The following is a 101665-nucleotide window of genomic DNA, read 5'->3' as shown; positions in this document are numbered from 1 at the left end:
TGAAGCATCTGTATGAATGTAATACCGAGACAATCCTTGGCTAACTTTAGTAGCAATGAGGTCTATGATTTTGCGAAAGAATATTGACAGTACCGCTACAATACACGTTACATCCAGAAGTTTATAATTGAGCAGAATGTAATGTAAATTTGTCTGTAGGATATATTAATGCAACATATTTTTACGTTTATAATTGAGCAGAATGTAATGTAAATACTGACATTATACCAGCATCACTATTTTCTAAGGTTTGTTTATAATTGAGCAGAATGTAATGTAAATTGTAATTGTTTGGTAGGAGCGGTGGTAATACGCATTTGTTTATAATTGAGCAGAATGTAATGTAAATTAGTGTCCTTTTGTTTAACATCACCTATTGTGTTGTGTTTATAATTGAGCAGAATGTAATGTAAATGCTAGATTCGGTGTTTGCTTTTTCGTTGGCAAGTTTGTTTATAATTGAGCAGAATGTAATGTAAATTATTTTAGGTCGATTATATCGAGATGGCCGTCGTAAGTTTATAATTGAGCAGAATGTAATGTAAATTCACATCCGAGGGCGGCTTACTTTTTGTCATGTCAAGTTTATAATTGAGCAGAATGTAATGTAAATGTTTTTAGACTTTGTACTTGTGGCATTCTGCAAATGGTTTATAATTGAGCAGAATGTAATGTAAATTCGTTTTCATTTTAAATTTGTCCCGACCTGTCGTATAGTTTATAATTGAGCAGAATGTAATGTAAATTGTTTTAAAACTTTTAGGCAGCCTACGACATCTTAAGTTTATAATTGAGCAGAATGTAATGTAAATGAGCGTTTTTTGTGTGCGCAATTTTCCTTCAATTTTGTTTATAATTGAGCAGAATGTAATGTAAAATTCATCTCTTTTGTAATTACTATTCTATATTATTTTGAGTTTATAATTGAGCAGAATGTAATGTAAAATCAGCAAGCAACGTCGTTGCATGGGTATGCCGTAGTGTTTATAATTGAGCAGAATGTAATGTAAAACTGACATAGAATATCAAACCACACTGCGAAAATTAGGTTTATAATTGAGCAGAATGTAATGTAAAATTGCATGATATTGCTCAAAGTCCGAGTCACCTGTCGGTTTATAATTGAGCAGAATGTAATGTAAATGCAGTTAACGAATACTGTGCTGTGATCGGGTGCATGGTTTATAATTGAGCAGAATGTAATGTAAATATGAGTGTTTTTATTTTTTCTCTGCATTTGTCATATGTTTAGAATTGAGCAGAATGTAATGTAAATACAAACAGTACCTGCGGGCTAACAATTTTCGGCTGTGTTTAGAATTGAGCAGAATGTAATGTAAATGCTTATACATGATTCATTTGGTACAGATTTAGGTAAGTTTAGAATTGAGCAGAATGTAATGTAAATGATTATAGCGGATTTAAGCCATATATGGAGTTATTTGTTTAGAATTGAGCAGAATGTAATGTAAATGAATATACGTGGTAAAAGGAAAACTCCTGTAGTTATGTTTAGAATTGAGCAGAATGTAATGTAAATTGCGTCATTGACGATGGACAGGGCGGGACGTCGGCAGTTTAGAATTGAGCAGAATGTAATGTAAATTTAAATATAGTACCAAGCACTGTACCGCTACCGCTTGGTTTAGAATTGAGCAGAATGTAATGTAAATTTTGCCGACAATTATAGCAGATATTTAATGATTTAAGTTTAGAATTGAGCAGAATGTAATGTAAATATTATTTGTACTTTAGCATTACTATTAATACACTGTGTTTAGAATTGAGCAGAATGTAATGTAAATTAGCCGAGTCTAAATTATCTGTTATAAATACAACTTGTTTAGAATTGAGCAGAATGTAATGTAAATTAATCCAACACCTCCTTGCTTGTCACTAGCCCATAAGTTTAGAATTGAGCAGAATGTAATGTAAATTCCTGCAACTGCTTACGGATATACACAGGAGATAACGTTTAGAATTGAGCAGAATGTAATGTAAATAAGTTTTAACGTGATCCAGTCAGGCGAAAACCTTGTGTTTAGAATTGAGCAGAATGTAATGTAAATATACAGGCAATCAGTCTGCGGCTACCAATACAGGCGAGTTTAGAATTGAGCAGAATGTAATGTAAATAGCGTTATAAAATGTTTGTCTTTTGTACGCAGCTTTGTTTAGAATTGAGCAGAATGTAATGTAAATTTCACCAGCTGCAACCTTGCCATTAAACGTTAATGAGTTTAGAATTGAGCAGAATGTAATGTAAATTCAGCACTTAAAGCTGTACCTGTTACGTTAGTATCGTTTAGAATTGAGCAGAATGTAATGTAAATGCGCTCTATGACAACATCTTTTTTGGAGATACTCCAGTTTAGAATTGAGCAGAATGTAATGTAAATCTACTTGTTCAGCGGTAGGTGCTGCTGGTTGAGTCGGTTTAGAATTGAGCAGAATGTAATGTAAATATCGATGGGCTTACGTTATACAAAGAAAATAAACCGGTTTAGAATTGAGCAGAATGTAATGTAAATTGGTTATATAGCTGGTTATGGCCTCCGTGCGTTTATGTTTAGAATTGAGCAGAATGTAATGTAAATAAGTTTTTGCCTCTGGTTTTAGTATTTTAGGCATAAGTTTAGAATTGAGCAGAATGTAATGTAAATCCGATCATCGTCGCCCAGCGTAAGCTTTTTTTCTTTGTTTAGAATTGAGCAGAATGTAATGTAAATAAGATAGTTGCTGATATACTCATTATTTATTCCTCCGTTTAGAATTGAGCAGAATGTAATGTAAATGCTTTAGATGGCCCGGCAAGCAGCATTTTATGTCCGTTTAGAATTGAGCAGAATGTAATGTAAATCCGATGCTTTGAACTTCGTTGATAGGAACTTTGTTGGTTTAGAATCGAGCAGAACGTAATGTAAATGCAGGTAAACTGCAATAACAGGACTAAGGTTTTGAAAAGAATATGTTTCGGTGCCAGGAACTTTAAAAGTAAGCGATCAATCAAATAGTGTATAGCAATAATGCCGCTGGTATTATATTTACTATACAATACCAGCGGCATTTTAAGATACTATAATATTATTTGGTTAAATGTTTATGATTTAAACAGATGTAAGATATCAGCTACGGCTTATTACATCAATACCCATATATTTGCGCAAGACTTTTGGTACAATTACGCTGCCATCAGCTTGCTGATAATTTTCTAATATTGCCGCTACGGTTCTGCCTACAGCAAGACCGGAACCATTCAATGTATGAACATATTCTGGTTTTGTTTTAGGGGAACGACGAAATCTTATGTTGGCACGACGTGCCTGATAGTCTTCAACATTGGAGCAGGAAGAGATTTCTCTATACATATTACAGCTTGGTAACCAAACTTCAATATCATAGGTTTTGGCTGCGGTAAAGCCTATATCACCACTGCATAAGGTTACAACGTGGTAGGGGATCTCCAAGAGTTCCAAGATATGGGAAGCATCTCTTACCATTTTTTCTAGTTCATCATATGAGTCTTCTGGTTTAACAAATTTAATAAGTTCAACTTTGTTAAATTGATGCTGACGGATAAGACCACGTGTATCACGTCCGGCAGAACCGGCTTCTTCTCTGAAACAAGCAGTATAAACACAATAATATTCAGGTAAGGCAGCTCCGTCTAAGATTTCGTTACGATGATAGTTTGTGGCAGGAACTTCAGCAGTCGGTACGAGGTACAAATCGGCATCCTGAATTTTAAACATATCTTCAGCAAATTTTGGCAGCTGGCCTGTTCCAATCATGCTATCTTTATTGACAATATATGGAGCAAGCATTTCAGTGTAGCCGTGTTCATTGGAATGTGTGTCCATCATGAAGTTGATAACAGCGCGTTCCAGACGTGCCCCCATACCTTTATAAAAGGTGAAACGAGATTCAGCAACTTTGGCTGCGCGTTCGGCATCGAGTATATCAAGCTGGGCACCTATGTCCCAATGTGCTTTAGGGGTGAAGTCAAACTTGCGTGGTTCGCCAAAACGTCGTACTTCAGGATTATCACTATCATCATTGCCTACAGGTACTGATGGATTGAGCATATTAGGGATATGTAATAGAATGTCGCGAAGTTCTTCTTCAGTCGCATGAAGATCTTTGTCCAATTGACTAATTTTTTCTCCTACTGTGCGCATTTCAAGTACCAATTTTTCTGTATCTTCTTTTTGCTTTTTCATTTCGCTTATTTGTTTAGAAACATTATTACGCGTTCCCTTTAATGTTTCTGTTTTACCAATGATGGTACGGCGCTTTTCTTCCAATTCTTTAAATCGGTCAAGATTCATAGGATTGTGGCGCTTTTTGAGCATATCCAATACTTTTTCAGTGTTGTCCCTGACAAATTTGCTATCAAGCATTATTAAATAACCTGCCTTTTTATACATTAATTATCAAATACAGACAGTATATGTCTGTATTTTTTATTATCGTTACAGAAAGTTAATCAGTTTGACAAAGAATATCGTTTTAATTTTATCACATTTATGGAGAAAAATGTACGTTTATTTTAGTATGTGGTGCGACTGGGGTTCCCGCTGAAGGTGTCTGCGTAGCGGCAGTGCCGTTGCCGACAATGCCTATTTCAAGCTGAAGGTCGTTTAATATCTGCGTAGCATCTCTAATTGTTTTGCCATATAAATTGGGAACCGCTATCATCCCTTTGGGGACAACGGGAGCAGGTTGTTTAGTTGCTGCCTTTTGCTCGGTTGAGGATGATGGTGTGTCATCTTGCGTGGGAACGGAAGGTTCTATATGGAGATAGCGGAAAATGGCAGAAAAGATGTCATGCGCTATAGGAGCAGCGATCTGTCCACCGTAATAATTGACCTTTTGTGGATCATCGAGTATTACGAGGACAACGAATTGGGGATCTTCAACTGGGGCAAAGCCGCAAAAAGATGCAACGTAGTGCCCTGCTTGGTAACCACCGTTGGTAGTATCAACTTTCTGGGCAGTTCCTGTTTTACCAGCAATATGATAACCAGGAACTGCGGCTTTATTGCCGCCGCCTTCAGAAACAACTTTTTCAAGCAGTGAGGTGAGGACTTGATCTGTTGGCTGGTCTATCGCCTGGCGGACTTCCTGTGGTTTTGTTTCTTCATAGACACTGCCGTCAGGATTGAAGATTGTTTTGATGATATGAGGTTTCATCAAAACACCTTTATTGGCAATAGCGGACATGCCTGTTACTATTTGTAAAGGAGTTACAGCGATGCTTTGGCCGATGGATGCTGTGGCTACATTAATCTGGGTCATTTCCTTAGGGTTAAATAAAATACCTTGTTCTTCACCAGGGAGTTCAATACCAGTTTTTTTACCAAAGCCAAATTTTCGCGCATATTCCATCAATCTATCAGCACCAAGGCCCAGTCCAATATGTACGAACCCGGTATTGATGGACTCTTCGATAATTTTAGTGAAGGTAACTGTGCCGAAACTACCTTCACTCCAGTTTTGGATACGCCGCCCATCTATCATTAAATAACCAGGATCAACAAAAACATCGTTCGGCTGGACGACTTTTTCCTGTAAAGCTGCTGCTGCAACTACTGCTTTAAAAGTAGAGCCTGGCTCGTAAACGAAGGATACAGCTTTATTTATCCAACTGGTTGAGGGATACGCACTAAAATTGTTAGGATCATAGGAAGGTCTTGATGCCATGGCTAGTATTTCTGCTGTTTTAGGGTCCATGACTATTGCTGTTGCTGCTGCAGGGGCATATTGAACCATAGCATTGTCTAAAGCTTGTTCGGTGATATATTGGATTGTACTGTCAATCGTCAATTGGACACTTTTGCGGGAATTACCTTGGGGTTCGACTTTGCTGAGTACAGAAGAAAGAATAGGACGTGCCAAAGTGTCAGTAAAGAGTGCCATATTTACCACTTGCCCCTTGATGACACTGTCCATAGATTGTTCTATGCCGTCAAGGCCTTTATCGTCAGTGCCGACAAAACCCAGGACGTTAGCAGCAAGAGATTTATTAGGATAGTAGCGTTTACTTTCTTCTTTAAACCCAAGACAAGTACCATAAGCTTTTTCCTTTATAAGTTTCGCAACAGCGTCAGATTCGCTCGGTTCCATCTGCCGCTTCAGCCAAACGAAACCACCACCGATGGAAATTCGCTGCATTATATCTTCCGGAGGCATATTAATCAATGGTGATAAGTCATTAGCCAGAGTTTGTGGATCTTTGACATGATTGGGATCTACATAAAGGGATTTTGTCATACTGCTTATGGCCAGTTCGTGGTTGTTGCGGTCATAAATAGAACCACGTGGGAGATGGACGGTGTACTGGTCTTCTGCTTGATACTGGACTCGCTCCAATAGTTCATTATGAAGAATTGTCTGTACCCAAATGTAGCGCAAAGCTAACAGTACAAAAGACAAAATCAGCAAAATGACAATTAGTGCTATGCGTGATTGTGCTTGATATGAACTAGAACCATTGTCTTCTTTGCTATACTTAGGCAATAATGACACTCCTTCTAATGTAAATTATAAAATTATTCTGCTGGCGGCCAGCGAAATTGATACGGGACAGGGATCGGATAGGGCTTGTCTGACGGTTCGTAGCGCCAAGCAGAAATGGCTTCTATAGCAGCATCGTCTATATCTTCATCACCTGAAGATTTGGAAATATCGGCATGCACACTGCCGTCAGCTTCGATCATATACTTTACTTCTACTTCTATGGGATGGGGCGAAGCGAGCAGTTTAGCAGGTGGTGTAAACTCGACTTTCTTTATGAGCGGGGGAAGTGTTGGTGGATGCATAGGATCAACAATATCTGCCAAATTTACGCCCTTTAGAGACGGGATGCTGTAACGTTGCGGTCTTTTCTTTTTATTATTAGTTGAAGGCTGGGGGTTTTGTTGTTCCACTGATGGTGATTGAGTTGGCTTGGTGGAAGGAGTGGGTTCCGGTTGTTCTGCTGACTGCGCTGCCGGGGTTTCTGAGGGGATGGTTATAGCAGAATCGGGCTGTACAGGAGGGGCAGCATTATCGTTGTCATCTTGTTGAGTATTATCATCAACTGGTTCTGTATCATCAATAAAGACAGCGATGTCTTCCTGCGCAGGCAAAGGAACGGGAGGGGGCAGCCATTTATTTATCTGGTGGGAAACGAATATTAGTAATAAAATATGAACAGTTATAGAAAAGATAATCGCTATCTGCCAGCGCTTTTTACCATTCATGGTAGGTACTCCTTTTTGATAAGCATAGAAATGTTTCCCTAAGGGAAAATTTAAGATCGATATAGTAAAAATACACCAAAACAGATAAGAATAATACCGCCGACTTTATATAAAGTCATACTTTCTCCAAAGTAAAAATAACCTACAAATGCGGCTATAATATAGCCTATACTTAAAAACGGATACGCATAACTAACTTCTGTGCGGGATAAGACCATAAGCCAGACGACAAAACTTAAGATATAACATAAAAGACCAAGATAAATGTAAACATTCACAGCGGCTTTCATTATCATCGTTATAATGGATGCCATATCTACCTGCACTGTACCGATGATAGACATGCCTTTTTTCAGCACAAGCTGGGCAATAGCGTTAAGTAATACGCCAGTTAAAATTAAAATGAAATTCATAATCAACCTTCTCAATCAATTATTTAAAATATATGAACAACCACGGTAAAGCAATAAAATGATGATCAATGATATAGAAAAAAAATATTCACCGAAGGAATCGACCGTGAAAATCTTTAGCCCTATTTTTTTATTGTGCGAAATAAGAGGGACCTTGCCGCATAAGGCATCTTCAACAATATGCAAAAGCGCTCCAGTCAGAATGAAAAGAGGAATCAGCACTAGCGGCCAGAGTGATGGCTCAATTAGACCGAAACGTCGAAACAGCAAGATTAGTACTATTAAGGACAGATAGGGAACAGGCCAATGTGTCCATGTACGGTGTTTTTGGCGCCACCGCCAGTAAGCTTTTTTTGTTTTGGGTGGTTTCCCTTCAAGTTTATCAGGAATAACACTGCCGGCGATACTGTAAACAGCCAGCAAGGGATCAGCGGTTACAGCATATACTATACTTCCAGTTACCAGCATATGGTTTATCCATTTCACCGCATTACCTCCTTAAAAAATTGCGTCAATACTGCTGATTTTATAAGCGTTATTATTTATCAATAACTTTATAATATGTGAGGTTTTCAACGTCTTTTGTTCCACCAAAAGCTTCGTAAAAGTTTTGTGCGGGTTTGTTCCAAGTGAGGCATTTCCATTCTAGTTTACAGCAGTCTGCAGAGCGGCCGATTTGTTCCCACGCGGTGATTAATTTTTTCCCGAGACCGTTCCTTCTATGGTTTTCTCGGATAAAAAGATCATCCATATAAGCAATCTTTTTACCGCGAAAAGTAGACAGCATATAAAAATATGTTAAAAAACCAGCAACTTCTCCGGTTTCATTGAAAGCAATTAGAGCATGCAAAAGATTGTCTGAAAAAAGTTTTTCAATGTCGTCAGTAGTGGCGCTGCAAAGATTTTCCAGATTTTCATAGACAGCCAATTCATGTATAAGCCTTGCAGTTAACTGCCACATGGAGGGACTATCCGCTTCTTTTATGGTATACATTTTAATATCCTCATTCATTTTGTTTTGGCAACAGATAGCAACAAAATCTTATTACTATCATTTATATCTGTGCTCTATTTTACGCAAAAATAATATCTTCTGCAAGTAGCAATAAAATAGAGCACTATAATAAAGAAAATAATCCCCCAAAAATAACAGAAAAATATGTATCCTGTTTCTTCGGGGGAAAAGCAATATGATTAGAATTTACTTGAAATGATTCTTCGTACAAAATAAAGCATAGCTATGATACATACGGTAAGACCGAGAAATTGGGAAGTGGAGGCAAAATCTTTACCCACAAGGGATAATGGGTCGTTGCTGCCGCCGGAGGTTACTGACGTAACAATAACAGCGGCAATAATTACCCCCATGATACTTTCGCCGACAATCATACCTGAAGCAAATAAAACGCCGCGTCTTTCATGCTGTTTTATATAATCTTTGGCAGCGTCAAGATTTTTGTTCTGCGCGCGATTTTTCAAATATTTGTGGATTAAATAAGCTGCTATAGCACCGAGAATTAAAGGTTCATCGGCAGATGGCGGCAGATAAATGCCCATCCCTACAGCAAGTGGCGGCAGACTCCACATTGGTCTGAATTTTTTTATGAAGATATCAAAAATGATGACAACGATGCCGAGGAAAATACCTATACCGATAAGATTCCAGTCGATGTTGCTGTTAAAAATACCTTGGGCAATGGTTGTCATGAGATTGGCTTGGGGGGCAGCCATCGCTTGGGTCGGGTCCATGTCCGGCCGAGGGAAGACGCCTGTAAAGCCGTAAGCCTTATAGAGCAGGTTTAAAACAGGTGATATTACACAGGCACCAAATATGCAGCCTATAATAAGTGCTGTTTGTTGTTTCCAAGGAGTGGCGCCAACTAAAAAACCTGTTTTTAAATCCTGTAAATTATCATTAGAAATAGTTGCAGTGGCGAGAATAATACTGGTGATGAAAATGGCAAAAGCTATAGCAAATTTCTTCCCGAGGGGATCAGCAAATATGCCTTGTGAAGAACCAATTATTAAAATTACCACGGAAGAAATTATTATACCGAGTAGCCCAATCCCTGATATAGGACTGGATGATGAACCAACTAGGCCTGCCATATAGCCACAAGCAGCTGCTACCAAGAAACCGATTAATAAGACGAGGAGAGTGCCGATAACCGTAAAAAGGATTATTGCGCCGGATGAAAAACTGGTTTCGGTAACAAAAGAATATATAGTGCCAAGTAAGCCGATTGTTATCAAGGCAAACAGAATAGACATTGCCTTTAAGGATAAGTCAGTATCCATGCGATGTGCAGTCTTTAAATCTCTGTTTTGTATATTGCTGGAAATAAGTTCTTTTATTCCCTTTAGTACAGGTTTCATCAGCATCAAAAACGTCCATAGTGCAGCTATACCGATTGTACCAGTACCAATAAAACGAACTTTGCTTGACCAGACGGATGCGGCAAAACCAATTAGGTCCATACCTTCTTTAGGTGTAACAAGGGTAGTGAAATAAGGTGTAAATACGCCCCATGCCAGAATAATGCCGATAAGCATAGCTATACCACCTGCTAAACCGATTAGGTAGCCTGCACCAAAAAGTGCTAGTGAGAGACCAAGGGTAATACTGAAAACAGCTTTACCAACGGCAAATGCCCAGCTTATTTGATCTGCAAGCAGACGAAAGCCAGCAGTACATAAATTTACTACTGCTGCGAGAAAAGCCCCCATGCCGATTTCCTTGAGGCCGTCGTTGTTTTGTGCATTAGAATTATCGTTTTCAGTATCATGGGAAACACTACCGGCCTTTAATATTTCAGCGGCAGCCTTTCCTTCAGGATATGCTAAATCACTGTGCACTACCATTGCCCTTCTGAGCGGGATAGTGAACAATACACCGAGTGCACCACCGCATAAACAGATCATAAAAGTTTGCCATAATGGAAACTCTGTCCAATAACCGCTCATGAGCAGTCCTGGAATTATGAAAATAACGGCGGATAAAGTTCCTGCGGCGGATACCTGGGTTTGTACCATATTGTTTTCCAATATATTGGATTTTGCAAACAAGCGCAAAACTGCCATGGAAATAACTGCTGCGGGAATAGAGGAAGAGAATGTGAGTCCTACTTTTAAACCGAGATAGACATTTGATGCTGTAAATATACCTGTTAACAGCATTCCCAAAAACATGCCCCTGAAAGTAAGTTCTGGCAGGTCTACGTTGTCTGCCATTACATCAACTGATTTTCTCATGAAGATTCTCCTAAAAATTTAGTAATATTATTTTAGAGTATGACAAATTAATCAGTAAATGCTAAATCCACATATTAATTTATCAATATCTATAATATGATAACCTTTACAAGTACAAATGTAAACCTTAACTAAAAAATATCTTCGTATTGAATGCCTCAATCTTTTTGCAGTAGATACAGAGTAAAAGTAGTTTGCTTATTTTCTTCACTTTGTACAGAAATAGCACCGTTGTTCTTTTCTGCCAATGCTTTGGCAATGGAAAGCCCCAGACCGCTCCCTTCGTGTTTCTGGACAGCTGTAGAACGGTAAAAACGTTCAAAAACATAAGGCAGGTCCTTAGCGGGAATGCCAGCCCCTGTATTCGTAACGGAAATGATAACAGCGTCGTTAGAGGTATATGCTTGCAAAGAAATTTTACCATTTTTAGGAGTGTATTTTATGGCATTGTCGAGCAGGATGGATAATATCTGTTCAACATGGTTATAATTGGCATATGCATATAGTTCAGTAGTATTGTTCGACACGGTCAAAGTTATATCCTTATCTGCCGCAATAGTCTTAAAACGAGCCGCAGTATTTTCCAGGATGGTAGTGGTTGGTAATTTACTTTTTTGGAAACTGACAGCACTGCTGTCGCATCTGGCTAAAAGCAACATATTACTTATAAGCGCTTTCATCTTGAGAATTTCACCGGTCATATCGGCTAAAATTTCTTGAGAAAAACGGGATAACTTGTTATCCGTATCATCTTTTAAGACATCGAGTCCGGACAAAAGGACACTTAAAGGGGTACGCAGCTCATGGGAGGCGTTAGCAGCAAAAAGTATTTGTTTTTCAAATGATTCAATAATAGGACGCATCGCCTTATTTGCCATAAAATTAGCAGCTTTGTTGATCATAAAAAGCGTACATATCAACAGGAGTATTAACCATAGCAACAATCTGCCCAAAAACATCAGATTGTGGCTTATATCAAAACCAGCATAAACTTTTCCAGAGTATTGTCCGTTAGTCCAGATGGATTCGCGGGAGATGACAAAAAAACGAAAGTCATTTCGATCCGTGAAGACCATATGGATTTTTGATTGTCCGTCCTGTAGTGTGTCTTGAGCTGCCATTGAGGCAATAGCAGCCCGACTCCAATCAATTTTATTGGACATCTTGATAAGCCGGTTATCCTTGTCGTACATATAATAGAATATGCGGGTCAGGTATTTTTGGCTACTGCTGTTATCAGGCGGAAGATCAAGTGGTACATTGTTTTCATTGACTATATAATTCAGTTCTTCTATTTCTTCCATGGCCAGCATATGTGCTTGGCTGATAAAGTTATTATAGACAAGCGAACCAATAAAAGCATAAATAAGCGTAATTAAAATGAAGACGATTAGACATGTCAACTGCATATATTGTCTGATTAATTTTTTACGGAATTGGGAAAATAATTTCATAGCCTATGCCTCAATTTTGTAGCCGATACCATGTACTGTCTTGATAAGATCTTGTTTACCGGCATCAGCCAGTTTTTTCCGCAATAATTTTATTAAAGCATCAAGGGCATTAGAAGAAATACCGTCTTCATCGTTCCAGATATTATTTATTATCTGTTCACGCGGCAATGTTGTACCCATATTTTGCAGCAAAATAGACAGCAACTGAAATTCCCTGCGTGTCAGTTGTAAGTCTTTGTCATGCAAATATGCCGTAAAATTTGATTTGTCAATTTTTAAACCCATTTCAAATGACATGGTGTTATTTTGATATTGATTATTTTGTCTGCGCAAAACAGATCTTATGCGTGCCAGCAATTCGGGAAATTCGAAAGGTTTGACTATATAATCATCAGCGCCATTGTCGAGACCATTTATTCTGTCCTCAAGGGTATCTTTGGCAGTCAGCATAATAACGCCACAGTTTTTGCTGTTTTTGCGGATATCTATACATACATCAATTCCATTTTTTCGCGGCATCATCCAGTCAAGGAGGACTATATCGTAGTTTGTAATAGATAAATAACTGAGGGCATCTTCTCCGTTGTCAACTATATCTACACTGTAGCCTTCTTTTTTCAGTAGAAAACCGAGTATTTTAGAAAGTTTACGGTCATCTTCTGCTAAGAGTATTTTCATAATTTTATCACTCCAATCGTTTTCTATACCAGTATAATTATATCTTATTTTAACAGCTGACGTTCCAGAAAAATATTTATTTAATTTTAGCGTGTCTATCTGAATTTATTCTGAAAAAAATAGGCGATAAATACATCAGTGGCAAGGACCTTTTTTAAAAGACCTTTCATAAATATTTCATGTTTATTATTTAGAATAATAGAGAAAGTGATGACATGATAAACGCATGTATGAAAAATAAATCACATTATAATAATAGTCACATTTTTTATTACAAAATAAATAATATTGAGTGATGTAAAGTGTAAATGTGTTTAAAAATATTGAAAAAATGTAAATTTTCTCGTTGCTTGTACTTTATGCGTTTATTGTGGGAGTTATACTGATAAGCTTGCTTAATAACAGTATAATGTTATAATAATTCTAGTTATGCGCATTTTTAGAGAGGAGTATTTTATTGCATACGTTAGACACTCGGCAAAAAAAGATAGCAGTGTTTTTCATTGTAATCTCAATAGTTGCCCTGTATATTGTCCACATTAATGCTTACCCCTTAATGGAACCGGATGAAGGCCGTTATGCCGAAATCCCGCGGGAAATGCTGGCTACCGGTGATTTTATAACACCGCGGCTCAATGGTGTTGAGTATTTTGAGAAACCGGCATTACAGTATTGGCTGACAGCAGCATCAATGTATGTCTTGGGAGAGAACGAAGGGGCTACTCGTGTAGTTCCAGCGGTGACGGGGATAATTAATATTTTCCTCACAGCATGGCTTGGTAAAATGATGTTTACCAATCGCACCGGATTGTTGACAGCCGTTATTTTGGCTACAACAACACTACATATCGTGGTAGGGTCAATCAATATCCTCGATATGATGATAACGATGTTTATGACTCTTTCACTGGTGTCGTTTTATAAGGCACGTCTCAGCCAAAATAGAAAATGGTATCTTTTATTTTATGCGGCGATGGCATTTGGGTTGTTAACAAAAGGCCTTATATCTATTGTACTTCCTTTGGGAATTATTTTCTGGTATATGGTTTTTACAAAAAAATGGAATATTGCACGTGATATTATATACTGGCCGGGAATATTGCTGTTTCTGGTAATCAGCGTACCTTGGTTTTATCTGGTATGCCGCGCCAATCCAGATTTCTTTTATTTTTTCTTTATACGTGAACATTTTTTACGTTTTGCTACCAAGATGGCAGATCGGTATAAACCATTCTGGTTTTTTATTCCCATGATAATATTGGGAGTTTTCCCTTGGCTGGGCTTTTTACCGGCACTTTTTGTTAAAAATGGTATCATACGCCGGACAGAGTCAAAAAAGAACAAATGTGATATTATATTTTTGCTGACATGGTTTTTTGTTGTATTTTTGTTTTATTCGTTTTCTGATTCAAAATTGGTACCGTACATATTGCCTTGTCTCTCTGCGCTGGCAATTTTGCTGGCTGCCTCAATAAGAAGGGCGTCACAGCTCGGCAGATGGATTGGCGGTGGACTGTGGATTAACAGCATTGGCTGTTTTATTTTCGTTGCAGCTCTTATAGTCTATTCTATGCAGGCTGGTTACTTAAGTGCATGGCAGATATTTTGCACAGGTTGGTTGATTTTCCTTTCCTTGACCATTGGACTCGTGTGTGTCATATCGGTTTGGTTTAAGACAAAACAGGTTCGCTGCACTATTTCAGCTATGTCTGTGGTCGCTTTTTTGTTTGCCTGTGGATTGCAATCTATCCATAACCAGGTAGCTGTGAGTAGGACAACCTTATATGTTGCTGAGGATATACGCAGTACTATCAGACCGGGAGATATTGTCGTTTCTTATGGCGATTATGTGCAGGGATTAGCTTTTTACTTGCAAAAGCGTATTGTTGTCGCGTCATATTTAGGGGAATTGGAATTCGGCTCGAAGCATCCAAGCGGGCAAGGCTGGTTTATTGATGATGATCAACTCATCAATTTATGGAATAGCGATAAACGGGTATTTATTGTATTTGATAAAAGTAAAAGAAATATGTTATCAAATCTGCATATAGTGAAAAATTTGCACGTAATATTCAATGACGAAGTGAGACCTAAAGGTGGATACTATTATATTGTCAACAAATAATGTCGGCAATGTTAAAAATAAAAGACGAATACCTAATCGTCATCGGCATTTGTTAAACGCGGATTGACGCACTGATAATAGATAATTTATAATTAAAGGAGTTTATAGTAATGAGAAAAGATTTTCTGCCGTTTTCTAAACCATGTGTCAGCGAAGCTGCTATAGCTGATGTTTGTGATTCAATACGATCCGGTTGGCTGGCAATGGGACCTAAGACAGTTGACTTTGAAAAAAATTTTGCACAATATGTCGGCAGTAAGTTTGCAGTGGCCGTTAATTCTGCTACAGCAGGTTTGCATTTAGCTGTTATGGCACTGGTGAAACCGGGCGATGAAGTAATAACTACGCCGATGACTTTTGCCAGTACGGTGAACGCAATAATTTTTGCCGGAGCAGTACCGGTATTAGCTGATATAGATCCCAATACATTTAATATAGATCCCAAAAAATTAGAAGCAAAGATAACGGCTAAGACGAAGGCAATTATTCCTGTGCATTTTGCAGGACGTCCGTGCGATATGGATTCTATTGAAGAAATTGCAAAGCAGCATGGCTTGGCAATAATAGAAGATAGTGCCCATGCTTTGGGTGCCGCTTATCATGGCAGAAAAATCGGTGCGGGCAGGGGAGCAAAACATACTGCCGTATTTAGTTTTCATCCCACTAAAAATATCACTACCGGTGAAGGTGGTATGATAACGACTGATGATGAAGAAGTGGCAGACCGTATGTCTGTACAAAGACAAAATGGCATGGATAAGGGCGCATGGAACCGCTTTGGGGCAAAAGGAAAAAGCCACTATGACATTTTCGTACCAGGACTTAAATATCAGATGATGGATATCCAAGCAGCAATAGGTCGTGACCAGTTGAAGCATTTGGAGCAGTTTAATAAGCGCCGTGCTGAAATTGTCGCTAGATACAATGATGCCTTTGCAGATATGGAAGGATTGACTTTACCGTCAGCTGTAGAAGCTGGCTGTGTACATTCCTGGCATATTTATACACCGCTTATAAACAGTGATAAAACAGGCTTTACCCGTGATGCATTCATGGAAAAGATGAAACAATATAACATTGGTACGGCATATCATTATCAGGCAGTTCATTTGTTCAGTGCCTATGCCAAAATAACTGGTCTGAAAAAAGGCGATATGCCTGTAGCAGAAGAAATCGGCGAAAAGATAGTGTCTCTACCGCTTTTCCCGGCTATGACGGACCAAGATGTAGAAGATGTGGTTGAAGCAGTAAAAGCTGTTTGCAAATAAGCGTATGAAAAGGTGAAATAATGGCTCCGGAAGTATCTATAGTTATTCCAGTATATAATGAAGAAGAATCACTGCCACGGCTGTTTGCAGAGTTATATCCAGTGATGGAAAACCTAGGCAGAAGATATGAAATAGTTTTTGTCAATGATGGCAGTCAGGATAAATCTTTTGCCATGCTGTATGATTTTTGGAAAATACATCCTCAAGTAGTCCGCCTTATTGACTTTAATGGTAATTTTGGCCAGCATATGGCAATAATGGCAGCCTTTTCGCATGTGCGGGGGAATTTTGTAATAACGCTGGATGCTGATTTGCAGAATCCGCCGTCAGAGATTCCTAAGCTTATAAAACAGATGGATGCTGGGCATGATGTCGTTGGGTCTTGCCGGAAAAATAGACATGACCCGTTTTTCCGCAAGGCCGCGTCAAAAGTTGTTAATAAAATAACAAATAGTATAACGGGTTTGCATATAAATGATTATGGCTGTATGCTCAGGGGATATGATCGCAGAATTACTGATATAATAGCAAATAGTAATGAATCTACGACCTTTATTCCCGCGCTGGGACAGAAATATGCAGTTAATCCTGTAGAAATTACTGTAGAGCATCGTGAAAGAGAGTTCGGCGTATCTAAATACAGCATATTTCGTTTAATACGGCTTAATTTTGACCTCATGACAAGTTTCTCATTGTCACCGCTCCAATGGGTGACGATGAGCGGGATAGGAATATCCGTGCTCAGTTTCCTGCTTGTTGCCTATATACTGATAAGGAGATTTGTTATCGGGTCAGAGGCGGAAGGTCTTTTTACGCTAATGGCAATTCAGTTTTTCCTGACAGGAATTTCCATCATGAGTTTGGGAATCATAGGTGAATATATAGGCCGGATTTATAAACAGATACAGAAAAGACCGCGTTTCGTAATAAAGAAGATATGGGAAGAAGATATTAATGGGCAAAATAACTGATGCTCGTCCCGCCATTGTTTTATTTGCTTATAGCCAACCAGGTTTTGCCTGCCTTGATGAATTATTAAAAATGGGTGCCAATATTTCTGCCGTGTTTACACATATAGATGCGGATGATGAAACGATTTGGTTTGATTCAGTATATGATTTAGCAAAAAGCAAAAAGCTTGCTGTTTATCGTTCCAAGAAAATAGATGAAGGCGCTTATCCTTTTTTTAAACAGGCCGCGCCTGATATAATTTTATCAGCATATTATAGAGCGATAATACCAGATGAATTTTTGGCAGTACCGCGCTTGGGGGCATATAACCTACATGGTTCGCTCTTGCCTAAATACAGGGGGAGAGCTTGTATCAATTGGGCGGTACTGAATGGCGAAAGGCAGACTGGTGTGACGATGCATGTCATGACGACAAAAGCTGACAGGGGAGATATAATCGCGCAAGAGCAATTCCCTATTAATTTTACAGATACAGGACACGATGTTTTTTTAAAGGCCAGTAACGCGGTGCGAAAAATAATACGGGAATATCTTCCGCTCATCGAGAAGGGAACTGTTCCACATCGTGCACAGGATGAAACTCAGGCAACTAAATTTGGCCGTAGACGGCCAGAAGACGGTATTATAAATTGGCATGACAGTGCGATAAAGATTTATAATTTAATAAGATCTGTAACGCATCCATTTCCCGGTGCATTTACTTTTTGGGCAGGACAGAAGGTATTTATTTGGCAGGCATTGCCTTTGGATGATGCTGAGTTTTGGCAAAAGTACCATGACGGACAGGTAAATGGGATGTCGCAGCTCCCTGCGGGAACAGTGTACCGTGAAGCTGGAGCTGTTATTGTAAAGTGTGGAAAGGGTTTTCTTGTTTTGCAGAAAATTTCCTTGCCTGATGGAAAAGATAGTGATCCTGCCGACAAAGGTTTTGGTTCGCTTTTTCAGAATGGAGAATGTTTTAGCGTTAATAGAGTATAAGGAGTAAAGTCAATGAAAGTATTTATTACCGGTATTAATGGATTTATAGGCTCACATTTATTGCGGACTATATTGCAGAAGACTGACTGGCAGGTACAGGGGTTTGACCTACATGACAATAATCTTGCTGAATTTAAAAATGAACATCGTTTCTCAATGAAAACCGGTGATATCTTTAAGGAAGAAAATTGGCTGGAACAGGCTGTAAAAGAAAATGATGTTGTTTTACCGCTTGCCGGTATAGCCAGACCAGCTTATTATATAACACATCCATTAGGAACATTTGAACTGGACTTTGAACAAAATTTGAAAATAGTACGTCATTGCGCAAAGTACCAAAAAAGAGTGATTTTTCCTTCTACATCTGAAGTATATGGAATGCCTACAGAAAACAGCCGGATAATGGTAGAAGACGAAAGTACACTTACGTTAGGCCCTATTAGAAAATCACGCTGGATATATAGTTGCAGCAAACAGATGATGGATAGGGTTATTTTTGCTTTTGGACAGGAAAAAGGGTTGCCTTTTTCTATATTCCGCCCGTTTAATTGGGTGGGTCCAGGTTTGGATACATTCAAAGATGCTGCTGAACACAAAGCTCGTTCTATAACACAATTCATATATGATATTTTGTATACTGGCCGGATCAATCTTGTCGGTGGTGGCGGGCAGAAACGCTCGTTTATATGGGTAGATGACGGTATTGATGGACTTATTACAATAATAAAAAATGAAAATAATAAAGCCAATGGCGAAATATTTAATATTGGCAATCCGTCAAATCACTATTCCATTAAAGAATTAGCAGTAATGATAGTCGATGAAATGAAAAATTATTCGCAGTTTGCAGAGAAAGCAAATAATGTTAATCTGATTGAAATCCCTGCGGCAAAATATTATGGGAAGAATTATGAGGATATGCAGGATCGTTTGCCATCGGTACAAAAAATGAAAGATTTACTGGGGTGGGAGCCTAAAACTACATTGCGCGAAGCTATTAAATTGACATTAGATTGGTATGCTGCACAATTAAAAAAGGATTTATAAGCTATGCGGAAAAAAATTGCTATTAAAATAGATGTAGATACAAAACGTGGCTATGAGCAAGGTGTCCCTAATATGCTTGATGTTTTCCAAAAGCATGGAATCAAAGCTTCCTTTTTTTTCTCAATGGGACCAGATAATTCAGGTAAAGCGATACGCCGAATTTTTCGTAAAGGCTTTTTGGCAAAAATGCTTCGGACAAAGGCACCTGCTACATATGGTTTGAAAACAATGCTATACGGTACTGTACTGCCTGCTCCGTTGATAGTAGGGCCTAATCCTGCGCCCTTTCTCAGGGCAATAGCTGATGGGCATGATTGTGGTATTCATTGTTGGGATCATGTTTATTGGCAGGATAAACTGCCTGTATTATCAGAAGCTAAAATACGTGAGCATTTGACTAAAGCGTGTAATCTGTTTGAAAAACTTGCGCACCAGAAACCCCGTTTTTGCGGTGCACCAGGATGGCAGACGACGTATAAAAGCTTAAAAGTGCAACAGACTATGGGATTTGATTTTTGTTCAGATGTGCGCGGTTATGCTCCTTTTTATCCAGTGGTAGAGGGGCAGGAGTTTTTGCCCGTACAGATTCCTGGCACTTTACTGACGATGGATGAAGTATTGGGAATTATGGGTGTTACTGAGGACAATATTGTAGATTATTGGCTAAAAAATTGTGATAAACCATGGAATGTATTTACTATCCATGCCGAAACGGAAGGGCTGGCAAAAATATCAATCCTTGATGATTTTATTGCAAAAGCTAGATTACAGGGTTTTGAGTTTGTCCTTTTAAAAGAAGGCAAGAAACTCCCCAACATAAAAAAATGCAGAATTTATGCCGGATATCTACCGGGACGTGCAGGTACCGTCGCTTTGCAAAGTGACCCGTTAAACTAAAAAGAACGTTTATGATATAGTTTAGTTATCATAAACGTTCTTTTCTTCTTTTTTGACTGTAGGCAATGTTGGTTAAAGTGCAGCTTTAATATTTTTTATTAGTTCTTGATATCTGGCAGTCTCAAAATATATTCTGTCGGGATTCATTGCAAAAACATCGCCCCATTCAAATTCATTTTTATATTTAGGAACAAGATGTGTATGAAAATGCTTAGCTGTATCACCATAGGCACCGTAATTTATTTTATCAGGACGGAAGATCTGCTTCAATGCCCGTGATAATTTGGCAATATCTTGATAATAAGCGCTTAACTCAGCATCACTGAGTTCATTAATGTCACCAATATGGTTTTTATAAGCAGCGATACATCTGCCTAGATGGCTTTGTTCTTTGAATAAATAGATTTTACTTGCTGGTAACTCGCAGATAAATATGCCGAATTTTGCTAATGTGTCATCGTTACCGCAATAAGCACAATTTGGATCATTCATGATATAACCTCCCCTAAAGATATTCATAATATATATATTATAACAAAAAGCAGAAAATAACAATTATAAAGAAAAAAACTTTTATTCAAATAATTTTACAGATATCTGAATAAAAAGCTTAAGGGCGGAAAATACGTATGACACGGTTGATTTTCCGCCCTTGCTTGAGTATAAAAAATTTATTATTACATGACACTGCTTATGCCTTCATTGACTTTGGTAGACCATTGGATAACTTCATTATAAAGAGAGGCAAGTAATTCTTCAGGAAAATGATTTTTTTTGCACCAAATTTTTACCTCCTGCCAATTACCATGCTCATAGTCTGTGGATAGTTTGAGTAGTTCCCCTAAAATGTTTTTGTGCAGGACAAGCGCATCCCTTATTTCGGTGGCAAGACCTAAGTCATTAATTATTTTTTCCATCGGCTGGCCCAAGACTACATCAGATAAGGAAAGCATTCCTACCAAAAATGCAGTATCTTTTTCTACTTTTGTATTGGGTATGTTTTCGGCGGTAAGTTCACAAAACTTCGCACGTATCAGCAGAGTAGTAAATAGTTCATTGGGTTTTTCAGCAGAGAGGTCCTTCATGCATACTAGATTAATCCAATTGCGTATACCATCTATTTTTAACAGTGATATCGCTTGTTTTAGTGTGTGTACCTTATCGGAACTGCTGGCGTAAGGAGAATTTATTATATATTTAAGCAATTTGTGGATAAGTGATATATCTCTTTTAATAATACTTTCCAGACGGTCTAGATCAAGTTTTTTATTATTTAATTCACGCAACAGCATTAACTGGGAGGTTATATCTACTTGAGAAGTCTGCTGCGAAATAATAACAGGTTTGCAGAAAAAATAGCCTTGAAATAATTCATAACCAAAAGCAAGCGCTTGTTCATATTCTTCCTGGTTTTCCACCTTTTCTGCCAAAAGTTTGATATGCTTGGGAAGAATTTCACGCATCCTTTTTCTTTCGGCAGGTGTTTTAGTGATTAAAAAATCAATTTTTATTATGTCGGCTAAATCAATAAGCGGTTGATATTTAGCAGCAAACACAAAATCATCTAAGGCAAATTTATAGCCTTTTTTCTTTAATTCTCTGCAGGTGGATAGTAATGCTGCGGTCGGTTCGGTATTTTCCAGGATTTCCACTATTACCATTTCAGGCGGTAGACTGCTTACATCACCTTTTTCTATGTTTTGTCCAGTAAAGTTTATAAAAAGTTTTTTATTGCCGGCAATATTCCTTAGACCAAAGGCAACCATACTGTTGGATAAGATTTTTTGCGTTGCATCATAGCCGTCAATATTATAGTTCATAGAATTTTGCAGACCATCACGAAATAGTAATTCATAGGCTACTGTATTTAATTCATGATCTAATATAGGTTGACGGGCTACGTATAAATTCATGAAATTATCACCTCCTAATAATATATATTATATAATAGATTTCGTAAAAATTGATGCTTATTTGGTTTTTATATGTAAAAACAACTAAAATCTGTAAAATAAACTATTTTATGGAACAGTTAAAAATTTAATTCATAACCTAACATGAAATTTATTGGTGTGGAATAATACGGCGTGGAGGCGGAATGGGTTACGATATCATCACGATCCAGAATATTGTTTACAGTGAGGTAGACGCTTTGAGTTGCATCAAAATCATATTTTACGTTAAAATTTGTCAATAAATATGGCTTGCAATCAGTAGGTTCAGCATTATCTGGTGAGTTCACCCTATCAAATAAGTATACTGCGTTTATTCCGGCAGTAACTTTTTTTCCATGATAAGTTGCCCCACCATTTAACTGCCATTTGCCATATTCTTGTGCCCATGTTCCACGCAGAGATTTACCCATGGCATTGGTACCACTAGGATTATTCTCTGGATTGCTGTAGACGATACCCCAATTGTATTTCCAGTTATTATGGCTATTAATTATATCCATGATCTCAATGCCTGTGTTTCGGATATCTTCATTTGAATATGTAACTTTAGTTTCACCGACAGTAGGCGTGATATTATTTTTTATATTGTAATGGAATAATGATGTTTGCCAATTGTGAGCCCCCTGTACTTTTTTCCAGCCTATTTCGTAATGGGTACCTTTTTGCGGTTGAAGATCATGCGAACCGCTTAATGTATTATAAGATTGGTTGAGTGTTGGCATTTTGAACGATTGACCAATGCTCATATATATACTTTCATTATTATTTAGTTTATGTATAAATTGACCTTGACCACTGAAATTAGTATAGTTTTCATCATTCGGGCCATTGGCTGTCCAAGATTCACGCCCACTTAAAATAACAGTATCAGTATCATTAAAGCGATGTTCCCATTGACCATAGGCTGAGTAATTATCTCGCGATGCGTCAGTGGTTTCATAGTCAGAACTTGATTTGCCGATAAAGGGATTGGTCTGTTCAAGATCTGTTTTACTGTATTTTTCTCGTTGATAAGCTGTCCCAAATAATATATTGTCTCTGGTACTGACCCGCCATTTTTTATTTATGTCTAACCCTATGTTGTAATTTTTTTCTTTACTGATGTCATTATTGCGGCCAGTATTCTTTCCTTTTTTTAAGATGGTATTATCTGTAAATGAATTATGTCTGCGCTCATTATAGTAAAAATTCCCAGATAAACTTTTATGTTGATAATTTATTTGGAAAAAATCACGTGTCGTATCATAGTGGTCAGTCTGATTTGCTGAGCGGCTGCTGACTAAGGGGGTAAAATATCCCATTTTGGAATTGTTGTGATTATAAAATATGGACCAGTCATTATTGATATTGTAATTGAGCGATATATTATTTTTTTCTGAGCCGTTAAAATTTTTATTGTTGCTAGTTATATTGTCGACATTGCCCCATTTTTGGTAATCGTAACCAATACCAAGATTTCCCTGCTGAATACTAATGTGATGTTCCTGTTGTCCCATGTTGCCAAAAGATGTTTTTACAGAATTTGTTCTTTTCTTTTTGGTAATGATATTTATAACACCGCCGATAGCATCACTTCCATAAAGAACAGAGCCGCCACCGCGTACTATTTCGATACGTTCTACATCACTTATGGGGATATCGGATAGATTGTATGAACCTCTTATATTGAGTGGTGCACCATTGATCATCACAAGGACTTCTGCTCCGCGCATAAGTAGTTTTGAACGCATATTGCCCATGCTATTACCACCAGGTCCATAATCAAGGTAGACTATACCTGTAGTGTATTTTAATGCCTCTTGAAGATTGTTGGCACCCGTAGCGGCGAGCTGGTCTGTAGTTAAAGTTTCGGTGTCGGCTGGGATATCTACATTCCTTTTACGGTCGCGCATTGCGGTTATATTGACTGTTTCAAGGGAATATTCTTGGGCTGTGGCATCAGCCTTTACTGGTACTTGTTCCGCGGCAAGGGTCTGCGAGCATATTCCACTTGAAACACAGACGGCTGTCAGGATCATAATTTTTCTTTTCATTTTTGAGATTCCTTTCGCAATAATGTTATTTTTCACAAATAAAAAGACTGCTTCCATGAGGAAACAGTCTTTTAGACATAATAAAAGCTGGCATTAAAAGCCAGCGAATTATCTGCAGCAAAAGTGTTGCAATTAATCCCCTCCCCATCACTCGCAGGTTAACTATGGTGATTGTTGGTTAAGCAGTTCTTCTGACTATAGTTCATCGCTATGCATCAACCTTCTCAGATTTCTCCAATGGTATTTTTTGATGCTGCTCCCTATCACAGCGGCGTGACCGTACCGGTTTTTCACCGGTTTTTCTATTAAGTCCCTTAGGACACTTATCCCTTAATATGAAATTTTCAAACATTTTTATTTTATAATGTATCTTATTAGAAGTCAATAGCTACTATCAATAATACTATTTACACAAATTATTAATAACGGTAAATGGGGACGGTCTATCATGTTGTGTCTTTACATTGCTTTGCAAACATGCTGATGCTAGATATACAAAAAGACAGAAATAATATTGCTATTATTCCTGTCTTTTTGGTTTATTATCCGAGCTTTGCATTATTATTCGCATTTTGACCAGCCGCAATATGTACACGTTACACAATTGCCTTCTGGTTTAAGTGTATAATGGTTACATTCTGGACATTTCCTGTTTATTGTAGCATCTTCTATGTTAGTGGTATATTTTTGGTCGGCATTTTCCTGTGTTTCGTTATAAATTTCTGCCAATGCTGAAGCAATGGCAGTACCGCAGGAAAGGGAAATATCATGCCGACCTCTGCGGATAAGTGTCTGACAGCCTGCACATTTGCTGACAGAAAGTTGTTTTATTATTTGTTTAACACTTATGCCCGAGCGCAAAGCCAAGGAGGTCAGGCGGGTAATAGTGGCTATATTACTAGTGCAGCCATGACCGGAAGCGTTAGTGAAAACTTCGAATACTTTACCGTCAGGTGTTTTATTGATTGTAATGTAAAGTTTGTCTACACAGGCAGTATGCCTGATTAGTGTGCAACCGTCCAAGCGTTTAATATCATCTCTTTTAATAGGCCTAATACTGTCATATTTTACTGTTGATTTATCTTTTTTCGAGGAAACATCGAGAATATTTCCTCGTTTACAGCCATCACGAAACACGGTTATGCCCTTGCAGTGGGATTGCCATGCGGTGATATATATGTTCTTTATATCTTCAGGTGAAGCATCATGGCGCAAATTAACAGTAGAGGAAATCGAGTTGTCCACATATTTTTGCATGGCAGCCTGTAGTTTGATGCGGTTTAAATAAGGGACGTCATGGCTCTCGATAATCCAAGGGAAGCGTCTTTTGATTTCTGCATCATCCATTTCGTAAGAAAGATGGTGATAGTCGAGAAGGTCTTTTATCGAATGGGCATAAACTTTAAAAGATTTCTTTTCACCTTCCATTTTATGGGTGGTGCGCATATAGCTTATCTTGTAGAGTGGTTCACAGCCACCTGAAAAAGTTCCCATGAGAAGTGAGATCGTTCCTGTTGGGGCAATAGATAACAGCGTGCCGTTTCGTAAACCGGATTCCTTTATGTTTTTGTATACATCAGGAGCTTCCTTTTGTAGTAAGTCAAGCATAGGTGATTTTTTGGTTTTTTCCCATTCGTAGCGACCAAAGGTTCCTTTTTCCCTGGCTAACCGTGAGGAAGTGCGGGCTGCTTCGATGAACATAATGCGCATGGCAGCTGCGATAAAGAAATTGCCCTGCTGGCTGCCGTATTTTAATTTCATGGCTACGAGAGCATCTGCTACACCAAAAAGACCGAGACCAATGCTGCGCCAATCGTCTATACATTTTCGGTTGGCATCGAGCGGCTGGGTTTCATAACCGTAATCGAGAATTTCGTCTAAAGCCCGCACTGCTATATTGACGGCAGAACGAAAGGCACTTTTATTGAGATGTGGTGTTTCACTGAATTTTTCATCAATAAAATTATAAAGATTTATACTCATAAGATTGCATGAATTGTAGGCATTGCCGCCAAATTCGCCACACGGATTGGTTATTTCTATTTTGTAATCATCGTAACCGCTAAGAAGTGTATAGTCATTTAATCTATCGACAAATAATGCCCCGGGATCCCCCCAATCCCATTGAGTGCGACAATATTCATCAAAAAAGCTGGCAGCTTTGATTCTTTTCCTGATTTTTTCACCGGTACTTTTTACATCAAATTTTAATTCATATTCGGTGTCGTTTAGGACGGCCTGCATGAAATCATCCTTAAATAATATGGAGATATTCATTGAAGCTAATCGTTCATTGTCCTGTTTCATATGAAGAAATTCATAGATATCTGGATGGTCGCAGTTAAGTCCTACCATCATTGCACCACGACGGCCGTTTTGGCTGATTACTTCACCGGTAGAATCAAAGACTTTTAGAAATGATACGGAGCCTGTTGAAGTACGTGCAGCATTATTAACAATACTTTCTTTAGGGCGAAGGTTGCTTATATTTACACCAATGCCGCCTCCATAGGAAAAAATCCGTGCGATTTCAGTATTGATTTTGAAGATGGACTCTATATTATCTTCAGGTGAGGGAAGAATATAACAGTTGCTTAGACTTGCCTTAAATTTCCCTTTTGCACCTGCGGCATATAGTGTTCTTCCTGCCGGACATACAGAACCGTCTTCAAGATATTGGCGCATACTCTTTTGTATTGTCGGAGAAAATATTGAGGCTACACGGTCAATAAGAAGCTGAGGATCAGTTTCGCCAACATGATAGTATTTTGCTTTTAAGATGTTTTTGCCGATCTCGGTTTCATACCATTTTTCCAAAAAAATTCGCTTCTTTCTAAAAGATTCTTATATCAAGCGGATAAAAGGAATCGCCTGAGTTTTGTAAAATATAGCCACCCGACCATGAAGGAGAAATTCTGGAAGCAGGTGGCTGTCAGTCGAATATAACCAAATATTACTAGATAAATTTTTGCACTTGATAAGGATTATTATAATTTAAAATTACCTTAAACGCAACACAATTAAAAAAAAAACACTAAATACAGTATAGCAAATATAAAAAATAACTATATGTTGAATAAAAAAGGAAATATAGTATGTATTAATTGTCAACATATTGGTAAAGAATATAAAGTTTTTTCTCTGTAAATAACTAAACTTTAGCATCAATTTAAATAGTATTTGGTACGAATGCTTTGCTTAATTATTATTTACATCATCAGCTTTCTTCTGCTATACTATATAATACGTTGGATATGCAGTATATAACTGCATTAATCTTTAAATTTAAATAAATTTCAACTGCTATGTCATTTTGATGGCTTTATATACTGAAAGATAAGAGCTGGCTTAATGTGGCAGATAAAGAAAGAAGGAATAGTCATGGCGCAAAATGATTTACACCATATATGTAGTTTCTGCAAACGAGACATTAGAATTACCAGTCAGTATGATTTGCCGATTTTTGACCCGCAGACAGGATTTGCTATTTGTAAGGATTGTGTAAAAGAAATATATCAATTAATAAGTGATAATGAAGAGGAAAATGCAGAAGTCATTCGTCGGAAATTTATAAATGATTTAGATGGGGTATTAGATAAAAATAAACCGCATATTATAAAGAAATATCTTGATGAATATATTATAAACCAGGATCATGCAAAGAAAATTTTGGCAGTAGCTGTTTACAATCATTATAAAAGAATGAAATGCATGAATAAGGGCGATAATGTCGAGATTGAAAAATCAAATGTCATTATGATGGGTCCGTCAGGCTGTGGGAAGACCGCAATGCTTTCACATTTGGCAGAGCTGCTCGATATTCCGTTTGCTGTAACAGATGCATCAAGTTTGACTGAAGCTGGATTCGTTGGTGCGGATGTTGAAGTGGCAGTAAGAAATCTTTACTATGCAGCTGGTAAGGATGTTGAAAAGACGGAACACGGCATAATTTATTTGGATGAATTTGATAAAATAGCCAGAAAATCAGGAGAAAACAATTCTATAACAGCTGATCCCGGACATGAAGGTGTTCAGCAGGCACTGTTGAAAATGCTTGAAGGCAGTACGGTAGAATTTACGGCAAGAGGACAGCGTAAACATCCGGAAGCACCGACAACCAAGGTGGATACTACCAATATACTTTTCATTGTCGGCGGTGCTTTTGTAGGTATTGAAAAATTAATAGAAAAGCGTTTGAAAAAAGATGACTCAGCTATTGGTTTTGGTGCAAAGGTTAAAAATAAAAATAAAGAAACAAAATATGATGAACTCATCAGAAAAGTAACACCAGAAGATTTGATGAAGTTTGGTATAATTCCAGAAATAATCGGCAGACTGCCAATTATCTGTACTTTGGAAACCCTTGACGAAGATGCATTGCTGCGCATATTGACCGAACCGAAAAATGCACCGGTAAAACAGTACGAAAAACTGATGGCAGTCGATAATGTAGAACTTGAATTTACAGAAGATGCGCTGCGGGCAGTAGCTAGAAAAGCTATAGCCAGAAAGACAGGGGCGCGCAGCTTGAAGGGGATTCTTGAGGAAGCAATGCTTGATCTCATGTATGAATTACCAAAATCGAAACTTCATCGCAAGGTAACGATTACAGCTGAATGTATTGAAAAGAACGAACCGCCTAAGATAGAGATACTGAAAGATAATGGTATCAACAAAAGTAAGACAGCAGGTAAGAAAACCGTAAGCAAAAAAACCGTAAATAATAAAGCAGAGAACAATTTTGCGGGGTGAGCAATAAAATGATTAGACCCATTTTATTGCTGGGCAGTCATAACCTATACGATGTCAGTGTACCTGTCAGTAAAGATGAAGATATAGGGCAGATCGTAGAAGATTTGCGTGATACTTTACTTGATTGGCGCAGCAAGAATAATGCGGGGCGCGCGATAGCGGCTCCGCAGATTGGCATAGGAAAAAGGATTATCTATGTGGAGATTGATGAGCCATTAGTGTTTATCAATCCCCGTTTGGAATTTCCGACGGCGAAAATGATGGAAGTCTGGGATGACTGTATGTCTTTGCCGGGGCTTTACGTAAAAGTGCGACGCTACGAACAGTGCAATGTTTATTTTACTGATATGGATGGGAATCAAAAAGTCTTTTATCTACAAGGCAGTATGGCTGAACTTATGCAGCATGAATATGATCATCTTGAAGGAGTGCTTGCGACAATGCGGGCAATGGATTGTAAAGCCTTTCGGATGAAGAAAATTGAAGGCTAAGAGAACTAAAATTATACAATATAATGAATGAAGCAGTTGCTTGAAGAAAAGTTTTTTAGCTGGCCCCTTTATGGGGCCTTCTTGTGTTTTGCAATAATTGCTGCTAGGATAACGCGGGCAGTATCTATCTATATAATGGATAATATTCAGTGCGCAGGTTCAAACCGAATTTGCGTATCATAGTCATGTCCCTGTACCATACGCGGGCGTGATGCATTAAAGGCAGTATTGATAATGCTTCTTTGCGGGTCATATTCCGTTGTTTTGATGTCGGCAATATCAAGTACGGTATGGATCATGTCGTCGGTCATATAAGGTCTGTTCACAGCAAGTTTTATGGCTGCCCATTTTTGTGGATAGCTTTGTTTAAATTTATCTGAAGCCCACATAAGCATCGGCACTTCGAGCATATAATGGTTGGGATTTTCTTCTACGTGTCCGGAGAAGCTGCTGTTGTCATCGTAGACTGTTTCGCCATGGTCAGGTAGGTAGATAACAATAGCATTCATATCACGAAATTTATCAATGATGCCGCTGACTATATAGTCATTGTAATATAAGGCATTAGTATATTGCGCTAAAACAGTTTTTTTATCATCGGTTACATTGCGCGGAATGTCATCTTTGGTGAATTTTGAAAAACTGTAGGGGAAACGCTTGTAATAAAGACTATGCCCGCCCATCAGATGCAGTACATAAAAATTTTTATCGCCGGCTTGTTGTATTGCTGTATCGAGCATAGGAAACAGCGCTTCATCTAGTGTACCATAATCTTCGTGTGATTCGCGCATGTCAGTAAATTCGTGAACGGCACTGCGGTTGGCGTATAAGCGGGCAACGTTACCCCAGATACCGGAGCTTTCCTGGTTAGATAACCAGTGGGTTTTATAGCCGGCGGCATTCATCACATCAATCAGGTTATTATATTCATACCAAGGGCGGTCTGCTTCATAATTACAGAAGGTAAACAATTCCCTCAATACGCTGACAGTTGTAGAATGCGGACTGATGCAGTCAGTAAATATAGCCAATTCATTTTTTGCTGCCAATGCATCCAGGTTCGGTGTGTTGGCAAGCGGATAGCCGTAAAGATGCATATGGTTTCTATTGGTTGCTTCACCTAAAATAAAAACGATATTGGGAATAGTACTATCATTTTGCACGATATCATCTGTAGCAGACATCTCTTTATCAAGATTCTGGTAACTTTTTATGTCACCTACTGCTGTTTGGGCAGCAGCATAAACCCGCACAACAGGAATATCAAGTAAATTGCTTAAAATCAGTGGCTTGTAGAAAAAGAAGAGAGATAATCCGGCGGCACCGCCAATTAAGAGTAATGGTAAAACTGGATTTTTATATTTATATGTTTTAAAAGTGAGCTGGGAAAAAGTGGCTCGTTTCTGTAAAAAATAAGAAGCACTAAAAAATAGAAGTATATATATAAGCCAGTACCAGCTGACATACATTTTAAAGAATTCAACAGCTTCGTTGCGGTTGGTTTCCAAGATTGCCGTGATGATTCCAGGGCCTACAACTGCGCTGTAAGTATAGATGGAAAACAGTTCCATTAAGCATAAGAGTCCGCTTAAATAGGAGACGAAGGTAAATAGGCAGTGCCTGATAATGCGGCAGGGAATCACTGCTAACAAAAGAGTAAACAGCAGTACTGCTGCCAATAAGAATAAAGCATCAAGAAACATGGCCGCAAAATTTCCGGTTTGCCATAATGACCAAGCTACAGACAAATAATTAAAAATAAATAGGCTTATGATAAACCCTGTATGTTGGCCTAGTTTTTTTAAAATCGACATAGAAAAGTTTATGTTCAATGAATGCATTTTTTCTCCTAACATGGCTGTAAATAATTTTTGTATATTATAACATAAATGAGGGTATGGTGCGTGAAAAACGTGCTAGGAAAATAAGAACGAATGAGGAAAATAGGGAAGTTGTTTTTTACTTGATTTTATGATAACATAATGGCGTTGAATATGATAACTGTGATGAAAAAGAGAACACAAACGGATACGGTACAGAGAGAAAATCCTTAGGTTGGAAGATTTTTCCGTAAAAATTTGTTGTTGTAGCTTTGGAGCTTTTACGGTGAAACAAGTAGTCGTAAACGCGCAGCGCGGCGTTAGGCGTTTGAGCTTTGCCATTTGGCAAAGAAATTTAGGTGGTACCACGGAAGTACACTCTTTCGTCCTATTAAGGACGAAGGGGTTTTTTTATTATTAGGAGGGAATACATTGCAGGAAACAAACATTCCAAAAGTTTATGACCCACAGAGTTTTGAAAAAAAATGGTATAAATTTTGGGAAGACAATAAATTGTTCCATGCAGAAGTAGAGAAGGGGAAAAAGCCTTACAGTATTGTTATACCGCCACCAAATGTCACGGGACAGCTGCATATGGGACATGCGATGGACAATACGCTGCAAGATATCCTCATACGTTTCCATAGAATGAGGGGATATAATACTTTGTGGATGCCAGGCTGTGACCATGCGGGAATTGCCACGCAGGCAAAAGTTGATGCGGCACTCAGAGAAGAAGGCACTTCCCGACATGAGCTTGGTCGGAAAAAATTTGTAGAACGCGCGTGGCAATGGAAAGAAAAATTTGGCAGCCGTATAATGTATCAGCTGCGTTCCTTAGGTTCATCCTGTGATTGGGATAGAGAACGTTTTACAATGGATGAAGGCTGTTCCAAAGCTGTAAGGGAAGTTTTCGTTCGTTTGTATGAAGAAGGCCTTATTTATCAGGGAACACGTATTACAAACTGGTGCCCGCATTGCAATACAGCACTCAGCGACATTGAAGTGGAACATGAAACTGAAATGGGGCATTTGTACCATATCCGCTATCAGGTAGAAAACACGGATGAGTTTGTGGAAATTGCGACCACACGTCCCGAAACTATGTTTGGTGATACTGGTGTGGCTGTCCATCCTGATGATGAAAGATATAAGGCTTTAGTCGGGAAAACATTGATACTGCCTATTGTTGGCCGCCATATACCGCTTTTTGCCGATAGCTATGTAGACCCGCAGTTTGGGACAGGAGCTGTAAAAGTTACACCGGCACATGATCCCAATGACTTTGAAATGGGACAACGGCATGACCTTGAACAGATACTGGTAATGACCAACGATGGTCGGATGGCGGCAAATACAGGAAAATATGCAGGCATGGATCGTTATGAATGCCGTCGTTGTCTTGTCGAAGATCTGAAAGAACAAGGCTTTTTGGTGAAGATAGAGGAACATGAACATGCAGTCGGCCATTGCTCGCGGTGTAATACGACTGTTGAACCAATGGCTTCTAAACAATGGTTTGTAAAGATGGAATCACTGGCAAAACCGGCTATTGAGGCAGTGAAAAGCGGGAAAATAAAGTTTGTACCGGAACGGTTTACAAAGATTTATTGTAATTGGCTGGAAAATATACGGGATTGGTGTATTTCTCGCCAGCTTTGGTGGGGACACCAGATTCCTGCATGGTATTGTGATAGTTGCGGCAAAACAACAGTGTCGCGGGATGACATCACTGTCTGTCCTGTTTGCGGCAGCCATCAATTGCGCAGGGATGAAGACGTACTTGATACATGGTTCAGTTCCGGTCTTTGGCCGTTTGAAACGATGGGCTGGCCAGAAGAAACGGAAGAATTAAAACAATTTTATCCTACGAGCGTACTTGTTACCGGTTACGATATAATCTTTTTCTGGGTAGCGCGCATGGTCATGATGGGGTTAAAATTCGGTGGAGATATTCCGTTCAAACATGTATTCATACATGGACTGGTACGTGATTCACAAGGGCGCAAGATGAGTAAATCATTAGGAAACGGCATAGATCCTGTTGAAGTGATTGAAAAGTACGGCGCTGATACATTACGCTTTATGCTGATAACGGGAAACACACCGGGCAATGATATGCGCTTTTATTGGGAACGGGTTGAAAGTGCGCGTAATTTTGCTAATAAATTATGGAATGCTTCTCGTTTTATGCTGATGAATCTGGAAGGGTTTGATAAAACTTTTGTACCAGAAAAAGCACAATACAGCTTAGCCGACCAATGGATATTGAGTAGATATGCCCATACTGCCGAACTAGTCACAAAGAATTTAGAACATTTTGAGCTTGGTGAAGCCGCACGTTCTCTTTATGAATTTATTTGGAACGAGTTCTGCGATTGGTATATTGAATTGAGCAAAGCACGTCTTTATGATAAGGAAAATACAGCAGAAAGAAGGGTTGCCCAATATGTTCTGAGCTATGTCCTGGAACATACACTGAGATTACTGCATCCGTTTATGCCATTTATAACAGAAGAAATATGGCAGCATATACCGCATGAAGGCAAGAGCATTATGATTAGTTCATGGCCGGATAATGAAATGGCTAAGATAAATGATGTTGCTGAAAAGAATATGACAGCTGTTATGGAAACTATTAAGGCAATAAGAAATATACGCGCCCAAGTTAACGCAGCAACTGGTAAAAGAAGTGAAGTTATTCTTTATTTTGCTGACAGTAATATGCAAAAAACGTTCACGGATAATAAAGGTTACTTGGCTGCTTTAGCAGCAGCTGAACCAATGACAGTGTGGACAGATAAGTCATCTAGACCGGAAAATGCGATGACAGCTGTAGTCAGCGGCATAGAAATATATTTACCGATGGCAGGTCTTATTGATGTAGAGAAGGAAACAGTAAGGCTTACTAAGGAAATAACAAATCTCAATAAGGAAATCGAACGCCTTGCGAAGAAATTAACCAATGAAGGCTTTTTAGCCAAGGCTCCGTCTGAAGTTGTAGAAAAAGAGAAGGAGAAACAAAAAGGTTATGCTGATAAGAAGGCGGCAGTGGAAGAACGCTTGTCTTATTTAGCAACTTTGTGATAAAAAATGGATTATCAAGAAGCATTAACGTATCTCGATGAATTGAATAGGTTTGGTGTTAAGCTGGGGCTTGAAAGAATAGAGCGGTTATTGCAATTATTAGATGAACCACAGCTTAAATACAAGACTATCCATGTAACAGGGACGAACGGTAAAGGGTCTGTCTGTGCAATGGTCAGTGAAATTATTCATCAATCGGGAATAAAAACAGGATTGTATATTTCACCGCATTTGTTTTCTTATACGGAACGTATACAGATTGATGGCGTACCAGTAACGGAAGAAACATTCGCTAATTGTATAAGCGTCGTGAAGACCTTTGCTGACCAGATGGTCAGTGAAGGCATGGAATCGCCTACGCAGTTTGAAATATTGACGGCAGCGGCTTTTTTCTGTTTCGCTATTAATAATGTTGAATATGCTGTTATCGAAGTAGGGCTGGGCGGCCTTTTGGATTCGACAAATGTCATAGTTCCGGAGGTTTCCGTCATTACTAATATCGCTTTTGAACATGCTGATCTTTGTGGGGGTACACTTGAAGGTATCGCCCATCATAAGGCGGGGATAATTAAGGATGGAGTTCCTGTAGTTACTGATGTAAAGGGAATGACACTGGATATTTTGAATGAGGAAGCCGCTAAGAAAAATACAGATCTTTTTATCGAAGATGCTGATTTCCAGGCGCAATTTTTAAATTATGATGGCTGTAAGCAATATATATCTTTTTCTTCTAAAATTATTGGGGTAAAGGAAGAATTTGCCCTTAATCTTTTAGGGGAACATCAGGTGAGAAACGGCGCACTGGCAATAATGACAGCATATTTGCTGGCTAATGATGAACGACGCATCACGACAGAAGCAATGCGGTTGGCACTGGCAAATGTAAGATGGCCCGGCCGTTTTGAAAGATTTTATATAAATGGGAAAAGGATAATTATTGACGGTGCGCACAATCCGGCTGGCGCGCTTATGCTCAGACAAAATCTGGACAAATATTATCCTACAGAACAGCGTGTTTTTGTTCTCGGCATATTAAAAGATAAGGCCGTCAGCGTTATGCTAAAAACCTTATTGCGTCCTGAAGATATCGTTATTGCAACAGAACCAAATTCAGCACGTAAGGCTGACCCGGCAGAATGGGCGAAGGAATTGGACGTCAAATATGTGCAAGTAGAAAAAGACCGGCAGGCCGCTTTAGATAAAGCACTGGAATTGACGCAGGAAGAATGCCTGCTGTGTCTGGCAGGTTCACTTTATTTGATCGGCGAACTCAGACATGACCTGTGTCTGATGAAGAATAAGGAGCCGGGTAAAAATAAAGTTTAAATTTTAATAATAACATTATGCGATTATGCGCAGTCTTAAAAGATATTAAGAACTTGTAATATTTTAGGAGATATATGAATATTTTTAAGAGACATAAATACGCTCAGGACTCGGGTGTAATGATGTTTTATATGTTGCTTATAACGGTATTCCTTTTACCGTTCAGTGGTGATGCAGCCACATACACGTTATTCCTGGGCTGGTTTTTTTGTATAATGAAGGCATACTTTGGCGATTGGAAATGGATAAAGACACCTATCGATATACCTTTGGCAATTTTTGTATGCTTCGTGTTTTTTTCTATTATTAATTCGCCACAAAAAATGTTTAGCTTTTATAATGCGTATCATCTTATCGGTAAATATTTGTTGATATATTATCTGGCGGTGCAGAGCATCACCACTGAAAAACATATCAAAACAGTTTTTGTTGTTTTGGGAATCTCAGCAGTAATCGTTTTGCTTTATGGTTTTTTCCAATACTTTGTGGGTATCAATACTGCTGGTATGGATTGGACAGATACAAAAACTTTTCCAGAAGTAACGCGACGCATTTTTTCAACATGGGAAAATCCTAATTTATTGGCAGGATATCTAAATATAATTATGGCGTTGGCTTTTGGTACTTTTATATTTGCCGGAGGAAGAACAGTCAGAATAATAATTGGCAGTTTTTTGATATTGGCTGCAATCGGTTTAGGGCTCACTTATGCCAGGGGGGCTTATTTGAGCATTGTTATGGTAATAGCCGCATACGGAGTCTTTTGTAAAAGAAAAATTATTTTCCCGCTTGTTGTTTTGCTGGCAGGATTGATGTATATAGATACACCTCTATTTAACAGGATGACTTCTATTTTTACCACTATAGATACTTCCTCTGAGCTTAGGCTGGCATTGTGGGAAAGTACCATAGAAATGATATTGGACCATCCTTTGCTGGGAATAGGCTGGGGAGCATATTATTTTGTTTATCCGTCATATGATTTTTATATGCAGGGCAATTTTATAAAAGTTGTACATGCACATAATATGTACCTTAATATAGCGGCTGAGATAGGTCTTGTCGGTTTTGCTGCTTTTATAACATGCTTGGGCGGCAATATTTGGCGGGCTTTAAAAGTTTATAAACATTTGTCTACCAATTTCTTGCGCGGTGCATTGTTGGGCTGTGGTTTGGCGCTGACTGCCATAGCCTTTAATGGATTTACTGATTTTGTCTTGTTTAATACGCGACTGACAATGCTTTTTTGTACTGTAATGGCTGTGGAGGCGGCACTGCTGCGGCATCCATCGCTGCTTGCTATACAAAAGGAACTGCAAAGACGACGCATGGGTTTGGTTTCGCTGCCTGAGTTATCCGATGAGGAAATTCAGAAAAACAAAGCATATAATTTAAAGGATATTTGATTGGATTGAAGCTGGAAAGACATTTATGTTATTATGAAGTTAGAACTTGGCAATTGGGCACAGTATTTTTTACTGGGTCCAATTCGGCTGTAAAATTAAATAGGTACGGGAGAAGGCGAAAATAAATGAAAGATATATCAAAAGCTACGATAGACAGGCTGCCGTTATATCTAAGGGCACTGCGCATGTCTCAGGATGAAGGACTCGATGTTATTTCTTCTGAAGAGCTTGGCCGCAGGCTGGAGATAACACCCGAACAAATTCGTAAGGATTTGGCATCGTTTGGCCAGTTCGGCAAAAAAGGTGTCGGGTATTATGTGAATGAATTAAAACACAGTATCAGCAATATTTTAGGCTTGGATAATCACTGGAACATAGCTATTATCGGCATAGGCCATTTGGGATCGGCCTTGGCGAATTACCATAATTTTATTTCACTCGGTTTTAATTTAGTAGCTTTATTTGATCATGATTCATCAATTGTAGGTAAGACGGTAAACCATGTCAAAGTGACTGATATTGATGTACTGGAGCAGACCATAAAAGATCTAAATATTCATATCGGCATTATTACGGTGCCGGGACAGTTTGCCCAGGAAGTGGCAAACCGGCTGGTGAAATCAAAAATTAAGGGAATATGGAACTTCGCACCGATCAGGATGAAAGTACCAGATGACATGCACATAGTAAATGAAGACTTATCCATCGGGCTTTCTTGTTTGTCATACCATATCACGAGAAAACCGCGCTGAAGATAAACGCAGATATTGTTTAGACATGAGAAGCGCATGAAATGGAATGCATATTTTTATTACGGCTGGAATGTAATTTCGCTGGACCTTATGAAAGATAAATTTTCCGCGTATTTTAGAAGATGTTTGCAAATAATATCAAACGATTACTTTAACTCATAATTTTTAAAGAAATTACATAAACTGGTCAATAAATAAATTATATTATACGATTTTCGCAGGGACGATGTGAAAACATTAAAAGTATCAGTACCACCATGCTGTGTTAATAGAAAATAAAGCACTGGATACAGGCAGTGCAGCGTTTTACTATTATGTAAAATTTTTCACAAATATATACAATTTGGGTTTGTTTTTTGGCTAAATTGCTTGACGCGTTCAATATCTGGTGGTATTCTAACAATTGTAGAAATATGGTCGTTTTGCTATGTAATTCACTATAAATGAGGTGAATAATTACTATTGGCTTTGATTATAGTTGAAAATGAGCTAGAGGCCATATATGACGTCATCGGCAGTCAGTTTTGCCGGTAGTTTAATAATATAAAAATTTATAGTTATTGATTCATGGGGAGGAGAATATTTAATGGTTGACATTCTCGATCGCGTACGCAATAAGGAATTGCGGTCTAAGATCGTTAGTGCCGAAGAAGCTGCTGCCTACATCAAACCCGGAATGAATGTAGCTACCAGTGGTTTTACTCCGTCAGGTTATGTTAAAGCTGTTCCAACGGCCCTTGCTAAACGTATGGAAAAAGAACCGTTTAAGATTAACTTGTGGACAGGTGCTTCTACGGGTGTTGAAGAAGACGGTGCTTTGGCAAAAGTGAATGGTATTGCTAAGCGCATGCCGTATCAGACAAATAAAGAACTTAGAAACCGCATAAACAGTGGTGATGTAGACTATTTGGATATGCATTTGAGTGAATCTGCACAGTTCGCAAGATATGGTTATATGGGCGGTGGCGTCGATGTAGCTATTGTCGAAGCATGTGCGATAACAGAAGAAGGTAACATTATTCCTACAACTTCGTTGGGAAATGCTGCTTCTTATGTACAGCAGGCTGATGTGGTTATTGTAGAAGTAAATGCTACGCAGCCGCTTGAACTTGAAGGAATGCATGATGTTTATGTACCACTTGATCCTCCGCATCGTTTACCGATTCCTATTGTCAAACCTAATGATCGCATAGGTACTCCTTATATACCGTGTAATCCAGATAAAATTAAATTTATCGTGCCATGTGATGTAAAAGATCATACTCGTCCGTTAGGCGAAATTGATGATAATTCTAAACATATGTCACATTTCATTATCGATTTACTCGACAATGAAATTAAAGAAGGGCGTATGCCTGCAAATTTGTTGCCGCTCCAATCCGGTGTAGGCAATGTGGCTAACGCTGTTATCCATGGATTCGTTGAATCCGACCTTAAAGACTTGTCGGTTTATACTGAAGTAATTCAGGATGGGATGTTTGACCTTATTGATGCAGGTAAATTAAGCTTTGCGTCAGGAACAGCATTATCTCCATCACCGGAAGGTCTGGAACGTTTCTATAAGAATATAAAAGAATATAGAAAACATCTTGTACTTCGTCCAGAAGAAATATCGAACAGTCCAGAAGTAGCACGCCGCATAGGCGTTATCGCTATGAATACAGCTATTGAATGTGATATTTACGGCAACGTAAATTCCACACATATCATGGGCAGTAAAATGATGAATGGTATTGGCGGCTCGGGTGATTTTGCCCGTAATGCATATCTCACTATCTTCTGCACCGGTTCAACGGCAAAGGGTGGGAAAATATCATCAATCGTACCGTTCTGTTCACATATTGACCATACTGAACACGATGTTGACATTATTGTTACCGAACAGGGGCTGGCTGATCTGCGCGGGCTTTCGCCACGCAAACGTGCAAGAGTTGTCATTGAAAAATGCGCGCATCCAGATTTCAAACCTATGCTTCTTGATTATTTTGAAAGAGCTGATGCGGCTACTAAGCACGCACAGACACCTCATCTGCTGAATGAGGCTTTGTCATGGCATCAAAGATTTTTAGAAACAGGGACTATGAAAAAATAGCTGAAATACAAAAACTGACGATTTTGGTTTATAGATCGGATAATTAAAAAGTCCTCTATATATAAATCCGAGTAAATAAAAATCCAGGAGGAAAAATAACTATGAGCACTGAAAAAGAAAAGATTCAAGCTGAATTAGATCAGTATAATGTCAACGTAGAAAAGGCAATAGGAAGGTTCCCAGAACGTAAAAATCTTCCTGAACAGCGCCTTTATACTCCGCTCGATATCAAAGATACCGATTATGCCGATGAAATCGGCTTCCCAGGGGTATATCCTTATACACGCGGTGTTCAACCTACCATGTACCGTGGCCGTTTCTGGACTATGCGTATGTATGCAGGTTTTTCCACAGCTGAAGAATCAAATAAACGTTATCGTTATTTGATTGAATCCGGTGCGTCGGGACTTTCTTGCGCATTCGATTTACCTACACAGATCGGTTATGACTCTGATGATCCTATTTCTGAAGGTGAAGTAGGTAAAGTCGGTGTTGCTATTGACTCACTTGCTGATATGGAAGTTCTTTTCGATAAAATAGATCTTGGTAAAGTTTCTACATCAATGACAATTAATGCGCCGGCATCAGTTTTGCTGGCAATGTATATCGCTGTTGCAGAAAAAAGAGGAGCAACTCCTGACCAACTTAAAGGTACCATTCAAAATGATATACTGAAAGAATATTCAGCCCGTGGTACTTACATTTTCCCGCCTCGTCCATCAATGCGTCTTATAACTAACATCTTTGAATATTGTTCGAAAAATGTACCTAAGTGGAATACAATCTCCATTTCTGGTTATCATATCCGTGAAGCAGGTTCTACAGCTGCTCAGGAAATCGCTTTTACCATCAGTGACGGTATAGCTTATGTTGAAGCTGCTATTAAGGCTGGCCTTGATGTAGATGCTTTTGCCGGACGTCTTTCCTTCTTCTGGAATGCACATAACAACCTTTTGGAAGAAGTTGCTAAGTTCCGTGCTTCTCGTCGTATTTGGGCGAAAATCATGAAGGAACGTTTCCATGCTAAAAACCCGAAATCTATGAAGCTGCGTTTCCATACACAAACAGCAGGTTCTATGCTGACTGCACAGCAGCCTAATAATAATATTGTCCGTGTTGCTCTTCAGACAGCAGCAGCTGTAATGGGCGGCACACAATCTCTGCATACAAATTCACGTGATGAAGCTTTGGCTTTGCCTACTGAAGAATCAGTTATGGTAGCACTTCGTACCCAGCAAATTGTCGCATATGAAAGTGGATTGGCTGATGTTATAGATCCGCTTGCAGGTTCTTATTATGTTGAAGCAATGACCAATAAAATTGAAGCAGAAGTATGGGATTACATCAAGAAAATTGATGAAATCGGTGGTGCTGTTGCGGCAATTGAAAAAGGTTATATTCAAAAAGAAATTCAGGACAGCGCTTATAAATGGCAGATGGATGTTGAATCCGGTGCTAAAACTATTGTCGGTGTCAATAAGTTCCAGATTAAAGAAGAACCTGTCAAAGGCCTCTTAAGAGTAGATGCTTCTGTTGGTGAAAGACAGAAACGTAAACTTGCTGAAATGAAAGCAAAACGTGATAATGACGCGGTTAAGAAAACTTTGGCTGATCTGGAAACTGCATGTAAAGATGCAAATGAAAATCTTATGCCTCATATTCTTAATGCGGTTAGAACCTATGCTACACTTGGTGAAATTTGCGGCGTAATGCGTAAAGTATTTGGTGAATACGAAGCACATACAAATTTATAATATAGAGATTGTCGGAGGGACTAATGATGGAAAAACGTATTAGAGTATTAGTTGCGAAACCTGGACTTGACGGACATGACCGTGGCGCTAAAGTCGTAGCTCGCGCACTTCGTGATGCTGGTTTTGAAGTTATATATACAGGTCTTCGTCAGACACCTGAACAAATTGCTGAAGCTGCACTTCAGGAAGATGTCAATGTAATTGCTATGAGTATATTATCAGGAGCACATATGCATCTTTTCCCGAGAGTTGTAGAACTTGTTCGTGAAAAAGGCATGAAAGATGTTCTTGTTGTCGGCGGTGGTGTTATTCCTGAAAGTGATATTCCTGCTCTTAAAAAAGCTGGTATAGCTGAAGTCTTCACACCTGGTACAAAAACTAGTGATATTGTTGAATTCATTAAAGCACACGTAAAATAAAAATATTGTAGTATCTTGCCCTCTTGGTTTTATTGAGAGGGCAAGATGTCTATACATGCTCGATTTTAGCAAATTATTCGCTGGCAAAATAAGAAAATTTTGCCTGTGCTATAGAGGATAATTCAGAAATTTGGGATAAGATTCTATTGAAATGGCAACTTTCATTCACATCAAAGGTGGTTCTTAGGTATGGATATAGTAAAAGAACTTTTAGGTGGATCCAGGCTGGCTTTATCCCGTACTATTACGGCTATAGAGAATGAACATGAAAATGCCTCATCCATTATGAGAGAGCTCTATCATCACACGGGGCACGCCTTTGTCCTTGGCATTACCGGGCCTCCGGGTGCGGGAAAATCAACTATGACAGACAAACTTGCAAGAGCATACCGTAATATGGGAAAGACCGTCGGCATAATTGCTGTCGATCCTACTAGTCCTTTTTCCGGTGGAGCTATTTTGGGTGACCGTATAAGAATGAATGGACTTACACTTGATGAAGGTGTTTTCATTCGCAGTATGGGAACTCGTGGCAGCCTTGGCGGGTTATCACATAAAACAGCGGATGCTGTAAAAGCACTTGATGCTTTTGGCAAAGATATTATTTTTGTTGAAACTGTTGGTGTTGGACAATCAGAAGTCGATATCGTTAAAGCAGCTGATACCACTATTGTTGTGCTTATACCAGGAATGGGTGACGATATTCAGGCTATAAAAGCAGGAATATTAGAGATTGGCGATGTGTTTGCCATCAATAAGGCAGACCATGATGGAGCAGATAAACTGCAAGCTGAACTCAATATGATGCTTGATCTTGATGGTCTAAAATTTGATTGGCGTCCTCCTATACAAAAAGTTGTTGCAAATCAGGGCGAAGGAATTGATGACCTCGTAAAGCTTATTGAAAAGCATTATGCTTATATAAGCAAAACAGGTAAATTAGCACAGAGACGTCATGACAGGACTAAAACAGAACTTTTGGAACTGCTCAATTCGTCGATAGGTACGTATGTCACAAAACATATTGTAGATACAGGTAGAATTAACAAGTGTCTGCAAGATATTGAAGCACATCGAAATGATCCTTATACTATAGTCCATCAATTGATGGACGAATTGTTAAAATAAATAATAAACAAAGTTTATTAGGAGGTTATACAATGTTTAAAGTTGAATGTGTAGATCATATTGGTATTGCGGTACCAGATTTAAAAGAAGCAAAGAAATTTTATACTGATGTCCTTGGTTTAAAATGCACCGGTGAAGAAGAAGTTGCTGAACAAAAAGTTAAGACAGCTTTTATTCCTACAGGTGAAGCAGAAGTAGAACTGCTTGAATCAACCTCACCAGATGGCCCTATTGCTAAATTTATTGCTAAAAATGGCGGACGCCAGGGAATACAGCACGTAGCTCTTCGTGTTGACAATATTGAAAATGCTATCGCTGACCTTAAAGCTAAAGGTGTACGCATGATTGATGAAAAACCTCGTTATGGTGCAGGCGGATCTTCTATTGCTTTTATTCATCCGAAAGCAAGCGGCGTATTGCTCGAACTTTGTCAGCGTAAAAAATAATTTTTACTAAGAACCAATTAAGGTCTTAGTTGTTTTTGTTCCCATCCCGGTTGAATTAAATTAATGTACAAAATGCTTGGCTGGCGGCGTTTATGGTGCATGCAGATGTAGACCGGGGAGGGTGCTCTATACAGCAAAGAGAATTGATATTTTATCTTTGAAAAACCAGCTTTTGAGATAAATTATGGGGAGGTATAATTTTGACCACAGTTCAGGAAAAAATCGATCTTATGAGATCGAAAAGTGAACATAATATGCAAGGCGGCGGGCCAAAACGTGTTGCCAAACAGCATGCTAAAGGTAAATTGACAGCTCGTGAACGTATTGGATTATTGTTTGATGAAGGAACCTTCGTTGAACTTGACCAATTCGTAAAGCACCGTTGCACCAATTTTGGTCAGGAAAAGAAAGATCTTCCTTGTGAAGGTGTTATTACCGGTTACGGTACGATTGATGGCCGTCTGGTTTATGCTTTTGCACAGGACTTCACCGTTGAAGGTGGTTCCCTCGGTGAAATGCACGCAAAGAAAATATGGAAAGTTCAGGATATGGCCATGAAGATGGGCGCCCCTATAATCGGCATTAACGATTCAGGCGGAGCACGTATCCAGGAAGCTGTAGACGCATTGAGCGGTTATGGCGGAATCTTCCTTAGAAATACATTGGCATCAGGTGTAATTCCACAGATATCTGTAATAATGGGACCTTGTGCTGGTGGTGCAGTTTATTCTCCAGCTTTGACAGATTTCATTTACATGGTAAAAAATACCAGCCAGATGTTTATAACCGGTCCTGCTGTTATAAAATCAGTTACAGCTGAAGAAGTAACTGCTGAACAGCTCGGTGGTGCTATGACGCATAACAGCACATCCGGGGTTGCTCATTTTGCAGCTGATACAGAAGAAGATTGCTTACAGCAAATCCGTTATTTGTTAAGCTTTTTACCAAGTAACAATATGGATGATGCACCGCATGTAGATACGGGTGATGATCCTTCCCGTATGGATGACGGACTTAATACAGTAATTCCAGATAATCCTAACATGCCGTATGATATGAAAGACGTTATCCGTATGTTGGTTGATAATGGCGAATTTTATGAAGCACAGGAACATTTTGCGAGAAATATTATTACCTGCTTCGCTCATTTTGATGGACGCAGTGTAGGTATTATTGCCAATCAGCCAAACATAATGGCAGGTTGTCTTGATATTAACGCTTCTGATAAATCTTCAAGATTTATTCGTTTTTGTGATGCTTTTAATATTCCTATCGTTAACCTTGTTGACGTTCCGGGATTTTTACCAGGAACTGATCAGGAATACGGTGGTATTATCCGTCATGGTGCAAAAATGCTGTATGCTTACAGTGAAGCATCCGTACCTAAGATTACAGTAATCACACGTAAAGCATATGGTGGTTCTTATTTGGCTATGTGTTCCCGTGATTTAGGGGCTGACCAAGTAATGGCTTGGCCTACTTCTGAAATAGCTGTAATGGGACCTGCTGGTGCGGCTAATATCATTTTCCGCAGAGATCCAGATGTAAAACAAAAAACAGCTGAATATATAGAAGAATTTGCTACACCTTATAAAGCTGCTGAACGTGGTTATGTTGATATGGTAATAGAACCACGGGAAACGAGACCACGCATTATTACAGCACTGAATATGCTGGTTAACAAGCGCGAAGATCGTCCAGCTAAAAAACATGGTAATGTACCATTATGATAAAGAGGTATGCAATCGATGGAAAAAAATAATAAAGTTAGCGAAGAAGTTGTTGCTGCCATTACCGCAGCTCTTGAAGCTGCCTTGGGCAGAAAAGTTAGGGCTATTAGCATTAAACGCCATGAAGGTTGGATTATGGCAGCCCGTCGCGATGCAGTCTGAGTTCTTAGATGAATTATTGTAAATAAAAAGAAATACGTTTATGGAGGAATATCTTGTGAAAAAATTTAACGTAACTGTGAATGGTAATTCTTATGAAGTAGAAATTGAAGAAGTAAAAAGTGCTGCCGTTGCAGCACCAGCTCCTAAAGCAGCACCTGCTGTTTCTGCACCAGCACCTAAAGCCGCAGCTCCTGCAGCTCCAGCCGCAGCACCTGTAGGTGGTACAACCATAGCAGCTCCAATGCCTGGTAAAATCACTAAAGTTGTAGCTTCTGTAGGACAGGCTGTTAAAGCTGGCGATGTTGTACTTATCCTTGAAGCTATGAAAATGCAGAATGAAATCACAGCACCTGCAGCTGGTACAGTTAAAGCAGTTAACGTTGAAGTTGGTAAAAGCGTTAAAGCTGGCGAAGCAATGGTTATTCTCGGCTGATTTCGTTGCTGAAATAATTTAAAAATAAGATTCTTATTAATAGAATTTTGTTTGTCCCCAAGTAATTAAAATAGAGTTCCTTCCGTTGTATAACGGAAGGAACTCTATTTTTGTTATGTGTCAGTAATTACTAGAATTACTGTTTTTTCACTTTGTACCATGCTGCATACATCGTTGGTAGTATGAGCAATGTGAGTATAGTGGCTACCAATAAACCACTGGCGATAGCGACGGCCATAGGTCCCCAGAAAGTACTGGACATGAGGGGCAGCATCCCCAGAATAGCTGCTGCCGCAGTAAGCATGATCGGGCGAAAACGAAGGATGGCAGAGTCGATGATAGCATCCCATGGTGTTTCACCAGCGGCGATATGTTTTTGGATTTGATCAATAAGGATGACAGAATTTCTTATGATCATACCACTTAAGGCTAGTATACCCAGCTGTGCAACAAACCCCATAGCTTTATCCAGCAAAATCATACCGAAGCTTACACCTATTAAACCTAGCGGGGCAGTGAGCAAGGTCAGTATCACAAGCTTGCCGTTCCGGAGCTGGATCATCAGCAGTGTCATGATGACAAAGATCATAGCGGGAAGGGGAACTAGGAGAAATTGGACGGCATCGTTGCTGTCGGAAAGCGATCCACCGGCTTCTATGCTATAACCAAGCGGTAATGAGTCACGTAGTGATTTTGTGGCATTATAAGCTTTTTGGGCGGCATCGTTGGCAGTGCCTTCTTTAATATTGGCTTCAACTGTGATGGTAGGCTGCAAATTGCGGCGCCATATGAGTCCATCTTCAGCATCATAACTGATCTTTGCTATTTGCTGTAAAGGAACATAGCCAGCAGCACCAAGATAGACAGGAAGGTTCTTTATGTCAGCGAGGCTGTGCCGGTCGCTGTCATTCATGCGGAGCATGATATCTATAGTTCTGTCACCTGCATAATATTGGGCAGCCGATGCACCAGAAATTTCGGTGTAAAGCATTTGTGCCACAGACTGGCCGGATATTCCCATTGCACGTAATTTATCTTGGTCAAGCGCCAGATGCATGGTTTTGTTCTTTTCATTCCAGTCAAAATGGACGTCTTCATTATTGCTGTCGGCGGCAACAATATCTGCTACTTTACCTGCGATACCGCGCACTTTGTCTTCGTCATAACCGGATACGCGGAGCATTATAGGGTAATCGGCTGGCGGCCCGGTCTGGATGAATTTGACATTACCCTGTACATTTGGATAATTATCAGCTAATTCTTTATTGATTGTTTCTGCCAACTGTTCACGTGTGTCAACGTCCTTGGCAACAATGACGAATTGGCTGTAATTATCAGCTGGCAGCTGCGGGTCTGTAGTCAGGACAAAGCGAGGGGCTCCTTCGCCGACATAATAGGAAAAGTTTTTAATATTGTCTGTTTGCGTGTTTAAGAAGGTGGCAAATTTATTTGCAGTGTCTTCAGAGGCTTTTAAGGATGATCCTTCTGGCAGCTGCATTTCCACAATTATCTCTGGCCGCAGGGAAGGCGGGAAAAATTCCTGGCGAATAAAGCGCAGAGAAAAAATAGAAAGGGCAAATATACATATAGTTACGCCGAGAACAGGTTTTTTGTGTTGTAGGCACCAGGTAAGAATTTTACGGAAAAGTGAATAAAATTTATTTTGGTATGGTGCAGTTTTCCCTGTGCCATTGGTCGGTGGTTTAACACGTATGAGATGATAACCGAATAGTGGGGCAACCATTACGGAGACAAGCCATGAAATGAGTAAGGCAATGCTTATTACCGGGAAAAGACTTTTGCAAAATTCGGAAGCCATTCCTTTGGCAAAAGCAACTGGGATAAAACCAGCGCAGGTAATCAGTGTACCGGTAAGCATCGGCTTGGCCGTGGCCTCGAATGCATAACAGGCAGCTTTAAAGCGGTCAAGTCCCTCTTCAAGTTTGACACTCATCATTTCCACAGCAATTATCGCATCATCAACAAGCAGTCCCAATGCAATAATAAGCGAACCTAAAGACACCTTTTGCAGGTCGATGCCAAATATATACATCATCACGAAAACACCAGCCAGTACCAGCGGTATACATCCGGCTACAACAAGACCGGTACGCAGGCCGAGACTTAAGAAACTGACGGCAAGAATGATGATAATCGCTTCGCGTAGTGTATTTACAAATTCCCCTATAGATTCTTTAACGACAGTCGGTTGGTCGGAAACTTGATTGATTTCAAGACCGAGAGGCATATCCGCCTTTATTTTTTCCAACATAGTATTGAGGTTATTACCAAGCGTGAGGATATTGCCACCTGGTTCCATTGATACAGCAATGCCAATTGCCGGTTTTCCGTTGAAGAACATTTTAGGGTCAGCCGGATCTGCATAGCGACGATCAATTTTAGCAATATCTCCTAAGCGGAATATTTTTCCATTGGCATTGACGGGTAGGTTTTTGATATCATCAAGGTTATCAAATATCCCGCTAAAACGAAGATAAACATTATCAGAAGATGTTTCAATCATGCCAGAGGGCGTGATTTCATTTTGTGTTTTTATCGCGTTAGCAATAGTCTGTGGGCTTATACCAAGCTCAGCAAGTTTTACATTGCTTACTTCTATATAAACCTTTTCTGTCTGTACGCCGAGCAGTTCTACCTTTTGGACACTGGAAATACCAAGGAGAAGACGCCGTATCCGTTCAGCATGCTGGCGCAGTTCTTCGTAAGAGTATCCATCACCGCTGACAGTATAAACAGAGCCAAAAACATCATCAAAACGGTCATTGTAAAAAGGACCGTAAACACCTTCAGGAAGGTATTGTTTTTCGTCTTCGCACAGATTGCGGACTTCTTTCCAAGTATCACGTATTTTGGAATTGTCGACATCTTGGCGAAGCGTTACATAGATAATTGATAGGCCGGGGCGAGAGGAACTTTTTAAATAATCAAGACCGGGTGTATCTTGTAGTTTTTCTTCAAGCTTATCGGTCACTTGTTCTTCCATTTGTTTGGCAGTAGCTCCTGGCCAGCTGACTGAAACAACCATTTCTCTTATGGTAAAGTCAGGGTCTTCCATGCGTCCCAGTTTGCTATAAGAAAAAATACCGGCAATGATAACGACAATGATAAAATACCAAACTAAGTCCTTATTTTTTAAAGATAATTCAGTAAGGTTTCTCATGAATTATCACCTTCCGTACTATCATCAAGTCGGACTTTCTGGCCATCACGCAGCTTTTGCACACCTGCTGTTACGACAACATCACCTTTATCCAGTCCAGACACTTTTACATGGTTTTCATCGAAAGTGGAAACCTGTACTTCTTTTAAGGCTACTGTGTTATCATCAGCTACAATCCATACTTCTGGTGTATCACCTGTTTGGTATATGGCGGAAAGTGGTAATAAGTAAGTGTTTTGGTCAGCGGAAGTTGAAGAACAGAGAACACTTGCCGTCATGCCAAGTTTCAATTCAGCAGGTGGCTGGGGAAGGGAAATCCTGACACGGTAAGTGCGTGCTGTTGGGTCTGCCATTGGTGATATTTCACGAATTATACCATCAACTGTGGAATCAGCAAGGGCCCAAAAAGAAACCGTTACGTGCATTCCTTGGCTGAGAGATTTGATATCATTTTCAGGAACATTTATTTCTACTTCCAGCTCATTCGTTTGGACGAGAGTCATCACCGTTTGTCCAGCGGTAACAACCTGTCCTGCTTCTGCATTGATTGTAGAAATGACACCGTCGGCATTAGCCATAAGATTTGTATAGGATAATGAATTGCGGTCTTGCAGAGTATGGGCAGTTGCCTGCTGATAAGCCGATAGAGCAGAGTCGTAAGCTGTTTGATATTGATCAAGTGAAGCTTGGGGTATAGCATCCTGTGCATACAGCTGTTGATAACGCGTGAGATTTGCCTTTGCCAGCTGCAATTCAGCATAGGCAGCTTCTGTTTGGGCTTCGCTTTGATTAACTTGCTGGACGATGTCTTTGCTGTCTATTGTCATTAATACGTCACCGGCATGGACAAAATCTCCGGCTTGGACAGCACGCTGTAAAATTTTTCCGCCCACTTGGAATGATAAATTAGTTTCGTAACGCCCATGCACAGAACCTGCATAAGTGGCGGAATCTGTATCATTATCCGCAGCTATTTTTTGAGTCTTTACCAATGGTGCAGTGGATGCAGGTTCTTCTTTTTTCCCACAACCTGCAATCAAGAGAACCGTTATTAATCCCAGACACAAAAATTTGATGACGCAGCTTTTCATGAAATTCCCCCTATGTTAAATTAATAAGTGCCAGATAAAAAGCGTTTGTTTTCAAGTAAGGTATAAAATATTCGTCAATTTGCATAAGTATATCATACATTTAATATGTAAAGCTTTAATAAAATAAATACCTTCATACTAAATTATATAATAATATTATACTAGATTGTACAAGATACTAAAAGGAAATTGACTTATTATGATATAAATGGAAAGGATAGTTGCAAAAAAATGCCCTGCAAAACAGATTCTTGAACTGTGCCCTCCATAAGTTAGACTTCAAAAGCTAGCTTATGGGAGGCGGTTCATCTCCTATCTGCGTCACAGGGTGTTTTTTAGCATCTATTGTAAAAATCACTTTCTTAAGCGGCAATCTTTTTTCTTTATATGGTTTTGTAGCCATTCTACCAAGAAACCAAGAAGATCTATAATACTGTCTTTTTGGTTGGCATCAATTTTTTCTAAATTTATGGAGTTTAATTTTTCAACAAATTTCATGTGTTCAATTTTATGGCTGAAGCGGTGAAGATATTGAATACTTTCCATATATTTCTCTTCGTCAGCAAAGTGGATAATCGTATATTCCCGTAATTCGACAACGAGATTTAGGATGCGGTCATATTTATCATTGATAAAATTATTGGTCAAAAGGTCATAGGCTTCATTAGCAATGTCGAATAGCTTTTTGTGCTCCTGGTCGATGAATTCTATTCCGGTTAGATAATCATCAGTAAATTCATAATGCATGAATGAAAACTCCTTTTCCTAGTAGTGAATATTTTCTATATTATCATAAATTACGGTAAAAAGTAATATTTTTTATTGACAGTAAATTTAATTAAAGTAGTTTAATTATCAGTTTTAATATCATATTGTACAAATATAGTGTAACAAAGTTCCCATATATAATAAAAAGATAAACTTCAATTAAAAAAATAAGGAATTAGCTATAATCAATTATATCTACCTGTTTGGTAATATTGATATTGAAGATTTTGTTGTGGAAATTGACAAGTTTTGTAAAAAAGATGTTGTTTATGTAATTTACCATAAAATATTGTAAAAAAATATTCAGTAAATACAGGGCTAAACAATGTTTTTTTTGTAATTGGCATGAGATTTGCTCTATTTAGCATTAGCTTTACAAAATAAAAGAAGAGGATGAATGAATTATGAGTAAAAAAGTAAAAATTCTTTGTTGTTGCGGTGCGGGAATATGTACGTCAAATTATTTAAGGGAAGAAATTGAAGATCGTTTAAAAGAAGAAGGTTTGAGTAAAGATGTTAGCGTTACTTTATGCAGAGTTACAGATGTAGAAGAAACTCTTGCCAGTGGTAATATGGATTTGCTCGTTACTACTGTAGAAATGAATGGTGATTATTCTGTGCCTATGATTAGGGCGTTAGGTGTTATGTTAGATGACGCTGCAGCTAAAAAAGCATTAGATGAAATTATGGATAATGTCAAAAAAATTATGAAGGAATAAGATGAATAAGTAAATAGACAGAGGTGATGAGTATGGATTTTATAGGAATTATTACAAAAGGATTATCCACATTCTTTGGTTTTGATTCATCAGTCACAATAGTCGGAATAATCCTTATCGTTTCAATACTAGTACGCGTTGAATTTAAGAAAGCTATTTTAGGTGCTTTAAAAGTATCTATCGGGTTGACAGGTTTATTTTTAGTAGTGAATCTTATTCAAACAGCTATGGTTCAGCCTATTCTTAATATTATTTCTTTGTACGGAATAAATAAGAGTGTAGTTGATATAGGCTGGGGTTGTCTGGGCTATGCCTTTGGTAATACTTATGGATATTTCGGGGTACTGGTATTTCTTATCTTGAATATCTTCCTAGTATCTATTCGTTTTACACAGACATTATATGTGGATGTATTTAATACATGGCGTGCCATGCTGCTCGCTGGTATGGTAGGAGTAGTAAGTGGTAACTTCTGGATAGCCACTGTAGCTGTTGTAGTTTTTTTGATAATAGATGTGAAAGCTGCGGATATTGCGGCACCTTATATAGAAAAAATCAATAATTTTCCACCAGGCGGATCATGGCCGCATGGTACACATTTTTCTTTTCAGGCATGTATAGCTATTCCTATTGAATGGGTATTGAAGAGAATACCGGTGATTAAAGATGCTACTTTTAACGCTGAAACTATACAGGAAAAATTTGGTGTATTGGGTGAAACTACTGTTATGGGGGCAGTGCTGGGAATATTAATTGGACTCTTTAGCCAAATAGGGATTATGGCTTCCCTGCTCTTAGGTGTAAAAATGGCTGCCGCTTTTCTTTTACTGCCAAGAATGGCATCTATTCTTGTTGAAGGTTGGTTTCCTATCATCAAAGCAGCAAGAAAGATATTAGTAAGCAAAATGCATCGTGATGATGTCAGAATAGCACTTGATTGTTCTACAGTTATTGGCCATTCGGCAGTAGTACCGACAACGTTAATTATGTATCCATTAGCTTTGATAATTTCAGTTTTATTGCCGGGAAATCAAATGATTGCTTCGGTAAGTTTAATTATCGTCCTTTGGGAAAGTGCTGCTGTTAATGCAATTACTGAAGGAAATATTTTGCATAATATTATCATTTTGTCAATCATTGTTGCACTATTCTGCTGGGGTGCTACTTTGATGGCCGGACCAATGACCCAATTAGCAGGCAGCTTAGGATATGATGCATCAAAAGGAGCTCTGTCCGCATGGGATGCTACTGGTACGCCAGCATTGGTTATAGTTTATAAAGTGTTCTCATGGATATTTGGTTTTTAAACGTTTAAGGGGATGGAGAATATGGGTAACGTAGGCAAGACAGAAGATATATTTTATGATGCAGCAATATTAAATGAAGTAAAAACAAAGGAAGAAGTAATCTCTCTTCTGGCCAAAGATCTATTTGAAAAAGGATACGTAAATGAAGCTTATTGTAAGGCTACGCTGGATCGTGAAGATAATTACCCAACTGGTTTAGCGACAAAACCGATAGGTATTGCAGTCCCACATTCTAATCCGGAAAATGTCTTAAAAGAAGCTATTGTGGTAGCTGTGCTGCCCCAGGTAGTAAAGTTTGCGGAAATGGGCAACAATAGTTCACAGATAGATGTAGGCATAGTTTTCATGCTGGCATTGAAAGGTGAAAATAATCATTTGAATTATTTAAAAAATATAGTTAATTATTTCAAGCAACAGCAAAATGTAATCAGTTTTCATGCGCTTAGATCAAAGATGCAGATGCGAGAAATATTTTTGAAGGATATATTGCAAATACAACAATAGCTTAATGATGCAGATATAAGAACAGTGCATATAATCAATTAGTTAGTCTTTTGGTCCATCTATTAATGTTTGTTGTTTATGAAAGGATTTACTTAAATGAAAGTCATCGGAATAGGAGATTTGCTTATACCCGCACAGTATATAAAAGCAGGTTTTGCTATTTTTAAGGATAAGAATATAGATTTGTCTGTTGTTGACTGGCAATTAAAGAATCAGGAAGAACTGCAGAAGATTAATCTACAAATAGAACAACAAGGCAGTGAAGCATATATAGTTCCTGATAAGTTGATTGAACAGATAAAAGATGCAGATATTCTTATTACACAATTTTGCCCTGTTAATGAAAAAGTTATAGATGCTTGTAAAAATCTCAAAGTAATAGGCGTTTTGCGTGGTGGTTGTGAAAATGTTAATTTGGCAGCAGCAACTAAGAGAAATATTCTTGTCTATAATACACCGGGGAGAAATTCTTCAGCAGTAGCTGATTTTACGGTGGGAATGCTTATTGCTGAATGTCGTAATATAGCTAGAAGTCATACCAACTTGAAAAACGGGAAATGGATACGCAAATATGCGAATAAAGCATATATACCGGATTTAGCGAATAAAACAGCAGGTATTATAGGTCTTGGGCAAATAGGAAAAAAGGTTGCGAAAAGATTGCATTCTTTTGATATGAATATAATTGCTTATGATCCATTTGCAGCAGGACTTCCAGAGTATATAAAGACGGATAGCTTAGTAAATACGGTAAAAAATGCTGATTTTTTATTGCTGCACAGCCGCTTGACTGCAGATACAAAACATATGATAAATGCCAGGCTGCTGAATATGATGAAACCAACAGCATATATTATTAATACAGCTCGTTCTGGATTAGTCGATGAAGAGGCACTGTATGAAACTTTGCACAATAATAGGATTGCCGGTGCTGCTTTGGATGTGTTTGATAAAGAACCATTACCTAGGGAATATGCGTTAGCAACGCTGCCCAATGTCACAATAACACCTCATTTAGCCGGAAGTACGACAGATGCCTTTTTACATTCACCGTATTTGCTGGCAAAAGAAATATTGCCGTTCCTGTCAGGTGATACATCATCTGAATATATCATAAATAAATAATGGAGGAATATTTATGTCACTAGTTAGTTTAAAGGAAATGCTCAACGATGCCCGCAAGAACAAATATGCAGTAGGAGCGTTCGATGTAAGTAATCTTGAGATGGCACTTGCCGTAGTGGAAGTGGCTGAAAAAAAGAAATCCCCTGTTATTTTAATGGGATTATGTCTGGATTTACAAGGCGACAGGTTGGATTATTGGCTTTATAGTTTGAGAAAAATAGCGCAAAAAGCATCTGTTCCAGTATGTATTCATTTAGACCATGCAACTGATGTGGAATTTATAAAAAAATGCGTAAATGCAGGTTTTTCATCTGTAATGATTGATGGATCAATGCTTCCATTAAAGGAAAATATCGAAAAGACGAAAACTGTTGTTGATTATGCCCATAAATTTGATGTTAGTGTCGAAGCAGAACTGGGACATGTAGGTGATGGAATAGTAGGAAGCAGTGAAATCGGTGCACCTAAGAAAGATACATTTGATAAACCAGAAGATTCTTTGACGCGCCCAGATGAACTTAAGCAGTTTATTGATGCTACAGGGGTTGATTGTATCGCGGTAGCAGTGGGAACAGCGCATGGTATATATGTATATAAGCCTAAAATTCATTTTGATAGATTAAAGACATTAAATGAAATATCCGTTGTACCAATGGTAATGCATGGTGGTTCGGGGACACCAGATGCATTAATAAAAGAATCAGTACAAAATGGAATATGCAAATTAAATATATTCTCAGAAATGCTTACCGCTTTTTACGGTACGATGAAAGATGAATTGAACGCGGCTGAACATTTAGCTATATGGCCCCATAATGCTAATGAAAAACCTTTAATAGCCTTAAAGAAAGTAGTCGCTGCGAAAATTGATTTGGTCGGTTCTACGAATAAAGCATGAAATTTGACGAAGAAAATATTTTGGGAGAGATAAAAATGGCAAAGACAAAAATTCTCTGCGTGGCAGATGGTGGTATAACTAAAGACCTTATGGAACAAATGCATGACTTGGAACAATACGGTGCCGAAGTATCAATAATTGAAGATAAAGATATGTATGCAATGGGGCCAATAACAGACCGTATGTTGTTAATAGAACATGGAGGGGTGGATGCTGCACCTACATGCCAGGAATTACTTAAACATTGTGCAGATAAAGATATTCTTGTAGTGCATGTAGCTTCTATAAATAAAGAAGTAATAAATGCCTGTAAAAATTTAAAGGTTGCAGCTGTATTACGCGGTGGCTATGAAAATGCTGATGTTGCTGCCTTAACAGAAAAAAAAGTAAAACTTATAAATGCACCTTGGCGTAGTGCAAATGCAGTAGCTGATTTTACTGTAGGTATGATGATTGCAGAAAATAAAAATATTGCCCGTAGTCATAAACTTATATTTGAAGGTAAGTGGTGTAAAAAATATGTAAATCAGGAATATATTCATGATATGCGTACAATGACTGCTGGAATTGTTGGTTTTGGTTATATAGGACAAAGAGTAGCAGAAAGATTACAAGGATTTGGTACAAAAGTTATTGTTTATGATCCGTATATTGATAAGAATAAATTTACAGATACTAATGTAAAATTTGTTGAACTTGATGAATTATTAAAAACAGCTGATTTCGTGAGCGTGCACTTGCGGCTTTCAGAAAAAACACACCATTTCATTGGGACTGAGCAATTAGCGAAAATGAAAAAAACAGCATATTTTATCAATACAGCCCGTTCTGGATTAGTAGATACTGATGCACTGGTAAATGCCTTGAAAAACAGAAGCATAGGAGGCGCAGCAGTAGATGTCTATGATGAAGAACCATTACCTAAAAATCATCCTTATCTGCAGTTGGATAATATTACCCTTACTTCTCATTTAGCAGGCACATCATGTGATACTATGCGTAATTCCGTCGAAATTGGTATAGAGGATCTCAAACGCTATTTGACAGGAAAACAAATGTTGAATGTTCGTAATTGATAAACTAGGTTTCCTGGGCAGTTAAACTGTGACGTTGACTGCCTGATAACTAAGCTGCAGTAGTTGTTACTCTACACAGCATAACCCCCATTTTTACTGAGTGAAAAGGCAAGGTGTATTTGTAAGATATACAACCTTGCCTTTTCTGCTAATATAAATTTGTATATTGTGTACTTTTACTATTAACTGTTGTAGTATATAATTTAGTTTTGTTTTCTTAAGTATGGAAAAAGTAAAAAAATTGAAAAATATATAACAGAAAAATGAGAAAAATTAATTAATGACAAGGAGGTTGCATAGTGACTGTGAATTTAAAGGATAAGCTGATGGCTATGATTAAGACTGAAAATAAAAAAAATCCACTTACAGATGAACAATTGGCAGAAAAATTAAATGTTTTACGCGAAACTGTCACTGGGATAAGGAAAGAGCTAAACATACCCAATTCACGTACAAGGAAAAAAGAGATTGTTAAAGCTGCTATCAGCGCAATAAAAATGAGTGAACCAAATATAAGTGCAGGCAGCCTTGTAAGTAAATTAACAGAAAGAGGCATCTGTATATCAAGAACATATATATCTGACCTTATGAATGAAGGAAAAAATAATGATATAGAGAATAATACAGAAAAATTTACAGAAGAAAAAGATGTTTTTTCAAAATTAATTGGCTGCAAGGGCAGTCTGTTAAAAAATATAAAACAAGGTCAAGCGGCTATTTTATATCCACCTTTTGGCTTACCTACCCTTATTGTGGGAGAAAGTGGGACAGGAAAGACTTTATTTGCCGAATATATGTATAAATATGCAGTGAAGCAAAAAGTCTTAGAAGCAGAAGCACCGTTTGTTTTGTTAAATTGTGCTGATTATAGTGATAATCCCCAACTGCTTGTATCAATATTGTATGGTTATAAAAAGGGAGCTTTTACAGGAGCTGATAAAGATACAGAAGGGCTTGTAGAAAGAGCAAATAATGGAATGCTATTTTTAGATGAAATACACCGGCTTCCGCCAAAAGGACAAGAAATGTTATTTTCTATTTTGGATAGAGGGAAGTTTAGACGTATGGGTGAGGTTAATACAGAAAGAACAGCGCACATATATTTTATTGGAGCAACTACAGAGAATATAGAATCGTCGCTTCTTTTGACATTTAGAAGAAGAATTCCGATGATTATAGAATTACCCTCACTGGAAGATCGGTCTTTACATGAAAAAATAAAATTGATACATGGTTTTTTCCAACAAGAGGCAAACAGAACAAATTATAAAATTTTAGTCAATGCTAAAATAATGGAAGCATTTGCTTTTAAAAAATATACGGGAAATATAGGTCAGATGAAAAGTGAGATACAGGTGACCTGTGCTAATGCATATGTTGATAAGATAAATAATAAAAGGGAAGAAATATATATAGGTTTTAATGAAATTTTATATCAAAAATTTTTTTATGATATAAACATACAAAAAAATAATATAAGATTTAATGATGCTTTGTTTATTCCTAATAGTGACGAAATAGAAGATTCGCTGCTCACAACTAAAAATCAATATTCATTACCAGAAGATATATATGAAACAATAGAAAATAAATACTATGAGTTAAAAAACGCTAGTATTTCTAATGAAAAGACAGAAGAGATAATATGGAATTTTTTATTGGGATATTTTGATAAAATACGATTGGATTCTCAAAATAGAAATATATCGTCGCTTGATGAACTAAAATATCTTTTAGATAGTTCGATTATTCAATTGTTGAAAGAATTTTTGAATTTTGTAAGAAAAGAGCAACCAGATAAACCAATAAATGAAAAAGTATTAATTTATTTAGCTATACATTTGGAAGAAGCTATAAAAAGAATAAAGTTTAAACAAGAAATAATGAACCCCAATCTTCTTTATATTAAGAAAAATTTTGCTGATGAATTTAAATTGGCTAGTCAATTAGCACAACGCTTGGCTGAAAGAAAATTAATCGAAATACCCGAAGGGGAAATTGGTTTTATTGCAATATATATACATGAACTAATGAAGTCCCCAGATAGAAGAAATCGTATTGCCATAATTACCATTTCGCATGGCAAAGTAGCAACAGAAATGGTTAATGTAGTGAAAAAAATGCTTAATGTCGATTTTCCTATAGCAATAGATATGCCGCTTGATGTAAATCCTGTAAAAATATTTGAACAAGTGGTTGAACTTGCAAAATCTTTAAATGCAGAAGAAGGAATATTATTTTTCGTAGATATGGGTTCATTGGTTAGTATTGGTGAAATAGTGCATAGTAGGACAGGAATGCAGACACGGACAATTGACAGAGTGGATTTAGTTTCTGTGTTGGAAGCAGTGCGTAAAGCTGATGCATCAGAAGAATCATTAGATAATATATATTATGATATCATAAATTCTAAACATAATTATTCTCTTGTAACAGTAGAAAATTCCGATAAAGAACCAGCATTGATAAGCATGTGTTTGACAGGTCACGGTGTAGCTTTAAAAATAAAAAATGTACTGTCACGGTATTATGCAGGTGTAAATATATTTTCTATGAGCATAATGGATGATAATGTGAAGATCAAGATAAATAATTTGAAACAACAATATAATATTTTGGCCATTGTTGGAACAATTAATCCTAAAATAGAAGGATTAAATTTTATACCTTATGATAATAATTTTACTAAAGATAAACGAATGTTTCTTGATTATTTGCTGAAGAAAAATGGCAGTGGGTTGGCACATACATTAATCAGAGAAAAATTTGTATTAATTGGATTAGAAGGTGCAACTAAAAAGGAAGTACTTGAAACTATGGGAAAACTTATATGCAATGAAGGCTTTGTAAGCTTCGAGTATATAAATTCTGTGTTGAGACGGGAATCTATGAGCAGCACTTATTTTAGAAACAATGTAGCACTACCGCATGGGATGCCATCTTTTGTAAACAAATCGGTTATAATTTTTGCTGTGTTAAAAAAAGAAATGCATTGGGATAAAAATGGTAATAGCGCACAGTTGATATGTATGCCAGCAGTGAAAAGCGAAGATGTTGATGCTATAAATAAACTTTTTAAGATCCTTAAGCAAAAGGAGAAAGTTGAAAAACTTTTATCTATACAAAAACAAGCAGAATTTGTTGAATTGATTAGAAAAGCATATAAATAATGTGAAAGTTTGGTGGGATATGTATGGCGATAAAATTAATTGTCAGTGATTTGGATGGAACTCTTTTGAACAGCCAGAAATTAGTTAGTGAGACAAGCATTAATTTGATGCAGAAGGCTGCTGAACAAGATGTAGATGTATCAATAGCTACAGGAAGAATGCATGCCTGTGCTGCATTTTTTGGCAGAGAAATCCATAGTAAAGTACCCGTTATCTCATGTAATGGGGGGATGGTGCGAACTGCTGATACAGACGAATTGATTTATGAAAAATATATAGATGATACAGTAGCAGAAGCCCTTTTGGCATTCCTTTTCGAAAATGATGTATATTGTAGTTGGTATATAGGGATAAAAAATCTGGCACCATATTTTTCGTGGAAGATGTTTCCTGATTATATTACTGTTAAAACACTTAATTTTATAGAAACGGGAAAAGCATATAAAAAATATACCCATAAAATAACGCAGTTTATATTACGGGATAATAAAAAATTGCCTGTAGATATATTAGCGGAACTGGAAGAAAAATTTGGTAAATATGTTTCCTTTCAGCAAAATACTGGCTATACAATAGATATTACACCCCTTGCAACAGATAAAGGGACTGGTTTAAAATTATTGGCAGAATATCTTGGCATTAACCAGAAAGAAATAATGGTGCTGGGAGATGGCGATAATGATTTACCAATGTTTGCTTATGCTGGTCTATCAGTAGCAATGGGGAATGCTAAAAACACAGTTAAGGAAAAAGCAACTTTTGTGACAGCAGATTGTGATAATGATGGAGTGGCTGCTGCAATAAAGAAAGTGTTGAAAATATAAAATACTCGCTGTAGTAAAATCTATTACAGCGAGTATTTGTATTATATAGTTATATAAATGAAAAGAGTAAAATACGATCGTCTTATAGGTAGAAGAAAAATAATTAGAGATTCCTTAGCAAGAACCGGTCATTTTTTTTAAGTATTTTTTTTCTACGACTTTTAGGCGAAGTGCTAATAAAACAGCACCGCTTAAGATGCCGGCAATTAAACCTATCCAATAACCATAAGGCCCCAGCTTAAGCTGGACAGCTAAAATCCAGCCAATAGGAAGGCCAAGCAGCCAGTATGATAATACAGCAAGATAAAAAGTTATTTTGACATCTTTATAACCGCGTAAAGTGCCTTGTAATGGAGCATTTATACCATCAGACAGCTGCATACAAACTGCATACATTAGAAATATTGACAAAAACGCTTTTACAGATGGATCATTAGTATATAGTGAAGCTATTCCCATACGGAAATTTATTAGAGTAGTGGCAATACTGGTTGCGAAAATAAAAGAGGCTATTCGGCCGAGCCGGCTATATTTTTTTGCATCATTATATCGGCCTGCGCCGAGTTCATAGCCAACTAAAATTGTTAATGCCATACTTATACTTAAGGGAATCATATAAACCATTGTAGTAAAGTTAAGCGCTGACTGATGGGCGGCAATAACAACGGTACCATAAACAGTCATCAGAAGGCCTACTGCGCCAAATATACTTTGTTCGCAGAAAATAGTACTCCCTATAGGGATACCTATGCTAAGCTGCCGTTTCCATTCTTTTAAAGAAGGTAACGGGAATTGCTTGAAGATGTGATAATCTTTGAAAGGTTTTATATTAGTTACGACTAGTACATTAAGAAGTAGGTTTATATAATATGTGATGGCTGATCCTATCCCTGCACCAACACCACCCATGCTAGGAAATCCCCATGAACCGAAAATAAAAAGATAATTTAAAAAGATGTTGATGGGAACAGTACATATCGTGATACACATAGTAAGTCTGGTAAAACCAAGTGCATCAATAAAATTTCTTAAAACTGCCGATAGAAAAATAGGGCAGATGCCACAAGCAATGGCCAATAAAAAATGAGTAAAAACATAGTTTACACGTGGTTCAAGGTTCAAAATAGGGACAAGCAGCGTGACCAGTGCAAAACCGGCAATAATGAAAATCAGAGCTAGACATAAGGCCCAATAGAATCCTTGTTGGACGATAAAACGGATTTTACCCTTTTCGTTTGCTCCGTAAAGATGTGCTATAGATGGTGTCAGCCCAGAAATAATGCCAAGACTGCTGTTGAAAAATGGGAAGAAGAGATTGGTAGCGATCGCGACACCAGCCAATTCCTGTTCACCTGCATGTCCTGACATGATAGTGTCAAAAAAACCTATTGAAACAATTGAAAGTTGTGTTATAAAAATAGGTAACAGTACAGCAAAAAACTGCAAAGTCTTTTGCTTATAGGTATAAGTTCGTTTCATAGTGCCTCCGTTCATTTCAGAAAAATAAGAGCTGCGCAGGGCAGCCCTCATTTTTTTGCTCAGAACTGATGATAGCATAGACTATATCTTTTGACAAGAGACAAGGAATGACGAACTTCATTTAATATGTACAAAATCATGTATTATTCATGTAAAAATTTACAATTGTGAGTGGGTACTAAAAAATTAAATCTGTTCTTTTGCAGAAGGATAGGTATAGTTCTTATTTTCCCGCCAATTTAGTAGTAAAGAAGAATTTATTATTACAAGTACAGAACCTGCATTATGGACTAAGGCGCCAACAACGGGATTTAGAATACCTGTTACTGCCAGAACAATAGCAATAAAATTAAGCAGCATAGAAAAAATTAGATCGTGTTTAATGGTTAACATCATTTTTTTTGCTAAATGTAACAAATGGGGAAGTTCTTTGATATTGTCATTTATAAGTGTGATGTCTGCGGCATCCATGGCTATATCATTACCAATACCACCCATAGCAATACCAACGAAGGCTTTTTTTAGGGCAGGTGCATCGTTAATGCCGTCGCCGACCATACAGACATTATTACCGGTTTTTTGATAAAGATCGATTTGCTTTAATTTATCCACAGGAAGGCAGTTGGCATGGACTATATCTATGTATATTTGGGCGGCGATATTTTGGGCGGCACTTTCATGGTCACCAGTCAAAAGAATAGAGGTAAGTCCTAAGTTTTTCAGATTGGTAATAATATGGCTTGCGTCAGGGCGCAACGTATCAGTCAATGCGAAAAAAGCGATAAGTTCGTTATCAATTGCCAAATATACAAGAGTGCAACCGTTAGATAAATATTTTTGTATAAAATCACTATGACTTTTTTTGATATCTATTTGCCATTCTGAGAGCATTCGCATGTTACCGGCAATAATATGTTTACCGTTAATGACGGCTTGTAAACCACGGCCAGGCGATATTTGGAACTTTTCCAAAGCCAGTAAATTTTGATTAGAACTTTTGGTATAACCTGCGAGGATAGCTTTTCCTAATGGATGCTCAGAGCGGGCTTCTATGCTGGCTGCAAATAAAAAGATCTCATCTTCCGTATAAGCAGAAGAAAATTTTTGCATACCAATAAGCTGGGGCAGCCCGTATGTTAATGTTCCAGTCTTATCAAAAGCAATTTTAGAAGTCATTGCCAGCTTTTCCAGAGCGTCTCCGGCTTTGATGAGAAAACCATGTTTTGTCGCGTTACCAATAGCTGCCATTATCGCTGTGGGCGTAGCCAAAACCAGGGCGCAAGGACAAAAAACTACTAGTATTGTTACGGCACGTATGATTTCCCCCGTGATAATCCAGGTCAGTAAAGCCGTGATTAGTGCAGCTGCCACTATCCATACAGCCCATCTGTCTGCAAGGCTGACAATTTTTGCTTTACCGGCATCAGCAGATTGAACAAGGCGGATCATTCGCTGTATAGAACTATCTTCACCGACATGTGTAGCTTGCATGTCAAAAGTACCAAATTGGTTGATTGTACCACTTAGTACCTTATCGCCGGCACCTTTATCAACAGGTAATGCTTCACCTGTCATAACAGCCTGATTGACGGATGTTTCACCCCGTATGATTTTACCGTCGACGGAAATGGTTTCTCCTGGTAAAATTCTTAAAATATCACCGAGGCAAACATCTTTGGCGGGGATAATAAGTTCTTGTCCGTTTGATATTTTCCGGGCAGTTTGTGGTGTTAACTGTACTAATTTTTTTATGCCGGCCTGAGCTTTGGCTACTGTCATATCTTCTAGAAGACTGCCTAATTTCATTATAACGGCAATCTCTCCGGCTGCAAAAAATTCACCTATAATTACGGAAGCAATTAAAGCTATTGACACTAAGAGATCTGCCTTAACATCAAAAGAAGAAATTAAACTGGAGAACGCTTCTTTGATGATTGGGATACCGCATAGGATAATAGCTATCCAGGCTGCATTAAAGGGAAGAGGGATGATAGCAAAAAAACTGAAAAGTAAAGAGAGCGCAGAAATGATAAGGCATAAGATGTCTTTGGTTATAAATTTTTGGAGAATTGTTTTGGGGGGTATCATGTTACATCGCCTTTCTAAACCCATAGGGGTATATGTATATAATACATATACCCCTATGGGTTGTCAACAGGGAAAGAAAAAACAGCCTTTAAAAGGCTGCTGCTAAATAATTTATGTAATATTAGCAAAACGTTCAACTGCTTTAGTGAAATTGTCTATAGTTTTATTGACATCACCATGTTCAATTCCGTCACGTACACAGTGGCGGATATGTCCTTCTAAAATTACTTGTCCTGATTTGTGCAAAGCTGACTTTGCTGCATTTATTTGCGAAAGAATATCTTCGCAAGGTACATCTTCATCTATCATACGGTCAATTGCCTGAACTTGACCAATGATTTTTTTTAAGCGGCGGTGAAGATTATCAGCGTCCATACATTGTTTCATTTTAGCCCCCGTATAATTAAAATAAAGTAAAATGGTACATAATTAATTATATTATAACTTATATTTTATCATATAACTAAAACATCGCAAACTGACAGTGTCTATATTATTTTTATTAAAATAGTAAATGGCATATAACAGTGGGAAATGAAATACAAATAAGAATAATATATGTGGGAATAAAAAGGGGAAATAGTATTCCGCGGGGTGGTTAAGAGAAATAATTACCAATTTTCATAATTGATAAGATCAATGAGTTTTTTGCGTGGACGTGGTGTAGGTGCTTCGTCTGCGAAACCAACTGTAAGTACAGCACATATATATAAGTTTGTAGGAGCATTAATAGCTTTCTTCATTTCATCCTGGTTAAACCAGGCAGTCCAGCAGGTAGCAATTCCCAGATGTTCTGCCTCCAATACTATATGCTCAATGGCAATAGCACTATCCCGAATAATAAGTTTAAGCTCGGGTAGAGCACAATTCTCATCTAAATTTATATTTGTGGTATTGTTTGTTATGCGAGTGTTTATGTCAGCGGCGCAAACAATAAAAACAGGAGCTGTGAGCATCCATGTTTGATTATGATCGGCACGGACAATTTTAGATTGCTGTTTTTTATCTCGTACTATTAGAAAATGCCAAGGTTGGGTGTTGCTGCCAGATGGAGCATAACGGGCACTTGCTAATAATTGTAAAATTAATTCATCGTCGACATCCTTTGGTAAATACTTGCGGATACTACGACGATTTTGTATTTCTTTGAGCATAAACAAGGCCTCCTAAAGAAAAATCCTATTTGTAATTTAAATGAACAGCGCAGCTGTGAACGTATGCAAAAATCCCGCAATCGTGTAATTGCGGGATTGTAATAACAAAAAGATATATTAACGTTTTGAAAACTGTGAAGCTTTACGGGCTTTTTTCAAACCGTATTTACGACGTTCCTTTTCACGTGGATCACGTGTTAAGAAACCAGCTTTTTTCAGTGATTTACGCAGTTCAGTATCAACCAGTAAAAGTGCACGGGAAATACCGTGACGTATTGCTCCTGCCTGACCAGAAGCTCCACCGCCTTCTACCTTAGCGATAACATCGTATTTTCCTTCAGTTTCAGTCAATACGAGCGGTTGTTTTACGATCAATTCCAGTGTTTTAAGACCAAAATATTCACTCATATCATGACCGTTTATTTTGATGTTGCCTTCACCTGGAACCAAGCGAACTCTGGCAACAGAGGTTTTTCTGCGGCCTGTACCGTAGTAAGTAACTAATGCCATTAAATTATGTTCTCCCTTCCAAGTTTATTAACGAATATCAAATTCAAGTGCTTCCGGTTTTTGAGCAGCATGAGGATGCTGTGTACCCGCATATACACTGAGTTTTTTATACATTTGAGCGCCAAGACGATTCTTCGGAAGCATACCGCGAATAGCGGATTCTAAAACTTTAACAGGTTGTCTTTCAAGCATATGACCTGCTGTAGTAAAAGTTGTACCTCCAGGATAGCCGGAATGACGGAAATAAGTTTTGTGAATAAGTTTTTTTCCAGTAAAGGTTACTTTTTCAGCATTTACTATAATAACAAAGTCACCAGTATCAACATGTGGAGTAAAAGTGGGTTTATTTTTACCGCGGAGTACTTTAGCAACTTCAGCAGCAAGACGTCCTACTGTCTGACCTTCAGCATCCACGATGTACCATTTGCGTTCAACATTTTGGCCATTGGCCATGAATGTGGTTTTCATCGATATCTCCTTCCCTATAATGCGATTAACTAAAATAATTTATAAAATAATTATATAAAGCCTCATCGCGATTACCGGGGCTGGAAATCACAAGAGAAAACTTCATACTCAATTATTATAATAAAAGAGCATGGTAGAGTCAAGAAATTTTTAAATAATAATTGAGAATATAAGTATGGAAAATACTGTATAGCGTCAGATTGCGTGGAATGGGAGCTGTAAGGATGATTAAACATAAATATTAATCAATCCATTTATGGCCAAAGCGACGAAGTAATTCATTTGCCTGCTGAGGCCCTGTAGTACCCGCCTTATACCTAAATAAAGGTAATTTTTCCCAGTCGTATAATTCATGCAGTTTATCAATATAGTTCCAACTCAGCTCGATTTGATCCCATTGGGAGAACCATGATTTATTATTATTAATGCAGGCTTTTATCAGACGTTCATAAGCTTCTGGTGTGTTTAATTTATTTACATAGTTATTTTGGCAAAAATCCATTTTTGCTTGTATGATTTCATCTGTATCGCCTGGTTTTTTTATATTGAACTGTAGATAAACACCTTCACTAGGTTGAATTTTTATTATGAGAATGTTTTGGGCTGCTTTTTCAAGAAAAGCAGGACGGAAAATAATAGCGATTTTTATTTCGCGCCGATCTAGTTTTTTCCTGTACGAATATAAAAAGGTGTATTCCACCAGCGTTCATTATCTATAAAAAGGCGCAATGCCGCATAAGTTTCTGTTTTGGACTGAGGTTTTACCAGCTTTTCTTGATGATAACCTTCATATTGGCCGAGCACTAATGATTCACGGACATCTATCACGGGGCGTAGGGCACGAAGTACACGAATTTGGGCATCATGCATTGCATCCGTAGAAAATTTTTCAGGCCATTCCATTGCTACTATGGATAATATTTGGAATAAATGGTTCTGCACCATATCCCTTAAAGCACCACTAGCATCATAGTAGCCACCGCGTCCTTCTATGCCTATATCTTCAAAAGCCGATATCTGCACTGATTCGATGTAGCGGGAGTTCCAAAGATTGGAAAAAATTGGATTGCTGAAACGCAGTGTCTGGATATTTCTGATCATTTCTTTGCCAAGGTAATGGTCAATGCGGAAAATATTTTTCGCATTGAAAAATGTTTCTAATTGGATATTGAGCACTTTAGCGGAGTCAAGATCTTCACCAAAAGGTTTTTCTAAAATTACTTTACCGTGGCAAGCATTAGCTACGTTTGTAAGGCCATCGGCAATAATACTGAAGAAACGAGGGGCAACGGCAAAATAGAATATATGTTCTGTTAAATGGCGTTTTTGATAATAAGCATTTAGGGATGTATATGTAGCTATATCAGTAAAATCCATTTTATAATAACTAATTCGCTTAGAAAATACTTTAAAATCTTCATCTGTATAAGGTAATCGAGAAAATTGTTTAACCCATTCTCTGGCTTTGGCACAATATGTTTCTGTACTGTAATTACGACGGCCGATGATTATTATTTGGCGATCGGCAGCACTGTCATTGGAAGCACTCATATTATAAAGTGCTGGTAGCAACTTGCGGAAAGTTAAATCACCTGTTCCACCAAATATTGTAAATGCTGATTCCGACATGCTGATTCCTCCTATTTCAATGCTATTCCTACACCTTCAAAAACTGGTCTTCTAGCAACGATATTTTCTATAAGACCGGTAGACCTATTGATGTGCATACTGATTAATTCATTAGATGATCTATTAACGACTAAAAGATAGTCGCCATTTGAGCTGAGTAAAAAGTCTCTGGGGTGGTCACCCGCACTGGAGATCTGTTGGATACATGTTGGTGGGCCGTCACTTATCGAAAACACGGTAAGTAGATTACTGCCGCGCGTCGAAGTGTAAAGAAAATGATTATTTATTGAAATGCGTATGGCCGCAGTAGCACTGTCGACTGTCGCTGATTTTGCTACAATGGATAATTGCTTTTTTAATTTCCAGGAATTATCAGGCTGTAATTCAAAATAAAATAATTCATTACTGAGTTCACTTACTAGATAGAATCTTTTTTCGTCATTGCTGAAGACGCCGTGACGAGGACCAGTTCCCTTGGCAAATGGTATTTTTCCCTTTAGGGTAAAATCTTTCGCTGTATCATATATATTTATGCAATCGAGGTTGAGACAGGGAACGAAGATTAAATTATGCCAAAAGAGAACTTGATGGCACCCTGCATTAGCACCAATGGACAGGTGCTTTATTAATTGCAGTTTATAATTATCTATTTTATAAAGGAGAACCGTTCCATCGTGATAATTAGCAGTATATATCATGTTATTATGAAAGGTAATAAAACATGGAGTCTTTTTTTCAAGAAGGCTTTCTGATAGTACATTTGCCTGTTCGTCAATAAGGGCAATGCCGGCTTTATTGTTATGTTCTCTTGTGACTATAAGATTTTTACCTGCAAAAGCTACACATTTACCACCATCCGTTTTATAAAAGGAACCGGGAGGGGATATACTGCCAGTACGGTCATTAAAAATAAAACGATAGATACCAGAACTTTTGGGTGAATCATATGTACCAATATAACCTGTATAGTCCATATTAAATAATCCTTTCGGGCAAATTGATATTAATATTGCAGGAGGTAAAAATAAAACATAAAACGTCTAATAATATATTGCTATTATATGTTTTATAGATAATAAAAGCAAATAGAAAAACCGCAGTAATAAAGGTTCATTGTCAATGGTTGGGGTTATGAAAAATTCAAGATAGTACAAGAGCAGTAGGAAAATTATCCTGCTGCTTTTTTACAATTAGCAATAAACATCAATCTATTACGGAACCTCTTAAAGTTCCTGACACCGAAACATATTCTTTTCAAAACCTTAGTCCTGTTATTACAGCCTTCAGTATAGCCATTTGTATAACCTGTTAAAACGGCTCTTCTTATTGGATGGAGCCACTGCCTGACAGTTTTTGCCATGGCAAGGAATCTATCGATACCATATTTTTCTACTAAAAAAAGCCATTTATATATTCTCTTATAAAACTGTTTTTCATTTTTGCTGTCCATAACCATATAAAACAATTCTTTTAATATATAGGCTTTTTTTAGTAAAACAGATACGCTGAGCATTTGGGATAATTGTATCTTCTCATTTCTCTTAAGCTTATGCCTCCTTTTCAGCAAAATAAACCTGCTCTTTTTGAAGTATCGACGCCTTGTATCTGTAAAACGTTTTTGTTCTTGCTTACGAATATGTTCCATTGCCCAGTTTGCCAGTCTCAGCACATGAAACTTATCTGCTATTACCTTAGCATTAGGAAAACAATTAGTCATTATACTACGGAATTGGTTGCTCATATCCATTATTACGTAGTTTACCTTGAGTCTATTTTTTATGTCGTTGTTAGCCAAATGTCCGTATATATCTTCACTATTTTTATTAGGCAGCACTTCAATAATTTTTTTCTTTATTGGATCAGTAAGCACACATTGGAATTTATAACCACCCGTATTTCCCTTAAATTCATCTATGGAAATAACATCCGGGAAAACAGTTGGTTTGGGAATAATTATGGAATCGATTATTCTCACCACGGTAGAATATGAGAGATTACAAATGTCTGCAATTTGTTTTGTATTAAACAATTTACTGGCATAATACAAAACACTTTTTCTCAAATCTGTGGATATGGACTTATATTTAGACAATAAGTTATTTTTCTCATAAAATTGCTTATTACAGTAAGGGCACTTGTAACGACGCTTTTTTATTAAAATAGTGTAGCTTGTATGTGCTACGGGCAAATGTTTAACTTTTTGTAACCTATAGTCATGTATCTTTTTTGTTTCATTCTTACACTGTGGGCATATATGCGGTTTGACCGGTAGACAGATAGTAATTACATTGCCAGCTGTTCTTATTACGTTAAATCCTTTTAAATTTAATAATTCTATAGTATAATTTTCTTTGAGCATAAAACATCAATCCTTTCTTTTTAGTTGCGGAACTTTAATTGTAACGGATTTTTTTGTTTTATGCTCTTTTTTTGTAAAAAAATAATGTTGGAGTAAGCTTGAATTTTTGCTTACCCCAACATTTAGTATAGAACCGTAATAAATACATCTACTGCGGTAAAAAGTTTTACTGTTTATTATTTGTTGCTTGTAAACGTGCTTTAGCACGGTCAAGTGCAGCGTGAGCACGTTCTGAATCAATGTCTTTATGTTCTTCGGGAGCTTTTTGCAAAGCTTCAAGCCGTTCTTGCGCCCTGTCATATGCTTTTTGGGCACGGTTTATATCAATGTTGATAGGTAATTCGGCAGCTGAAGCTAATATTGTAATTTTATGGGGTGTAACCTCCATAAAACCACCGCAAACAGCTATAAGTTCTTCTCCACCATTTCTTTTTATACGCATAGCATGGGGAAGAATACCAGTCAAAAGAGGTGTATGTTTGGGTAAAATACCCAGTTCACCCCCAGTAGAGCGGACTATGGCCATCTCTACATCCTCGGAATAAACCATTTTGTCAGGAGAGACAATTTCCAATCTAATTGTTGACATGGATTATGCCCCCTGTTTTGCTTTTTTTGCTGCCTCTATTACTTCATCTATGCTGCCAACCATGTAAAATGCACTTTCAGGCAGATCGTCATATTTGCCGTCCAAAATTTCTTTGAAGCCGCGTATTGTTTCTTTGAGGGGAACGTATTTGCCCGGTGTTCCGGTAAATTGTTCTGCTACGAAGAACGGTTGGCTCAAAAATCTTTGGATTTTACGTGCACGGGCAACTGTAAGTTTATCTTCGTCTGATAATTCTTCCATACCCAGGATGGCAATGATATCTTGAAGTTCCTTATATTTTTGCAAAACAGCCTGTACATTACGGGCAACTTGATAATGTTCATCCCCAATTATATGCGGGTCAAGAATACGGGATGTGGAATCAAGCGGATCTACTGCGGGGTAAATACCTAATTCTGCAATTTGGCGAGAAAGAACTGTAGTAGCATCAAGATGAGTAAATGTAGCGGCAGGAGCAGGGTCTGTCAAATCATCCGCAGGAACATAAACTGCCTGAACGGAAGTGATAGATCCCTTCTTAGTAGAGGTTATACGTTCCTGTAAGGCACCAACGTCAGTAGCAAGTGTTGGTTGGTAACCAACTGCTGATGGCATACGGCCGAGTAGTGCAGAAACTTCTGAGCCTGCCTGTATGAAACGGAATATATTATCAATAAATAAAAGTACATCCTGATTTTTTACATCACGGAAATATTCTGCCATTGTGAGGCCGGTTAAAGCTACACGCATACGAGCCCCAGGTGGTTCATTCATTTGGCCGTAAACAAGTGCGGTTTTATTTATAACGCCGGACTCAGTCATTTCTGACCAAAGATCGTTACCTTCACGTGTACGTTCGCCTACCCCGGAGAATACGGAATAGCCGCCATGCTGTGTAGCTATATTGTGGATTAATTCCATAATAAGTACAGTCTTTCCTACACCGGCACCACCAAATAAACCAATCTTGCCGCCACGTGCATAAGGGGCAATGAGGTCAACGACCTTGATACCTGTTTCAAGAATTTGTGTAGATGTTTCTTGTTCATCAAATTTTGGCGCGGAACGATGGATAGGCCAAAATTCTTTATTGCCGACGGGTTTTGGATTATGGTCAACTGTCTGGCCAAGAACGTTAAAGACACGTCCAAGTGTTTCTTCTCCCACAGGAACCATAATGGCAGAACCTGTGTCAATAGCTTCCATACCACGGGTTAAACCGTCGGTAGAGCTCATTGCAATACAGCGGGTTATACCGTCACCCAAATGCTGCATTACTTCTACGGTTAAGTCAATGTCGATACTGCCAGACTTACCTTTGATAGTGATAGCGTTCAATATTGCTGGTATATCTTCAATAGGAAATTCAATATCTACAACAGGTCCAATGACCTGTACAATCTTACCCTTAGCCAATGATTAAAAACCTCCTCACTTAAGTGCTTCCGCACCGCCCACGATTTCGGTGATTTCGCGGGTAATATTGGCCTGACGTACTTTATTATAGTGCAGGTCCAATCTGGACATAAGATCTTGAGCGTTGTCTGTAGCGTTGCTCATGGCGGTCATTCTGCTGGATAATTCACTGGCAGCAGCCTGTAGCAATGCAGCATAAATCATTGTCACAAAGTATTGCGGCAGTAAAAAACCGAGTACAGTTTCAGCTGAAGGTTCATAAATATATTCGACCTGCTGAGTATTAGCAGAGCCGGCATCTGTATTTGTGAACGGCAAGAGCTTTACCGTTTCAGGGATAGCAGATATAGCGGAAACAAAACGTGTATAAATCATATACACATCCTTATATTTCCCTTCAGTAAAAAGAGTTGTTATTTCTGTAGCGATAGCGCGGGCATTTTCATATTTGGGTCTTTCACTAAACCCTACATAATTTTTTATGACATTATAGCCATTTGTTCTGAAATGTTCAGTTGTTTTTCGGCCGATGCTGATAATATCAAGATCATCTTTTGCTACAGTTTGCAATATAGCTTTTTCTAAAAGTTTTTCTGTATTAGCTTCTGCTGGTTTCTGCTGCATAGCAAGCGCCAATGTTGCTTTGTCGCCAGATTCTGTGGCAGCCTTTTTATGCTCTATAGCAAAATTTTGTGCTTCATTAGTGCCTGTAATATGAATCTTAGCTTCTTTAAACACATTACTGGAATAAGCGCCGGCAAGACCCTTATCGGAAGCAAGAATAACAAAAAGTGTTTTACCGCTATCATGTTTTTCTAAAAGTGGGTGCGAAACACCATTTGTATTGGAAGCAACTTCATTAATTACCTGATACATTTTTTCGGCATATGGTTTATTGGCTACTGCGGCTGCCTGAGCTCTCCGTAGTCTGGCAGAAGCTACCATTTTCATGGCTTTAGTGATCTGCTGGATGTTTTTTACGCTCTTTATACGATGGCGTATATCCTGTAAATTGGCCAAAAATTAATCACCTCGCCTTTTCCTCGACTAATATACTATGCTGAAATATTAGTTAAAAAGTATATGATGCTTTAAATTCTTCAATAGATTTATTTATCTGTGCTTCTAAATCATCGTCGAGCTTTTTCTGTTTATTAATAAGGTCAATGAGTTCGACATGTGATGAATTGATGAATTTGAGATAATCCTGCTGGAATGAAGCAACTTTTTCCGTAGGTACATCAGTTAAGAAACCGCGAACCGCAGTATAGACAACTAATACCTGTTCAGCTACGTTAAGAGGTGAATATTGGGCTTGCTTCAATGTTTCTACCATGCGGGCACCACGATCCAACTGTTCTTTTGTCGCTTTATCAAGGTCAGAACCAAACTGGGCAAAAGCAGCTAATTCACGATACTGTGCCAAATCAAGACGCATACGTCCGGCAACCTGTTTCATTGCCTTTATTTGCGCACTGCCGCCAACACGGGAAACGGACAGACCTACATCAATTGCCGGTCTTATGCCAGAATAAAACATTTCTGTTTGCAGCATTATCTGACCATCAGTGATAGAAATAACATTTGTTGGTATATATCCTGATACATCACCAGCAAGGGTTTCGATTATAGGCAGTGCTGTAATTGAACCGCCGCCCAATTCATCGGAAAGTTTTGCTGCACGTTCTAATAATCTGGAATGTAAATAGAATACATCACCAGGATATGCTTCACGTCCTGGCGGTCTACGCAGAAGTAAACTCATTGCACGATAAGCAGCAGCATGTTTGGATAAATCATCATACACACATAAAGCATGTTTACCTTTATACATAAAGTATTCGGCCATGGCGACACCAGCATAAGGTGCTATATATTGGAGCGGCGCGCTGTCAGCTGCCGTTGCAGCCACAACGATGCTATATTGCATAGCGCCGTTATCTTCGAGGGTTTTGACGACACGTGCCACAGTGGAAGCTTTTTGGCCGATTGCAACATAAATACAAATACAATCTTGTCCTTTTTGATTTAACATCGTATCAACCGCAATTGCGGTTTTTCCTGTACCACGGTCACCGATGATAAGTTCACGCTGGCCGCGTCCGATAGGAACAAGGGCATCGATAGCTTTTAGTCCGGTCTGTAAAGGTTCATGTACAGATTTTCTGTCAGCAATTCCTGGTGCAGGATATTCTACAGGGCGATATTCCTGAAAATCTATTGGTCCTTTGCCATCAATAGGACGTCCTAGTGCATCTACAACACGTCCTATCATTGCTTCACCAACAGGAACCTGTATAATTTTTCCGGTGCGCTTTACAGTCGCACCTTCTTTTATCTTATTTTCGCTGCCAAGCAAAACAGCACCAACGCTGTCTTGATCCAGATTTAATACAAGACCATATATGTCACTGCCAAAATCAAGAAGTTCGCCTGACATAGCTTTATTTAGACCATGGATATGAGCTATGCCGTCACCAATTTCCATAACAGTGCCGACATCATCAACGTTCAAATCAATGTTATAATTTTTGATTTGGTCCTTGATGATGGCCGTTATTTCCTCAGGATTCATTTTCATAAAAAGTTAGTCACCCCAATCAACAATTTGCCACCAGTTGTTTTTTTATAGATTTTAGTTGTCCTATAACACTGCCGTCGATAAGCCTGTCACCTGATTTTATAATCACACCGCCTATTATAGAAGGATCTATATTAGCTTTCAGCTGTATGGTTTTTTCAGTAATGCTTTCCAATTTTTGCAGTAGGGAAGTTCTTTGCGTGTCTGTTAAAGCAAAAGCTGTTTTAACATAAACAATTTGAATACCTAGAGCTTTATTGGAAAGGGCATGAAAATCAGCGATAATCTCCGAAAGCAGTGATATGCGGTGTTTATCAATTAGTAAAAGTATAAAATTACAAACCGGCGCATCAAAATCATCAGCTAATATTTTAGACATAAGATTTTTTTTCACTTGCAGATCAATTTGTGGATTATCCATAAAGGCTTTTAGTTCACGACTGTCCTCAAATAAATTACTGATTTGAGTCAACTGTGCACCATGCTGGGGCAACCGGTTTTCTTCCTGCGACAATTCGAACATAGCTGCAGCGTATTTTTTTGCTAATTGAATATTTAACATGATAAGCCACCCAGCTTATCCTTATCAAGCTTTTCTATAAAGTCACCAACTAATTTTTGATTAACATCATTATTCATATTAGCCGCGATGATTTTACTGGCTGCTGCCATGGACACAGACACAACTTCACCCTTTAACTGCATAGCAGCACGTGTACGTTCACGCGCGAGATCTTCTTTAGCCTTTTGGCGCATTTGTTCAATTTCCTGCTTAGTTTGGGCGAGAGAAGCATCGTATTCCTGTTGGGCACGTTTCATAGCCTTATCAACGATCTCTTGGGCTTTGACACGGGCTTCAGCAAGTTGCTTCTGATATTCATCTAATGTTTGCTTAGCTTTCTTTTCATCATTTTCTGCTGCTTCTATAGAAGACGCAATTTTTTCTTTACGTTCATGGAGCAGTTTCATGATGGGCTTATAGGCGAATATTTTAAGAAGAATGACCAATACAATGAAATTGATAAGCTGCGCTAAAAGCGTTCCATCAATATTTATCAACTTACTGTCCTCCTTTTATTGTAAACTGTAATAACGTTTAAAATCAGAGAACTTTTGCAGCACTTAAGATAATGAAACAAACAACAAGGGCAATAATAGGCATTGCTTCAACAAGACCAACGGAGATGAGTGTGTTGACAAATAAAGTATTTTTAGCTTCGGGTTGACGGGAAATACCTTCAATAAGTCTGCCGGTTACGAGACCATCACCGATAGCTGCACCAAATGCTGCTAAACCTAGCATTATGCCCACTCCTAATAAAGCTGCTGCTGTTGCAATTGAATTTTCCATTAAAAAATCCTCCTCAGGGTTGTTAATATAATAATTATGCCATTATGGCACTTAAACAAATTTTACTCATTCTCATCACTAACGCCATCAGCAAGATATGACATTGAAAGCATCGTAAAAACAAATGCCTGTACTACACCAACAAAGACGCAGAAAGCAAGCCATACCACACCTGGTATTATTTCAGCAAAAATATTTGGTAAAAGCTTAGGAAGAATATGGATTAATAATTCTCCTGCCACAATGTTACCAAATAGACGAAAGGAAAGTGTTATTGGTTTTGCTATTTCTTCAATCAATTTGATTATTACAAAAGGAGCAAATGGTTCAAAGAAATGTTTTATATACTTAGTTCCTTTGTAATATAGACCTAATACATGGAGCATGACTACTACCAAAAGCGCTAAACCCAAATTGGTATTCAGAGTATTGGTAGGCGATGACATACCCGGGATAAGTCCCCACCAATTGGAGATAAGTAAAAATAGAAACAGGGAAATTAGAAATGGGGCAAACAAAGCGCCTCGTTTTCCCATATTAGCGTTGATCTGGGAATTGAGACCTGTTATGACCATTTCAAATATGTTTTGTAGTCCGGCTGGCACCAATTTCAAATTGCGCGTCGCGACTATAGACAGAATAACAACGACAGCCATGACCATCCATGTCATTTCTAATGTTTCTAGATTAAAAGATAGACCGAATAACATGAGTTCATGAGCCGCACTTTCAGGCATAAAATCACTCCCTACATTGGATTTTTAAATAAACCTCTATAAATAACTTCCCAAACGGGCGAAGTTTTATAGCCTAATGAATTTTTTCTTGGTAAGAAAAAATTATCAAATTAATAAATACTATTATATGCATAATAAAAAAACCTGCAATAAACGCAATAAAAAAATCTTTAGCGAACTTTATGATGAGCAGGGAAAATAATATAAGGAATATAATACGCAACACCATACCGGTTTGGGCACTGCGTTTAGCAGCAGATGGTGAAAGCAGCATTGATTTTTTTATACGTGTTGCAAGCATGAAAACGTAATACATTGCTGTAAAATAACCACAGATGACAGCCGCAAGTAAATAAATCTGATTATTGAGAAGCAGCTGGATAGCAATGAGCAACGTAATTATAAAAGTTGCTATTGCAATTGAGCGGCCACGTATAGTCGCAAATTTGCGCATATGTAACCTGCCTTTCAGCGAATATTTAGGGGAAAGCAACTGCTATAAATATAGCATATAATTATTTCTATAACAAGGGATTTTAGCAGTATCAAAAATCTGTGCCGGAAAAGGGCATTGGGATGAAAAATATGGAAATACATATATAAAAATAATGTTTTTATTGATCATCAATATTAAGAAAATAATAATAATACACAGAGACATGTAAGAGTAGAAAATAAAGCAGAAGTTCACCTTGCTCTTCGACAAGTTCGCCCTGTGCGTCAGAGAAGAGGCGGCTTGAATCGCCAATAAGGGAAAATATAGTACAGATACAAGCGAAAATAAATAATTTTACGGGAAATAAACGCCGCACAATTATTTTTTTCCAGGGCGTAGTAAAAATAACCCCAATTAAAACGATAACGAGCATTATGCCAATAACTGTATTTATCATTGTATGATGCGGAAATTGTTCCATCGGTATGAAAATAGGTCCGTCAGGTCCCATCCCTATGGGGAAAAAACAGCGCCCCCAGTTTACTTCTCTGCCCGCGAGCAATAAAAAGGCACCGCTGGCAGTAAGTTGGAAGAGATGCTTTTTTTTATAAAACCAGTACAGGTTTAATAGCATCGCAATTAGCAAAATGACTACTTGGGAATTTTCTAACGGCCCATTTTCCCATCCCAGAGGGGTTGGCAGGATGAAGGATAGTGGTAAAACTAATATCAAAAATAATAATTCAAACGATTCTATGAAAAAAACTAGAGACCGGTGGGGAATGTTTTTGGTATTAATAATTGTAATCTCCTTACTGAAATAATAAATAAATTAAGCAGTTAATATATTGTAAACGAATGTTTACCTTTTTTCAAGTAGAAACTAAATACTATAAGTTCACTATATCACATTTTGTTATGAAATATAATATGATGAATGACTAATACATATAATACTATTAAAAATAAAAAGTAAATAAAAATTAATTTGCTGTAATGATGGTGCGTACAGGAAAGGGAATGTTTATATTTTCTTCACGATATCTTTTGGTCAATGCCTTTATAACTTCATGCTTAATTATGTATTGGTTTAAAAATATGTTAGATTTCATATTTATATTGAAGTTAATGCTGGAGTCAGCAAACTCAAAAAAGCGCACAAACGGTTCAAAATCTACTTTTCCTTCTACTTTCAATAAAACATTACGGGCAACTTCCAGACTGACTTTTTCAACTAAATCAAGATCGCTGTCATAGCTGACACCAACCGTAAGGGAGATATCAATTTCTTGCTGGGGCATATTGTAATTAATTATGGTAGAGGAAGCTATCTCCTTATTAGGGACGATTATTATATTATTGGCTGGTGATTGGATTTTAGTAAAACGCCATGTTATATCGACAACCTGACCAATGTAGCCATTACCAAGCTTTACAAAATCATATACTTGAAGTTGTTTCGATAAAATGATGTGGAGACCGGAAAATATGTTGGAAAGTGTATCTTGGAGACCAAGAGCAACAGCCATACCACCAACACCTAATGCAGTAAGAAATGGTGTGACGGATATACCAAGATATTGCAAGATAATAATTACGCCGGCTGAATATATGATAAAAGAAATGATATTGCTGAGAAGGGAAGTCGCCTTAGTGGTGTCCTCTGCGCGTGCTATATGCAGGGCAATCATTCCCGATACGGTACGGGCAAGAACGCGGGTAATGGAAAAGATGATGACGGCATATAGCAGAGATGATAATAAATCTATTATAGTGGTATTAAGGACTTTGATGGAATGGATAGTCCAATATAAACCTACCCCGGAACACCAGGCAACTGGCAGATCCTTTACCGCATGGGCAAAAATATAAGGAAGGGTATGCTGCTCCAGATGCTCCTGTAATTTTTTATTAATGAAGGTATTTATTATTTTACCTATTATCAATGCGGCAACTTGAATAAAGAATGGGACAATCAACAAATCTAGCCAAGAGTGCCAATCACCAAGGCTTGAAAGTATATTCATTTTATTTCCTCCGGTATTAAATAAAATAAAATAATGCATTGCGGTGATGTATTGATAATACCGATGCAAAAGTCTATAATAAGTCAATTTACATTAACTTTATAATGTATTATACTATAACATGTAAAAGAATGATAATAAAGGTCTCTTTTTCGGGATTTGAATAATAATAGAGGAGTATCACGATGGCAGAAGGCAAAATAATCAAAAAAGGCAAGCGTATTCAATTTAGACAGGCTGAAGAAGATGACATGGATTATATAATGGAAGTGGAATATAGGCCGGAAAATGCGAAATATGTTATTCCTTATACAAGGGATGTACATATGACTACGTTGAATACCAAGGCAGCTATCCATATTATTATAGAAACTATTGATACACGAAAAAAAGTAGGCTTCCTAATGATAGCAGGACTGGATAATCCTTCCAAGGAAATTGAGTTTACACGGATTATTCTTGATGAAAAAGGTAAGGGGTATGGACATGAAACATTGCAGATGCTTGAATCATGGGCATTTGATGATTTAAAGTTTCATAGGGCATGGCTCGATTGCAAGGATTATAATGCGCGTGCGCTGCATGTGTATGAATCGGAAGGGCTTGTACGTGAAGGCCTTATACGGGAAACCATACTGACTGACGGCGTGTATGAAAATCTAATAATATTAGGAATACTGGACAGAGAGTACTTTGCACGTAAAGAAACAAAAAAGTAAAAACTTTATGAGGACAGAATGATGAGCTTTTATTTTTAGTCTTTCTTTATAAAATGAATGTAAATGCAGGATTTCTTCAACATTACGGAGAAATTCTGCATTTGTTTTTTTAGAATTATTCTTATTGGTTAAAGATATGAAATATATATTGATAATGTTACTGTAATATTATATAGTAATACATATGTAGGCTTTTTAGTTTTAGGAGGAATATTTAATGTTTGGAATGGCTAGGGATATCGGTATCGATTTAGGCACAGCCAATGTTTTAATATATGTCAAAGGCAAAGGGATTGTTTTGCGTGAACCGTCAGTAGTGGCGGTGGACAGGGATACTAACCGCATATTAGAAATAGGCGAAGCTGCTAAGAAAATGATTGGACGCACACCGGGGAATATTGTAGCAATAAGACCGATGCGTGACGGCGTTATTGCCGATTATGATATAACGGAAAAAATGATCCAGTATTTTATTGAAAAGGTTGCAGGCCATAGTTTTCTTACAAAGCCGCGCATTATGATATGTGTGCCTTCGAAGGTGACTACGGTGGAAAAAAGAGCTGTTAATCAGGCTGCTAAACAGGCAGGCGCTTCTGAATCTTTTCTGATTGAAGAACCAATGGCTGCTGCTTTGGGAGTGGGAATAGATATTTCTGAACCACAGGGAGTCATGGTAATAGATATAGGCGGCGGTACTACAGATGTCGCTGTTATAAGTTTGGGCGGAGTCGTTGTCAGTGAATCATTGCGCGTCGCTGGTGATAAGTTTGATGAAGCTATTGTAAAATACATAAAAACCAACCATAATATCATGATTGGCGAAAGAACTTCGGAAAATATAAAAATGAATGTGGGAACGGCAATAAAGGGTGAACGTAATGTGAAAATGGAGTTCCGCGGCAGAGATTTACTTAGCGGTTTGCCGAAAACCATTGAACTGACATCCGATGAAATAGCCGGTGCTCTTGAAGACTCAGTCAATGCAATTGTACGGTGTGTCAAAAAGACTTTAGAGGATACACCTCCAGAACTTGCCGCTGACATAATGGATCATGGCATTGTAATGACTGGCGGAGGAGCAATGCTGCATGGACTAGATAAACTAATTCAAAAGGAAACGGAAATTCCTACATATTTAGCTGATGATCCTTTGTCATGTGTGGCAATAGGGACAGGAAGAGCTTTGGAATGGGTAGATAAACTTGGCAGAAGAGGCAAAAACGGTAAAAATGCGCAAAGACATGAATGAATTGTTACATAACACAAGTATTTATTAAATAAGAATCGCAGCTATAAAAAAGGATAGGGAAAAAGTTTAGCGAATAAAATATATAATATATTTTCACTACATGTAATATATTTTTATTTTTTAGGATGAATTGCTGATACCCTTTGTATTTAAACTAGGAGTGATGATATGCTGCGTGGCTTGTATACGGCTGCCTCGGGAATGATAACCGAACAAATACGTACAGATACAATAGCTAATAATCTGGCAAACGTTAATACCAATGGTTATAAAAAAGATGAACTGATAAGCGAAGAATTTGAGTCGGTTCTTTTGCATCGCATTAATGACGGAGAAACACCCCAAAATAATATATCGGCCTTGCAAAATATTGACACGGCGCGAAATTATCTTTTAAGAGGAACTGTCGCTGCTGATGGTGGCAGCGGAGCACCTGCCATTGGGACTTTAGGACGCGGCGCAAAAGTCGCAGAAGTCGCTGTGATACGTGACCAGGGGGCACTTGAAAACACTGGCAACAAATTGGATCTTGCAATTACAGGTGACGGGTATTTTGCGATAAACACACCGCAGGGAGTCCGGTATACGCGTGATGGTAATTTTTACCGTTCCGCAGCAGGACAATTGGTGACTGCAAATAATCAAGCTGTTTTAAACACTACAGGAGGAGTAATAAATATTCCACCTGATACGGCTGATATCAATATTGGTACCGATGGAACGGTAAACGCTGGCGGGCAAAACCTTGGACAGATAGAGTTGGCAGGATTTGCAGATCGAGGCGCTTTACTCAAAGAAGGCAATAATTTATATCGTCCGCAAAATGGGGCTCAACCGCAGCGGGCTGCTGGTTCTGTCCAACAAGGCTGGCTTGAAAGATCTAATGTCAACGTAGCAAAAGAAATGGTTGAGCTTATTAATAACTATAGAACATACGAAGCTGACTCTAAGGCGCTTGTTACACAAGATTCTTTGCTGGACAAGGCTGTCAATGATGTTGGCAGGGTTTCATAGAGGATTTGTATTGAAATGGAAACATTGAAGGGAGTCTTACGGCTATGATGAGAGCACTTTGGACTGCTGCTACAGGAATGACTACACAGCAGCAGAATATGGATGTTATTTCCAATAATTTAGCTAATGTGAATACAACAGGGTATAAAAAACAGCGTGCTGAGTTTCAGGATTTGATATATCAGACATTGCGCCAGCCAGGGGCAACAAGCGGACCAGATACGATTTATCCGGCAGCAATGCAGGCGGGGCATGGTGCACGTTTATCTGCTACAAATAGAATTTTTACGCAGGGCAGCTATCAAGCCACGGGCAATCCAACCGACATGGTAATTGATGGTGATGGTTTTTTTCAGGTAACGATGCCGGATGGCACTATTGGTTATACCCGTGATGGTTCATTTAAACTAGATGAAACCCGTAGATTGGTGACCTCCGATGGATATCCGTTAGAACCGGAAATTACTATTCCTGAAGATGCACCGGCAGATTCAATTACAATTGGTTCAGATGGTACTGTTTCTGCTACACCGGCGGGACAGGATACACCGGAAGAAGTAGGGCAGATAACTTTAGCGAGATTTGTAAATCCGGCAGGGCTTTCGGCACAGGGAAAAAATATCTTTTATCAGACCAATGCTTCAGGGGATGCAATAGTTGGCAATCCTGGGGAGGATGGAGCTGGTACAATAACACAGGGATATCTTGAAATGTCGAATGTGCAGGTAGCTGATGAAATGGTTAACATGATCGTTGCCCAGCGTGCTTATGAATCAAATTCAAAAGCAATTACTACCTGTGATTCAATGTTGGAAATTGCTAATGGACTTAAACGATAAATAGGATATTTATAATGAGAAGAAATATTGTTATTGCGATAACATGTGTCCTTTTTTCTTTTCCGGCTTTAGCATATGCTGCGTCACCAGCATGGGTAACTGTGCATGACACGGGACTAATATGGGGCGAAGATATTTTGCTGGGGTCGATTGCGGATATTAGCTGTGCTGATGGGCAGCGGTTGCAAGAACTTATAAATATGAAACTGGGAAATATTCTTAAACCAGGTGGCGTAAAAACACTTACGGCGTATGTATTGAAAATGAAAATACAGTCATCTGGAGTAGATAGTAGTAATATAACATGGTCGATACCTGATAATATAACAATTACAAGAGCTTCACAAACAGTGCCTTCAACACAAATAAATGCTGCGGCCCAAGCTGAAATGGAGCAAGCTGTAAAAGCAAGCGGTGAGCAAAGGGACTGGACTATTGAGTTGCTGACCGGAGCTGCTGACATGGTAATACCACCGGGAGAACTGAAAATGGAAACTGAATTGCCCTATGGTATAAAATATACTGTGCCAACTGTGGTATATGTCCATTTTAATGTAAAGGGAAAAGATGCAGGGCGGGCTGTTTGCAGATTTCAATTGCACACCTTTGATAATGTTGTCGTAGCAGCCAGAGCGGTAAGGGCAAACACTGTTTTAACAGCAGACGATGTACGTATTGAAAAAAAAGAAATCAGTTCTGTAACGGCGTATTATATGACTGATATAAATAAGGCAATAGGGCAGATATCGCGGTATCCGCTTAAGCCGGGTGACATTCTTAAAGAAAGTTTACTAGTGAGCCCTGTTATAGTGAAAAGGGGCGCTCCTGTACACATTATGGTCAAAACAAATGGATTGACTGTTCAGACAGATGGAGTGGCGATGACTGACGGTAGTAAGGACGAGGTCATCAGAGTGAAAAATTCAACAACTGGTGTCATAGTGAGTGGACAGGTAATTGATGAAAATACTGTTGCAATTCAAATGGATAGTTAAGATATATTGATTGCAGGTGATATAATGAAAATGAAACATGCCATATACATAATGCTTTTTTTGTTTGGGGCAGTTGTTTTTCCACATTCGTTGGCCAGTGCTCAATCATTATGGGCTGATTCCCAAAATAATTATTCTATGAGCTTGTTCGCTGACCGTAAAGCACATAACATAGGCGATATTTTGACTGTGATTATAAGCGAATCATCATCTACAAGTGCAACGAAGTCTATGAGTAATGGAAAGACGGCAAATAATTCATTGAATGCAGGTGCGGGGATATTTAGTTTTCTGGCGCAGGCTAGTGCAGGACAGTCGGACAGTTTTAAAGCTGATGGTTCGGCAAAAGATACAAATACTGTTAATGGCAAGATCACCGTAACTGTAGTTGATGTACAACCAAACGGCAATATGGTAGTAGAAGGAACGCAATCTATATGGCAGAATAAGGATGAGCACAAGATCACTTTACGTGGTACGGTGCGGCAAGATGATGTGGCTTATGATAACACGGTTCCCTCTTATCTGGTAGCTGATGCTACACTTAAATTTGACGGGAAAGGACCTCTCAATGCGAAACAGAGACAAGGAATTCTGTCACAAATATTTAATGTACTCTTTTGATGTGATAATGAAGAGGGAGAGCAAATGCTGAAGTTATTAAAATATGCGAGTTGTCTGGCAGTACTTTTATTTACTTTGGTTTCAATGAATTGTGTTTTTGCCGCTGATGTTTCGGCGACGAGAATTAAAGATATCGCCAAAGTGGATGGTGTACGGTCCAATCAGCTGGTAGGCTATGGATTGGTAGTAGGACTTCAAGGAACAGGCGACAGCAATAAAACGATAGAGACATTAAATTCTGTAGCAAATATGCTTAAAAATTTTGGTGTAAATATTGATAGTAGTAATACTGCCTTAAAGACAAAAAATGTGGCAGCTGTAATGGTGACGGCGACATTGCCGGCATTTGCCCATGCGGGCGACAATATCGATTTTACGACGTCGTCAATGGGGGATGCAAAGAGCTTGGCCGGCGGGGTTCTTTTACAGACGCCGCTGCGCGCAGGAAATGGGCAGGTCTATGCTGTAGCACAAGGTCCTATTGCTACCGGTGGTTATTCGGCAGCTGGGCGTAGTAAAAATATAACCACTGTTGGTATATCCAGTGGTGGTGCCATTGTAGAACAGACTGTGGAAGATACACTGGGAACAAATGGTAATATTTCATTTTCATTAAATAATTCCGATTTTTCGACGGCAGCACGTATTGCTGATGCGATAAATGCAAACTATGGTGGTATTGCATCAGCTGTTGATCCAGGTAGAGTAGATGTAAATGTACCGGCTGGCTATCGAAATAATATTGTGGGATTTGTTTCTAACATTGAAAATTTACCAATTATCCCCGATTCACCAGCCAAGGTAGTTGTCAATGAACGCACAGGCACCATCGTTATGGGTGGTAATGTGAGCGTTGATGAAGTGGCTATTGCGCAGGGCGGGTTGAGTATAAACATTGATAAAACAACTAATGTTTACCAACCGGCACCGTATAGTTTGGGCAGTACTATTGTGACAAGGAATAACAACACAAGAGTAAAAGAAGAAAAGGCAAATACTGTTGTCCTTGGCGCAACGGCTAATGTAAATGATGTAGTAGGGGCACTGAATGCTGTTGGTGCTACACCGAGAGATATTATTGCTATTTTGCAGGCCATGAAAACATCAGGGGCTTTACATGCAGAATTGCAGGTTATTTGAGGAATTTGAAATGGAAGGAATAAATCTTGTAACAGCATCACCCGCACTAGAACAGGCACAGCAGGTACAGGCAACAAAACAGATTAAAGAATCAGGAGAAAATCTGGAAAGGGCAGCCAAGGTTTCTAATACAGCTAAAGGTGATGCTAAGTTAAAAGATGCATGTGTACAGTTTGAAGCAATGTTCCTTGATTTGATGTATAAGGAAATGCGTAAAACTGTACCGGCGGATTCGCTGTTAGGCGATTCTAACGCGGATAATATTCTACGTGCGATGCATGATACTGAGATGACCAAAAATTTAGCTCAAGCTGGTGGTGTAGGATTGGGCGATATGCTTTATCGTCAGATAAAGCAGCAGGACTTCAAACCACCACTGTCTGAAGTAAAGGCATATAAAAAATAAACGGTTGATACTTAGAGAGGCTATTGCAAAATATATATTTGTAGGCTGTTGATTTATTTTCAGCTGCAGATCAATGTATTTTGCAATGGACTCTTTTAATTTTATTCATCAAAAGAGGTATAGTTCAGTGAAAAAAATTTTGAACAGAGTATTTAGTATTGTAGTATTTCTTTTCTTTATATTTCAATCCATGACATTTGCGGCGAGTAGTCCAATAAATATGACGCAAGCCCGCTCAGGCATTTCTCAGGACAATGTGCGCATTGTCTTGCAATTTGATACAATGCCGGTATATCAGGCAACGGTTGATTCATCAGGAAAAAATATCAATGTGGATTTTTCGGGTGTGGATGCTTCAAAGGTACAAAATAGTATAAATGTTGACGGCGATGTGGTACAATCTGTAAATATCACCAATATACAGTCTGGATGCAGGGTTACGATTGCTTTAAATCAGACGGTACCATATAATGTGAATGTTTTACAGAATCCAGCGAGAGTATTTATTGATGTAAAAAGATATTATGAACACACATTGAAACATAATGTGGAAGATGGCTTAGATTATATTACTTATGATCGATATAATGAAAATGGACTTCTGAAAGCATATGCCCTTGATATAGATCCTACTAAGTTTGAACTTATCCCTGTACTTGGCGGAGGAAGAACACTGGGAAAAAGTACAGTCTCAAGTATGGTTCGTTATTATAATGCTGAAGCCGGAGTAAATGCTTCTTATTTTGGGGGGCAAAAAGAAGTATATGGGTTGACGAAAATTGATGGAACTGTTGCAACTACCACTTATTTGCCACGGACAGCGTTTGGTACGGATAATACGGGAAAAGCAATAATTGGACTGGTGAATTATAATGGAACAGTGCATACTAAAAACGGCGATTATCCAATTAGTGGAGTTAATTGTGACCGCAGTGCCGATACAATAGTCGAATATAATTCTTTTTACGGAGATAGTACGGGCACTAATGAATATGGGATAGAATACGTTGTTCAAGATAATAAAATTGTGCAGATAAATACCAATAACTCCGCTTTAAAAGACGGGCAAACTGTAATTTCAGCGCATGGAACAATGCAGGATGCATTGAAGGGATTAAAAGTAGGCGATGAAATGACTATTAATGAAGATCTTGGCGATATATGGAAAAATTCTCTTCAGATTGTAGGCGTGGGACCGCGTCTTGTACAAAACGGACAGGTTAATATAACATCTGATGCAGAACAAATAGGTTCAGATGTAACATGGGGCATGTCACCGCGCACTGCTGCGGCAATAAAGGCTGACGGACATGTTTTGCTAATGGTGGTTGATGGACGGCAAGAACAGGTTGATGGACTTACATTAAATGGGTTTGCCCAATTGTTAATAAAATTTGGTGCAGTCGATGCGGTTAATTTTGATGGGGGCGGTTCTTCTGAAATGGTAGTAGGAAATCAAGTCGTGAATAATCCATCAGATGGTAATGAAAGACTGGTCGGTGTTTCATTGGCAGTAGTAAAGAAAAGTTAAAAAAATATTTATTATAAAGTAAAAATATTCTTCTTGCTATTAAAAAAGGCTAATGTATAATGAGTAGAGAAGATTGCTAGAGAAAGGATGTGTTTCTTTTTTATTCTGCTGAAGGAGAGAATTTAGGACGGGTTTTGCCAGCAGTTTAACCGATAAAGCTTAGTATTTTAGAAAAAAGATTCGATATACAAAGTGAAATGTATTTTCGGCAGGTAATATATGCAAAACATATTAACTCCAGCAGATTTTATAAACATATTATTCGTTAAGGAGAGCGATAGAAATGAAAAAAAATATATTAATTGTATTCTTTATAGGAATATGTGCTTTGGCAGGAATTTACCATATGGCGGAAGCCCAAGCTGTAATTGACCAGAAATCAGTTTTGTCGGGAACTGTGTCATGGACAGCACAGCCTGGAATTGCAGTAAATGAAGGCGCAGCTTTGGTGAAAATAACCACAATGACAGGAGAAACAGCAGCGAGCAGGGCATCTGCCAATGGAACAGTAAGTGAGATATTGGTTAATCCTGGGGAAGAAATATCCGTAGGGCAGGTAGTGGCTCGAATTACGGCTGAATGATAATAGCTATTTGCCTTGAAATTGAATTATTATGGATATTGAAAGGTAGTATGGGGAACATAGAAAAATTTATTTAACGAGGATATATATTTAAATCCATTAATTTTGAGGTGAATTTTTTGCAAAAAATCGAGAAAATTTTTTTTGCGTTATTGTTTTTAGGTATTCTGACATTGCCGGTGAAAAGTATGGCTATGGTGCCGATTATGACGACACAGCAATTGCAACCGGGAATGATAGGGACAGCTAAAACTGTAGTACAGGGAAGTGACATAGAAAGCTTTAATGTAAAAATAATAGGCGTAGAAGATAATGGGAAAGGCTCATCTAAGCAGATCATGGCAGAAGCTTATGGGCCAATGATGGATGATACTAAGGGCGTCATACACGGAATGAGCGGCAGCCCAGTTTATGTGGATGGTTATTTAATAGGGGCAGTTGCCCGTGGTATAGGCAGTGATACAAATCCGCGGGTGTTTTATATTACACCGGTAGAGAATATGCTTCAGCTTTGGGATCTGCCCGATCCAAAAGCTGACAATGGCACGATTCAGCAAGTGCAGATAAATACGCTTGACCAAAAGAAACAGATTGCGCAGGACGAGGCTAAATTAGATGAGCTGTTTAAAAAGGGAAAAACTCCAGTCCCAGGAATTAAAGATAAAAAAGCAACAACTGCATCTGATACCAAGGCTGCCCAACCAAAAGATGTAAAATCACAATTTGTAGATACGACTGGCTGGAAAAAAGTATACGGTTCAGAAGACCAAAAAGATGATGGAAATGCTGCAGTATCATTAGCTGTTAATGGGTTTTACGGAGCAGGCATGGATTTCTTAAAAAAGGAACTTTTGCCGTTTAACATGTACCCTTATGCTGTTAGTATGGGAACTGCAGTGTCTTCCGGGTCAGACAGTCTTGTCGGACAGGCAAACGTAAGCCCTGGCAGTTCTGTTGGGGTAGCATTGACTTACGGAGATTTTTCTGTAGGTGCAGTGGGAACCATTACAGCAGTGGACAATAATCGTGTTCTGGCTTTTGGACATCCGTTCACCTATCGGGGAAATGTAAATTATTTTATGACAGATGCAGATATTGTCGGTACAGCAGATGGTCTGGTGAACGGACAGAAAGTATCTTCGTTTGGTAAAATAATTGGTCGTATAAACCAGGACCGCTATTCAGGAGTCAGCGGTATATTGGGCAAATATCCATCAGTAGTGCCTATGAAGGTTACTGTTGATGATAAGCAAAATGGGAAAAAAGCAGTGTTTGCCACAAATATTGCTTATGATGAAGAATTGCTGCCTAATTTGGCAGCTAGTATTGCTTATGCATCTTTAGACCGTACAATAGACAGTCTCAGTTCTGGTACAGCAGATGTTAAGGTAGGGATAAGGACAAATGCTGTCAATACAGGAGAAGTCGATAGAAGCAATATGTATTATAATGGCACTGATGTCGGCCAGTTTGCCGTTTCTGAATTAGGACAGTTGTTAAATATTATTTGTACTGATACTAATAAGCAGTATGATATTACAGGTATTAATGTCGATTTGTCGTTTAATGAAAACCGTAAGACAGCGTCTATCATCAGTGTAACTCCTGATAGAACTGAAGCCCATCCCGGTGAAGTTGTCAATTTAAAAGTTATTTTGCAACCATATCGAGGCTCTCAGGAACAAGTGCTCATTCCATATACTGTGCCGCAGAATCAAGGTACTGGCAGCATGACACTGGAAGTCAGGGGCGGTGGTCTTATTCCGGTGGTATTATCTCCTTTACAGGGATTAGATATGACACCAGAGGAAGATAAGACGTTATCAGCGGCTGATAAAATAAATGGTTTATTGCAGACAGATAAAAATAATGAAATCGTTGTAGCGGCAGCAGTTCCTGAGATAACAAATGAAAAGGAACAGCAAAAGGCTATAGATGATGCCATGGAAAAACAAAAACAAATGGAAAAAAATGGCCAGTTGGGAAAAAAGGATGCTGCACCTAGAGAAGTAAAGGCAGCAACGGGATATATTATTGATAATGTAGTGCGTATAAACCTGAATATAAAAAAATAAAGTGGTGTACTAAAAAAAAAATAGTAAATTAGTATTTACTATTTTTTTTATTATTGTTAAAATCATTTAATAGAATGTTTATTTAGCATGGGAAATAATGTGCTGGGTATTTTGCTCGAAATATAAAATCTTGCTAAGTCTGTGCAAATAGCAATAATTATGAAACTAGGCGAAGCGTAGTGTACTTGATGGATTGATTTAGGAGAAAATGGACTAATAAAATCTAGGGAGGATGGTGGTAATATGTTTATACTGGAAGCTGTCGGTTCTTTTGTCCTAAGAATTCTCGAGACATGGGGCGGCTTCATTATATTACTTTTCCAGACATTGAAGCAATGTAAACGGATACCACGGATGCGGTATGTTTTACAACAGATGGCTCATTTGGGTGTCGATACATTACCAATAGTTATGCTGACGATGCTTTTTACAGGAATGGTTGTGACCTTACAGACAGTCACAGAATTTATAAAATTTGGAGCACAGTCTACTATTGGTGGAGTGGTGACAATCGCCGTAGGCAGGGAATTGGGGCCTGTGCTAGTGGGAGTAGTGGCTGCTGGCCGGGTGGGAGCTGCTATAACGGCCGAATTAAGCACGATGAAAGTAACAGAACAAATAGATGCATTGGAAGTAATGGCAACAAATCCCATCAGGTATTTAGTTGTGCCGCGGCTTATTGCGTGCATGGTGATGTTACCACTGCTTGTCGTTTTTGGTGATGTCATTGGTTCCTTCGGCGGTTGGGTGATAGCAAATTATTATGACGTGTCGTCCTTTATGTACATGCAGTCAATTAATTCATTTGTTGTGATACATGATTTTACAGGTGGACTCATAAAAGCTGTGGTTTTTGGTAGTATTATTGCCATTATAGGTTGTTATTACGGACTAAATGCAGGTAATGGAGCCGAGGGGGTTGGTAAAGCGGCTACTAAATCGGTCGTTGATGCGATTATGGCCATTTTCTTTTTTAATTGTTTTTTGTCATTGCTTTTGTATAGATGAGGTATCTGCATGTTGATAAAACTGATAGATGTAAATAAGTCATTTAAAGATTATAAGGTATTGAAAAATATAAATTTGTCCATAAACAAGGGGGAAACGCTTGCTATCATCGGTGCTAGTGGTTCAGGCAAGAGTACATTGTTAAAACTCATGATAGGATTAGAAAGACCCAGCAGCGGGCAAGTATGGATAAAAAATGAAGATATAGCAAAATTGAACGAAGAAGAATTGGATAAGGTCAGATTGAATATGGGGATGGTATTTCAGTATTCAGCACTTTTTGATTCTATGACTGTCGCTGATAATGTGGCATTCGGTTTAAGGGAACACAGTTCATTGACAGAAGCTGAAATCGGTCATATAGTTGAGGAGAAACTTAACACAGTCGGGTTAAAAGATTTTGCCAATTATATGCCCAATGAGTTATCGGGTGGCATGAAGAAACGAGTCAGTCTGGCGAGAGCGATAGCTTTTGAACCAGAAATAATATTGTATGATGAACCTACATCTGGACTTGATCCAGTTATGGCGGGAAAGATAGATAAGCTTATAAAATATACACAAGAGAAGATGCATGTAACTTCAGTGGTTGTTACACATGACATGGATAGTGCCTATTATATTGCCGATCGTATTGCGATGATCTATGAAGGTGAGATAATAGCGCTGGAGGATGCACATGCTATAAAAACTTCTTCGGATAAAAGGGTACAGGAATTTATAAATGGTGGGCGAATAATATAATGATTACTATTATTTTATTTACAACGGAGGCGATGATATGACGACAGAAGCTAAGGTGGGATTGTTTACAATGCTGGCGCTGGCTTTAGCACTGGTTATTGTGGTGCAATTAGGACACATTAGTTTTGGTGAGGCGCCCCGTTATAAAATAACGGCTTCATTTAAATATGTTGATGGTTTAAAGCCAGGGGCACTAGTGCGATATGCCGGAGTCGATATTGGGAATGTGCGCACAGTTACTACTGATGGATCAGGGGCAAATGTTGTTTTAGAAATAAAAAATGACATAAAAGTACCGAAAAAATCTACGGTAACAATATCTAGTGATGGTTTGATGGGAGAAAAATTTGTTAATATATATTCCGATGGAACAGGCGGCGACGATTATTTAGCTGCTGGGGATACTGTACAGGGGACAGAGGAACGCAATATAACTTCACTGATGGCTTCAGTTTCTGATACATTGGATAAAGTTGATAAAATGGTTACTTCAGTCAATACTGTAATAGGAAATCCGCAGGTACAGGATTCTCTGATCGAATCAGCAGTTAACTTGAAGAATATTACGGGTAATATTGACCAGGCTACTGCTGTAATAGCCCGCATGGCGGGAAATAATGAAGGGAATGTTAACGAGATAGTACATAATATGGTACTACTCACTGCTAGTATGCAGCGTACATCCTCTAGTGTAGAGACTATGGTCAAATTAAATGGTGACGGCCAAGTGACGGATAATGTCCGTACGGCAGCTTCTAATCTGGCAAGTACAAGTACAAGAATAGAAAATATGGCAGCTAATCTTGAACCTGTCATAGCAGACCCACAGACTGCTGAAGATCTTCGCAGTGTTTTGCATAATGCAAATGCAGTTTCGAAAAAAGCCGACAATATGATGACAAAGATAAGTTCAATAAAGACAAAGGTCGGCGTTGATGCTTTATATAGCGGGAAAAAGTCAGATATGATGCTGAATGCTGATTTAAAAATATATAATAATCCTAATGATTTTTTATTAATAGGAGGAGATGATATAGGCGGTGATGATCCTGCTACAAATTTACAGGTAGGTTCCGGTAATAATTTTTTTTCGGGACGCATAGGCCTCTTCGATAATAAAGCCGGAATAGGGATTGATACATATAGCGGTCCTTGGCGGTTTTCCGTGGATGCATATGATATGGATGACATTCGGGTGAAATTCCGGGGACAGTATAGACTGGCACCTGATACTTATTTGCTGGGGCAAGTCAATGATGTTAACAGCAAAGCTGACAGGACGACCTATTTGGGTATACGCAGAGAATTTTAAAAATATATTTGAGTACAGATGTTTGGCATTTAGGAGGAATTATTTTGGCAAAAAGTAAAAACAAATGGGTTAAAAATTTAACTGCGTTAGTTTTAAGCGGAATGATGACAATATCGTTGAGTGGGACAGTTTTTGCCCGCAGTATGTCATTACAGGAAAGTATTACAGAAGCTTTGAATAACAATCATAGTATAAAGCAAGAAGAAGCAGATTTGGAAAATGCAAAGGCTGTTTTAGGAGAAGCACAAGGGCAAACTGGTGTTACCCTGAAATGGGAAGGTTCTGCCAGCAAACTCGGTGGGCACTATTATGATGATACGAATATAGACCATTCATATGGTAATGATATAACGGCCAGCATACCAATATATACTGGTGGGCAACTGGAAAATAATATAAAAAGTGCTAAAATAGGTGTTCAAATAGGTGAACTTAATTTACAAAATGAACAACTAGGTATAGAATTACAGACGTTACAAGGATATTATGATATCCTGAATTACCAAAATATAAAAGAAGTCGATGAAGACACTGTCGCCCAGTATAATGAACATTTGAAAATGGCAAATGCTAAATATGGCGCAGGTGTAGTGCCGAAAGTCGATTTACTGGAAGCCCAGGTTAACCTGGCTAATGCCCAGCAGGATCTTGTAACGGCAGATAATAATTTGCAGGTGGCTATGACCAGTTTTAATAAGATCATAGGGCAGGATTTGATGACTGATGTTGAACCAAGTGATAATTATTTGACAGATACAAATTTTTCTAAGACAATGGAAGAATGTATGGATATAGCACTTAAGAACAGACCTGACGGTGTAGCAGCACAAAAGTCTGTAGAACAAGCTGAGGCAGAAATTGCAGCAGCAAAAGCTGGTAATAAACCGCAAGTATCAGTGGTAGCGGAAAAAAGCATAGCAGGTAATAGTATGCTGGATAATGACCAGAGCGATAAAAAATCGGTCGGCGTACAAGCCAGTTGGAATATTTTTGATAATAATGTCACCCATTCCCAAGTAAAACAAGCTGAAGCTGCACTGGCAAAAGCGCAGCAGGCACAAGCTGATATGGATGACCAAATCCGTCTAGACGTACGGCAGGCTTATTTATCAATGGAAGCAGCCCGTACAAACATTGAAACGACAAAAACAGCAGTCGATCAGGCAGTTGAAAACAATAGAATTGCTGATGTTCGTTATCAGGCTGGTGTAGGTACTAACAGTGATAGACTGGACGCTATAACTTTATATACGAGCGCACGGATGAATTACAATCAGGCATTGTATAATTTCACTATTAGTAAAGCAGCATTATATAAAGCAATGGGAATTTCGGCACAATTAGTGGCACAGGATGTTCCTACACCTGTTGCTCCAACTGGTGACGAAACCAACGAAACTAATACTAATGCTAATCCTAATGCGTCTACAGATAATGCACAGGAAGTTCCCACCTCAACTGTCGCTTCTGGAGATGAATCTGATGCTACTACCGCTAATTCCGGTTCAGAAGAAAATAATTCTTCCGGACTTAATGTATTAGATCGTGCATCAGGGGCAAATCAGTAAAATTTTTTAGTTTAAAAAAGTTTAACAAGGGGAGACTTATAAATGAAGAAGCTGCAAAAAAAAATTACGATAATTGTATTTTCATTTATCGTTATATTACTTGCGGCTTCTTTTTTTTATATGAGCCGATTAGATATTTTTATGAAATCTGCTGCCCAGACAGTCAGTGATACTCTGACGCAAACTATACATACTAAGGTGGAAATAGAAAATTTAACAGTACTTTCCTGGTCTAGCATAAAAGCAGACGGGATAACTATTTATGATAAAAATGGGGATAAAATAATATCTTCTGATGCAGCAACAGTGAAGTTTAAACCACTATCAATTATTACTGGTGATGTGGCGACAAGCATTGCTTCTGTGAGTGTAGATAAACCTACAGTGAATATAAAAAAAAGAGAAGACGGCACATGGAATTATGCCGATATCTTTACTGATAATACAAACAAAAGCACCTTTACAGGACAAGTGACGGCAGAAAATGGTACAGTGGATATTACTGTAGACGATAAGACAATCACGCTTACAAAAGTGAATATTGATGCTGATATGGCAGACAGTCCTAAAACACATATAAAGGCAGATTTCATGCAGCAGAATACGCCAATTTCACTTTCTGGTGACATTGAAAATGAGGAAAAACATTTTAGTATAAAAGCGGATAAAATCAATATTGCGGATTATACATATCTAATACCGGCTGATGTATTGCCACAGAATATTGTTATAAATAGTGGTACGATAGAGAACGTTAATGCGGTGCTTGACTTAGATGGAGAAAATTTAACAGCTTTGCAGGGCAAGGCTGATATAAATGATGCTTCATGCCGGATTATGGATACAAATGTTGATAACATTAACAGCCAAATTGTTTTCAATAAGGATTTTTTGACAGTTTTTGCTAAGGCTGCAATAAAGGGGCAGACAATAGATGTACACGGGAAGGTATCATTTGCTGCTGATCCTGAATTGTCATTAGTAGCACATTCAGATGCGATAAACCCCAAAAATATATTTGCCAATATACCGTTTGATGGAGATACGGCCTTTTCCGCAAATATAACGGGAACGGTTGCCAACCCCATTGTTTCAGCAGATTTATCAGCAAAAAAGGCAAGTTTTTATGGATATACTTTTAATAACGCGAAAGTAAAGGGAAACTTTGAAAATGATGTATTATATATAGAACAGGCTTCACTTGATTTTGCTGGTGGGAAAGTTCAGGCTGATGGAATATTTAAGATAGAAGATAAATCATATGAAGGCCATGCTATTGTAAAAGATGTAAATTGTGATGCCTTGCAGGAATATCTGCCAGGATTATCGGGCCGCATTTCGGCGAATGCTGTCTTTAAAGGAGATACTACTGGTGTTGACAGTATAGAAGGATATGCCTCAGCCTCTCTCCGAGGGGGCCTTTATGATGGTATAGCAATAAATAAGGCAGATGTTTCTTTGTCAAAAACAGGGAAGCATATAGATGTAGGCGCGCTGACGGTAGCGCTCGATGGGGATGGTGTCGTTTCCGCAGCGGGGACTGTTGATGATAAAGTACTTAATCTCGAATTTTATGGGTCCAATGTGAATTTGGCATTATTCCAGAAGTATTTGACAGTACCTGCCGATGGTTCAGCGGCTTTTTATGGACACTTGCAGGGGAATATGGATAATCCGTATTTAAAATTGGAATTGGGGGCAAAGGATGGACAGATCATGAACCAGCCTTATCATAATCTGCGTCTTTCTGCTGTCGGTAATATGGATGGTGTATGGATAAAGAAACTGGTATTTAGAAATGATGCCAATGAAGTTGTGCATAGTGCGCAGGGAATCGTGGGATTTAAGGGAGACCATCAAATCGACTTGACGGTAAATACGAAAAATGCGCGGATAGAAGATATTGCTTCTGTGCTTTTACCGGGACAACCAATAACAGGAAATATTGATAATACACTGCATTTGACAGGGTCACTTAGCAATATGAACGTGTCAGGGCATGTACTGCTTCATGAAGGCAGCTATCATGGAGTCTTGCTGACTTCAGCTGAGGGGGATTATACTTATAATGCTGCTACTGGTAATGTTACAGTGCAGAATTTAAATATAAAGTCACCGTTTGCTAACGTAGCAATCAATGGTGGTATATATGCTAATAACGTACTTAATTTTGATGTGGTAGTAGATGATATTGATTTGTCTAAAATGCCGTCTTATTTGCCTTATCCTATTGAAGGGCGGGCAAGTTTTGCGGGCCATGTCAGTGGAACTATCGATAATATAATTTTCTCGAGCAAATTAAAAGCGGATAAACTGATCTTTAACGGAGAAGCATTAACTGATGTTACAGGACAATGTAATTATCGAAATGGCATGTTTTCAATAAGTGATCTGCAATGGATGCAGGAAACTGGCAAAGTAGTTTTTAATGGCCAGATAAATGCTTCAAACGGTGCATTGGCTGGAAAATTAAAAGTAGATGGTGTAAAGGCCGAATCTTTAGCAGCAATGACCAACTTTAAAAATAATTATTTGACAGGTATATTTAATGGCGAAATGGATTTGAGCGGAGTTTTAAGTAATCCTAACGTACATTTATTGGGAACAATTGATGATGGATATTTAAAAAAATATCCGTTGAAAAAGATGTCTATAGATGCCTCTTATAATGATAATACTGTAGTTATTAATCAATTCTATGGAGAACAAAATAATGGGAAAGTCGCTGCGAAGGGAACATGGACTTTGAATGGACCGCTTAATGTGGTCTTTTCTGCCCAGGATATAGATGCTAGTTTATTTACCGGTCTCATGAATTATGATGCGGATGTTAAAGGCAGTGTGAATGCTTATGCACAGGTTACCGGAACAATGGAGAGTCCGCAGGCTAATGTTTCCTTTGAAGTTTCTAATGGTGGGATAGGCACAGCAACCTTTGATAAATTGACCGCCTTGTTTAATCTGGATAAGGGCGTTATTAATGTCAGCCAATTCTTAATAAATAAGGGACCTTATAGGGCTTCGGCAAGTGGGAAAATACCATTGACGGCTTTAAAAGCTAAACCGTGGGAAATGCTGACTAATTATGAACAGATTGATTTAAATGTATCGTTGGACAACGCCGATTTGAGTATCTTACCGCTTTTAACAAAACATGTAGACTGGGCTACCGGACCACTAAAAGGTAATGTAAAAATAAATGGAACATTGGCCCATCCGCTGTTTTCGGGTTATATTAAGATGGATAACGGTTCAATGAAAATTAAAGAATTAGGTAAACCAATACAAAATATGCAGATTGATGTTGCGTTTGATCGTGAACATATGAAGGTAAACACTTTTAGTGGTCAAATGGGTGATGGCACATATTCTCTGACTGGTGACACGTTGATAACGGGCGGCGGTTTAAAACAGTATAATTTTGCGTTTAATGCTGATAAACTTTTCATAGACAGTAGTTTCTATCGAGGACCGTTTAGTGCGCAATTTACTTTTAGTGAAGGTAAATTTTTTAATAGGGATATGCCAAAGCTGGCAGGGAGTATGAATATAGAAAAATCTACGATATCTTTCCCCGGTATTCCAGACAGCAGTACTTCTTTTCTACCTGAGATGCTGCTTGATGTCGGCATAAACGTCGGCAATAATGTACGTTTTTATAAATCAATGCTTTATGATATGGATATAGGTGGGAGCATCCATTTTGGCGGGACAACAGAACACCCGCTGCCGTCAGGCGAAATTAATGTACTGCGAGGCACTGTCGAATATCTGAGAACAGTCTTTAAGATAAGGGAAGGAAATGCTTATTTCAATCAGCTGGGATCATTCATGCCAAGTATAACTTTCAAGGGTGATGCGAATTTATCAAGAGTGAAAGTGAACTTGTCGATAGAAGGGCCGGTTGGTAATATGCAATTTTTACTTACTTCAGAACCACAGATGAGCCAAGAAGAAATTATAAAGCTTTTGACTTTTGGTAATGCTGATAGACAGGGAGACAGTGTTGACTCATCTGATTTGACGCAGTTGGCAACAGTTGGCTTGCAGATGGGATTTTTAAATGAAATCGAAAACTTTATGCGTTATACGTTACAACTTGACGAATTTAACATTGTAAGTGATACTATTTATAATGAAAACGAGCACAATGGGCAAAATAACTATGATGAAGTATATAGTATCGAAATTGGTAAATATATTTCAGATAAAATGATGCTTAAATACACGAACAGCATCAATTATGATGATCATAGGTTTGGTATCCAATATGATCTTAGTAAAAATATGAGCATACTTAATGAATGGGATAGCAGAGACGGATATAGGGTAACACTGGATGCGAATATTAAATTTTAAGGGAATAATATTACCAAACGTTAAAGATAAGGAGGCGGCTGACAATGGACATCGGTGATTATATGATTGAGGTAAAAAAAATAATACTGTTGGAACAAACAGAAGAAGAGCAGTGCTGGCAGCAATACAAAAAAGATGGCGATGAACAGGCACGCTGTAGAATCATAGAAGCTTATCAGCCGCTTGTCTTCAAATGCGTGCGTCCTTTTTGTAAAATGGATGCTGCAATGGATTTGGTGCAAGAGGGAACAGTGGGACTTATTGAGGCTGTAGAACGATATGACCCCGACAAGAATGTTGCGTTTTCATTATATGCAGTACATAGAATAAAAGGGCGGATTTTAAATTATTTAAATAAAGAATCGGCAAAGGATAAATACTGTAGTTTATACGATTTTTTTGATGATGTAGCAGCAATGGTCGATGATAAGGCCGATGTGCAAAATCAGGCAGAAAAAAATTTTTTGACGGGACAAGTACAAAAGATTATGTTGCGGTTGCCACCGAAAGAAAGAGCTGTTTTAGATGGTGTTTATTTAAAAGATAAGGCGCCGCAAGAATTGGCTAATAACATGCAGGTAAGTCTGTCCCATGTTTATCGGTTGCAGAAGATGGCGGTACATCGCCTGCGGGGAATGATGGCAAAGTTTATGCATCATTGGAATTAATGCTTGTTTGCAGATGATGTTAATTAATCCCATCAAGATTAAAAAATGGATAAAAATTGTATTAGAAATAGATGATTGACGATAAATCGATCATGACATAGAGCAAATATGTTATTTTACCTCATAAAAATTGGTTAAAATACGGATAAGGCTGAATAAAGGTAAATTTAACCTAAAATGGCATGCAGAATTAAATCCTTTAAATGGATATTAATAACAAACATAAGTGAGGAGGGCAGTTTCATGGCAAAAACAGACCGGATTATGATGGATCATGTAAGTGCAGCTAAGAAATGGCTGGGGAAAGCGGAAAATTCGTTAGAACATGATAATAACATCCGCAGCGATCTGCATATTATGCTGGCGGAAGCGGAATTGAGACGTGCTAGGGAAAAAATGGCTAATACAGCCAAACCTTTCTGGCTTAAATATATAGCTCCATTAATGATGAGTGTCCTTGTTTTTGCCGCAGGAGGGTTTTTTTTATTAAATGAACATAATCATTCCGCTAAGGCGATTACTGTTCCTCCAGTTGTTGTTTCAGCTGATAAGAAGATAGAAGAACATCCATTGGAACAAGAACAAACAAATACTCAGGAAAAAATAAGTCATAATGTCTCAACCAATGTAAATGAGGCAGCACAGCAGGAAGCTGAACCCAATTATGCAGCACAGCAATCTGTAGACCAACAAAAAGAAAAAGAAAGTTCACCAAAAGTTTATCAGAAGATATCTGACCCTAAGAGTGAAATTCAGGTTCCTTCGAAAGAGATGCAGCAGCTGATGCGAACGGCAAAGGACACTTTGCAAAAATAATAAGATCACTAATTTCAGGAGGTAATTTTTTTGAATAAAAAGAAGGGGCATTTATTAGCTTGTGCTTTGGCTGTAGCAGTAACTAATTTTACATTTGTTAAAGGCAACGTGGTTTATGCACAAGAAAATAATGGAGCTTATAATGCAATTGCTGACGAGAACATGGCAAATAGTCAGCAAATGATGATGCCAGATACAAGTATAGATGGAGGCCTTGTGGCAACAGACAGGCAGAATGCACCAACAGCCGCAGAAATAGGCGATAATAACACTACCACTAGTATAACAACAGACACACAGCAGTCTGCAGATACACAACAACCTGCAGAAACACAACAACCTGCAGAAACGCAGCAACCTGCAGATACACAACAACCTGCAGATACGCAGCAACCTGCAGAAACACAACAACCT

General features: G+C 38.2%; 83 protein-coding genes, 1 pseudogene, 1 CRISPR repeat array, 1 riboswitch and 1 other annotated feature (1 of these 87 only partly in view). Of the genes and pseudogenes, 47 read left to right on the top strand and 37 right to left on the bottom strand.

Translation table 11 applies throughout. From position 1 onward, the window contains the following. Positions 1–119 precede the first annotated feature (119 nt). A CRISPR array of direct repeats spans positions 120–2926; the repeat unit is 30 nt; unit sequence GTTTAGAATTGAGCAGAATGTAATGTAAAT. 199 nt (positions 2927–3125) lie between these two features. The 9 genes from serS to EDC37_RS03980 all read right to left on the bottom strand — a co-directional run bounded on the left by serS (position 3126) and on the right by EDC37_RS03980 (position 13041). Beyond that, a complete protein-coding gene (serS, locus tag EDC37_RS04020; protein WP_132548158.1) occupies positions 3126–4400 on the bottom strand; it encodes a serine--tRNA ligase in 1275 nt (424 codons plus the stop codon). Positions 4401–4524: 124 nt separating this feature from the next. Continuing rightward, a complete protein-coding gene (locus tag EDC37_RS04015; protein ID WP_132548157.1) occupies positions 4525–6519 on the bottom strand; it encodes a penicillin-binding protein in 1995 nt (664 codons plus the stop codon). Positions 6520–6551: 32 nt separating this feature from the next. Next, positions 6552–7244, bottom strand: a complete 693-nt coding sequence (locus EDC37_RS04010) for an energy transducer TonB (protein WP_132548156.1) — start codon at positions 7242–7244, stop codon at positions 6552–6554. A 50-nt stretch (positions 7245–7294) separates the two neighbouring features. Continuing rightward, complete coding sequence (locus EDC37_RS04005; RefSeq protein ID WP_231040060.1) at positions 7295–7657, bottom strand: EamA family transporter; 363 nt, start codon at positions 7655–7657, stop codon at positions 7295–7297. 15 nt (positions 7658–7672) lie between these two features. Next, complete coding sequence (locus tag EDC37_RS04000) at positions 7673–8143, bottom strand: metal-dependent hydrolase (RefSeq protein WP_132548154.1); 471 nt, start codon at positions 8141–8143, stop codon at positions 7673–7675. A 52-nt stretch (positions 8144–8195) separates the two neighbouring features. Next, positions 8196–8651, bottom strand: coding sequence for a GNAT family N-acetyltransferase (locus tag EDC37_RS03995; protein ID WP_165874448.1), 456 nt, complete (start codon positions 8649–8651; stop codon positions 8196–8198). 200 nt (positions 8652–8851) lie between these two features. Next, positions 8852–10909, bottom strand: coding sequence for an OPT family oligopeptide transporter (locus tag EDC37_RS03990; RefSeq protein ID WP_132548150.1), 2058 nt, complete (start codon positions 10907–10909; stop codon positions 8852–8854). 158 nt (positions 10910–11067) lie between these two features. Next, positions 11068–12363: a sensor histidine kinase gene (locus EDC37_RS03985; RefSeq protein ID WP_132548148.1), complete on the bottom strand. Its 1296-nt coding sequence runs from the start codon at positions 12361–12363 to the stop codon at positions 11068–11070. Positions 12364–12366: 3 nt separating this feature from the next. After that, positions 12367–13041: a response regulator transcription factor gene (locus EDC37_RS03980; RefSeq protein ID WP_132548146.1), complete on the bottom strand. Its 675-nt coding sequence runs from the start codon at positions 13039–13041 to the stop codon at positions 12367–12369. 457 nt (positions 13042–13498) lie between these two features. On the opposite strand from EDC37_RS03980, the gene EDC37_RS03975 reads away from it, so the two are divergent. The 6 genes from EDC37_RS03975 to EDC37_RS03950 all read left to right on the top strand — a co-directional run bounded on the left by EDC37_RS03975 (position 13499) and on the right by EDC37_RS03950 (position 20328). Beyond that, positions 13499–15166: a phospholipid carrier-dependent glycosyltransferase gene (locus EDC37_RS03975; RefSeq protein ID WP_231040061.1), complete on the top strand. Its 1668-nt coding sequence runs from the start codon at positions 13499–13501 to the stop codon at positions 15164–15166. 110 nt (positions 15167–15276) lie between these two features. Further along, positions 15277–16434, top strand: coding sequence for a DegT/DnrJ/EryC1/StrS family aminotransferase (locus EDC37_RS03970; protein WP_132548144.1), 1158 nt, complete (start codon positions 15277–15279; stop codon positions 16432–16434). A gap of 20 nt (positions 16435–16454) precedes the next feature. Further along, positions 16455–17405 carry a glycosyltransferase gene (locus tag EDC37_RS03965; protein ID WP_132548142.1) on the top strand — a complete coding sequence of 317 codons (951 nt, stop codon included), beginning with the start codon at positions 16455–16457 and terminating at the stop codon, positions 17403–17405. Beyond that, positions 17389–18384, top strand: coding sequence for a formyltransferase family protein (locus tag EDC37_RS03960; RefSeq protein WP_132548140.1), 996 nt, complete (start codon positions 17389–17391; stop codon positions 18382–18384). Before EDC37_RS03965 ends, EDC37_RS03960 begins: the two co-directional genes overlap by 17 nt. A 12-nt stretch (positions 18385–18396) precedes the next feature. Further along, positions 18397–19431 carry a bifunctional UDP-4-keto-pentose/UDP-xylose synthase gene (locus EDC37_RS03955; protein WP_132548138.1) on the top strand — a complete coding sequence of 345 codons (1035 nt, stop codon included), beginning with the start codon at positions 18397–18399 and terminating at the stop codon, positions 19429–19431. A 3-nt stretch (positions 19432–19434) separates the two neighbouring features. Next, on the top strand, positions 19435–20328 hold the full coding sequence (locus tag EDC37_RS03950) for a polysaccharide deacetylase family protein (protein WP_132548136.1): 894 nt from the start codon (positions 19435–19437) through the stop codon (positions 20326–20328). Positions 20329–20400: 72 nt separating this feature from the next. On the opposite strand, the gene EDC37_RS03945 is transcribed toward EDC37_RS03950, so the two are convergent. From EDC37_RS03945 to EDC37_RS03930, 4 genes are all read right to left on the bottom strand, one after another. Further along, positions 20401–20820, bottom strand: coding sequence for an HIT family protein (locus tag EDC37_RS03945; RefSeq protein ID WP_132548134.1), 420 nt, complete (start codon positions 20818–20820; stop codon positions 20401–20403). A gap of 185 nt (positions 20821–21005) precedes the next feature. Continuing rightward, positions 21006–22241, bottom strand: coding sequence for an EAL and HDOD domain-containing protein (locus EDC37_RS03940; RefSeq protein ID WP_132548132.1), 1236 nt, complete (start codon positions 22239–22241; stop codon positions 21006–21008). A gap of 119 nt (positions 22242–22360) precedes the next feature. After that, positions 22361–24316 (bottom strand): TonB-dependent receptor plug domain-containing protein, encoded by a 1956-nt coding sequence (locus EDC37_RS03935; protein WP_165874447.1) that lies wholly within the window; start codon positions 24314–24316, stop codon positions 22361–22363. A 164-nt stretch (positions 24317–24480) separates the two neighbouring features. Further along, positions 24481–24658: riboswitch (cobalamin riboswitch) on the bottom strand. A gap of 219 nt (positions 24659–24877) precedes the next feature. Beyond that, positions 24878–27133: an adenosylcobalamin-dependent ribonucleoside-diphosphate reductase gene (locus EDC37_RS03930; protein ID WP_132548128.1), complete on the bottom strand. Its 2256-nt coding sequence runs from the start codon at positions 27131–27133 to the stop codon at positions 24878–24880. 564 nt (positions 27134–27697) lie between these two features. Here EDC37_RS03930 and clpX point away from each other — a divergent pair. Both clpX and EDC37_RS03920 read left to right on the top strand, forming a co-directional pair. Beyond that, a complete protein-coding gene (gene clpX, locus EDC37_RS03925) occupies positions 27698–29068 on the top strand; it encodes an ATP-dependent Clp protease ATP-binding subunit ClpX (RefSeq protein WP_132548173.1) in 1371 nt (456 codons plus the stop codon). Positions 29069–29076: 8 nt separating this feature from the next. After that, a complete protein-coding gene (locus tag EDC37_RS03920; protein WP_132548126.1) occupies positions 29077–29559 on the top strand; it encodes a peptide deformylase in 483 nt (160 codons plus the stop codon). A 146-nt stretch (positions 29560–29705) separates the two neighbouring features. On the opposite strand, the gene EDC37_RS03915 is transcribed toward EDC37_RS03920, so the two are convergent. Beyond that, on the bottom strand, positions 29706–31400 hold the full coding sequence (locus EDC37_RS03915; RefSeq protein WP_132548124.1) for a phosphoethanolamine transferase: 1695 nt from the start codon (positions 31398–31400) through the stop codon (positions 29706–29708). 156 nt (positions 31401–31556) lie between these two features. Further along, positions 31557–31773: a binding site (T-box leader), on the top strand. A gap of 38 nt (positions 31774–31811) precedes the next feature. Between EDC37_RS03915 and EDC37_RS03910 the strand changes: the two genes are divergently transcribed. The 12 genes from EDC37_RS03910 (at position 31812) to EDC37_RS03860 (ending at position 46114) form a co-directional block, all read left to right on the top strand. Then, positions 31812–34466: a valine--tRNA ligase gene (locus EDC37_RS03910; protein ID WP_132548122.1), complete on the top strand. Its 2655-nt coding sequence runs from the start codon at positions 31812–31814 to the stop codon at positions 34464–34466. Between the two features lie 6 nt (positions 34467–34472). After that, a complete protein-coding gene (locus tag EDC37_RS03905) occupies positions 34473–35792 on the top strand; it encodes a bifunctional folylpolyglutamate synthase/dihydrofolate synthase (RefSeq protein WP_132548120.1) in 1320 nt (439 codons plus the stop codon). A gap of 119 nt (positions 35793–35911) precedes the next feature. Next, positions 35912–37198, top strand: a complete 1287-nt coding sequence (locus EDC37_RS03900; RefSeq protein WP_165874446.1) for an O-antigen ligase family protein — start codon at positions 35912–35914, stop codon at positions 37196–37198. A gap of 125 nt (positions 37199–37323) precedes the next feature. Further along, complete coding sequence (locus EDC37_RS03895; protein WP_132548116.1) at positions 37324–37950, top strand: redox-sensing transcriptional repressor Rex; 627 nt, start codon at positions 37324–37326, stop codon at positions 37948–37950. 586 nt (positions 37951–38536) lie between these two features. Beyond that, on the top strand, positions 38537–40042 hold the full coding sequence (locus tag EDC37_RS03890) for an acetyl-CoA hydrolase/transferase family protein (protein ID WP_132548113.1): 1506 nt from the start codon (positions 38537–38539) through the stop codon (positions 40040–40042). Between the two features lie 101 nt (positions 40043–40143). Next, positions 40144–41796: an acyl-CoA mutase large subunit family protein gene (locus EDC37_RS03885; protein ID WP_132548111.1), complete on the top strand. Its 1653-nt coding sequence runs from the start codon at positions 40144–40146 to the stop codon at positions 41794–41796. A 26-nt stretch (positions 41797–41822) separates the two neighbouring features. After that, a complete protein-coding gene (locus EDC37_RS03880; RefSeq protein ID WP_132548172.1) occupies positions 41823–42215 on the top strand; it encodes a cobalamin B12-binding domain-containing protein in 393 nt (130 codons plus the stop codon). A 189-nt stretch (positions 42216–42404) separates the two neighbouring features. Next, the gene (gene meaB / locus EDC37_RS03875; protein WP_132548109.1) at positions 42405–43343 is read left to right on the top strand and encodes a methylmalonyl Co-A mutase-associated GTPase MeaB; all 939 of its coding nucleotides are present in this window, start codon (positions 42405–42407) and stop codon (positions 43341–43343) included. A gap of 32 nt (positions 43344–43375) precedes the next feature. Beyond that, positions 43376–43789 (top strand): methylmalonyl-CoA epimerase, encoded by a 414-nt coding sequence (gene mce / locus EDC37_RS03870; RefSeq protein ID WP_132548107.1) that lies wholly within the window; start codon positions 43376–43378, stop codon positions 43787–43789. A 200-nt stretch (positions 43790–43989) separates the two neighbouring features. Beyond that, a complete protein-coding gene (gene mmdA / locus EDC37_RS03865; RefSeq protein WP_132548105.1) occupies positions 43990–45519 on the top strand; it encodes a methylmalonyl-CoA decarboxylase subunit alpha in 1530 nt (509 codons plus the stop codon). 9 nt (positions 45520–45528) lie between these two features. After that, positions 45529–45681: a hypothetical protein gene (locus EDC37_RS12260; RefSeq protein ID WP_165874441.1), complete on the top strand. Its 153-nt coding sequence runs from the start codon at positions 45529–45531 to the stop codon at positions 45679–45681. Positions 45682–45736: 55 nt separating this feature from the next. Next, positions 45737–46114, top strand: a complete 378-nt coding sequence (locus tag EDC37_RS03860) for a biotin/lipoyl-containing protein (protein ID WP_132548103.1) — start codon at positions 45737–45739, stop codon at positions 46112–46114. 136 nt (positions 46115–46250) lie between these two features. Here the strand turns inward: EDC37_RS03860 and EDC37_RS03855 are convergent, their stop codons facing one another. The 3 genes from EDC37_RS03855 to EDC37_RS03845 form a co-directional block, all read right to left on the bottom strand. Beyond that, complete coding sequence (locus EDC37_RS03855; protein WP_132548101.1) at positions 46251–49295, bottom strand: efflux RND transporter permease subunit; 3045 nt, start codon at positions 49293–49295, stop codon at positions 46251–46253. Continuing rightward, a complete protein-coding gene (locus EDC37_RS03850; RefSeq protein ID WP_132548099.1) occupies positions 49292–50386 on the bottom strand; it encodes an efflux RND transporter periplasmic adaptor subunit in 1095 nt (364 codons plus the stop codon). Before EDC37_RS03850 ends, EDC37_RS03855 begins: the two co-directional genes overlap by 4 nt. Positions 50387–50740: 354 nt before the next feature. Further along, complete coding sequence (locus tag EDC37_RS03845; RefSeq protein WP_132548097.1) at positions 50741–51133, bottom strand: bacteriohemerythrin; 393 nt, start codon at positions 51131–51133, stop codon at positions 50741–50743. Between the two features lie 425 nt (positions 51134–51558). Here EDC37_RS03845 and EDC37_RS03840 point away from each other — a divergent pair, with 425 nt between their 5' ends. The 8 genes from EDC37_RS03840 to EDC37_RS03805 all read left to right on the top strand — a co-directional run bounded on the left by EDC37_RS03840 (position 51559) and on the right by EDC37_RS03805 (position 60777). Next, positions 51559–51873, top strand: coding sequence for a PTS sugar transporter subunit IIB (locus EDC37_RS03840; RefSeq protein WP_132548095.1), 315 nt, complete (start codon positions 51559–51561; stop codon positions 51871–51873). A 32-nt stretch (positions 51874–51905) separates the two neighbouring features. Beyond that, on the top strand, positions 51906–53180 hold the full coding sequence (locus EDC37_RS03835) for a PTS transporter subunit IIC (RefSeq protein WP_132548093.1): 1275 nt from the start codon (positions 51906–51908) through the stop codon (positions 53178–53180). A gap of 21 nt (positions 53181–53201) precedes the next feature. After that, positions 53202–53684, top strand: a complete 483-nt coding sequence (locus tag EDC37_RS03830; protein WP_165874445.1) for a PTS sugar transporter subunit IIA — start codon at positions 53202–53204, stop codon at positions 53682–53684. A 96-nt stretch (positions 53685–53780) separates the two neighbouring features. Continuing rightward, entirely contained in the window at positions 53781–54809 is a 1029-nt protein-coding gene (locus tag EDC37_RS03825; protein WP_132548089.1) for a 2-hydroxyacid dehydrogenase, read from the top strand. A gap of 13 nt (positions 54810–54822) precedes the next feature. After that, positions 54823–55707 (top strand): class II fructose-bisphosphate aldolase, encoded by an 885-nt coding sequence (locus tag EDC37_RS03820; RefSeq protein WP_132548087.1) that lies wholly within the window; start codon positions 54823–54825, stop codon positions 55705–55707. Between the two features lie 35 nt (positions 55708–55742). Further along, on the top strand, positions 55743–56783 hold the full coding sequence (locus EDC37_RS03815) for a 2-hydroxyacid dehydrogenase (protein ID WP_132548085.1): 1041 nt from the start codon (positions 55743–55745) through the stop codon (positions 56781–56783). A gap of 299 nt (positions 56784–57082) precedes the next feature. Continuing rightward, entirely contained in the window at positions 57083–59953 is a 2871-nt protein-coding gene (locus EDC37_RS03810; RefSeq protein WP_279388537.1) for a sigma 54-interacting transcriptional regulator, read from the top strand. A gap of 23 nt (positions 59954–59976) precedes the next feature. Continuing rightward, positions 59977–60777 carry a Cof-type HAD-IIB family hydrolase gene (locus EDC37_RS03805; RefSeq protein WP_132548081.1) on the top strand — a complete coding sequence of 267 codons (801 nt, stop codon included), beginning with the start codon at positions 59977–59979 and terminating at the stop codon, positions 60775–60777. Between the two features lie 114 nt (positions 60778–60891). Here EDC37_RS03805 and EDC37_RS03800 read toward each other — a convergent pair whose 3' ends face one another. The 20 genes and pseudogenes from EDC37_RS03800 to EDC37_RS03700 form a co-directional block, all read right to left on the bottom strand. After that, on the bottom strand, positions 60892–62256 hold the full coding sequence (locus EDC37_RS03800; protein ID WP_132548079.1) for an MATE family efflux transporter: 1365 nt from the start codon (positions 62254–62256) through the stop codon (positions 60892–60894). A gap of 186 nt (positions 62257–62442) precedes the next feature. After that, entirely contained in the window at positions 62443–64344 is a 1902-nt protein-coding gene (locus EDC37_RS03795; RefSeq protein WP_132548077.1) for a heavy metal translocating P-type ATPase, read from the bottom strand. A gap of 111 nt (positions 64345–64455) precedes the next feature. Next, the gene (locus EDC37_RS03790) at positions 64456–64731 is read right to left on the bottom strand and encodes a metal-sensing transcriptional repressor (RefSeq protein WP_132548075.1); all 276 of its coding nucleotides are present in this window, start codon (positions 64729–64731) and stop codon (positions 64456–64458) included. A 224-nt stretch (positions 64732–64955) separates the two neighbouring features. Next, on the bottom strand, positions 64956–65498 hold the full coding sequence (locus tag EDC37_RS03785) for a nitroreductase family protein (RefSeq protein ID WP_132548073.1): 543 nt from the start codon (positions 65496–65498) through the stop codon (positions 64956–64958). Between the two features lie 117 nt (positions 65499–65615). Further along, the gene (gene rpsI / locus EDC37_RS03780) at positions 65616–66008 is read right to left on the bottom strand and encodes a 30S ribosomal protein S9 (RefSeq protein WP_132548071.1); all 393 of its coding nucleotides are present in this window, start codon (positions 66006–66008) and stop codon (positions 65616–65618) included. Positions 66009–66035: 27 nt separating this feature from the next. After that, the gene (gene rplM / locus EDC37_RS03775; RefSeq protein WP_132548069.1) at positions 66036–66476 is read right to left on the bottom strand and encodes a 50S ribosomal protein L13; all 441 of its coding nucleotides are present in this window, start codon (positions 66474–66476) and stop codon (positions 66036–66038) included. Positions 66477–66717: 241 nt separating this feature from the next. Beyond that, positions 66718–68027 (bottom strand): annotated as a pseudogene (zwf, locus tag EDC37_RS03770) (glucose-6-phosphate dehydrogenase). 89 nt (positions 68028–68116) lie between these two features. Then, the gene (locus EDC37_RS03765) at positions 68117–69079 is read right to left on the bottom strand and encodes a lactonase family protein (RefSeq protein WP_132548067.1); all 963 of its coding nucleotides are present in this window, start codon (positions 69077–69079) and stop codon (positions 68117–68119) included. A 194-nt stretch (positions 69080–69273) separates the two neighbouring features. Continuing rightward, the gene (locus EDC37_RS03760; RefSeq protein WP_132548065.1) at positions 69274–70464 is read right to left on the bottom strand and encodes an ISL3 family transposase; all 1191 of its coding nucleotides are present in this window, start codon (positions 70462–70464) and stop codon (positions 69274–69276) included. Positions 70465–70630: 166 nt separating this feature from the next. Next, complete coding sequence (locus EDC37_RS03755; protein WP_132548063.1) at positions 70631–71053, bottom strand: F0F1 ATP synthase subunit epsilon; 423 nt, start codon at positions 71051–71053, stop codon at positions 70631–70633. Positions 71054–71056: 3 nt separating this feature from the next. Then, positions 71057–72469, bottom strand: coding sequence for a F0F1 ATP synthase subunit beta (gene atpD / locus EDC37_RS03750; protein ID WP_132548061.1), 1413 nt, complete (start codon positions 72467–72469; stop codon positions 71057–71059). A gap of 15 nt (positions 72470–72484) precedes the next feature. Beyond that, positions 72485–73489, bottom strand: a complete 1005-nt coding sequence (gene atpG / locus EDC37_RS12520; RefSeq protein WP_231040063.1) for an ATP synthase F1 subunit gamma — start codon at positions 73487–73489, stop codon at positions 72485–72487. A gap of 52 nt (positions 73490–73541) precedes the next feature. Continuing rightward, positions 73542–75050, bottom strand: coding sequence for a F0F1 ATP synthase subunit alpha (gene atpA, locus EDC37_RS03735; RefSeq protein WP_132548059.1), 1509 nt, complete (start codon positions 75048–75050; stop codon positions 73542–73544). 19 nt (positions 75051–75069) lie between these two features. Further along, the gene (gene atpH / locus EDC37_RS03730) at positions 75070–75612 is read right to left on the bottom strand and encodes an ATP synthase F1 subunit delta (protein ID WP_132548057.1); all 543 of its coding nucleotides are present in this window, start codon (positions 75610–75612) and stop codon (positions 75070–75072) included. Continuing rightward, positions 75606–76109, bottom strand: a complete 504-nt coding sequence (gene atpF / locus EDC37_RS03725; RefSeq protein WP_132548055.1) for a F0F1 ATP synthase subunit B — start codon at positions 76107–76109, stop codon at positions 75606–75608. The genes atpH and atpF overlap by 7 nt, the downstream gene beginning before the upstream one ends. A 43-nt stretch (positions 76110–76152) precedes the next feature. After that, positions 76153–76401, bottom strand: a complete 249-nt coding sequence (atpE, locus tag EDC37_RS03720) for a F0F1 ATP synthase subunit C (RefSeq protein WP_132548053.1) — start codon at positions 76399–76401, stop codon at positions 76153–76155. A gap of 62 nt (positions 76402–76463) precedes the next feature. Then, entirely contained in the window at positions 76464–77138 is a 675-nt protein-coding gene (gene atpB / locus EDC37_RS03715; protein WP_132548051.1) for a F0F1 ATP synthase subunit A, read from the bottom strand. 73 nt (positions 77139–77211) lie between these two features. Continuing rightward, entirely contained in the window at positions 77212–77592 is a 381-nt protein-coding gene (locus tag EDC37_RS03710; protein ID WP_132548049.1) for an ATP synthase subunit I, read from the bottom strand. A gap of 160 nt (positions 77593–77752) precedes the next feature. After that, complete coding sequence (locus EDC37_RS03705) at positions 77753–78307, bottom strand: hypothetical protein (RefSeq protein WP_132548047.1); 555 nt, start codon at positions 78305–78307, stop codon at positions 77753–77755. 250 nt (positions 78308–78557) lie between these two features. Next, positions 78558–79601 carry a mechanosensitive ion channel family protein gene (locus EDC37_RS03700; RefSeq protein WP_132548045.1) on the bottom strand — a complete coding sequence of 348 codons (1044 nt, stop codon included), beginning with the start codon at positions 79599–79601 and terminating at the stop codon, positions 78558–78560. 185 nt (positions 79602–79786) lie between these two features. Between EDC37_RS03700 and EDC37_RS03695 the strand changes: the two genes are divergently transcribed. From EDC37_RS03695 to EDC37_RS03605, 19 genes are all read left to right on the top strand, one after another. Beyond that, a complete protein-coding gene (locus tag EDC37_RS03695) occupies positions 79787–80320 on the top strand; it encodes a GNAT family N-acetyltransferase (protein ID WP_132548043.1) in 534 nt (177 codons plus the stop codon). A gap of 217 nt (positions 80321–80537) precedes the next feature. After that, complete coding sequence (gene mreB, locus EDC37_RS03690) at positions 80538–81569, top strand: rod shape-determining protein (RefSeq protein WP_132548041.1); 1032 nt, start codon at positions 80538–80540, stop codon at positions 81567–81569. A gap of 168 nt (positions 81570–81737) precedes the next feature. After that, positions 81738–82583: a flagellar hook-basal body protein gene (locus tag EDC37_RS03685; protein WP_132548039.1), complete on the top strand. Its 846-nt coding sequence runs from the start codon at positions 81738–81740 to the stop codon at positions 82581–82583. 44 nt (positions 82584–82627) lie between these two features. Further along, the gene (gene flgG / locus EDC37_RS03680; protein WP_132548037.1) at positions 82628–83422 is read left to right on the top strand and encodes a flagellar basal-body rod protein FlgG; all 795 of its coding nucleotides are present in this window, start codon (positions 82628–82630) and stop codon (positions 83420–83422) included. 14 nt (positions 83423–83436) lie between these two features. Next, on the top strand, positions 83437–84417 hold the full coding sequence (gene flgA / locus EDC37_RS03675) for a flagellar basal body P-ring formation chaperone FlgA (RefSeq protein ID WP_132548035.1): 981 nt from the start codon (positions 83437–83439) through the stop codon (positions 84415–84417). A gap of 51 nt (positions 84418–84468) precedes the next feature. After that, positions 84469–85041: a flagellar basal body L-ring protein FlgH gene (locus tag EDC37_RS03670; RefSeq protein ID WP_414153136.1), complete on the top strand. Its 573-nt coding sequence runs from the start codon at positions 84469–84471 to the stop codon at positions 85039–85041. A gap of 24 nt (positions 85042–85065) precedes the next feature. Continuing rightward, positions 85066–86181, top strand: coding sequence for a flagellar basal body P-ring protein FlgI (locus tag EDC37_RS03665; RefSeq protein WP_132548031.1), 1116 nt, complete (start codon positions 85066–85068; stop codon positions 86179–86181). 10 nt (positions 86182–86191) lie between these two features. After that, the gene (locus EDC37_RS03660) at positions 86192–86587 is read left to right on the top strand and encodes a rod-binding protein (protein ID WP_165874444.1); all 396 of its coding nucleotides are present in this window, start codon (positions 86192–86194) and stop codon (positions 86585–86587) included. Between the two features lie 127 nt (positions 86588–86714). Next, positions 86715–88118, top strand: a complete 1404-nt coding sequence (locus EDC37_RS03655) for a phosphodiester glycosidase family protein (protein ID WP_165874443.1) — start codon at positions 86715–86717, stop codon at positions 88116–88118. A gap of 283 nt (positions 88119–88401) precedes the next feature. Further along, complete coding sequence (locus tag EDC37_RS03650) at positions 88402–88701, top strand: biotin/lipoyl-containing protein (protein ID WP_132548025.1); 300 nt, start codon at positions 88402–88404, stop codon at positions 88699–88701. Between the two features lie 119 nt (positions 88702–88820). After that, positions 88821–90776 (top strand): SpoIVB peptidase S55 domain-containing protein, encoded by a 1956-nt coding sequence (locus EDC37_RS03645; protein ID WP_231040064.1) that lies wholly within the window; start codon positions 88821–88823, stop codon positions 90774–90776. A gap of 243 nt (positions 90777–91019) precedes the next feature. Further along, the gene (locus tag EDC37_RS03640; RefSeq protein ID WP_132548023.1) at positions 91020–91784 is read left to right on the top strand and encodes an MlaE family ABC transporter permease; all 765 of its coding nucleotides are present in this window, start codon (positions 91020–91022) and stop codon (positions 91782–91784) included. A gap of 12 nt (positions 91785–91796) precedes the next feature. Beyond that, complete coding sequence (locus EDC37_RS03635) at positions 91797–92528, top strand: ABC transporter ATP-binding protein (protein WP_132548169.1); 732 nt, start codon at positions 91797–91799, stop codon at positions 92526–92528. Between the two features lie 37 nt (positions 92529–92565). Next, on the top strand, positions 92566–93840 hold the full coding sequence (locus tag EDC37_RS03630; protein WP_132548021.1) for an MlaD family protein: 1275 nt from the start codon (positions 92566–92568) through the stop codon (positions 93838–93840). 44 nt (positions 93841–93884) lie between these two features. Further along, positions 93885–95408 carry a TolC family protein gene (locus EDC37_RS03625; protein ID WP_132548019.1) on the top strand — a complete coding sequence of 508 codons (1524 nt, stop codon included), beginning with the start codon at positions 93885–93887 and terminating at the stop codon, positions 95406–95408. A gap of 42 nt (positions 95409–95450) precedes the next feature. Further along, a complete protein-coding gene (locus EDC37_RS03620; protein ID WP_132548017.1) occupies positions 95451–99767 on the top strand; it encodes a translocation/assembly module TamB domain-containing protein in 4317 nt (1438 codons plus the stop codon). 44 nt (positions 99768–99811) lie between these two features. After that, positions 99812–100435, top strand: a complete 624-nt coding sequence (locus EDC37_RS03615) for a sigma-70 family RNA polymerase sigma factor (protein ID WP_132548015.1) — start codon at positions 99812–99814, stop codon at positions 100433–100435. Positions 100436–100678: 243 nt separating this feature from the next. Then, the gene (locus EDC37_RS03610) at positions 100679–101251 is read left to right on the top strand and encodes a hypothetical protein (protein WP_132548013.1); all 573 of its coding nucleotides are present in this window, start codon (positions 100679–100681) and stop codon (positions 101249–101251) included. A 162-nt stretch (positions 101252–101413) separates the two neighbouring features. After that, positions 101414–101665 carry the 5' portion of a BamA/OMP85 family outer membrane protein gene (locus EDC37_RS03605; protein WP_424449984.1) on the top strand. Its footprint extends 2118 nt past the window's final position, so 252 of the gene's 2370 nt are visible here — the first part of the coding sequence; it begins with the start codon at positions 101414–101416; its stop codon lies beyond the right edge, outside the window.

The sequence above is a fragment of the Pectinatus cerevisiiphilus genome (assembly GCF_004341685.1).
GTDB classification, from domain to species: Bacteria; Bacillota; Negativicutes; order Selenomonadales; family Selenomonadaceae; genus Pectinatus; species Pectinatus cerevisiiphilus.
This window is presented reverse-complemented; position numbering and strand designations above follow the sequence as displayed.

Excerpts from the sequence above, each read along its gene's own strand:
- EDC37_RS03915 (WP_132548124.1), bottom strand. The coding sequence starts at position 31,400 with ATGCATTCATTGAACATAAACTTTTCTATGTCGATTTTAAAAAAACTA.
- EDC37_RS03670 (WP_414153136.1), top strand. The coding sequence starts at position 84,469 with ATGCTTTTTTTGTTTGGGGCAGTTGTTTTTCCACATTCGTTGGCCAGT.
- EDC37_RS03790 (WP_132548075.1), bottom strand. The coding sequence starts at position 64,731 with ATGAAACAATGTATGGACGCTGATAATCTTCACCGCCGCTTAAAAAAA.
- EDC37_RS04005 (WP_231040060.1), bottom strand. The coding sequence starts at position 7,657 with ATGAATTTCATTTTAATTTTAACTGGCGTATTACTTAACGCTATTGCC.
- EDC37_RS03880 (WP_132548172.1), top strand. The coding sequence starts at position 41,823 with ATGGAAAAACGTATTAGAGTATTAGTTGCGAAACCTGGACTTGACGGA.
- EDC37_RS03820 (WP_132548087.1), top strand. The coding sequence starts at position 54,823 with ATGTCACTAGTTAGTTTAAAGGAAATGCTCAACGATGCCCGCAAGAAC.
- EDC37_RS03985 (WP_132548148.1), bottom strand. The coding sequence starts at position 12,363 with ATGAAATTATTTTCCCAATTCCGTAAAAAATTAATCAGACAATATATG.
- EDC37_RS03890 (WP_132548113.1), top strand. The coding sequence starts at position 38,537 with ATGGTTGACATTCTCGATCGCGTACGCAATAAGGAATTGCGGTCTAAG.
- EDC37_RS03795 (WP_132548077.1), bottom strand. The coding sequence starts at position 64,344 with ATGATACCCCCCAAAACAATTCTCCAAAAATTTATAACCAAAGACATC.
- EDC37_RS03800 (WP_132548079.1), bottom strand. The coding sequence starts at position 62,256 with ATGAAACGAACTTATACCTATAAGCAAAAGACTTTGCAGTTTTTTGCT.
- EDC37_RS03845 (WP_132548097.1), bottom strand. The coding sequence starts at position 51,133 with ATGCATTATGAATTTACTGATGATTATCTAACCGGAATAGAATTCATC.
- rpsI (WP_132548071.1), bottom strand. The coding sequence starts at position 66,008 with ATGGCATTAGTTACTTACTACGGTACAGGCCGCAGAAAAACCTCTGTT.
- EDC37_RS03965 (WP_132548142.1), top strand. The coding sequence starts at position 16,455 with ATGGCTCCGGAAGTATCTATAGTTATTCCAGTATATAATGAAGAAGAA.
- EDC37_RS03995 (WP_165874448.1), bottom strand. The coding sequence starts at position 8,651 with ATGTATACCATAAAAGAAGCGGATAGTCCCTCCATGTGGCAGTTAACT.
- EDC37_RS03700 (WP_132548045.1), bottom strand. The coding sequence starts at position 79,601 with ATGAATATACTTTCAAGCCTTGGTGATTGGCACTCTTGGCTAGATTTG.
- flgG (WP_132548037.1), top strand. The coding sequence starts at position 82,628 with ATGATGAGAGCACTTTGGACTGCTGCTACAGGAATGACTACACAGCAG.
- EDC37_RS03955 (WP_132548138.1), top strand. The coding sequence starts at position 18,397 with ATGAAAGTATTTATTACCGGTATTAATGGATTTATAGGCTCACATTTA.
- clpX (WP_132548173.1), top strand. The coding sequence starts at position 27,698 with ATGGCGCAAAATGATTTACACCATATATGTAGTTTCTGCAAACGAGAC.
- EDC37_RS03630 (WP_132548021.1), top strand. The coding sequence starts at position 92,566 with ATGACGACAGAAGCTAAGGTGGGATTGTTTACAATGCTGGCGCTGGCT.
- EDC37_RS03970 (WP_132548144.1), top strand. The coding sequence starts at position 15,277 with ATGAGAAAAGATTTTCTGCCGTTTTCTAAACCATGTGTCAGCGAAGCT.
- EDC37_RS03650 (WP_132548025.1), top strand. The coding sequence starts at position 88,402 with ATGAAAAAAAATATATTAATTGTATTCTTTATAGGAATATGTGCTTTG.
- EDC37_RS12260 (WP_165874441.1), top strand. The coding sequence starts at position 45,529 with ATGCAATCGATGGAAAAAAATAATAAAGTTAGCGAAGAAGTTGTTGCT.
- EDC37_RS03805 (WP_132548081.1), top strand. The coding sequence starts at position 59,977 with ATGGCGATAAAATTAATTGTCAGTGATTTGGATGGAACTCTTTTGAAC.
- EDC37_RS03990 (WP_132548150.1), bottom strand. The coding sequence starts at position 10,909 with ATGAGAAAATCAGTTGATGTAATGGCAGACAACGTAGACCTGCCAGAA.
- serS (WP_132548158.1), bottom strand. The coding sequence starts at position 4,400 with ATGCTTGATAGCAAATTTGTCAGGGACAACACTGAAAAAGTATTGGAT.
- EDC37_RS03765 (WP_132548067.1), bottom strand. The coding sequence starts at position 69,079 with ATGGACTATACAGGTTATATTGGTACATATGATTCACCCAAAAGTTCT.
- atpH (WP_132548057.1), bottom strand. The coding sequence starts at position 75,612 with ATGTTAAATATTCAATTAGCAAAAAAATACGCTGCAGCTATGTTCGAA.
- EDC37_RS03980 (WP_132548146.1), bottom strand. The coding sequence starts at position 13,041 with ATGAAAATACTCTTAGCAGAAGATGACCGTAAACTTTCTAAAATACTC.
- atpB (WP_132548051.1), bottom strand. The coding sequence starts at position 77,138 with ATGCCTGAAAGTGCGGCTCATGAACTCATGTTATTCGGTCTATCTTTT.
- atpA (WP_132548059.1), bottom strand. The coding sequence starts at position 75,050 with ATGAAAATGAATCCTGAGGAAATAACGGCCATCATCAAGGACCAAATC.
- EDC37_RS03760 (WP_132548065.1), bottom strand. The coding sequence starts at position 70,464 with ATGCTCAAAGAAAATTATACTATAGAATTATTAAATTTAAAAGGATTT.
- EDC37_RS03695 (WP_132548043.1), top strand. The coding sequence starts at position 79,787 with ATGGCAGAAGGCAAAATAATCAAAAAAGGCAAGCGTATTCAATTTAGA.
- EDC37_RS03785 (WP_132548073.1), bottom strand. The coding sequence starts at position 65,498 with ATGCTCAAAGAAATACAAAATCGTCGTAGTATCCGCAAGTATTTACCA.
- EDC37_RS03615 (WP_132548015.1), top strand. The coding sequence starts at position 99,812 with ATGGACATCGGTGATTATATGATTGAGGTAAAAAAAATAATACTGTTG.
- EDC37_RS03610 (WP_132548013.1), top strand. The coding sequence starts at position 100,679 with ATGGCAAAAACAGACCGGATTATGATGGATCATGTAAGTGCAGCTAAG.
- EDC37_RS03945 (WP_132548134.1), bottom strand. The coding sequence starts at position 20,820 with ATGAATGATCCAAATTGTGCTTATTGCGGTAACGATGACACATTAGCA.
- EDC37_RS03895 (WP_132548116.1), top strand. The coding sequence starts at position 37,324 with ATGAAAGATATATCAAAAGCTACGATAGACAGGCTGCCGTTATATCTA.
- EDC37_RS03835 (WP_132548093.1), top strand. The coding sequence starts at position 51,906 with ATGGATTTTATAGGAATTATTACAAAAGGATTATCCACATTCTTTGGT.
- meaB (WP_132548109.1), top strand. The coding sequence starts at position 42,405 with ATGGATATAGTAAAAGAACTTTTAGGTGGATCCAGGCTGGCTTTATCC.
- mce (WP_132548107.1), top strand. The coding sequence starts at position 43,376 with ATGTTTAAAGTTGAATGTGTAGATCATATTGGTATTGCGGTACCAGAT.
- EDC37_RS03815 (WP_132548085.1), top strand. The coding sequence starts at position 55,743 with ATGGCAAAGACAAAAATTCTCTGCGTGGCAGATGGTGGTATAACTAAA.
- EDC37_RS03710 (WP_132548049.1), bottom strand. The coding sequence starts at position 77,592 with ATGCGCAAATTTGCGACTATACGTGGCCGCTCAATTGCAATAGCAACT.
- mreB (WP_132548041.1), top strand. The coding sequence starts at position 80,538 with ATGTTTGGAATGGCTAGGGATATCGGTATCGATTTAGGCACAGCCAAT.
- EDC37_RS03830 (WP_165874445.1), top strand. The coding sequence starts at position 53,202 with ATGGGTAACGTAGGCAAGACAGAAGATATATTTTATGATGCAGCAATA.
- EDC37_RS03855 (WP_132548101.1), bottom strand. The coding sequence starts at position 49,295 with ATGAGAAACCTTACTGAATTATCTTTAAAAAATAAGGACTTAGTTTGG.
- EDC37_RS03900 (WP_165874446.1), top strand. The coding sequence starts at position 35,912 with ATGATGTTTTATATGTTGCTTATAACGGTATTCCTTTTACCGTTCAGT.
- EDC37_RS03640 (WP_132548023.1), top strand. The coding sequence starts at position 91,020 with ATGTTTATACTGGAAGCTGTCGGTTCTTTTGTCCTAAGAATTCTCGAG.
- EDC37_RS03885 (WP_132548111.1), top strand. The coding sequence starts at position 40,144 with ATGAGCACTGAAAAAGAAAAGATTCAAGCTGAATTAGATCAGTATAAT.
- atpE (WP_132548053.1), bottom strand. The coding sequence starts at position 76,401 with ATGGAAAATTCAATTGCAACAGCAGCAGCTTTATTAGGAGTGGGCATA.
- flgA (WP_132548035.1), top strand. The coding sequence starts at position 83,437 with ATGAGAAGAAATATTGTTATTGCGATAACATGTGTCCTTTTTTCTTTT.
- EDC37_RS03755 (WP_132548063.1), bottom strand. The coding sequence starts at position 71,053 with ATGTCAACAATTAGATTGGAAATTGTCTCTCCTGACAAAATGGTTTAT.
- EDC37_RS03905 (WP_132548120.1), top strand. The coding sequence starts at position 34,473 with ATGGATTATCAAGAAGCATTAACGTATCTCGATGAATTGAATAGGTTT.
- EDC37_RS03825 (WP_132548089.1), top strand. The coding sequence starts at position 53,781 with ATGAAAGTCATCGGAATAGGAGATTTGCTTATACCCGCACAGTATATA.
- EDC37_RS03660 (WP_165874444.1), top strand. The coding sequence starts at position 86,192 with ATGGAAGGAATAAATCTTGTAACAGCATCACCCGCACTAGAACAGGCA.
- EDC37_RS03665 (WP_132548031.1), top strand. The coding sequence starts at position 85,066 with ATGCTGAAGTTATTAAAATATGCGAGTTGTCTGGCAGTACTTTTATTT.
- EDC37_RS03685 (WP_132548039.1), top strand. The coding sequence starts at position 81,738 with ATGCTGCGTGGCTTGTATACGGCTGCCTCGGGAATGATAACCGAACAA.
- EDC37_RS03950 (WP_132548136.1), top strand. The coding sequence starts at position 19,435 with ATGCGGAAAAAAATTGCTATTAAAATAGATGTAGATACAAAACGTGGC.
- EDC37_RS03960 (WP_132548140.1), top strand. The coding sequence starts at position 17,389 with ATGGGCAAAATAACTGATGCTCGTCCCGCCATTGTTTTATTTGCTTAT.
- EDC37_RS03620 (WP_132548017.1), top strand. The coding sequence starts at position 95,451 with ATGAAGAAGCTGCAAAAAAAAATTACGATAATTGTATTTTCATTTATC.
- rplM (WP_132548069.1), bottom strand. The coding sequence starts at position 66,476 with ATGAAAACCACATTCATGGCCAATGGCCAAAATGTTGAACGCAAATGG.
- EDC37_RS03850 (WP_132548099.1), bottom strand. The coding sequence starts at position 50,386 with ATGAAAAGCTGCGTCATCAAATTTTTGTGTCTGGGATTAATAACGGTT.
- EDC37_RS04010 (WP_132548156.1), bottom strand. The coding sequence starts at position 7,244 with ATGAATGGTAAAAAGCGCTGGCAGATAGCGATTATCTTTTCTATAACT.
- EDC37_RS03940 (WP_132548132.1), bottom strand. The coding sequence starts at position 22,241 with ATGAATTTATACGTAGCCCGTCAACCTATATTAGATCATGAATTAAAT.
- EDC37_RS03840 (WP_132548095.1), top strand. The coding sequence starts at position 51,559 with ATGAGTAAAAAAGTAAAAATTCTTTGTTGTTGCGGTGCGGGAATATGT.
- EDC37_RS03920 (WP_132548126.1), top strand. The coding sequence starts at position 29,077 with ATGATTAGACCCATTTTATTGCTGGGCAGTCATAACCTATACGATGTC.
- EDC37_RS03935 (WP_165874447.1), bottom strand. The coding sequence starts at position 24,316 with ATGAAAAGAAAAATTATGATCCTGACAGCCGTCTGTGTTTCAAGTGGA.